The sequence below is a fragment of the Sphingomonas sp. genome (genome assembly GCF_041661825.1).
GTDB lineage: Bacteria > Pseudomonadota > Alphaproteobacteria > Sphingomonadales > Sphingomonadaceae > Sphingomonas.
Genome location: NZ_JBAZTU010000001.1, coordinates 688,121 through 800,447, shown reverse-complemented (window position 1 = coordinate 800,447; position 112,327 = coordinate 688,121). Strand labels below are relative to the sequence as shown.

At 66.3% G+C, this 112,327-nt stretch carries 112 protein-coding genes (2 of these 112 cut by a window edge); 44 read left to right on the top strand and 68 right to left on the bottom strand.

Annotated features, from left to right (window positions below):
• Nucleotides 1-1,143, bottom strand: partial view of a two-component regulator propeller domain-containing protein gene (locus WC729_RS03545; protein WP_372849590.1) — the start only. The gene continues 1,878 nt to the left of window position 1, outside the view; 1,143 of the gene's 3,021 nt are visible here — the first part of the coding sequence; it begins with the start codon at nt 1,141-1,143; the stop codon falls past the left edge of the window.
• Nucleotides 1,144-1,290: 147 nt separating this feature from the next.
• On the opposite strand from WC729_RS03545, the gene WC729_RS03540 reads away from it, so the two are divergent.
• The 5 genes from WC729_RS03540 to WC729_RS03520 all read left to right on the top strand — a co-directional run bounded on the left by WC729_RS03540 (nt 1,291) and on the right by WC729_RS03520 (nt 4,770).
• Nucleotides 1,291-1,650, top strand: coding sequence for a hypothetical protein (locus tag WC729_RS03540; protein ID WP_372849588.1), 360 nt, complete (start codon nt 1,291-1,293; stop codon nt 1,648-1,650).
• A 101-nt stretch (nt 1,651-1,751) separates the two neighbouring features.
• On the top strand, nt 1,752-2,198 hold the full coding sequence (locus tag WC729_RS03535) for a transcriptional regulator (protein WP_372849586.1): 447 nt from the start codon (nt 1,752-1,754) through the stop codon (nt 2,196-2,198).
• 16 nt (nt 2,199-2,214) lie between these two features.
• A complete protein-coding gene (locus tag WC729_RS03530; protein WP_372849584.1) occupies nt 2,215-3,285 on the top strand; it encodes a redoxin family protein in 1,071 nt (356 codons plus the stop codon).
• A gap of 5 nt (nt 3,286-3,290) precedes the next feature.
• Complete coding sequence (locus WC729_RS03525) at nt 3,291-3,752, top strand: DUF6130 family protein (protein WP_372849582.1); 462 nt, start codon at nt 3,291-3,293, stop codon at nt 3,750-3,752.
• 10 nt (nt 3,753-3,762) lie between these two features.
• Nucleotides 3,763-4,770, top strand: a complete 1,008-nt coding sequence (locus WC729_RS03520; RefSeq protein ID WP_372849580.1) for an alpha/beta fold hydrolase — start codon at nt 3,763-3,765, stop codon at nt 4,768-4,770.
• 67 nt (nt 4,771-4,837) lie between these two features.
• On the opposite strand, the gene WC729_RS03515 is transcribed toward WC729_RS03520, so the two are convergent.
• The gene (locus WC729_RS03515) at nt 4,838-6,196 is read right to left on the bottom strand and encodes a methyl-accepting chemotaxis protein (protein ID WP_372849578.1); all 1,359 of its coding nucleotides are present in this window, start codon (nt 6,194-6,196) and stop codon (nt 4,838-4,840) included.
• A gap of 329 nt (nt 6,197-6,525) precedes the next feature.
• On the opposite strand from WC729_RS03515, the gene WC729_RS03510 reads away from it, so the two are divergent.
• Nucleotides 6,526-8,787 (top strand): NADP-dependent malic enzyme, encoded by a 2,262-nt coding sequence (locus WC729_RS03510; RefSeq protein WP_372849576.1) that lies wholly within the window; start codon nt 6,526-6,528, stop codon nt 8,785-8,787.
• A 30-nt stretch (nt 8,788-8,817) separates the two neighbouring features.
• Here the strand turns inward: WC729_RS03510 and WC729_RS03505 are convergent, their stop codons facing one another.
• The 3 genes from WC729_RS03505 to WC729_RS03495 form a co-directional block, all read right to left on the bottom strand.
• Complete coding sequence (locus WC729_RS03505; RefSeq protein WP_372849574.1) at nt 8,818-9,543, bottom strand: hypothetical protein; 726 nt, start codon at nt 9,541-9,543, stop codon at nt 8,818-8,820.
• Nucleotides 9,544-9,664: 121 nt separating this feature from the next.
• A complete protein-coding gene (locus tag WC729_RS03500; protein ID WP_372849572.1) occupies nt 9,665-10,453 on the bottom strand; it encodes an SDR family oxidoreductase in 789 nt (262 codons plus the stop codon).
• Between the two features lie 45 nt (nt 10,454-10,498).
• On the bottom strand, nt 10,499-11,644 hold the full coding sequence (locus WC729_RS03495; protein WP_372849570.1) for an acyl-CoA dehydrogenase family protein: 1,146 nt from the start codon (nt 11,642-11,644) through the stop codon (nt 10,499-10,501).
• Between the two features lie 167 nt (nt 11,645-11,811).
• On the opposite strand from WC729_RS03495, the gene WC729_RS03490 reads away from it, so the two are divergent.
• Both WC729_RS03490 and WC729_RS03485 read left to right on the top strand, forming a co-directional pair.
• Entirely contained in the window at nt 11,812-12,642 is an 831-nt protein-coding gene (locus tag WC729_RS03490) for an SDR family NAD(P)-dependent oxidoreductase (protein WP_372850991.1), read from the top strand.
• A complete protein-coding gene (locus tag WC729_RS03485; protein ID WP_372849568.1) occupies nt 12,639-14,102 on the top strand; it encodes an MFS transporter in 1,464 nt (487 codons plus the stop codon). Before WC729_RS03490 ends, WC729_RS03485 begins: the two co-directional genes overlap by 4 nt.
• Nucleotides 14,103-14,119: 17 nt before the next feature.
• Here WC729_RS03485 and WC729_RS03480 read toward each other — a convergent pair whose 3' ends face one another.
• Nucleotides 14,120-14,578, bottom strand: a complete 459-nt coding sequence (locus WC729_RS03480; protein WP_372849566.1) for a hypothetical protein — start codon at nt 14,576-14,578, stop codon at nt 14,120-14,122.
• Nucleotides 14,579-14,781: 203 nt separating this feature from the next.
• Between WC729_RS03480 and WC729_RS03475 the strand changes: the two genes are divergently transcribed.
• A complete protein-coding gene (locus tag WC729_RS03475) occupies nt 14,782-15,330 on the top strand; it encodes a CHAP domain-containing protein (RefSeq protein ID WP_372849564.1) in 549 nt (182 codons plus the stop codon).
• 36 nt (nt 15,331-15,366) lie between these two features.
• Here the strand turns inward: WC729_RS03475 and msrB are convergent, their stop codons facing one another.
• Nucleotides 15,367-15,864: a peptide-methionine (R)-S-oxide reductase MsrB gene (gene msrB / locus WC729_RS03470; RefSeq protein ID WP_372849562.1), complete on the bottom strand. Its 498-nt coding sequence runs from the start codon at nt 15,862-15,864 to the stop codon at nt 15,367-15,369.
• A 182-nt stretch (nt 15,865-16,046) separates the two neighbouring features.
• On the opposite strand from msrB, the gene WC729_RS03465 reads away from it, so the two are divergent.
• The 3 genes from WC729_RS03465 to WC729_RS03455 are packed head-to-tail and all read left to right on the top strand — an operon-like array spanning nt 16,047 to nt 17,797.
• Entirely contained in the window at nt 16,047-16,511 is a 465-nt protein-coding gene (locus tag WC729_RS03465; RefSeq protein WP_372849560.1) for a carboxymuconolactone decarboxylase family protein, read from the top strand.
• Complete coding sequence (locus tag WC729_RS03460; RefSeq protein WP_372849558.1) at nt 16,498-17,394, top strand: sigma-70 family RNA polymerase sigma factor; 897 nt, start codon at nt 16,498-16,500, stop codon at nt 17,392-17,394. Before WC729_RS03465 ends, WC729_RS03460 begins: the two co-directional genes overlap by 14 nt.
• Nucleotide 17,395: 1 nt before the next feature.
• On the top strand, nt 17,396-17,797 hold the full coding sequence (locus WC729_RS03455; RefSeq protein ID WP_372849556.1) for a hypothetical protein: 402 nt from the start codon (nt 17,396-17,398) through the stop codon (nt 17,795-17,797).
• Between the two features lie 38 nt (nt 17,798-17,835).
• On the opposite strand, the gene WC729_RS03450 is transcribed toward WC729_RS03455, so the two are convergent.
• The 3 genes from WC729_RS03450 to WC729_RS03440 all read right to left on the bottom strand — a co-directional run bounded on the left by WC729_RS03450 (nt 17,836) and on the right by WC729_RS03440 (nt 21,462).
• Nucleotides 17,836-19,077 (bottom strand): cytochrome P450, encoded by a 1,242-nt coding sequence (locus WC729_RS03450; protein WP_372849553.1) that lies wholly within the window; start codon nt 19,075-19,077, stop codon nt 17,836-17,838.
• Between the two features lie 208 nt (nt 19,078-19,285).
• A complete protein-coding gene (locus WC729_RS03445; RefSeq protein ID WP_372849551.1) occupies nt 19,286-20,527 on the bottom strand; it encodes an ABC transporter permease in 1,242 nt (413 codons plus the stop codon).
• The gene (locus tag WC729_RS03440; RefSeq protein ID WP_372850989.1) at nt 20,524-21,462 is read right to left on the bottom strand and encodes an ABC transporter ATP-binding protein; all 939 of its coding nucleotides are present in this window, start codon (nt 21,460-21,462) and stop codon (nt 20,524-20,526) included. Before WC729_RS03440 ends, WC729_RS03445 begins: the two co-directional genes overlap by 4 nt.
• A 122-nt stretch (nt 21,463-21,584) precedes the next feature.
• Here WC729_RS03440 and queG point away from each other — a divergent pair, with 122 nt between their 5' ends.
• Complete coding sequence (gene queG, locus WC729_RS03435) at nt 21,585-22,712, top strand: tRNA epoxyqueuosine(34) reductase QueG (protein ID WP_372849549.1); 1,128 nt, start codon at nt 21,585-21,587, stop codon at nt 22,710-22,712.
• 9 nt (nt 22,713-22,721) lie between these two features.
• Here the strand turns inward: queG and WC729_RS03430 are convergent, their stop codons facing one another.
• Nucleotides 22,722-23,111, bottom strand: a complete 390-nt coding sequence (locus tag WC729_RS03430; protein ID WP_372849547.1) for a hypothetical protein — start codon at nt 23,109-23,111, stop codon at nt 22,722-22,724.
• Nucleotides 23,112-23,124: 13 nt separating this feature from the next.
• On the bottom strand, nt 23,125-23,805 hold the full coding sequence (locus tag WC729_RS03425) for an EI24 domain-containing protein (RefSeq protein ID WP_372849545.1): 681 nt from the start codon (nt 23,803-23,805) through the stop codon (nt 23,125-23,127).
• A 97-nt stretch (nt 23,806-23,902) separates the two neighbouring features.
• Between WC729_RS03425 and WC729_RS03420 the strand changes: the two genes are divergently transcribed.
• Nucleotides 23,903-24,901, top strand: a complete 999-nt coding sequence (locus tag WC729_RS03420; protein WP_372849543.1) for an adenosine kinase — start codon at nt 23,903-23,905, stop codon at nt 24,899-24,901.
• An 80-nt stretch (nt 24,902-24,981) separates the two neighbouring features.
• On the opposite strand, the gene WC729_RS03415 is transcribed toward WC729_RS03420, so the two are convergent.
• The 8 genes from WC729_RS03415 to hisB form a co-directional block, all read right to left on the bottom strand.
• Entirely contained in the window at nt 24,982-26,508 is a 1,527-nt protein-coding gene (locus WC729_RS03415; protein ID WP_372849541.1) for an amino acid permease, read from the bottom strand.
• A gap of 156 nt (nt 26,509-26,664) precedes the next feature.
• The gene (locus WC729_RS03410) at nt 26,665-27,042 is read right to left on the bottom strand and encodes a histidine triad nucleotide-binding protein (RefSeq protein WP_372849539.1); all 378 of its coding nucleotides are present in this window, start codon (nt 27,040-27,042) and stop codon (nt 26,665-26,667) included.
• A gap of 16 nt (nt 27,043-27,058) precedes the next feature.
• Entirely contained in the window at nt 27,059-27,379 is a 321-nt protein-coding gene (locus WC729_RS03405) for a phosphoribosyl-ATP diphosphatase (RefSeq protein WP_372849537.1), read from the bottom strand.
• 31 nt (nt 27,380-27,410) lie between these two features.
• Nucleotides 27,411-27,620, bottom strand: a complete 210-nt coding sequence (locus WC729_RS03400) for a hypothetical protein (protein ID WP_372849535.1) — start codon at nt 27,618-27,620, stop codon at nt 27,411-27,413.
• Between the two features lie 137 nt (nt 27,621-27,757).
• Nucleotides 27,758-28,528 carry an imidazole glycerol phosphate synthase subunit HisF gene (gene hisF, locus WC729_RS03395; RefSeq protein ID WP_372849533.1) on the bottom strand — a complete coding sequence of 257 codons (771 nt, stop codon included), beginning with the start codon at nt 28,526-28,528 and terminating at the stop codon, nt 27,758-27,760.
• Nucleotide 28,529: 1 nt separating this feature from the next.
• Nucleotides 28,530-29,264 carry a 1-(5-phosphoribosyl)-5-[(5-phosphoribosylamino)methylideneamino]imidazole-4-carboxamide isomerase gene (gene hisA, locus WC729_RS03390; RefSeq protein WP_372849531.1) on the bottom strand — a complete coding sequence of 245 codons (735 nt, stop codon included), beginning with the start codon at nt 29,262-29,264 and terminating at the stop codon, nt 28,530-28,532.
• The gene (gene hisH / locus WC729_RS03385; protein WP_372849529.1) at nt 29,261-29,872 is read right to left on the bottom strand and encodes an imidazole glycerol phosphate synthase subunit HisH; all 612 of its coding nucleotides are present in this window, start codon (nt 29,870-29,872) and stop codon (nt 29,261-29,263) included. Before hisH ends, hisA begins: the two co-directional genes overlap by 4 nt.
• Nucleotides 29,865-30,470, bottom strand: a complete 606-nt coding sequence (hisB, locus tag WC729_RS03380; protein WP_372849527.1) for an imidazoleglycerol-phosphate dehydratase HisB — start codon at nt 30,468-30,470, stop codon at nt 29,865-29,867. Before hisB ends, hisH begins: the two co-directional genes overlap by 8 nt.
• 86 nt (nt 30,471-30,556) lie before the next feature.
• On the opposite strand from hisB, the gene WC729_RS03375 reads away from it, so the two are divergent.
• The 4 genes from WC729_RS03375 to gmk all read left to right on the top strand — a co-directional run bounded on the left by WC729_RS03375 (nt 30,557) and on the right by gmk (nt 33,717).
• Nucleotides 30,557-31,039 carry an SspB family protein gene (locus WC729_RS03375; RefSeq protein WP_372849525.1) on the top strand — a complete coding sequence of 161 codons (483 nt, stop codon included), beginning with the start codon at nt 30,557-30,559 and terminating at the stop codon, nt 31,037-31,039.
• A 268-nt stretch (nt 31,040-31,307) separates the two neighbouring features.
• Nucleotides 31,308-32,693 (top strand): class II fumarate hydratase, encoded by a 1,386-nt coding sequence (gene fumC, locus WC729_RS03370; protein ID WP_372849523.1) that lies wholly within the window; start codon nt 31,308-31,310, stop codon nt 32,691-32,693.
• Between the two features lie 85 nt (nt 32,694-32,778).
• Nucleotides 32,779-33,000 (top strand): hypothetical protein, encoded by a 222-nt coding sequence (locus tag WC729_RS03365; protein WP_372849521.1) that lies wholly within the window; start codon nt 32,779-32,781, stop codon nt 32,998-33,000.
• Nucleotides 33,001-33,051: 51 nt separating this feature from the next.
• Nucleotides 33,052-33,717 carry a guanylate kinase gene (gene gmk, locus WC729_RS03360; RefSeq protein ID WP_372849519.1) on the top strand — a complete coding sequence of 222 codons (666 nt, stop codon included), beginning with the start codon at nt 33,052-33,054 and terminating at the stop codon, nt 33,715-33,717.
• Here the strand turns inward: gmk and WC729_RS03355 are convergent.
• The 7 genes from WC729_RS03355 to WC729_RS03325 all read right to left on the bottom strand — a co-directional run bounded on the left by WC729_RS03355 (nt 33,677) and on the right by WC729_RS03325 (nt 38,976).
• Nucleotides 33,677-34,432, bottom strand: coding sequence for an ATP12 family chaperone protein (locus WC729_RS03355; RefSeq protein ID WP_372849517.1), 756 nt, complete (start codon nt 34,430-34,432; stop codon nt 33,677-33,679). The two genes, gmk and WC729_RS03355, sit on opposite strands and share 41 nt — an antisense overlap.
• Nucleotide 34,433: 1 nt before the next feature.
• Entirely contained in the window at nt 34,434-34,655 is a 222-nt protein-coding gene (locus WC729_RS03350; RefSeq protein ID WP_372849515.1) for a hypothetical protein, read from the bottom strand.
• Entirely contained in the window at nt 34,652-35,314 is a 663-nt protein-coding gene (locus WC729_RS03345; protein ID WP_372849513.1) for an HAD-IA family hydrolase, read from the bottom strand. Before WC729_RS03345 ends, WC729_RS03350 begins: the two co-directional genes overlap by 4 nt.
• Nucleotides 35,311-35,910 carry an FMN-binding negative transcriptional regulator gene (locus WC729_RS03340; RefSeq protein ID WP_372849511.1) on the bottom strand — a complete coding sequence of 200 codons (600 nt, stop codon included), beginning with the start codon at nt 35,908-35,910 and terminating at the stop codon, nt 35,311-35,313. Before WC729_RS03340 ends, WC729_RS03345 begins: the two co-directional genes overlap by 4 nt.
• A gap of 526 nt (nt 35,911-36,436) precedes the next feature.
• Nucleotides 36,437-37,546 (bottom strand): RluA family pseudouridine synthase, encoded by a 1,110-nt coding sequence (locus WC729_RS03335; protein WP_372849509.1) that lies wholly within the window; start codon nt 37,544-37,546, stop codon nt 36,437-36,439.
• Entirely contained in the window at nt 37,543-37,920 is a 378-nt protein-coding gene (crcB, locus tag WC729_RS03330) for a fluoride efflux transporter CrcB (RefSeq protein ID WP_372849507.1), read from the bottom strand. The genes WC729_RS03335 and crcB overlap by 4 nt, the downstream gene beginning before the upstream one ends.
• Nucleotides 37,921-38,196: 276 nt before the next feature.
• The gene (locus tag WC729_RS03325; protein ID WP_372849505.1) at nt 38,197-38,976 is read right to left on the bottom strand and encodes a hypothetical protein; all 780 of its coding nucleotides are present in this window, start codon (nt 38,974-38,976) and stop codon (nt 38,197-38,199) included.
• Nucleotides 38,977-39,116: 140 nt separating this feature from the next.
• Here WC729_RS03325 and WC729_RS03320 point away from each other — a divergent pair, with 140 nt between their 5' ends.
• Nucleotides 39,117-39,338 carry a hypothetical protein gene (locus tag WC729_RS03320; protein ID WP_372849503.1) on the top strand — a complete coding sequence of 74 codons (222 nt, stop codon included), beginning with the start codon at nt 39,117-39,119 and terminating at the stop codon, nt 39,336-39,338.
• 82 nt (nt 39,339-39,420) lie between these two features.
• Here the strand turns inward: WC729_RS03320 and WC729_RS03315 are convergent, their stop codons facing one another.
• The 6 genes from WC729_RS03315 to WC729_RS03290 all read right to left on the bottom strand — a co-directional run bounded on the left by WC729_RS03315 (nt 39,421) and on the right by WC729_RS03290 (nt 44,012).
• On the bottom strand, nt 39,421-39,849 hold the full coding sequence (locus tag WC729_RS03315) for an OsmC family protein (RefSeq protein ID WP_372849501.1): 429 nt from the start codon (nt 39,847-39,849) through the stop codon (nt 39,421-39,423).
• Nucleotides 39,850-39,937: 88 nt separating this feature from the next.
• Nucleotides 39,938-40,255 carry a glycine zipper 2TM domain-containing protein gene (locus WC729_RS03310; RefSeq protein ID WP_372849499.1) on the bottom strand — a complete coding sequence of 106 codons (318 nt, stop codon included), beginning with the start codon at nt 40,253-40,255 and terminating at the stop codon, nt 39,938-39,940.
• Nucleotides 40,256-41,061: 806 nt separating this feature from the next.
• On the bottom strand, nt 41,062-41,988 hold the full coding sequence (locus WC729_RS03305) for a bifunctional riboflavin kinase/FAD synthetase (RefSeq protein ID WP_372849497.1): 927 nt from the start codon (nt 41,986-41,988) through the stop codon (nt 41,062-41,064).
• A gap of 57 nt (nt 41,989-42,045) precedes the next feature.
• The gene (locus tag WC729_RS03300) at nt 42,046-43,209 is read right to left on the bottom strand and encodes a dipeptidase (RefSeq protein WP_372849495.1); all 1,164 of its coding nucleotides are present in this window, start codon (nt 43,207-43,209) and stop codon (nt 42,046-42,048) included.
• Nucleotides 43,210-43,306: 97 nt separating this feature from the next.
• Nucleotides 43,307-43,792, bottom strand: coding sequence for a dihydrofolate reductase (locus tag WC729_RS03295; protein ID WP_372849493.1), 486 nt, complete (start codon nt 43,790-43,792; stop codon nt 43,307-43,309).
• A 49-nt stretch (nt 43,793-43,841) separates the two neighbouring features.
• Nucleotides 43,842-44,012, bottom strand: a complete 171-nt coding sequence (locus tag WC729_RS03290) for a hypothetical protein (RefSeq protein WP_372849491.1) — start codon at nt 44,010-44,012, stop codon at nt 43,842-43,844.
• 156 nt (nt 44,013-44,168) lie between these two features.
• On the opposite strand from WC729_RS03290, the gene WC729_RS03285 reads away from it, so the two are divergent.
• Entirely contained in the window at nt 44,169-45,416 is a 1,248-nt protein-coding gene (locus WC729_RS03285) for a phage tail sheath family protein (protein ID WP_372849489.1), read from the top strand.
• On the opposite strand, the gene WC729_RS03280 is transcribed toward WC729_RS03285, so the two are convergent.
• The 8 genes from WC729_RS03280 to WC729_RS03245 all read right to left on the bottom strand — a co-directional run bounded on the left by WC729_RS03280 (nt 45,413) and on the right by WC729_RS03245 (nt 55,660).
• A complete protein-coding gene (locus WC729_RS03280; RefSeq protein WP_372849487.1) occupies nt 45,413-46,207 on the bottom strand; it encodes a thymidylate synthase in 795 nt (264 codons plus the stop codon). The genes WC729_RS03285 and WC729_RS03280 overlap by 4 nt on opposite strands.
• Before the next feature lie 64 nt (nt 46,208-46,271).
• Entirely contained in the window at nt 46,272-46,631 is a 360-nt protein-coding gene (locus WC729_RS03275; RefSeq protein ID WP_372849484.1) for a beta/gamma crystallin-related protein, read from the bottom strand.
• 127 nt (nt 46,632-46,758) lie between these two features.
• Entirely contained in the window at nt 46,759-48,585 is a 1,827-nt protein-coding gene (locus WC729_RS03270) for an SPFH domain-containing protein (RefSeq protein WP_372849481.1), read from the bottom strand.
• A 263-nt stretch (nt 48,586-48,848) separates the two neighbouring features.
• Complete coding sequence (locus WC729_RS03265) at nt 48,849-49,523, bottom strand: hypothetical protein (RefSeq protein ID WP_372849479.1); 675 nt, start codon at nt 49,521-49,523, stop codon at nt 48,849-48,851.
• Between the two features lie 20 nt (nt 49,524-49,543).
• A complete protein-coding gene (locus tag WC729_RS03260) occupies nt 49,544-50,263 on the bottom strand; it encodes a class I SAM-dependent methyltransferase (RefSeq protein WP_372849477.1) in 720 nt (239 codons plus the stop codon).
• Nucleotides 50,260-51,387: a peptide chain release factor 2 gene (gene prfB, locus WC729_RS03255; RefSeq protein WP_372849475.1), complete on the bottom strand. Its 1,128-nt coding sequence runs from the start codon at nt 51,385-51,387 to the stop codon at nt 50,260-50,262. Before prfB ends, WC729_RS03260 begins: the two co-directional genes overlap by 4 nt.
• Before the next feature lie 164 nt (nt 51,388-51,551).
• Nucleotides 51,552-54,074, bottom strand: a complete 2,523-nt coding sequence (locus WC729_RS03250; protein WP_372849473.1) for a penicillin-binding protein 1A — start codon at nt 54,072-54,074, stop codon at nt 51,552-51,554.
• A 377-nt stretch (nt 54,075-54,451) separates the two neighbouring features.
• Complete coding sequence (locus WC729_RS03245; protein ID WP_372849471.1) at nt 54,452-55,660, bottom strand: N-acetylmuramoyl-L-alanine amidase; 1,209 nt, start codon at nt 55,658-55,660, stop codon at nt 54,452-54,454.
• A gap of 541 nt (nt 55,661-56,201) precedes the next feature.
• On the opposite strand from WC729_RS03245, the gene WC729_RS03240 reads away from it, so the two are divergent.
• The gene (locus WC729_RS03240) at nt 56,202-58,916 is read left to right on the top strand and encodes a ribonuclease E/G (RefSeq protein ID WP_372850987.1); all 2,715 of its coding nucleotides are present in this window, start codon (nt 56,202-56,204) and stop codon (nt 58,914-58,916) included.
• Nucleotides 58,917-59,213: 297 nt separating this feature from the next.
• Here the strand turns inward: WC729_RS03240 and WC729_RS03235 are convergent, their stop codons facing one another.
• Nucleotides 59,214-59,828, bottom strand: coding sequence for a GyrI-like domain-containing protein (locus WC729_RS03235; protein ID WP_372849469.1), 615 nt, complete (start codon nt 59,826-59,828; stop codon nt 59,214-59,216).
• A gap of 257 nt (nt 59,829-60,085) precedes the next feature.
• On the opposite strand from WC729_RS03235, the gene WC729_RS03230 reads away from it, so the two are divergent.
• The 4 genes from WC729_RS03230 (at nt 60,086) to WC729_RS03215 (ending at nt 63,953) form a co-directional block, all read left to right on the top strand.
• Nucleotides 60,086-61,438 carry a M48 family metalloprotease gene (locus WC729_RS03230; RefSeq protein WP_372849467.1) on the top strand — a complete coding sequence of 451 codons (1,353 nt, stop codon included), beginning with the start codon at nt 60,086-60,088 and terminating at the stop codon, nt 61,436-61,438.
• Complete coding sequence (locus WC729_RS03225; RefSeq protein WP_372849465.1) at nt 61,435-62,181, top strand: DsbA family protein; 747 nt, start codon at nt 61,435-61,437, stop codon at nt 62,179-62,181. The genes WC729_RS03230 and WC729_RS03225 overlap by 4 nt, the downstream gene beginning before the upstream one ends.
• 66 nt (nt 62,182-62,247) lie before the next feature.
• Nucleotides 62,248-63,183 (top strand): ABC transporter ATP-binding protein, encoded by a 936-nt coding sequence (locus WC729_RS03220; RefSeq protein ID WP_372849463.1) that lies wholly within the window; start codon nt 62,248-62,250, stop codon nt 63,181-63,183.
• Nucleotides 63,180-63,953 carry an ABC transporter permease gene (locus tag WC729_RS03215; RefSeq protein ID WP_372849461.1) on the top strand — a complete coding sequence of 258 codons (774 nt, stop codon included), beginning with the start codon at nt 63,180-63,182 and terminating at the stop codon, nt 63,951-63,953. The genes WC729_RS03220 and WC729_RS03215 overlap by 4 nt, the downstream gene beginning before the upstream one ends.
• Nucleotides 63,954-64,117: 164 nt before the next feature.
• Here the strand turns inward: WC729_RS03215 and WC729_RS03210 are convergent, their stop codons facing one another.
• Nucleotides 64,118-65,989, bottom strand: coding sequence for a CocE/NonD family hydrolase (locus WC729_RS03210; RefSeq protein WP_372849459.1), 1,872 nt, complete (start codon nt 65,987-65,989; stop codon nt 64,118-64,120).
• 77 nt (nt 65,990-66,066) lie between these two features.
• Complete coding sequence (locus WC729_RS03205) at nt 66,067-66,726, bottom strand: FABP family protein (RefSeq protein WP_372849457.1); 660 nt, start codon at nt 66,724-66,726, stop codon at nt 66,067-66,069.
• 169 nt (nt 66,727-66,895) lie between these two features.
• On the opposite strand from WC729_RS03205, the gene WC729_RS03200 reads away from it, so the two are divergent.
• Nucleotides 66,896-67,597 carry a glycine zipper 2TM domain-containing protein gene (locus WC729_RS03200; RefSeq protein ID WP_372849455.1) on the top strand — a complete coding sequence of 234 codons (702 nt, stop codon included), beginning with the start codon at nt 66,896-66,898 and terminating at the stop codon, nt 67,595-67,597.
• A 12-nt stretch (nt 67,598-67,609) separates the two neighbouring features.
• Here WC729_RS03200 and WC729_RS03195 read toward each other — a convergent pair whose 3' ends face one another.
• The gene (locus WC729_RS03195) at nt 67,610-67,846 is read right to left on the bottom strand and encodes a hypothetical protein (protein ID WP_372849453.1); all 237 of its coding nucleotides are present in this window, start codon (nt 67,844-67,846) and stop codon (nt 67,610-67,612) included.
• 252 nt (nt 67,847-68,098) lie between these two features.
• Between WC729_RS03195 and WC729_RS03190 the strand changes: the two genes are divergently transcribed.
• Nucleotides 68,099-69,055, top strand: a complete 957-nt coding sequence (locus WC729_RS03190; RefSeq protein ID WP_372849451.1) for a tetratricopeptide repeat protein — start codon at nt 68,099-68,101, stop codon at nt 69,053-69,055.
• A 68-nt stretch (nt 69,056-69,123) separates the two neighbouring features.
• Here WC729_RS03190 and WC729_RS03185 read toward each other — a convergent pair whose 3' ends face one another.
• Nucleotides 69,124-69,348, bottom strand: a complete 225-nt coding sequence (locus WC729_RS03185; RefSeq protein ID WP_372849449.1) for a hypothetical protein — start codon at nt 69,346-69,348, stop codon at nt 69,124-69,126.
• Between the two features lie 160 nt (nt 69,349-69,508).
• On the opposite strand from WC729_RS03185, the gene WC729_RS03180 reads away from it, so the two are divergent.
• From WC729_RS03180 to WC729_RS03160, 5 genes are all read left to right on the top strand, one after another.
• Nucleotides 69,509-70,240, top strand: coding sequence for a response regulator (locus WC729_RS03180; protein ID WP_372850985.1), 732 nt, complete (start codon nt 69,509-69,511; stop codon nt 70,238-70,240).
• Nucleotides 70,237-71,568, top strand: a complete 1,332-nt coding sequence (locus WC729_RS03175; protein ID WP_372849447.1) for an ATP-binding protein — start codon at nt 70,237-70,239, stop codon at nt 71,566-71,568. Before WC729_RS03180 ends, WC729_RS03175 begins: the two co-directional genes overlap by 4 nt.
• Nucleotides 71,569-71,651: 83 nt before the next feature.
• Nucleotides 71,652-72,347: a carbonic anhydrase gene (locus WC729_RS03170; RefSeq protein WP_372849445.1), complete on the top strand. Its 696-nt coding sequence runs from the start codon at nt 71,652-71,654 to the stop codon at nt 72,345-72,347.
• On the top strand, nt 72,344-73,858 hold the full coding sequence (locus tag WC729_RS03165; RefSeq protein ID WP_372849443.1) for a SulP family inorganic anion transporter: 1,515 nt from the start codon (nt 72,344-72,346) through the stop codon (nt 73,856-73,858). Before WC729_RS03170 ends, WC729_RS03165 begins: the two co-directional genes overlap by 4 nt.
• Before the next feature lie 157 nt (nt 73,859-74,015).
• Nucleotides 74,016-74,831: a TorF family putative porin gene (locus tag WC729_RS03160; protein ID WP_372849441.1), complete on the top strand. Its 816-nt coding sequence runs from the start codon at nt 74,016-74,018 to the stop codon at nt 74,829-74,831.
• A gap of 43 nt (nt 74,832-74,874) precedes the next feature.
• Here the strand turns inward: WC729_RS03160 and WC729_RS03155 are convergent, their stop codons facing one another.
• Together WC729_RS03155 and WC729_RS03150 are read right to left on the bottom strand one after the other, a co-directional pair.
• Nucleotides 74,875-76,578 carry a hypothetical protein gene (locus tag WC729_RS03155; RefSeq protein WP_372849439.1) on the bottom strand — a complete coding sequence of 568 codons (1,704 nt, stop codon included), beginning with the start codon at nt 76,576-76,578 and terminating at the stop codon, nt 74,875-74,877.
• Between the two features lie 150 nt (nt 76,579-76,728).
• Nucleotides 76,729-77,100 (bottom strand): hypothetical protein, encoded by a 372-nt coding sequence (locus tag WC729_RS03150; protein ID WP_372849437.1) that lies wholly within the window; start codon nt 77,098-77,100, stop codon nt 76,729-76,731.
• Between the two features lie 234 nt (nt 77,101-77,334).
• Between WC729_RS03150 and WC729_RS03145 the strand changes: the two genes are divergently transcribed.
• From WC729_RS03145 to WC729_RS03130, 4 genes are all read left to right on the top strand, one after another.
• Complete coding sequence (locus tag WC729_RS03145; RefSeq protein ID WP_372849435.1) at nt 77,335-79,842, top strand: TonB-dependent receptor domain-containing protein; 2,508 nt, start codon at nt 77,335-77,337, stop codon at nt 79,840-79,842.
• Nucleotides 79,842-81,332 carry a CehA/McbA family metallohydrolase gene (locus WC729_RS03140; protein WP_372849433.1) on the top strand — a complete coding sequence of 497 codons (1,491 nt, stop codon included), beginning with the start codon at nt 79,842-79,844 and terminating at the stop codon, nt 81,330-81,332. The genes WC729_RS03145 and WC729_RS03140 overlap by 1 nt, the downstream gene beginning before the upstream one ends.
• A gap of 212 nt (nt 81,333-81,544) precedes the next feature.
• Entirely contained in the window at nt 81,545-83,776 is a 2,232-nt protein-coding gene (locus WC729_RS03135; protein WP_372849431.1) for a TonB-dependent receptor, read from the top strand.
• A 14-nt stretch (nt 83,777-83,790) separates the two neighbouring features.
• Nucleotides 83,791-84,771, top strand: coding sequence for a 4Fe-4S double cluster binding domain-containing protein (locus tag WC729_RS03130; protein ID WP_372849429.1), 981 nt, complete (start codon nt 83,791-83,793; stop codon nt 84,769-84,771).
• Nucleotides 84,772-84,788: 17 nt separating this feature from the next.
• On the opposite strand, the gene WC729_RS03125 is transcribed toward WC729_RS03130, so the two are convergent.
• Nucleotides 84,789-85,646 carry an MBL fold metallo-hydrolase gene (locus tag WC729_RS03125; protein ID WP_372849427.1) on the bottom strand — a complete coding sequence of 286 codons (858 nt, stop codon included), beginning with the start codon at nt 85,644-85,646 and terminating at the stop codon, nt 84,789-84,791.
• A complete protein-coding gene (locus WC729_RS03120) occupies nt 85,643-85,945 on the bottom strand; it encodes a hypothetical protein (RefSeq protein ID WP_372849425.1) in 303 nt (100 codons plus the stop codon). Before WC729_RS03120 ends, WC729_RS03125 begins: the two co-directional genes overlap by 4 nt.
• A gap of 110 nt (nt 85,946-86,055) precedes the next feature.
• Between WC729_RS03120 and WC729_RS03115 the strand changes: the two genes are divergently transcribed.
• On the top strand, nt 86,056-86,490 hold the full coding sequence (locus tag WC729_RS03115; RefSeq protein ID WP_372849423.1) for an Lrp/AsnC family transcriptional regulator: 435 nt from the start codon (nt 86,056-86,058) through the stop codon (nt 86,488-86,490).
• 16 nt (nt 86,491-86,506) lie between these two features.
• On the opposite strand, the gene WC729_RS03110 is transcribed toward WC729_RS03115, so the two are convergent.
• Nucleotides 86,507-87,796 carry an OmpP1/FadL family transporter gene (locus WC729_RS03110; protein ID WP_372849421.1) on the bottom strand — a complete coding sequence of 430 codons (1,290 nt, stop codon included), beginning with the start codon at nt 87,794-87,796 and terminating at the stop codon, nt 86,507-86,509.
• Nucleotides 87,797-87,845: 49 nt separating this feature from the next.
• Entirely contained in the window at nt 87,846-88,253 is a 408-nt protein-coding gene (locus WC729_RS03105) for a DUF2147 domain-containing protein (RefSeq protein ID WP_372849419.1), read from the bottom strand.
• A 264-nt stretch (nt 88,254-88,517) separates the two neighbouring features.
• On the opposite strand from WC729_RS03105, the gene WC729_RS03100 reads away from it, so the two are divergent.
• On the top strand, nt 88,518-88,922 hold the full coding sequence (locus WC729_RS03100) for a hypothetical protein (RefSeq protein ID WP_372849417.1): 405 nt from the start codon (nt 88,518-88,520) through the stop codon (nt 88,920-88,922).
• Nucleotides 88,923-88,931: 9 nt separating this feature from the next.
• On the opposite strand, the gene WC729_RS03095 is transcribed toward WC729_RS03100, so the two are convergent.
• The 4 genes from WC729_RS03095 to WC729_RS03080 all read right to left on the bottom strand — a co-directional run bounded on the left by WC729_RS03095 (nt 88,932) and on the right by WC729_RS03080 (nt 92,076).
• Nucleotides 88,932-89,480 (bottom strand): hypothetical protein, encoded by a 549-nt coding sequence (locus WC729_RS03095; RefSeq protein ID WP_372849415.1) that lies wholly within the window; start codon nt 89,478-89,480, stop codon nt 88,932-88,934.
• Between the two features lie 196 nt (nt 89,481-89,676).
• Nucleotides 89,677-91,053: a sensor histidine kinase gene (locus WC729_RS03090; RefSeq protein ID WP_372849413.1), complete on the bottom strand. Its 1,377-nt coding sequence runs from the start codon at nt 91,051-91,053 to the stop codon at nt 89,677-89,679.
• Nucleotides 91,046-91,711 (bottom strand): response regulator transcription factor, encoded by a 666-nt coding sequence (locus WC729_RS03085; protein WP_372849411.1) that lies wholly within the window; start codon nt 91,709-91,711, stop codon nt 91,046-91,048. Before WC729_RS03085 ends, WC729_RS03090 begins: the two co-directional genes overlap by 8 nt.
• Nucleotides 91,711-92,076 carry a PepSY domain-containing protein gene (locus WC729_RS03080; RefSeq protein WP_372849409.1) on the bottom strand — a complete coding sequence of 122 codons (366 nt, stop codon included), beginning with the start codon at nt 92,074-92,076 and terminating at the stop codon, nt 91,711-91,713. Before WC729_RS03080 ends, WC729_RS03085 begins: the two co-directional genes overlap by 1 nt.
• A 113-nt stretch (nt 92,077-92,189) precedes the next feature.
• Here WC729_RS03080 and WC729_RS03075 point away from each other — a divergent pair, with 113 nt between their 5' ends.
• Nucleotides 92,190-94,226 (top strand): TonB-dependent receptor plug domain-containing protein, encoded by a 2,037-nt coding sequence (locus WC729_RS03075; protein ID WP_372849407.1) that lies wholly within the window; start codon nt 92,190-92,192, stop codon nt 94,224-94,226.
• Nucleotides 94,227-94,232: 6 nt separating this feature from the next.
• Here the strand turns inward: WC729_RS03075 and WC729_RS03070 are convergent, their stop codons facing one another.
• The 4 genes from WC729_RS03070 to WC729_RS03055 form a co-directional block, all read right to left on the bottom strand.
• Nucleotides 94,233-94,832, bottom strand: a complete 600-nt coding sequence (locus tag WC729_RS03070; protein ID WP_372849405.1) for a YdeI family protein — start codon at nt 94,830-94,832, stop codon at nt 94,233-94,235.
• Between the two features lie 98 nt (nt 94,833-94,930).
• Entirely contained in the window at nt 94,931-95,896 is a 966-nt protein-coding gene (gene glpX / locus WC729_RS03065) for a class II fructose-bisphosphatase (RefSeq protein ID WP_372849403.1), read from the bottom strand.
• Between the two features lie 96 nt (nt 95,897-95,992).
• Nucleotides 95,993-96,817, bottom strand: coding sequence for a 2,3,4,5-tetrahydropyridine-2,6-dicarboxylate N-succinyltransferase (gene dapD, locus WC729_RS03060; RefSeq protein ID WP_372849401.1), 825 nt, complete (start codon nt 96,815-96,817; stop codon nt 95,993-95,995).
• A complete protein-coding gene (locus tag WC729_RS03055; protein ID WP_372849399.1) occupies nt 96,814-97,479 on the bottom strand; it encodes a pyrimidine 5'-nucleotidase in 666 nt (221 codons plus the stop codon). Before WC729_RS03055 ends, dapD begins: the two co-directional genes overlap by 4 nt.
• Nucleotides 97,480-97,590: 111 nt before the next feature.
• Here WC729_RS03055 and WC729_RS03050 point away from each other — a divergent pair, with 111 nt between their 5' ends.
• Complete coding sequence (locus WC729_RS03050; protein WP_372849397.1) at nt 97,591-99,954, top strand: S8 family peptidase; 2,364 nt, start codon at nt 97,591-97,593, stop codon at nt 99,952-99,954.
• Here WC729_RS03050 and WC729_RS03045 read toward each other — a convergent pair.
• A complete protein-coding gene (locus WC729_RS03045) occupies nt 99,951-100,187 on the bottom strand; it encodes a hypothetical protein (protein WP_372849395.1) in 237 nt (78 codons plus the stop codon). The genes WC729_RS03050 and WC729_RS03045 overlap by 4 nt on opposite strands.
• An 80-nt stretch (nt 100,188-100,267) precedes the next feature.
• Between WC729_RS03045 and WC729_RS03040 the strand changes: the two genes are divergently transcribed.
• Together WC729_RS03040 and WC729_RS03035 are read left to right on the top strand one after the other, a co-directional pair.
• The gene (locus WC729_RS03040; protein WP_372849393.1) at nt 100,268-100,855 is read left to right on the top strand and encodes a TetR/AcrR family transcriptional regulator; all 588 of its coding nucleotides are present in this window, start codon (nt 100,268-100,270) and stop codon (nt 100,853-100,855) included.
• 98 nt (nt 100,856-100,953) lie between these two features.
• A complete protein-coding gene (locus WC729_RS03035; protein ID WP_372849391.1) occupies nt 100,954-101,952 on the top strand; it encodes an LLM class flavin-dependent oxidoreductase in 999 nt (332 codons plus the stop codon).
• Between the two features lie 39 nt (nt 101,953-101,991).
• Here the strand turns inward: WC729_RS03035 and WC729_RS03030 are convergent, their stop codons facing one another.
• The 3 genes from WC729_RS03030 to WC729_RS03020 form a co-directional block, all read right to left on the bottom strand.
• Nucleotides 101,992-103,299, bottom strand: a complete 1,308-nt coding sequence (locus WC729_RS03030; protein ID WP_372850983.1) for an ATP-binding protein — start codon at nt 103,297-103,299, stop codon at nt 101,992-101,994.
• Between the two features lie 164 nt (nt 103,300-103,463).
• Nucleotides 103,464-104,129, bottom strand: a complete 666-nt coding sequence (locus WC729_RS03025) for a response regulator transcription factor (protein ID WP_272625383.1) — start codon at nt 104,127-104,129, stop codon at nt 103,464-103,466.
• Nucleotides 104,130-104,163: 34 nt separating this feature from the next.
• On the bottom strand, nt 104,164-104,463 hold the full coding sequence (locus WC729_RS03020; RefSeq protein ID WP_372849389.1) for a PepSY domain-containing protein: 300 nt from the start codon (nt 104,461-104,463) through the stop codon (nt 104,164-104,166).
• A gap of 118 nt (nt 104,464-104,581) precedes the next feature.
• Here WC729_RS03020 and WC729_RS03015 point away from each other — a divergent pair, with 118 nt between their 5' ends.
• Together WC729_RS03015 and WC729_RS03010 are read left to right on the top strand one after the other, a co-directional pair.
• Nucleotides 104,582-106,363 (top strand): ABC-F family ATP-binding cassette domain-containing protein, encoded by a 1,782-nt coding sequence (locus WC729_RS03015; RefSeq protein WP_372849387.1) that lies wholly within the window; start codon nt 104,582-104,584, stop codon nt 106,361-106,363.
• Nucleotides 106,364-106,453: 90 nt separating this feature from the next.
• The gene (locus WC729_RS03010; RefSeq protein WP_372849385.1) at nt 106,454-107,383 is read left to right on the top strand and encodes a DUF3829 domain-containing protein; all 930 of its coding nucleotides are present in this window, start codon (nt 106,454-106,456) and stop codon (nt 107,381-107,383) included.
• Nucleotides 107,384-107,418: 35 nt separating this feature from the next.
• Here WC729_RS03010 and WC729_RS03005 read toward each other — a convergent pair whose 3' ends face one another.
• The 4 genes from WC729_RS03005 to WC729_RS02990 form a co-directional block, all read right to left on the bottom strand.
• The gene (locus WC729_RS03005; protein ID WP_372849383.1) at nt 107,419-109,929 is read right to left on the bottom strand and encodes an Hsp70 family protein; all 2,511 of its coding nucleotides are present in this window, start codon (nt 109,927-109,929) and stop codon (nt 107,419-107,421) included.
• On the bottom strand, nt 109,930-110,262 hold the full coding sequence (locus WC729_RS03000) for a hypothetical protein (protein WP_372849381.1): 333 nt from the start codon (nt 110,260-110,262) through the stop codon (nt 109,930-109,932).
• Nucleotides 110,259-111,725: a hypothetical protein gene (locus WC729_RS02995; protein WP_372849379.1), complete on the bottom strand. Its 1,467-nt coding sequence runs from the start codon at nt 111,723-111,725 to the stop codon at nt 110,259-110,261. The genes WC729_RS03000 and WC729_RS02995 overlap by 4 nt, the downstream gene beginning before the upstream one ends.
• Before the next feature lie 99 nt (nt 111,726-111,824).
• Nucleotides 111,825-112,327 carry the 3' portion of a sensor histidine kinase gene (locus WC729_RS02990; protein ID WP_372849377.1) on the bottom strand. It continues 454 nt past the right edge of the window, so only the last 503 of its 957 coding nucleotides appear in the window; the start codon falls outside the window, past its right edge — the gene reads right to left on this strand; the stop codon is at nt 111,825-111,827.

Here is a 112,327-nt window from a genome sequence, read left to right as displayed (position 1 = left end):
GTCGAGTATGCGCTGCGGGTTTCCCCCGGGAAGGATCCGATAAAAGCCTTCAGCCTCGCCGACATACACGCTGCCGTCGGACGCGCCGAGCAACGCAAAGCCCCATATGGGAAGCTTGGTGAGCGCCGGTTCCGCGATCACCCTGGCGGCCCGGAACCGGTCCAGCCCAAGGGTGGTGCCGACCCAGACACTTCCTTCACGGTCCTGCATGATGGCAGTGGTGGTGTCAGCGGTCAGACCATCTCGCAGACCGAATGTATCGACCCTGGCCAATGCGGCCGCTGGCGACGATGCGCCGGCCGGGTCGGGCACGCGAACGCGGAAAATGCCGTTTCTTGTGGTGATGCCCCACAGATTTCCGTCCTTGTCGAAAAAGGAACGAATCAAGCGTTGTGACGAAGGTGTGGGATAAGGCAGGCGACCGCCTGGCGCGGGTGTGACGACCTTGCTGCCGGAATCGTCGGAAAGCCAGACGCGGCCGGCCGGGTCCTCGCTCAACCCGCCATGGCCGACAGGTACTACGTCGACGGTTGCGAAACGCTTCGCGTCGCGCCTGAGAACGAGAACCGCGTGGCGCGTGACTACCCATAACGCGCCGTCGCGGGTGGCCATGATGTCGCCTACCGGTTCGTCCGGTAGCCCGGACTCCGCCCCAAAGTCTTCCCACCGGCCTTTTCGATAGCGCGCGAGCGGCAGTTTGGCGCGATCGAACTGTGCCCAGATCGCGCCGTCGGCGGTTTCCGCCAGGCCCATGACATAGGCCGTCGCATTGGGAAGCCCCATGTCGCGCAAGGCGCCATGGTCGTAGCGCGCGACGCCGCCCGCCGCATAGCCGGCCCAGATCGTGCCATCCCGAGCGGCGAGCAGCCTGACGATGTTCGCCCGGTCCCTGAGGCGCTGCTGCTGCGGAATATACTCGAAGGTGACGCCGTCGAAGCGGAACAGGCCATTGCCCGTACCAATCCACAGATAGCCGTCGCGCCCCTGAGCCAGGCTCAGGATCGCCGGCGGCGCACCATTGTCGATCGTCCAGGTCGTATGCTTGTATTGCTGGATGGTCCGGGCCGGATCGAGCGCCGACACGGGGCCGCCGGCCAGCGTCGCCACGCAGAGCATCACCAGCAGAAGCCATGCGCGCTTCATGGAATTCCTCCCGATACCGCCGACCGATCGGGGCGATGCCGCTGTCCCTCGCCTATCGGGGCGGGCGGCGCACCCCCCAAAAGGGTTGCCCCTGCATAGCCTATTCCGAGGCTATCGACACCTTCTTTGGGGGCCTATCAAGTCCCTATGAAACAATTGTTTTCCGCTTTCCCGGCGGGCTTTGCCGGCGTTGCGCTATTGCTATTTCGCAGTTCGCTGGCGCTGTTCCTGATTACGACCCCATCGCAACTCTTTCCTATGCCATTCTGGTTGGTACTTGGAATAGATCTTGTGGCGTTGGCCGTAGTGCTTGGATTTTCGACAAGGATATTGGCATTGTCTTGCGCTTTTGCGGGCATTGTCATCGTGTCGGCCAGCCGGCTCGATATGCCGATGCTGGTCTTCACCCAGACGATCGATGCTGCAGCGCTGGCGATGATCGGTCCCGGCGCTTTTTCGGTCGACGCCCGGCTGTTCGGCCGCGCGACGATCACGCTGCCGCGGTGAGCGGCGACCCAAAGGTGGGGTCGCTTCGTCGCCCATCGCGGGGTGTCCGCCGGACCCGGTCGTTGCGACATTCCAGGTCCGATACACGAGGGAGACGGGATATGAACTATCCGACACCGGCGATGCGACCGGCCGCCATGCTGCCCTATCATTTCCACAACGCGCCACGACTGCCGGCCCCGGGTCGCAGGCCGATCAGCTTCGGGCATTTCGTGGTGCTGCCTGCTGCGCGCACCCTATTGTATAGGGGTGCCCCGGTTGAAATCGGCGGACGCGCTTTCGATTTGCTGATGGTGCTGCTGCGGTCGCGCGGCGAGCTGGTCGGCAAGGAGGATATCGTGCGCCAGGTCTGGCCGACGACGATCGTCGACGAAGGCAATCTGCGATTCCAGATGGCGGTGCTGCGCAAGGCGCTCGGTGCGGAGCGGGACCGGATCAAGACGGTCACCGGCCGGGGGTATCTGTTCGTCGCCGACGAGGCGGGCGGCGACGACCTGCCGGCACGCGACGGCCTCCCTTATGCGCTGCACACGCGCATCCTTGTCTGAGCGAAAGATGCGATTCATGACATTCGTTGCTCTTGCCGGCGCGGCCACCGCGATGGCCGTTGCCACACCCTTCGTCCTGCCGGCGGTCCTGACCGGTTCCGCCAGTCAGGCCCCCGCCGCTGGCCCGACGGGCGTGCTCGATGCGCTGGCGGGGCAGCGGACCTGGCTGAACGGCAAGCCGGTCCGGCCGGAGGATTTGCGCGGCAAGGTCGTGGTCGTGAACTTCTGGACCTATTCCTGCATCAACAGCCTGAGAACGCTGCCCTACCTGCGCGCCTGGCAGGAGAAATATGGCGACCGGCTGGTGGTGATCGGCGTGCACACGCCGGAATTCGGCTTCGAGAAGGATGTCGCCAATGTGCGGACGGCGCTCGCCGCGCTTGGGGTGAGCTATCCCGTCGTGCTCGACAGCGATTTCGCGATCTGGCGCGCGTTCGGCAACCAGGGCTGGCCGGGATTCTACTTTATCGGCGCGGATGGCCGGGTGCGCGACCAGAGGCTGGGCGAGGGCGAGTATGGCAAGTCCGAACAGGTGATCCGCACCCTGCTGGCCGAGGTCGGCACGGCCCCGGGCACGGCCCCGGTCTCCGACGAGGTCGGTGGCGCGGGCCCCGAGGCGGCGCCCGACTGGGCGCATCTGGGGTCGCCCGAGACCTATATCGGCCATCGCCAGGCCCGGAACTTCGTGTCGCCCGGCGGCTTCTTCCGGGACACGTCGCATGTCTATGGCGCGGCGAGCAGCCTGTCGCGCAACCAGTGGAGCCTGGCCGGCGCCTGGTCCGTAGGCGGCGAGTTCGCCACGCTCGATCGTGCCGGCGGGCGGATCGCCTATCGTTTCCATGCGCGCGACCTGCATATGGTGCTGGCGCCGGGCGCGTCGGGACAGCCCGTTCGTTTCCGCATCACGATCGACGGCGCGCCGGCGGGTGCCAATGGCGGGGTCGATGTCGACGCCGAGGGACGCGGTACGGTGCGCGCGGCGCGCATGTATCAGCTCGTCCGCCAGATCGGGCCGGTCCAGGACCGCAGCTTCGAGATCGAATTCCTCGACCCCGGCGTTCGCGCCTATGTCTTCACCTTCGGATGATTGCCATGAAATGGAGTGCCTTGCTGATCGCGGCCGCGCTGTCGCCGTCGCTCGCTGCCGCCCAATCGGCGCGTGACGTGCTTGGCCCGGCCGGCGTCGTGCCGCTGACCGAACCGCAGCCGCCGGCGAGGATCATCGTCGATCCGCCGCTGGCCGAGCCGCTGTCGCGTGGCGCGGTATTCATCCAGTACCGTGCTGAGAATCTGCGGATCGTGCCGGTGTTCGGCCCCAACGCGCTCACCGTGACGCCGCGCATCGGCCATATCCATGTCAGCGTGGACGGCGCGCCCTGGCATTGGGCCGATGCGAGCGGCGAGCCGCTGATCCTGGTCGGCCTGCCCGCGGGCAAGCACAGCGTCGAGATCATCCTCGCCAATGCCAATCACCAGCCGCTCGACCAGGCGACAGTCGATTTCATCGTCCCGGCGAAGAGCGCGAGTTCTGCTGCCGGCAACCACCACCAGTGATGAGGAACCCATGTCCGAAACCATCGACCAGAACCGCCGTCGCCTCATCGGGGCAGGGGCTGTGACCATCGCCGCCGCGCCGTTCGTGACGATCGCTTCGGCCCAGGCGAGCCCGCCCGCTTCCTTCGGGCCGCTGAAGCAGGTCGATGCCGGCCCGCTCACCATCGGTTATGTCGATGCCGGCCCGGCGGACGGGCCGCCGGTGATCCTGCTGCATGGCTGGCCCTATGATATCCACGCCTTTGTCGAGGTCGTGCCGCTGCTGGTGGCCAAAGGGCACCGCGTGATCGTGCCGCATCTGCGCGGGCATGGCACGACCCTGTTCCGGTCGGCCGATGCGCCGCGCAACGGGCAGCAGGCGGCGCTGGGGCAGGACGTGATCGCGCTGATGGATGCGCTGAAGATCGGCACGGCGATCGTCGCCGGCTTCGACTGGGGCGCGCGCACCGCGTGCATCGTCGCGGCGCTGTGGCCGGCGCGGTGCAAGGCTCTGGTCTCGGTCAGCGGTTATCTGATCGGCAGCCAGGAGGCGAACCGCATGCCGCTGCCGCCCAAGGCGGAATATCAATGGTGGTACCAATATTATTTCGCGACCGAGCGGGGTCGCGAGGGTTACGGCAAATATCGCCGCGATTTTTCCCGGCTGATCTGGGGGACCGCGTCGCCCAAATGGCGCTTCGACGACGCGACCTTCGATCGCAGCATGGCCTCGCTGGACAACCCCGACCATGTCGCGATCGTAATCCACAATTATCGCTGGCGGCTGGGCTTGGCCGAGGGCGAGCCGGCCTATGACGCGATGGAGAAGACGCTGGCGACGGGACCGGTGATCGCGGTGCCGACGATCACCATGGAAGGCGACACCAATGGCGCGCCGCATCCGGACCCGGCCAATTACCGCGGGAAATTCTCGGGGAAATATGCGCACCGCACGATCGGCGGCGGGGTGGGGCACAATCTGCCGCAGGAAGCGCCGCGGGACTTTGCCCAGGCGGTGATCGAGGTGGGTAGCTGGTGAATTCGACCCTTTTACCCCCTCCCCTGAAGGGGAGGGGCTTATGTTTGTTGCCCGGATTTGATTTCTATCAGGCCGCGACCCGCGCCGCGAATTCCCCCGCGCTGCCCTTGAGCGTGCCGAGGCGCGCGTCGAGGCGGTCGAAGCCGCGGCCGACGCCGTCGATATCCTCGGCAACCGCCTCGGTATCCTCGCGGATCGCGGCGATGGTGTTGGACATGGAATCGGCGGCGAGCGCGGTCTCGTCGACCGCGGCGGTGATCGCCGTCACCGTCTGGGCCTGGGCCTCCATCGCGACGCGGATGCGGTTGGCACTTTCCTGGACTTCGGTCACGATCGATTTGATCGCGGCATTGGTTTCGACGGTCGAGCGGGTGGCGGACTGAATCGCCGCGATCTTGCTGGCGATGTCGTCGGTCGCCCGCGCGGTCTGGCTGGCGAGCGACTTCACTTCCTGTGCGACGACCGCAAAGCCCCGGCCGGCGTCGCCGGCGCGCGCTGCCTCGATCGTGGCGTTGAGCGCGAGAAGATTGGTCTGGCCGGCAATGTCGCGGATCAGGCTGAGGATCGATTCGATCGACTGGGCATGACCGCTCAAGGTTTCGGACATGCTCACCGCCGCGCCGGCTTCGGACAGGGCGCGGGTGGAGATCTCGGCGGCGGCTTCGACCTCGGTGCGGGCGTCCTCGATCGCGCGGATCAGGCCGGCCGAGGTGCGGGCGGCCTCGCGCATGGCGAGCGCGGATTGCTCCGCGGCGGCGGCGACTTCCGACGTCTTGCCGAGCATGCCGCGGGCCGAGGTCGAGCTGGCCGCAGCCTGGCGGCGGAGCTCGCCGCCCTCCTGGGTGGCGGCTTCGACGAGATGGGCGAGGCCGTCGCGGAATTCACCAGCGAGATGGTCGCGCTGCCGCTTGGCGTCGAATTCGATATAGGCAGTGAAGAGCGAGGCGTAGATATCGCATTCGAGCGAGCGCAGCCGGAAGAACACGTCGTTGATCCGCTGCCGCTCTTCCTTCGAACAATCATAGAGCCGCCCGAGGATCTCGAGCATCTGGGTCGCGCCGGCGCAGGTCATCGAGATGAGCGCGGTGAGCGACACATTCGCGGCAAAGGCCTCGGCGACCATGCGCTCCGCCGACCGCACCCAATCGAGCTGGTCGGCCCGGTCGTAGCGCTCGCGCAGATAGGCGATGCTGGCCTGCACGGACCATTCGGTGCTCTGTCCGCGATCCCCGAAGAAGCGGCGCCACTGCGCCTGCTGAGTCCCGGCGACCTTGGCCACCTCGGGCTCGGCGATGGTCCACATCTGGCGTGCGACGGCGAGGTCTTCCGCGGTGAAGCCGAACAGGCGCAGGCGATCGGCGAGATCGAGCGTATCGGCCGCGTTTCCGGCGATGGGCAGTTGCTTGAGAAGAACGGCGTCTTTCACTGCGTTGACCTTGTAAACGATTGCGGTGCCCCGGGCCGGGCACCTGCCGCGCCGGTCTAGCCGCCGCGCAGTTAAGGACGGGTTATGCGGGCCCTTGCGGTTCGGAAAAATCCCGGGCGCCCGGCTCAACGCACGCTTTTGTGCGGAGGAGGGGCTTTTTACGGCCGACAGGCTTGTCCCCGCCCGATCCTTGTCGCAAGAGCCCAAGCGAAGAGCGGCGGGGTTGGGCCCGGAGAACTCCGGGATGACGTAGGGTCACATAGTCACTAAAGGCTATGATCCTATAGGATTCGCGCCCGCTGATGGCGACGAACGAAAGCGAGAGATGCATGGCCGACGAATCGAACGTTCAGTTTTCCGAGCGCGAGGCGCTCCTGTTCCATTCGGAAGGCCGGCCGGGCAAGATCGAGATCATCGCGTCGAAACCGATGGCGACTCAGCGTGACCTCGCGCTGGCCTATTCCCCCGGCGTCGCGGTGCCGGTGCGGGCCATCTACGAGGATCCCGCCACAGCTTATGACTATACCGCCAAAGGCAATCTGGTCGCGGTGATCTCCAACGGCACGGCCATTCTCGGCATGGGCAATCTCGGCGCGCTGGCGTCGAAGCCGGTGATGGAAGGCAAGGCCGTGCTGTTCAAGCGCTTCGCCGATGTCGATGCGATCGACATCGAGCTGAAGACCGAGGATGTCGACCGGCTGATCGACGCGATCGAGCTGATGGAGCCGAGCTTCGGCGGCATCAACCTGGAGGACATCAAGTCCCCCGAATGCTTCATCATCGAGCAGACGCTGCGCGCGCGGATGAACATTCCGGTGTTCCATGACGATCAGCACGGCACCGCGATCATCGCTGCCGCGGGCCTGATCAACGCGCTGTACCTGACGGGGCGCGACATCAAGGACACCACCGTGGTCGTGAACGGCGCGGGCGCCGCCGCGATCGCGTGCGCCGAGCTGATCAAGGCGATGGGCCTGCCGCACGACCAGCTGCTGATGTGCGACCGAACCGGCGTGATCTACCAGGGCCGCACCGACGACATGAACCAGTGGAAGTCGGCGCATGCGGTGAAGACCGACCGCCGCAGCCTCGCGGAAGCGCTGGACGGCGCCGATGTTTTCCTGGGGCTGTCCGCCGCCGGTGCGCTGCCGGCGGAGTTGCTGATGAAGATGGCGCCGAAGCCGATCGTTTTCGCCATGGCCAACCCCGATCCCGAGATCACCCCGCCCGACGCCAAGCGCGCGCGGCCCGACGTGATCATCGCCACGGGCCGGTCGGACTATCCGAACCAGGTCAACAATGTGCTCGGCTTCCCGTTCATCTTCCGCGGCGCGCTCGACGTGCGTGCGACGACGATCAACGACGAGATGAAGGTCGCGGCGGCCGAGGCGCTCGCTGCGCTGGCGCGCCAGCAGGTGCCGGAGGAAGTCGCGGTCGCGTACGGCGTGCGCCACACTTTCGGGCCGGATTACATCATCCCGGCACCGTTCGATCCGCGGCTGATGGAAATCGTGCCCGCGGCCGTCGCCAAGGCGGCGATGGATTCGGGCGTGGCGACCAAGCCGATCCTCGACATGGAGGCCTATCGCCAGACCTTGCGCGGGCGGATGAACCCGACCACCTCGGTGCTCAGCCTCGCTTATGAGGGCGCGCGGGCGCATCCCAAGCGCGTGCTGTTCGCCGAGGGCGAGGAAGAGGTGGTGCTTCGCGCCGCCATCGCGTTCAAGGACGGCGGCTATGGTACGCCGGTGCTGGTCGGGCGCGAGGATGTGTACGATCGGCTCAAGGCGCTCGGCGTGAGCGATCCGGACAGCTATGAGCTGCACAACAGCCGCAACTCGCCGCTGGTGCCGAAGATGGTCGACTTCCTCTACAAGCGCCTCCAGCGGCGCGGCTATCTGCACCGCGACGTCGAGCGGATGATCAACCAGGACCGCAACATCTTCGGCGCGGTGCTGCTCCAGCTCGGCGAGGCCGATGCGATGATCACCGGCATTACACGGACCTATGCGCATACCATGCGCGAAGTGCGCCGCGTGATCGATCCCGAGCCCGGCCGCACGCCGTTCGGCATCCATCTGATGGTCGGGCAGAGCCATACCGTCTTCATGGCGGATACAACGATCAACGAACGGCCGAGCGCCGAGGAACTGGCCGACATCGCCGAGCAGACCGCGATGGTCGCACGGCGCATGGGCCATGAGCCGCGTGTGGCGTTCCTGAGCTATTCGACCTTCGGCAATCCGGAAGGAAACTGGCTGGAGAATCTGCGGGCCGCGGTGAAGGTGCTCGATGGCCGCAAGGTCGGGTTCGAATATGAAGGCGAGATGGCGCCGGATGTTGCGCTCAACCCGAAGCAGCTGGCGAACTATCCGTTCGCGCGGCTCTCGGGCCCGGCGAACGTACTGATCATGCCGGGGCTGCAGAGCGCCAATATCTCGGCGAAACTGCTGCGCGAGCTGGGTGGGGACTCCGTGATCGGGCCGATGCTGGTCGGCATGGAAAAATCGGTGCAGATCGCGCCGATGACCAGCACGGCGAGCGAGCTGGTGACGCTGGCGGTTCTCGCGGCGGGCGGGATTGCGCGGTAATCAATTCCTCCCCGGAACGGGGAGGAATGGTTACGGCCTGGACGGATCAACCATCGGCTTGCCGGGTTCGAACGATACTGAGGGCGAGCGCGATCCCGGCGGGGCGTCGACCGAAGGTTGCATGCGCTGCATCGGATAATCGGCGGATGGCCGCATACGCTGGAGCGGTTCCACCATGTCGTCCGCAACCCTGGTCGGCTGTGGCTCCTGCGTGCTGAAGGCATGGAGGCGATAGGTCGGGCGGCCGTCGGCGGTTTTCGCGCCCTGCTCGGTGACGACGGTCAGGGGCGGCGGATCGATCACCATCACATGGCGCTTGTCGCCGGTCAGCAGGCTCAGCTCCTTTTCGAGCATGCCGACGAACAGTCCCCTAGTGATGCCGGGCGAGCGGAAGGCAGGCGAGACATAGTCCGGGTCGGCATTGCCCTTCTCGACCCAGGCCGTGAGCCTGGTGCCGGCACCGCCATGGGTTGGGGTGAGCTTTGCGGTCATGGTCATCGCGGTCTGGTCGCGGCTCTTCACGATCCAGGTCACGCTGTCGGCGGTGCGCCAGGCATTGATCACCGGCAGCACGCCGCCTGACCGAACCGCGTCGGTGCCCGGCTCGCCCGGCTGCCGGCGGATGTCGCCGTCCTGGATCGCGGCGATGACGTCGCCGACCGGCCGGTCGATGTCGCGGCTGTAGACGGCCGGACGGGTCGAATAGACGCCGACAGCGACAACGGTGACGCTGATCAGCAGTGTCTTCACAAGCATCGATATTCCCCCGGCGCGCTGGACGCTGTGGCAGATGGGGAGTGAAGGCCGGGTTTGTTGCGAAGGTGAATGCGGCGTTAGGGCGAGCTTTCCCCTCTCCCCTTGTGGGAGAGGGAAAAGGTTACGTGTCGAGGCTGGTCCCGAGCGCGGCGTTTACCAGGCCACCATCGACGGTGATCGTGTCGCCCACCACATAATCGCCGGCGCGGCTGGCGAGATAGATCGCGGCACCGGCCATATCCTCGTCGACGCCGATGCGCTTCGCCGGAATGCCCTTGGCGATGGCGTCGCCATGGTCGCGCGCGGCCTTGTTCATCTCGCTGGCAAAGGCGCCGGGGGCGATCGAGGTGACGTTGATCGAATCCGTGATCAGCCGCGCGGCCATGCGCTTGGTGAGGTAGATCAGCGCCGATTTGGAGGCGTGATAGCTGTACGTCTCCCACGGGTTGAGGCGCTGGCCGTCGATCGAGGTGATGTTGATCACCTTGGCCGGGCGCTCGCGGCTGGCCGCCGCTTTCAGCGCGGGGTGGAGTGCCTGGGTCAGAAAGAAGGGCGACTTCACATTGAGGTCCATCACCTTGTCCCAGCCTTTTTCCGGGAAATTCTCGAACGGCTCGCCCCAGGCGGCGCCGGCATTGTTGACCAGGATGTCGAGTCTGTCGGTGTGCTCGGCGAGCTGGGCGGCGAGTGCCTTGCAGCCGGCGACGGTCGAGACGTCCTGGGGCAGGGGGATGCATTTCTCGCCCAGTTCCTTGGCGGCTTCGAAGCAGGCTTCGGCCTTGCGCGAGGAGATGTAGACGGTCGCGCCCTGGGCGATGAAGCCGGCCGCGATCATGCGGCCGATGCCGCGCGAGCCGCCGGTGACGAGGGCGGTGCGGCCGTCGAGGCGGAAGAGGTTGGTGGTGTCCATTGTCGTCTCCTGAATCGCCCTCCCGCAGGCGGGAGGGGAGATTGGCTAACCTCCGCGCTTGATCGTTTCGCGGGCGATGATGAGTTGCTGGATCTGGCTGGTGCCTTCGTAGATGCGGAACAGGCGCACGTCGCGGTAGAGGCGTTCGATCCCGTAATCCGCGATATAGCCGGCGCCGCCGAAGATCTGCACGGCGCGGTCGGCGACGCGGCCGACCATCTCGCTGGCGAAATATTTCGCGGCGGCGGATTCCATCACAACATCCTTGCCCGCGTCCTTCGCTGCGGCCGTCTCCAGCACCAGCGCGCGTGCGGCAAGGGCTTCGGTCTTGGAATCGGCGATCATCGCCTGGATCAGCTGGTGCTCGGCGATCGGCTTGCCGAATTGCTTGCGGTCGGTCGCATAGGCGACCGAATCCGCGATCAGCCGCTCGGCCACGCCGATGCACACCGCCGCGATGTGCAGCCGGCCGCGATCGAGCACGCGCATCGCGATCTTGAAGCCCTCGCCCTCGGCGCCGAGCATGTTGGCGGCCGGCACGGGCACGTCGTCGAAGATCACATCGGCGACCTTGGCGCCCTTTTGCCCCATCTTCTTCTCGGGCTCGCCGATCGACAGGCCGGGCAGGTCGCGCGGCACCAGGAAGGCGGAAACGCCGCGACCGCCGGCTTCTTCGCCAGTGCGCGCCATCACGGTGAACAGGTCGGCCTTGTCGGCATTGGTGATGAAGCGCTTGGTGCCGGTGAGGCGATAAACGTCGCCGTCCTTCACGGCCTTGGTCTTCACGCTGCCCGAATCGCTGCCGACATCGGGCTCGGTCAGGGCGAAGCTGGTGACGATCTCACCGCTCGCGATGCGGGGCAGCCAGTGTGCCTTTTGTTCATCCGACCCGGCCATGACGAGACCCTGGCTGCCGATGCCGACATTGGTGCCGAAGGCGGAGCGAAAGGCCGGCGTGGTGCGGCCGAACTCGATCGCGACCCGGGCCTCCTCGCTCATGGTGAGGCCAAGGCCGCCATGCTCCTCCGCGATCGACAGGCCGAACAGGCCCATCTCGCGCATCTCGCGGAGCACATCGGCAGGGAGCGCATCGGCTTCCTCGACCGCGGCTTCGAGCGGGCGCAGCCGCTCGGTGACGAAACGGCGGACCGTATCGATCAGCGCGTCGAAGGTTTCGGGATCGAGCGGCATCTTCGTCCTGTTCCTATGCCGTCTGGTGCGGCGACTCCGGTTGACGGGTTGGTAAGGCGGGGCGCGGGCGCGGGCAAGCCTCACCCTACCCGAAATTCCAAAAAGGCCGCATTGACCGGGTCAGGGGCCATACTATGCTGACCAAAATCGAGATGCAGGAGAATAGAATGCGCTTTTCAGGCAAGCGCGCCGTGGTGACCGGCGGCGCTTCGGGGATCGGCCGCGCGACGGCGCTGCGGCTCGTCGAGGAGGGCGCAGAGGTGTGGATCGGCGATATCGACGAAGCGGGCGGAGAGGATGTCGCCGCCACGTCGAACGGGCGAATCCATTTCCTGCGCACCGACGTGATGAAGGTCGAGGACATCGCGGCGTTGATGGCGGCGGCGGATGCGGCGGGCGGCCTGGACGTCGTGTTCAACAATGCCGGCGCGGGCGGATCGCGCGATCCGATCGAGGAGATCTCGGCCGAGGACTGGGACCGGACTCAGGCGCTGCTGCTGCGATCGGTCGCGATGGGCATTCGTTATGCCGCGCCATTGATGATCGCGCGCGGTGGCGGGGCGATCGTCAACACTGCTTCCATCGCGGCGCTGCAGACCGGTGCGGCGCCGACGGCCTATTCAGTGGCGAAGGCGGGCGTGCTGCACCTGACGACCATGGCGGCGGCGGATCTGTCGCGGTACAATATTCGGGTGAACGCGGTCTGCCCGGGCTTCATCACGACGAACATCTTCACTGCGGCGTTAAGCATCGATGGCGAGAAACGCGCCATGGCCAACGACATGATTCGCGGTATAGCGACGCATGCCCAGCCCCTGCAGCGCGCCGGAAAGGCCGAGGATATCGCCGCTGCGGTCGCCTATCTTGCGAGCGACGACGCGAGTTTCGTCACCGGTACGCACATCACCGTCGACGGCGGCATGACGATCGGACCGCGCCACAGCTGGGATGCCGAGGCGCCGTCCCTGTTCTCCGCGCTGCAGCAGTTCGCGTCTTGAGTGGCGCCCTGATCGCCGCGCCGCCGCCGCGCAAACTTGGCGCGCGGAGCCGCTGGTCGTTCGGTATCGGATCGATCGCGTACGGCGTGAAGGACAATGGCTTCGCCACCTTCCTGCTGCTGTTCTACAATCAGGTGATCGGCCTGCCGGCGAGCACCGTCGGCATTGCGATCATGTGTGCGCTGGTGGTCGAGGCGTTCGTCGATCCCGCAGTCGGCTATTTCTCCGATCACACGCGCAGCCGCTGGGGCCGGCGCCATCCCTGGATGTACGCCTCGGCGTTGCCGGTTGCGATCGGCTGGCTGCTCTTGTGGAATCCGCCCGAATGGTCGGAGACGGCGACGCTTTTCTACGTGTTCGGTAGCGCGCTTCTGGTGCGCATTGCGCTCTCGGCCTTCGAGATTCCGTCGTCGGCGCTCGGGCCGGAGCTCAGCTCCGACTATGACGAGCGGACCCGGCTCTTCTCCTATCGCTATCTGTTCGGCTGGGGCGGGGGGCTGGCGATGCTGTCGCTGGCTTATGGCGTATTCCTGGTGCCGGATGCGACTCATCCAAACGGGCTGCAGAATGCCGATGGCTATTCGCGCATGGCGCTGTTCGCCGCGATCGTCATGGCATTGTCGATCATCATCTCGTCGATCGGCCTGCATCACGAGATCAAGCATCTGCCCAAGGTGCCGAAATCGACCGCGAGCTTCGGCGAACATTTCGCGCAGTTCCGCGCGACCATCTCGAACAAGGCCTTCCTGGTCCTGATGGCGGCAGGGGTGTTCGCCTATACCGCGCAGGGCGTGTCGTTCGCGCTGTCCAACTACATGTATTCCTATGTCTGGCAGTTCCAGGGGAGCGACTATCAATGGTTGTCGCTGGCGCTGCTGCTCGGCGCGGTCGGCGCCTTCTTCATCGCGCCGATGCTGACCAGGGGCGGCAACAAGCCGCGCGTCGGCATGATGCTGTCCTTCGTCAGCGCGACCTTGCTGGTCTCGCCCTATATCCTGCGACTGCTGGGGCTGTTCCCGGAGCCGGGGTCGCCGCTGATGCTGCCGATCCTGCTGGTGATCTTCATGGTCAACACGGCGTGCAGCGTGGGCGCCTTCATCCTGGGCGCGGCGATGCTGGCCGATGTGGTGGAGGAATCGGAGACGCGCACGGGCAAAAGGTCCGAAGGCGTCTTCTTTGCCGGCGGCTTCTTCGTCCAGAAGATGGTCGGTGGGCTCGGCATCTTCATGGCCGGGGCGATCCTGGCCTTCGCGGCGTTCCCGGCCGCGGCCAAACCGGGCATGGTGCCCGTCGCGACGATCGACCGGCTGACCATCGTCTTCATCTGCCTGGAGCTGTTGTTCTACGGCCTGGCCGGGCTCTGCTATTCGCGCTTTCCGTTCGGTCGGGCGGAGCATGAGGCGCGGCTTGCGCGGAGCACCGCGGCGGCGGAACGCGAAGGCGCACCGCACGCGCCCTGAGGTCCAGGGTTTGAACCCTAACCCGCGATCAGGCGGATGAAAGCGCTCGATACCCAGCCCGATTTGCACGGCCCGGTATAGGCCCGGGGCGCGGCGACCGGCGTCGCGACGCCGCAATCCGTGTCGGGCGCTTCCTTCGGCGCGACGACCACGCCCATCCAGCGCTGGTCGATCGAGCGGGTGCAGACGCGCAGCTGGGCGCCGGCCTCGAGCCGCATCAGCTCGTCGGCTTCGGCGAAGGGCGCGGCCCGGACCGGCAGATAGGCTTCGTCGCTGGGCAGGTTCACTACCCGGCCCAGGCTGTTGCAGGCCTGGAAGGCCGGGCCGCCTTCGCCGATCCGCACCGGTTGCGTGCCGGGGCTCAGCGCGACCGCCGCTTCGTTCTCGTTCAGCAGGACATTGTCGTTGCCGCCGGCGCCGCTCCGGTCCGAACAGGCGAGAAGGAGCAGGCACAGGGCCGGGACGAGAGATTTCATATAAGTGATTCTACCGATGATGCGGCGACTTGGCGAGCGCGCATTGCTCCGGGCGCGCCGATCGGCGTGCGACGAGGGGCAGTCATCGCCTCGTAAACACGGTTCGTCCTAAAAGGTTCCATTCGTCGGGGCGGTGGGGTTCCCCCTGCCGGCCCGACCTGCTTTTAGAGGCTCACGAGTTTAGCGGGACCTGAGGGGGCCACATGAATTTCCGGGCGTTTGCAGCGCGTTTTGCGCTGGTGGTTTCGTGCAGCCTGATGGCAACGACCCCCGCAATGGCGCAGTTCTGGCAGTGCGCCCCTTATGCCCGCACCATTTCCGGCATCTCGATCCATGGCAACGCGAACACCTGGTGGAGCCAGGCGGCCGGCCGTTACGCTCGCGGCCATGCGCCCAAGGTTGGCGCCGTCCTTGCTTTCTCCTCGACCGGCAAGATGCGTCTCGGCCATGTCGCGATGGTGAGCGAAGTCGTCAGCGATCGCGAGGTCCTGCTGACTCATGCCAACTGGTCGCGCCGCGGCGGGATCGAGCGCAACGTCCGCGCGGTCGACGTGTCCGAGGCCGGCGACTGGAGCCTGGTCAAGGTGTGGTACGGCCCGAATGGCGGCCTCGGCACCAGCTCGTACCCGACCAAGGGCTTCATCTATTCGGACCGCGACGCCAGCACCGATATGATCGAGACCGAGACGCAGGAGCCGATCGCACCGCTGACGATCGCGTCGCTCGGCGGCTCGGACGAGATCAGCTTCTGAAATCTTTCCCTCTCCCGTCAAGGGAGAGGATGGGGGTCAAACCTTCCCCGGCTTGAACGTCATCGCCACGCCATTCATGCAGTAACGCTTGCCGGTCGGCTTCGGCCCGTCGTCGAACACATGGCCGAGATGCCCGCCGCACCGCCGACAATGGACCTCGACGCGCGAGAAGCCGAGCGTGCGGTCCTCGCGCGTCCGCACTGCATTCTCCAGCGGCGCCCAGAAGCTCGGCCAGCCGGTGCCGCTCTCGAACTTGGTCTTCGACGAATAGAGCGGCAGCGCGCAGCCGGCGCAGGAGAAGATGCCGGCGCGGTGCTCGTTGTTGAGCGGGCTGGTGAACGGCGTCTCGGTCGCCTCGTGGCGCAGCGTGCGATAGGCGGCGGGGGAAAGCTTCGCCTTCCACTGCGCATCCGTCATCGTCACGTCGAACGTTTCGGGCGGCCCGGCGGAGGCGCTGCCGCGGCAACCGAACAGCGCAAAGGCAGCGGCGCTGGTGCCGGCAAGGGTCAGGAAGCTGCGGCGGTCTGGGGTCATGATCGTCCTCGGGCGTAGCGGTGATGCGGATATAGGTACGCGTTGTTGCCTGAACGAGATGCAGACGGAGGCAGTCGCGCGAGCGAGCCCGTACGAAAATAAATTCCCACCCTCATGTCACACTCGCCGGGGCTATCCCGTCATGTCTGCATGCGTGCATGGTGCACGCCTGGAGACAGACAATGACCCCACGTTTGCGCAACCCCCACATGCTCGCCCCCGAGAGCGTCAAGGCAATGCAGGCGCTCGAGGCGAGCTTCGAGGCGTCGACGCTGGAACCTGTCCTGCAGAATTTCGTCCGGCTGCGCGCGTCGCAGATGAACGGCTGCGCCTTCTGCATCCACATGCATTCGACTCATCTGCGCGAAGCGGGCGAGACCGAGATGCGGCTGTACATGCTGCCGGCATGGCGTGAATCGACGCTCTACAGCGACCGCGAACGCGCCGCTCTGGGCTGGACCGAGGCGCTGACCCGCCTTTCGGAAACCCACGCGCCGGATGCCGACTACGAGCCGGTAAAGGCCAATTTCACGGACGAGGAGCAGGTCGCGCTGACTTTCCTGATCGGGTCGATCAATGTGTGGAACCGGCTGCAGGTCGGCTTCCGCGCGCCGCATCCGGTGGACCGTGCCCGTGTCGCCGCCTGACCCGGCAGCTTCAGCGTTCGAGGCGCAGCGGCCCCGGCTGCTGCGCCTCGCCTATCGCATGCTCGGCTCGGTCTCCGAGGCCGAGGATGTGGTGCAGGACGCGTGGCTGCGCTGGTCGCGAGTCGAGGAATCGGTCGATGTGCCGGCCGCGTATCTCACCCGCATCGTGACCCGGCTGTGCCTCGACCAGATGCGCTCGGCACGGGCGCGGCGCGAAACCTATTACGGCGCCTGGCTGCCCGAACCGCTGGTCGGTTCGACCGAGGACGAGCAGGCCGACGACCTGACCCTCACCCTGATGCTCGCGCTCGAACGGCTGTCGCCGCTGGAGCGCGCCGCCTTCCTGCTGCACGACGTGTTCGGCGTTGCGTTGAGCGAGGTGGCGGGGACGCTCGACCGCGACGCGGGCGCGGTCCGCCAGATGGCCGTACGGGCGCGCAAGCACGTCCAGACCGCGCGGCCCCGCTATCCGGTCGAGCAGGCGGAGGCGGACCGGATTTCCCGCGCCTTCTTCGCGGCGGCGCGCGACGGCGATGTCGCTGCGCTCCAGTCGATGCTGGCGGAGGATGTGGCGGTCTATTCCGATGGCGGCGGGCGCGTGCTCGCTTTCCGCAACCCGATCCTGGGCGTCGCCAAGGTGCTGCGCATGTTCGCGGGGCTGGCGCGAAAACATGCCTATCGGCCGGTCATGCTGAAGCCGGTCTCGATCGACGGGCTGCCCGGCTATGTCAGCATCGATCGCGGACAATTGCTGCAGACCACGGCGCTGGAGATCCGCGACGGCCGGATCGCGGCGATCTACATCATGCGCAACCCCGACAAGCTGGCCCATGTCGCGCTCGCCTTCGGCCAGGCGCAGGCCGCCCTTCCTGGAGGACAATGAGATGCGCAACACGGTTCCGATTCTCGCGGCGATCCTCGGGCTCGGCGCGATTGCCAACGGCCTGATCATGCTCGCCGTGCCGGCCGACTGGTATTTCGCGGTGCCGGGCGTCACCACCACCGGCCCCTTCAACCAGCATTTCATCCGCGACATCGGGCTGATCTTCGCGCTGATCGGCGCGGCCTTTATCTGGGGCGCCGCGCGGCCGGCGATGCGGGTTCCCTTATGGGGCGCGGCGAGCTTCTGGCTCGCGGGGCACGCGCTGTTTCATTTGTGGGAGGTGGCGGTGGGTATCTGCGGCACCTCCGCCATCGCGCGGGACTTTCCGGCGGTGACCTTGCCGGCGATCATCGGGGTCGGGTTTACGGTTTGGGCGATGCGGGAGCGCAGCCAACTCGCCTAGTCGCTTGTCTCCCTCTCCCACTGGGAGAGGGAGATAGATCAGTATTTGCTGATCTCGACCGGCAGTTTGCGATAGCCATGGACGAAGCAGGCGGCGACACGCTCGGGCTCGCCGACCACGTTCACGCGCATGCGCCGCTTGGCCATTTCCTCGAGCAACGTCGCGATCTGCAGCTCCGCGAGCCGCGCGCCGACGCAACGGTGAATGCCGTGGCCAAACGCCAGGTGCCGCCGCGCATTGGCGCGGTCGACGATGATCTTGTCGGCATTCTCGAACACGCTCTCATCGCGATTGGCCGAGAGATACCAGAGCGCGAGCTTGTCGCCGGCCTTGATCTGCTGGCCTTCCAGCTCGGTGTCCTCGGTCGCGGTGCGGCGCATATGGGCGAGCGGGGTCTGCCAGCGGATGATCTCCTGCACGGTGTTGTGGATCAGCGACGGGTCGCCCTCCAGCTTGGCGCGCTCGTCCGGGAACAGGTCGAGGCCGTAGGCCGCGGCGGTCATCGAGTTGCGCGTCGTGTCGTTGCCGCCGACGATCAGCAGGATCAGGTTCCCGAGGAACTCCATCTGGTCCATCTCGGCCATGGCGTCCGAATGCATCATCATCGAGATCAGGTCGGGCGTGGGTTCCTTGCCGAGCTTCTGGTTCCACAGATTCTGGAAATAGCCGCCGCACTCATACATGTGCTTGAGGCGTTCGAGGCGCAGCTCCTCGGTCTTCACCAGCTCGATATCGCCGGCCCAGTCGGACCAGAAGGTCAGCTTGCGCCGGTCCTCCCACGGGAAGTCGAACAGGATCGCGAGCATCTGCGTGGTCAACTCGATCGAGACGGTATCGACCCAGTCGAACTCCTTGTTCCACTCCAGGCTGTCGAGGATCTCGGCGGTGCGGGTGCGGATATTGTCGGAGAGGCGGACCATCTCGCTCGGCGTGAAGGCAGGGGCGACGGTGCGGCGCTGGCCGGTATGCTTGGGTCGGTCCATCGCGATGAACATCGGCATGCGCACATCGGTCGGCGAATGTTCGATGAAATCGGCGAGCGTGATGCCGCCGGCCTGGGAGGAATAGATGTCCGGCAGCGATTCGACCTGGACGATCGGCTTGTAGGTCGAGACCGACCAATAGGGGCCGAAGCCCGACTGCTCGACATAATGGACCGGGGATTCGGCGCGGAGCTGGCGGAACGGCGCCTGCCACACATCGTCGCGGTAGAGCTCCGGCCGGCTCACATCGAGCGGATCGACCGCCGTTTCGACCATGTCCAGCGCCTGTGTCGCCATTGTCAGCTCTCCTTTGGGTGGAAGAGAGCCTTAGCTAACATCTGTGTCAATAGCGTTTTGCAACGGAATCGGCGAGATGTTGGCTGGCGGCGGCCAAGCCATATTCGTCACCCCGGACTTGTTCCGGGGTCCATGATACCGCGTACGTAACATCCGTTGCGGGTGCGGCGCGATGGATGCCGGAACAAGTCCGGCATGACGTTTGGGCTTATCGCCCGATCAACCCCTTCCAGTTGATCTTGCCGCTGCCCGATTGCAGCACGCCGCGACGGAAGGCGCGGGCGGCGATGGCGATGACGATCGCGACCCACAGCAATTGCCAGGCGAGGGCCGCGAGATGCGGCCAGAGATCCGGCAGGTTCGCCGCGCGCCCGGCCATCGCATAGGGCGAACTGAACGGAAAAATCTCCACCGCGATCGCCATCCAGCTGTCGGGCCTCGACACCGCCTGGACCGACAGGCCGAAGATGATGATCTGCAGGATGGTGATCGGCAGCGAGAGCAGCTGCAGCTCGCGCGGGGTGCTCGCCTGCGCGCCGACGCCCATGAACACGGCGCCGAGCAGCATATAGGCCATGGCGAAATAGGCGACGAACAGCAGCGAGAAGACCGGCATGCCGACCGCCGGGCCGATGTCGCGGAAGGCGGCGCCAAGCGCGTTGGGCACCAGCACGTCGATCTGGCTGGCGAGTGTGCCCCAGAAGCCGATGAACAGCAGCGCCGACCCGAACATGCCGATCAGCTTGCCGAAGAACACTGCCTCGAGCGGCACCGCGGCAGCGAGGATCTCGACCACCTTGTTGCTGCGTTCCTCGGCCATGGTGCCGACTGCCTGGCCGGCAAGGAACAGGGTGAGGAAGAAGATGCCGAACACCGCGAAGAAGGCGGAGCGCTTGTTGCCCGTCGGAGTGGGCGCGGCGCGCGCGATCGACGTGAGAGTCGGCGTGCTGAGCGCGGTGGTACCGCTCTTTTTCATGCGCAGCGTTTCCTCGGCAAGCTGGGCGAGGAAGTTGGCGTCGCGGCGGCCGAAGCCGCCGTAAAGGATCGTCGGGCGCGTCAGCTCGCCGAACATCGCCGCGGAGGCGTCGCTGCCGCGGTCGCTGAACGCGACATGCGCCTGGCCGGCGGGATTGTCGGTCGGCACCTGCATGACAAGGGCGGGCGGGCGGTCGTCGCGGGCATAGAGCTGGCGCAGGCGCGTATCGGCCGCGCGCATCGCTTCCTGCTGCGCCGGATCGACGATCGCGACGATGCTGGCCTTCTCGACCGAGGCGCTGGTGACCGACGAGGCGCCCATGCCGCCGATCAGCCCGAAGGACAGCATCAGCACCGGCGTGAACAGGAACACCAGGAACATCGGCGTGAACACGGTCGCGACGAAATCGCGCCGCGCGATGGTCAAGGTCTGGCGGACGAGGCGGCGCAGATTGCCGGGAGGAGAGGTGCTCATGCTGCCACCTCAATATCTTCGGCCTGATCCTTCAGGGCATCGGGGCCGACGATGCGGACGAACGCATCGTGCAGGCCGGGCCGCTCCATCGCGAGGCCGGAGATGCCGAAACCCCCGTCGATCAGCCGTTTCAGGACATCCTCCACCCCGCTGTCGGGCACGACGAAGCGCCAGCCATCGCCGTCGCGCTCGGCATCGGGCGGCAGCAATGCCTGGATGCCAGCGCCGTCATGGTGCGGCACATAATGGGCGCGCATCGGCAGCTTGCCGCGCGCGTCCGCCACCGTGCCCTCGAACCGCGCCTTGCCGCCGGCGATGATGGTCAGCCGGTCGCACAGCCGCTCGGCATGGGCCATGACATGCGTGGAGAAGAGGATGGTAGCGCCACGATCGCGCTGGGCGACGATCAGCGCTTCGAGCCGGTCCTGGTTGACCGGATCGAGGCCGGAAAAAGGCTCGTCGAGCACAAGCAGATCGGGTTCGTGCACGACCGAGCCGAGCAACTGGACGAGCTGCGCCATGCCCTTCGAGAGTTTGCGGATCTTGCTGTCGACGGCGTGGCCAAGGCCGGCGCCTTCCATCAGCGCGACCGCGCGCTTGCGGCCGGTCTTGAGATCGAGGCCGCGCAGCGCACCCATGAAGGCGATGGCGTCCTTCGCCTTCATCGCGGGATACAGCCCGCGTTCCTCGGGCAGATAGCCGACCCGGTCGCTCACTTCGCGCGGGCGTTCATGGCCGAGCAGCGTGCGCGTCCCGCCATCCGGCTCGATGATGCCGAGCAGCATGCGCAGGGTGGTCGTCTTGCCGGCGCCATTCGGGCCAAGCACGCCGTAGATCAGGCCCTTGGGCACTGCGATATCGACGCCGTCCACGACGCGGCGGCCGCCGAATTTCTTGACCAGCCCGGTGGCGCTGATCGCCAGATTGTCGGTTATCAAGTCTCACCTTCCGTTCGCCCCGAACGGGACGTCACAGGCCAGATACCAGCGGTTCGTTAATGTGTCTCGACCTCTCGACACTCAGGAGAGGTCCCTTTTTCCGGCCGCTATGGTAGCGGATGCGCGTGCGTGACGAGATTGCCCTCAACGAACGGCTGAACGCCAAGGCGGCCGAGTTCGGCTTCGCGGCGTGCGGGATCGCGCGGGCGGACGCCGCGCCGCGTACCGCCGAGCGGCTCCGCCAATGGCTGAGCGAGGACATGCATGGCGACATGATCTGGATGGAGGCGCGCGCGCATCACCGCGAGAGCCCTGCCGGGTTGTGGCCCGAGGTGAAGAGCGTGATCTCGCTGGGCATGAGCTATGCGCCCGCCGTCGATCCGCTGGCGCTGGCAGGCGAGGGGGATAAGGGCCGCATCTCGGTCTATGCGCAGGGTGCCGATTATCACGATGTGGTGAAGCGCGCGCTGAAGGCGTTGGCACGCTGGCTGGTCGCCGAGGTGAAGGACGTGGACCTGAAGGTGTTCGTCGACACCGCCCCGGTGATGGAGAAGCCGCTGGCCGAGGCGGCGGGGCTTGGCTGGCAGGGCAAGCACACCAATCTCGTCAGCCGGGAGCATGGCAGCTGGCTGTTCCTGGGCGCGATCTACACCACGCTCGACCTGATACCGGACGCGCCGGGCCGCCAGACCTGCGGATCGTGCGACGCGTGCCAGACGGCCTGCCCGACCGATGCGTTCCCGGCGCCCTATCGGCTCGATGCGCGGCGGTGCATTTCCTATCTGACGATCGAGCATGCCGGGCCGATCCCGCATGAATTCCGCGCGGCGATGGGCAATCGGATCTATGGCTGCGACGATTGCCTGGCGGTGTGCCCATGGAACAAGTTCGCCGCGGCGGCGAGCGCGAACAAGGCCTTTGCGCCGCGCGCCGAACTGGCGGCACCGGCCTTGGCCGATTTGCTGGCGCTGGATGATGCGAGCTTTCGGGAGGTATTTGCGGGGTCGCCGATCAAGCGGATCGGGCGCGACCGGATGGTGCGGAATTGCCTGATCGCGGCGGGGAACAGCGAGGCGGCTGCGTTGGTGGAGCCGGTGGCGGAGTTGCTGGGGGACGCGGCGGCGGTCGTGCGCGGGGCGGCGGTCTGGGCGCTGGGGCGGCTGGACGCGGGGCGGTTCGCTGCGGAGCGGGCTGCTCGATTGGCAGTGGAAACGGACGAAACGGTGAAAACGGAGTGGGAGGTCTAGAAAAGCGCGCTACCGCACCCCGGTCCGTCCCACGCTCAACGCGCCTACGCAGCTCGCCCGGTCGATCGGGCTCCCATTGGTCTGCCGCGCATCCACATAGGTAACCACCGCTTCCCCGCGCCCCTTGGGATAGAGATACGCATCCAGCACGCAGATCGCGTTGCCGAACTGGAGTTTGCGCGCATTGCCTTCGCGCACATCGGCGGCGGGCTGGCCGAACAGGCCGATCAGAGTATTGCCGGTCTGCCCGATCACCCGGTCGAGACCCGCCGCAGTGCCGCCGGGAATGGGAATCGGGATCGGCACCGGCGCCGCGCGGGCGGGGCGGGGCGCTACGCCCGCCCCGCCGCAGCCGGCGAGCATCAGCGCCGGCAGGACCGCGAGGGCCAGTCTCTTCATGACGCAAACACCTTCATACGCGCCGTCTTCCATGGAACAGATGAGTCGCCATCGCCGCGCCGAGTACCGGCGCGACCAGGTTGAGGATCGGCACCAGGAACAAGGCGGTGCCGGCAAGCCCGAGTGTGAAACGCTGGAAGCTGGTCGAACCGCGCCAGTTCTTCATGCCCTTGTGAGGGACATGGCGCGCGGCAACCATTTCTCCCAGGTCCTGGCCGAGCAGCCAGCCATTGACGATGAAGAAGAGCAACGCCGTGCCGACCCCGGTGATCAGCAGCAGCAGATAGAGCGGCGATACCGCGAGGTTGATCAGGATCAGCCGCCCGGCCGAGCCGAGCCCCATCCTTACCGAGCGCCCGAACGGCACGTCGCGCGCTTCGGCCAGCGCCTCGGGATAATGTTTCGCTTCGACCGCTGCCACGACATCGTCAGCGAAGATCCCGACCACCGCAATGGCGATCGCGCGAAACAGGAAGAAGGCGACGCTCAGCCACAGCAGCACCGTCGCGACGCCGACCCAGCCGCCGGTCTCGACCCCGGCGCCCATCCAGGCGACCAGGCCCTGCGCGCCGTACCACATCGCCACGCCGAACAAGGCGAGCAGCACCAGCGTCACCCCAAGCGATTTCAGGAAGACCTTGATGATCTTCGGATCGCCGAGCTGGCCGACGGACAGGAAGAAGGCACGGAGCATCGGGCCGGTGTAATGACGCGCGCCCTCAAGTCCAGACTGTTGCGCTCTCCTGCGCGCGCCTTTACGGCCGGCCCGTATTCCCATCCAGGAGACTGACTTGACCAGCCCAACCTATGACGTGGTTGCGATCGGCAACGCGATCGTCGACGTGCTTTCCCAGGCCGAAGACGCGTTCATCACTGAGCAGGGCATGGCCAAGGGCTCGATGCAGCTGATGTTCTCGCCGGCCGAGGCTGATGCGCTCTATGCCAAGATGGGCCCGGGGATCGAGGCGAGCGGCGGTTCGGCGGCGAACACCGTCGCGGCGATCGCAGCGCTCGGCGGCACCGCGGGGTTCATCGGCCAGGTCGCCAACGACCAGCTCGGCGAAGTGTTCGCGCACGATATCCGCGCGACCGGCGTTACCTTCACCACTGAAGCGCGCGACGGCGAGCCGACCACCGCACGCTGCCTGATCTTCGTCACGCCCGACGGCCAGCGAACGATGAACACCTTTCTCGGCGCGTCGCAGTTCCTGCCCGAGAGCGCGCTCGACCGCGACCTGATCGCCTCGGGCGCGATCCTCTATCTCGAAGGCTATCTCTGGGATCCCGAGGAACCACGCAAGGCGATGCGTGCCGCGATCGAGGTTGCGCGCAAGGCCGGCCGCAAGGTCGCCTTCACGCTCAGCGACGTGTTCTGCATCTCGCGTCATGGCGGCGATTTCCGCGACCTGATGGCCAAGGGCCTGGTCGATATCATGTTCGCCAACGAGGCCGAGATCCTCGCGCTGATGGAGACCGAGGATTTCGAGGCAGCGGTCGCAGCGGCGGCGGCGCAGGTGCCGACCCTGGTGGTGACGCGCAGCGAGAAGGGCGCGATCGCCATCTCCAACGGCCAACGCGCATCGTGCGGGGCGGAGCCGATCGAGAAGGTGGTCGACACCACCGGCGCGGGCGATCTGTTCGCGGCCGGCTTCCTGTCGGGCCAGGCGCAGGGCAAGAGCCTGGAGCAGTCGCTTCGTCTCGGCGCGATCTGCGCGGCGGAGATCATCTCGCATTACGGCGCGCGGCCGATGTGCGACATGAAGGCGCTGGTAGCGGAGAAGCTGGGCTAAGCGCCGAGCGTCTTTCATGCCCACGAAAAAGGGGCCGGGGAGTGATCCCCGGCCCCTTTTCTTTTGCCCGTCCGAGCCGGTTATTCCGCGATCGGCGGCACCGGCTGCGGCGGCGCATCGGAGTCGGTCTCATGGACCTCGACATGGCCGCGCCCGACATGGCTGCGGCTGTAGCTGTAGGTGAAATAGACGACGAGGCCGACGGCCGCCCATCCGACGAACATCAATTTGGTCGGCATGCCGAGGCTGACGAACAGATAGACGCAGCCGATGATGGCGAGCGGTGCCATCACGATCACAGCCGGCGTGCGGAACGGCCGCCTACGGTCGGGGTCGGTCTTGCGCAGCACCAGCACCGCGATCGACACGGCGGCAAAGGCGAACAAGGTGCCGGAATTGGACACGTCCGCGAGGATGCCGACCGGGAAGAACGCTGCGAACAACGCTACGAACCCGCCGGTCAGGATGGTGATGACGTGCGGCGTGTGGAACTTCGGGTGGATCTTGGAGAAAGCGGCAGGAAGCAGGCCGTCACGGCTCATCACGAAGAAGATGCGGGTCTGGCCGAACATCATCATCAGGATGACCGAGGGAAGGGCCAGGCCGGCCGCGAGGCCGATCAGGTTGCCGACCTGCGGCCAGCCGATTTCGCGCATCGTCCAGGCCAGCGCTTCCTTGGAGCAGACGACGGCGGCGTCCTTGATCGCGGCGCACTGGCTGGCGAGTTCGGGGCTGCCGGTTGGCAGCGCGACGCCACCAGGGCCGGAAACCGGCTGGGCGCCCACGCTGCCGATGACGCCGGCGGCGACGAGCAGGTAGAAGATGGTGCAGATGCCGAGCGAGCCGATCAGGCCGATCGGCATGTTGCGTTGCGGGTTCTTGGTTTCCTCGGCAGCGGTCGAAACCGCATCGAAGCCGACATAGGCGAAGAAGATCGAGGCAGCCGCAGCCGAGATGCCGGCAAAGCCGAGCGGGGCGAAGGGCGTGAACTGGTCCATGTTGATGACGGGCACGGCGAGCACGATGAACAATGTCAGCGCCGCGACCTTGATCGCGACCAGGACGGCGTTGACCATGGCGCTTTCCTTGGTGCCGATCACCAGCAGCCAGGTGACCAGCCCCGCGATCAGCATCGCGGGCAGGTTGATCAGGCCGCCATCGAACGGGCCGCGCACCAGCATATTGGGAATGTCGATGCCGAAGGCATGTTCGATCAGCCCGACGACATAGCCCGACCAGCCGACCGAAACCGCGCCGGCGGCGATGGCATATTCGAGGATCAGCGCCCAGCCGACCATCCAGGCGACCAGCTCGCCCATGACCGCATAGCTATAAGTGTAAGCGGAGCCGGAAACCGGCACCATCGCTGCCATCTCGGCGTAGCAGAGCGCGGCGAAGGCGCAGACGAAGCCGGCGATGATGAACGAGGCCATCATGCCGGGGCCTGCCTTTTGCGCGGCTTCCGCCGTCAGCACGAAGATGCCGGTGCCGATCACTGCACCGATGCCGAGCATGGTGAGCTGAAAGGCGCCCAGCGATCGCGTAAGCGATTTTTTCTCGGCCGTCGCCAGAATGGCGTCGAGCGATTTGATGCGTCCGAATATCATGAAATAGGGATCCCCCAATTGCGGCACCACGGTGCCGCCGGATTTCGCCGATGGCAGCGCTCGAGCGCCGCCGATTTTCGATCGCGGGAGCCTAGCCTGAAATCAAGGGGGCGCAATCCCCAAACGCGCAGGGCCGTAGCGGCGCGCCGAAAAGCATCAGCGCGCGAGCATCGGCCCCAACGGCGCGCCGGCGAAGATATGGACATGGAGGTGGGGCACTTCCTGCCCCGACTGGAGGCCGGTATTGGCGAGCAGGCGGTATCCGGACGCGACCAGCCCCGCATCGCGCGCGACGGTGCCGACCGCGCGGACGAAGCCCGCGATCTCCGCGTCCGAGGCGCGGGCGCTGAAATCGTCCCAGGAGACATAGGGGCCGCGCGGGATCACCAATATGTGCGTCGGCGCCTGCGGGTTGATGTCGTGGAAGGCGATGGCGAAATCGTCCTCATAGACGCGCTTCGACGGGATCTCGTCGCGCAGGATCTTCGCGAAGATGTTCTGGTCGTCATAGGGTTTGGTGGCGTCGATCGGCATAAATTACCCTCCGATGTCAGGAAGAACGGCTGGCCTTCTCATCAATCCCCGACACACCCTCCCGACGACGCAGCTCGGCACGCACGTCGTCGAGCGACACATCGGCATCGGCCAGCAGCACTAGCAGGTGGAAAATCAGGTCCGCCGCCTCGCCCGTGATCTCGGCGCGGTCGTCCCTGATCGCGGCGATCACCGTTTCGGTCGCTTCCTCGCCCAGCTTTTGTGCGATCTTGGCGCGGCCCTTGGTGAAGAGCTTGGCGACATAGGAGGTCTCGGGATCGCCGCCCTTGCGCGCGCGGATCACGCTTTCAAGCGTGTCGAGGAAATCATCGGCCATCAGCGCGGGCTGCCCCGGACGGGCGAGAAGGTCAATCCTTTAGGGTTTTGGCCTTCAGGGTTTCGGCCTTCTGGCGCTTCGCGAACCGCGCGCGCATCGCGCGGCGGACGAGCCAGACACCCAGCGCCGCCATCACGAACAGCGCGATGTCGGAGAGTTCGGGGCTGGTGCGCGGTTTGGCGACGCCGCTGTGTGCGGCCCAGGCGGGGGCGGCGAGGAGAAGGGCGGGGAGGAAACGCATGGCCTTTCCTATCCGAGGGCTCCTAACTTTCCGTTGCCCGACACCCTCTCCCGTTCGTTTCGAGCGAAGTCGAGAAACGAGCCTCAAGCGTTGCGCATGGTTTCTCGACTTCGCTCGAAACGAACGGATGGGGTGGTTCAGAGCGCGAGCGGCGTCCGCACCGGCACGCCTGCCGCGGCCAGCGCGGCGTGCGCATCGGCGATGCTCGCCTCGCCGAAATGGAAGATCGAAGCCGCCAGTACCGCGCTGGCATGACCATCGAGCACGCCCGCGACCAGATCCTGCAGGCCCCCGACACCGCCCGACGCCACCACCGGCACCGCGACCAGATCGGCAATGGTGCGGATCAGCGCCAGGTCGTAGCCGTCCCGCGTGCCGTCACGGTCCATCGAGGTGACGAGCAGCTCGCCCGCGCCGAGTGCGACCAGCTTCAGGGCGTGTTCGACCGCGTCGATGCCGGTCTCGCGCCGGCCGCCATGGGTGAAGACCTCCCAATGATCGCCGACGCGCCGTGCATCGATCGAGGCGACGCAGCACTGGCTGCCGAAGCGGTCGGCGATGTCGGACACCACTTCGGGCCGCGAGACGGCAGCGGAGTTGACCGCCACCTTGTCCGCGCCGGCGAGCAGCAGCGCACGCGCGTCCTCGGCGCTGCGCACCCCGCCGCCGACGGTGACCGGCATGAAGCAGACCTCCGCCGTGCGACGCACCACGTCGAGGATGGTGCCGCGCGCCTCGTGGCTGGCGGTGATATCGAGAAAGCAGAGCTCGTCGGCCCCGGCTGCGTCATAAGCGCGGGCCTGCTCGACCGGGTCGCCGGCATCGCGCAGATCGACGAAGTTCACACCCTTCATGACGCGGCCATTGGCGACGTCGAGACAGGGAATGACGCGCGCGCGGACGGTCATCTTACGCCGCCGCCGCCACGCTCAGCGCCGCCGCCAGATCGAGCCGCCCGTCATACAGCGCCCGACCGGTGATGACGCCTTCGACCCCGTCCACCGCATGCAGCGCGAGCACATGGATCTCGGCGATCCCTTTCACGCCGCCTGAGGCGATCACCGGAATCCGCACGGAACGCGCCAGATCGACGGTCGCCTCGACATTGCACCCCTTGAGCATCCCGTCGCGCCCGACATCGGTGAACAGCAGCGACGCCACCCCCGCATCCTCGAAGCGGCGGGCGAGGTCGATCACCTCGACGGTCGAGACATCCGCCCAGCCGCGCGTCGCGACCATGCCGTCCTTCGCGTCGACCGCCACCACGATACCGCCGGGGAAATCGCGCGCCGCCGCGCGCACCAGCTCCGGATTCTCCAGCGCGGCCGTACCGATCACCACGCGCGACACGCCAAGATCGAACCAGCGCTCGATCGCCGCGCGGTCGCGGATGCCGCCGCCGAGCTGCACATGGCCGGGGAAACGCTCGACGATCGATTTGACCGCCTCGCCATTGACCGAGGCGCCGGCAAAGGCGCCGTCGAGATCGACGACATGGAGATATTCAGCACCCTGGCCGGCAAAGATCATCGCCTGGGCGGCAGGATCGTCGCCATAGACGGTGGCACGGTCCATATCGCCCTCGGCAAGGCGCACGACCTGCCCCCCTTTGAGGTCGATCGCGGGGAAAACGATGAGGCTCATGGCCGCCACTCCAGGAAACGCGCGAGCAACTCCAGCCCATAACGCTGGCTCTTCTCGGGATGGAATTGCACGCCCAGCATATTGTCGCGGCCGATCGCCGCGGTGACGGGTCCGGCGTGATCGGTCGATGCGATCACGTCATCGCCCTCGAACGCATAGCTGTGCAGGAAATAGGCCTCGCCTGGCTCGATCAGCGGGTGCGCCTCGGAGGGAACGACGTCGTTCCACCCCATATGCGGCACCTTGGCGGTGGGATCGCCGGGGGTGAGCAGGCGCACGGTGCCGCGTATCCAGCCAAGGCCGGGGTGAGTGCCGTTCTCCTCGCCGGCATCGGCCATCAATTGCATGCCGACACAGACCCCGAGGAACGGCGCGCCCTCCTGCCGCACGCGGCGGTCGATCGCTTCGACCATGCCGGGCACCGCGCGCAGCGCCGAGGCACAGGCCCCGAACGCGCCCACGCCGGGGAGCACGATCCGGTCGGCCCGCGCCACCAGATCGGCGGAATCGGTGATGGCGACATTCCCGGCCCCGGCCGCTTTCAACGCATTGGCGACTGAATGGAGATTGCCCGCGCCGTAATCGATCAGCGCCAGCGTCTCAGTCACCCGCAACCCCCCCGAGCGTCCCCTTGGTCGAGGGAATCGCATCCGCCTTGCGCGGATCGATCTCCACCGCGGTGCGCAGCGCCCGGGCAAGGCCCTTGAACGCGCTCTCGACGATGTGGTGGTTGTTCTTGCCGTACAGCGTCTCGACATGGAGTGTCAGGCCGGCGCTGCCGGCGAAGCTGTGGAACCAGTGCTCGAACATCTCGGTGTCCATCTCGCCGAGGCGCTTCTGCGAGAATTCGCATTTCCACACGAGATAAGGCCGCCCCGAAATGTCGAGCGCGACGCGGGTCAGCGTCTCGTCCATCGGCGACAGCGCGTCACCATACCGGCGGATGCCTTTCTTGTCGGCGAGTGCCTTGGCGACCGCTTCGCCGATCGCAATGCCGACATCCTCGACCGTGTGGTGCTGGTCGATATGCAGATCGCCGACGGCCTTGACCTCGAGGTCGATCAGCGAATGGCGCGACAGCTGCTCCAGCATGTGATCGAAGAAACCGATGCCGGTCTCGATCGTGTAGCTGCCGGTGCCGTCGAGGTTGACGGTCACGTCGATCGACGTCTCCTTGGTGGAGCGCGAGATGGTGGCGGTGCGCATGCGCATCCCCATAGCGTGCGCCACCCATCATGCAATCTTGCTCAGGCAATCTTGACGGGGTTCCAAACGCCGCTAGTCCATGCGCCATGAGCGATGGCCTGCCCGATAGTCTGATTCCCTATGACGAGATCGTCCAGGAGGCGTTGCGCGCCGTGGTCGGCCGAGTGCTCGGTTCAGTCGCCGAGAATGGTGGACTTCCTGGTGACCATCATTTCTACATCACCTTCAAGACCCAGGCAGCGGGCGTCGACATCCCGCAGCGGCTGATCGAACGCTTTCCCGACGAGATGACCATCGTGATGCAGAACCGCTATTGGGATCTGCTGGTCACCGACACCGGCTTCTCGATCGGGCTGAGCTTCAACCAGGTGCCCTCGAAGCTGGTCATTCCCTATGCGGCGGTGACGGGCTTCCACGACCCGTCGGTCAATTTCGAGCTGCGCTTCCAGGCGCAGGAAGGCCCCGAGGGCCCCGATCCGCATGACGAGGCGGAGAATGACGGCCCGACCGTCACCCCCGTCGAGGACGGATCGAACGTCGTCTCGGTGGATTTCAAGCGGAAGAAATAACTACATCCCCCCTCCCCTTCAGGAGTGTGATCGCCAACCGGGTCGGGATTGCCCCCGGCAATCCCTCAATCATGCCGGGGGCATGATTGACCCGGTTGACGATCACACTGGGTTAGGGGTGGGGTAGCGACGGGCAGGGGTCGATCCCCTGCTCGGCGCTGTGGAGCTTGGTGAGACGAGTCTTTTTGGGCGCGCAGACGCGCGCACCCACCCCCTAACCCCTCCCTTGAAAGGGAGGGGCGATAATAGGGCATGACGGAAGGTGGACATGACTGATACCCGCACCGAAACCGATTCGATCGGCGCCATCGAAGTTCCAGCCGACGCCTATTGGGGCGCGCAGACTCAGCGCTCGATCGAGAATTTCCCGTTCGGCGATACCGAACGCATGCCGATCGGCATCGTCCACGCCCTTGCGCTGGTGAAGCAGGCCGCGGCGCGAGTGAACCGCGCGCATGGGCTCGACCCGAAGATCGCGGACGCGATCGAGGCGGCCGCGGCCGAGGTCGCGTCAGGGAAGCTCGACGATCAGTTCCCGCTGGTCATCTGGCAGACTGGCTCGGGCACCCAGAGCAACATGAACGTCAACGAAGTCATCGCCGGGCGCGCCAACGAGGTGCTGACGGGCAAGCGGGGCGGCAAGGTGCCGGTCCACCCGAACGATCACGTCAATATGAGCCAGTCGTCCAACGACAGCTTCCCGACCGCGCTTCATATCGCCGCGGCGATGGCGGCGACCGAGCGCCTGTTCCCCGCGCTCGACCGGCTGCACGATGCGCTGGAGGCGAAGGCGAATGCCTGGACCGATATCGTCAAGATCGGCCGCACGCATCTGCAGGATGCGACACCGGTCACGCTAGGCCAGGAATTCGGCGGCTATGCCAACCAGCTTTATCGCTGTCGCGCGCGCGTCACGCCCGGCGTTGTCCACGGCATGTGCCAGCTCGCGCAGGGCGGCACGGCAGTGGGCACGGGGTTGAATGCGCCCAAGGATTTCGGCGAGGCGATCGCGGCACAGCTGTCCGAGCTGACCGGACTCCCCTTCTTCACCGCCGAGAACAAGTTCGAGGCGCTCGCCTCGAACGATCCGATCGTCCATCTGTCGGGCACGCTCAACACGCTGGCGGTCGCGCTGACCAAGATTGCCAACGATATCCGCCTGCTCGGCTCCGGCCCGCGCTCGGGCATCGGTGAGCTCGATCTGCCGGCGAACGAGCCGGGCAGCTCGATCATGCCGGGCAAGGTCAATCCCACCCAGTGCGAGATGCTGACCATGGTGTCGGCCCAGGTGATGGGCAACAATGCCGCGATCACCATCGGCGGACTGCAGGGGCATCTCGAGCTCAACGTGTTCAAGCCGCTGATCGGCGCGAACCTGCTGCGCTCGATCCACCTGCTGAGCGTCGGCATGGAAGGCTTTGCCGAACGCTGCGTCGACGGGCTCGAGCCGAATCGCGGGCGCATCGCCGAGCTGGTCGACCGGTCGTTGATGCTGGTCACCGCGCTCGCGCCCGAGATCGGCTACGACAATGCCGCGAAGATCGCCAAGCACGCCCATGCCGAAGGGCTGACCTTAAAGGAGGCGGGGCTGGAGCTTGGGCTGGTGGATGCCGCGACGTTCGACCGGCTGGTACGCCCCGAGGCGATGGTGTGAAAATTCCTCCCCGTGCCGGGGAGGAACTAAGGGCGGAACCACCCGCCCGCTCGCGCGCTCTCACCTCGCAACGGAGGGACATCCCATGAAAGCCAGCACCATCATCGGCGGCCTGATCGGCAGCGCGATCGACAAGCGTAGCGGCGACGACAGCACCGTTGACGGCGCCCTGATCGGCGCGGGCGTGGTGACCGCGGCGCGCGTGATCGTGCCGATCGCGGTGACCTTCGCGGTGGGCTGGCTGGTGCTCCGCGGCCTGGGCAAACTCACCGATTCGGTGCTGGGTCCGCCCCCTTCCGGAAGCTGATCTGCCGTAAGACGGGTTGACGGAGACAGGGCGCCCGCGCCACTAGCGCGCATGGACGCCTCCGATCCCGATCCGCACGGTTTCAAACGCCGCGGTGTACTCTTCGTTCTTTCCTCGCCGTCAGGCGCCGGCAAATCGACGATCGCGCGCAAGCTGCGCGAGGATCAGCCCGAGCTGGTCGTCTCGGTTTCCTACACCACCCGGCCGATGCGGCCGGGCGAGGTGGACGGCGTCGATTATCATTTCGTCGACCTCGAAACCTTCCGCGCGATGGTCGCGAACCATGAATTCCTCGAATGGGCGCACGTCTTCGGCCATCGCTACGGCACGCCCAAGGCGCAGGTCTGGAACGTGCTCGAGCAGGGCCGCGACATCCTGTTCGACATCGACTGGCAGGGGGCGCAGCAGCTTCACCAGCTCGCCGGGGGCGATATCGTCCGCGTCTTCATCCTGCCGCCCTCGATGACCGAGCTGCGCATCCGCCTGGAACGCCGCGCGACCGATTCCCCGGAAGTGATCGATGCGCGCATGGACCGTGCCGCGAACGAGGTCAGCCATTGGGACGGCTACGACTATGTCCTGGTCAACGACAATGTCGAGCAGTGCTTCGACTGCGTGAAGACCATCCTCGCGGCCGAGCGGCTGAAGCGCTCGCGCCAGACCGGGATCATCGGGTTCATCCGCAAGCTGATCCGGACGTCGCCGACGGGGGAATAGGCCTCCCTAAAAGCCCCTCCCCTGAAGGGGAGGGGCTTAAGAGGGTTAGGAACCGCACCCCCGCATCGAAATCCCGCCGCCGCGATTCCAGCGCGCCGAGCGAGAGTTCGTCCCGGCCCCATTGCTCGGCCTGCCAGTCCTCGTCGAGCTCGACCGCGCGCCAGATCTGCTCCGCCGTCGCCGCGCCCTCGTCCAGCGCCAGCGCCGCGACCAGCGAGCCGCCGATGGTGACGATGGGGGAAAGCCCCGCCAACTCCCACGCGTTGCGCGCCGCGACCGCTTCGGTCAGCCGCGCGATCGTCGCGGGCGGCTGGTGGCGGTGCATCACGCCCGAGGCGATCTCGAAATGCACATCGTAGCGAGTCCGCGCCCAGTCGAGGATCGGGTCCCATAAAGCCGCCTGGCGCGCGACCAGATCGTCGGGGCTTTCGGCGCGATAGCAGAGCAGGTCGCTCTCCCCGAACGCGGCGAGTGCGGCGGAAAAGGCGGCAGGATCGATTCGTTCGATCGCGGCATTGGCAAGTCCGGTCAGCGGCATCGCGCGCGGATCGATCAAGGCACCCTCGGCAACGGCGCGCCATTCGTCGGCGACCGCTTCGGCCAGGGCAGGGGTGGGGAGGATCAGCGGCTGCTTGCCGGGCGTCCGCACCGGCTTGCCGTCGAGCGTGATGCCGCGATCCTCGCCGATCGCGACGTTTTTCCAGAATCGCTTCACATCAGGCCTCGGGCGGGGTCCGCCAGCGCCGGGCGAGCGAGCGCGGCACGGTGGCGATCATCACCAGCGCCGACAGCACGATCGCGACGCCGAGGATCTTGGGACCCAGCGTTTGGGCGCGCCCGAGCAGCACGACGCCGAAGATCGCGCCGGCCGATCCGGCGACCCGGGTGAGCGTCATCGCCAGCCAGCGGTTGCGGGCGGTCGTATCGGGGTCGCTCATACCGTCTCCATATGCTCGGGCAGGCTCGCCACCGTCGTGACGACGACATGCGCTCCTGCTGCGATCAGTTCCTCGGGCGGGTGATAGCCCCAGGCGACGCCCAGCGCCCGCGTACCCGCCGCGCGCGCCATCAGCATGTCATAACTGGTGTCGCCGATCATCACCGTCGTTTCGGGCGAGGCGTCGGCTTCGGCCATGGCCAGCTCGATCATCGAAGGGTGCGGCTTGGACGGATGGCGATCGGCGGTCTGCAAGGTGACGAACCGGTCGGCGATGCCGTGATGCGCCAGGATATGGGAAAGGCCACGATCCGACTTGCCGGTCGCAACGCCGAACAGCCAGCCGGCCTTGGCCAGCGCGTCGAGCGCCTCGATCATGCCCTCGAACAGCGGCTCCTCGTTCATCGCGCCCGATTCGCGCAAGGAGAAGAAGCTGGCCTTATAATCATCGGCGAGCACCCGGTGCCGCGCTTCGTCGAGATCGGGGCTGAGCGCCGCGACCGCGTCGACCAGGCTCAGGCCGATGATGCGGCGGATCGCATGGCGCTCCGGCGCGACGAGCCCCCCGATCCGGAACGCCTCCTCCATCGACTGGCAGATATTGGCCTGGCTATCGACGAGCGTGCCATCGCAGTCGAACAGGGCAAGGCGGTTGGTCATGAGTTCCTCATAAGATCGGCGAGCGCGGTGTTACCGGAGCGCGCGAGGCCATCGATCGTGCCGGCCCCGTCGGCGTCGCTCTTGTTCTGCCCGAGCTTGTTGGTGCCGCGCACGGCCTCGATCGTCACTTCGAAACCGATGATCGCGCGCAGCATTGCGTGGAAACGGGCATCGTCCATCTTGGCGCGGGTCCAGGGGTTTTCGGGGATCACCCGCGGCTCGTGGATCGCGGCGAGCGTATCGAGTTGCTCGATCAGGCCCTGCTCGTCGAGGGCGCGGGCAACGCCTTCGATCTCGACCGCGACATAATTCCAGGTCGGCACTTGCTGGACCGGATCGGCATACCAGTTGGGCGTGATATATCCGTCCGGCCCGGCGATGCTCAGGACCACACGGGCACCGTCGAGCAGCGGCATCAGCCGGTTGGCACGGGCGATATGGAAACGGGCGGCCTTGTCACCCGCAGGAACGATCGGCGCATGAGCAACCATCGGGCCTTCAGGGGTCGCGGCGACGATATGGGCGAAGCCCCGAGCGAATGCCCAGTCGAGCATCGCGGCATCGCTGTCGAAGCGGAAGGCCTTGTTGGGGTGCATGGCACTGGCCGTAGCGTCGTCGGCGGGGGAATCAATCGCGCGGCTATTTCTTCCCCTCTCCCAGCGGGAGAGGGAGGGGCCCGCTGCGAAGCAGTGGGAGGGTGAGGGCGGCATAGTGCCGACCGATCGCCCTCACCCTTCCGCCGCTTTCAGCGCCTCCCTCCCTCTCCCGCTGGGAGAGGGAATTTGGTTGGCGCTCCCGGGAAGAAAGCAGGCGCCGCACGTTTACCTGACCGACGCGATTGGCATGCTGGACGGGGTCGAGAAGACGATCTCCTCGGTCATCCTCGCGACCAATTGCAGCGCTGAACCCGTCGCGCGCTGGCCTCATTTGCCGGCAAAATGTCACAGGCACTGCGGGAGTTGACATTTTGCCCAGATAAATATCGAGTAAATTCAGATATTTAGCTAAATACGATCGAGAAAATGTCAGCGACCCTCATGACATTTTCAAGGTGTAGGCTCGATTCAACCACGCCCGCTCATCTGCCAAACCATCAGCATGGCATCGTCAGCCCGCCCTGTGTCACGCGCTCCCACGGCTCCGCCGTTCGCCGCGCCGCGCCTTGCGCACCGTCTTGGCGTGCGCCTTGGCCTGCTGCTTCTTCACGGCCTTGCTCGGCGGGGGCGGCGTATCCAGCGGCATGTTGTTGCCGAGCATCTCGTCGAAGCCGAGCTGCTTCAGGCTTTCCGAAAAATGCTGGGGCAATTCTGCCTGGACGTCGATCTTGCCGCCATCGGGATGGTCGACGCTGATGCGCCGCGAATGCAGGTGCATCTTGCGGCTGATCCCACCAGTCAGGAACGCCGCCTGGCCGCCATATTTGCCGTCGCCGACGATCGGGTGGCCGATCGCCGCCATATGCACGCGCAGTTGGTGCGTGCGGCCGGTATGCGGGATCAGCTCGACCCACGCAGTGGTGTTGCCCGCGCTTTCGATCACGCGGTAGCGCGATCGGGCGAGCTGGCCTTCCTTCTCGTCGACATGCATCTTCTCGCCGCCGCTGCCGGGCTGCTTGGCGATCGGCAGGTCGATCGTGCCGTCCTCGATCGAGGGCACACCGACGATCAGCGCCCAATAGGTCTTTTTGGCGCTGCGCGAGGAGAAGGCCTTGGCGAAGAACGCCGCGGCGCGGGTGGTCCGCGCGATCAACAGCGCGCCGCTCGTATCCTTGTCGAGGCGATGGACCAGTTTCGGGCGGCTCTCGCCCTCGAACTGCAGGCCATCGAGCAGGCCGTCGACATGCTCGTGAGTCTTGGTGCCGCCCTGGGTGGCGAGACCCGCGGGCTTGTTGATGACGATCGCCTGCTTGTCGCGGTGGATCACCGTCTCGCGGATGAAGTCGGTCTGCTCTTCGCTCAGTGGCGGGCGCTCGCGCTTCTGGGGGGCGTCGACCCGGACCGGCTCGGCCGGAGGCACGCGGATCGACTGGCCCGCGACGATGCGGTCGCCCGGTGTGGCGCGCCCGCCGTCGATGCGGAGCTGCCCGGTCCGCGCCCATTTGGCGACCGTGGTGAAGCTGGTGTCGGGCAGATGCCGCTTGAACCAGCGATCGAGACGGATGCCGTCATCATCGGCGCCGACATTGAACTGGCGGACGTTCGACTCGTCCTTGGTGTTGGGCTTGTCGCTCATGCCGCCACCCGCACCAGCGAGAGGCCGGCGAACAGGGCCAGGACGGAGCCGATCACGGAGATCGTGACATACAATGCCGCCACGCCGAGATCGCCGCGCTGGATCATCGTCACCACATCGAGCGAGAAGGCCGAGAAAGTGGTGTACCCGCCGAGCACGCCAACGCCGAGCAGCAGGCGCCAATTCTCACCGGGCACCGACATCCGGGCGAGGCTGCCGACGAGCAGGCCCATGGCGAACCCGCCGATCAGGTTCACGGCAAGCGTGCCGAAAGGAAAGGCCGGGCCGAACGCGGCAAGCGTCGCACGGCCGGTCAGATGCCGAGCGCCGGCGCCCACGGCGCCGCCGAGCATGACGAGGAGAAGTTGGAACATGCCGCCCCGTTAGCGCGGATTGGACGAAATGAGAACCTTGGGGGATTTTTCGCGGTCAGACCTTCTTTCCCTCTCCCCCTGTGGGAGAGGGAGGGAGGAGCGAAGCGACGGAAGGGTGAGGGGGGAGTGAGGCTCGAAACCTCAGTGTCCCCCTCACCCTTCCCATTGCTTCGCAATGGGCCCAGCGTCGGGTCGGTCATGCCCCCGGCATGACCTGAACAGCGCGGGGCGCTGTTCACCCGACGCTCCTCTCCCACAAGGGGAGAGGGAGTTAGGTCAGTTCCCGTTGTTCGCCACCAGATCGACGTCCGTCCCGCCATCGTTGCGGCTGGTCAGGAAAATGGCGAAGGCGCCGTCGTCGCGGTCGCGGGTGCCGCCAAGGACGTGTTCGGCACCCTCGGCCTGATGCTCGGCCGAATAGCCGGCATTGGTGGCGCGGGTGTAATACCAGTCGAGCACCGTCTGCAGCGGCGCCGAGCTGGCGAAGCTGACCGCTCGCAGCGCGCAGCTGCCTGCTTCGCTGCCCGCGGCTTCCGACACGCGGGCGTCGGGGTAGAGCGGCAGGTCGGCGGGCAGGCGCTGCGCCCAGCGCGCCGAATAGCGCATGTTACCGGCACAGCCGCTGGTGCGCTTGTCCGTCTGGCGCGACGCAAGCGCGCCGAGGGTCAGCGATTCGCGCGCCGCGCCGCATTGCGGACAATCGGCACTGGGCGCGGGGGCTTTCTTCAAGGTCTCGCTTCTCGCGGCGCCGGTCGAGGCGACCGCGCCTGAGGGCGGCACGGCGATGCCGTCGGGCGGCACGGCGCCGGAATAGGGCTGGGCAGGCGGGCGGACCGCGTCGTTATTGGCCTGCTGCGCGAGGGACGGATCGACCATGATCTGGTCCTGCAACGCGCTCATCAATGCCGGGTCGCGGGTCGTGCTCGCGCTGTTGCTGTCGACCAGCTCATTGTCGAGCGAATCGAGATTGCGGTCGCCATCGCCCCGCGCCCCGCACGCGGCAAGCGCCGCGGACAGCACGACAAGGGTCAGGCCCCGGAATCGACTGCGCACCATTTCGACCAAAAGCTCCCGCTCCAACCATTTCGAACATGGCGCATTTCCGGTTAAGGAAGCGTTGGCAATACCGGATCGGTCCGCGCGCGCGATTCACCATGATACTTGCGCTCGGGCCCGGGGCCCGTCATGTTCGCCTCATGCTCAACATTCTCTCGCTCTTCGTCGGCCTGCTGGTGCTGCTGCTCACGCTGGTCGGTTTCATTCCCTTCCTGGGTTGGCTCAACTGGCTGACGATCCCGATGGGCATCGTCGGGCTCGCGCTCGGCGCGCTGTCGTCGAGCAACATGGGGCGCAACCTCAACCTGATACTGATCATCGTCTGCGCAATCCGCCTGTTCCTGGGCGGCGGCATCATCTGATTCAACGCTCCTCGCGCTGATATATAAAGGGCCCGGCGAGTGATCGCCGGGCCCTTCGTCGTTTCGGGCCGTCGATTGAAAATCAGGCGTTGAGGCGATGAGTCAGGGTGATCTCGGCGTTCAGGACCTTCGAGACGGGGCAATTAGCCTTGGCGTCAGCCGCGATTTCGGCGAACTGGTCGGCGTCGATCCCGTCGATCGTCGCGGTCAGGTCCAGGTCGGACCGGGTAATAGTGAAACCGGCGTCCTGCTTTTCCAGGGTCACCTTCGCGCTCGTCTCGAGCGTGCCGCCCGAGAAACCGGCGCGGGCGAGGGCGAAGCTCAGCGCCATGGTGAAGCAGCTCGCATGGGCAGCGGCGATCAGTTCCTCGGGGTTGGTGCCCGGGCCTTCCTCGAACCGGCTGCTGAAACCATAGGGCGTGTCGGCAAGCGCGCCCGACTGAGTCGAGACATGGCCGACGCCGTCCTTGCCGAAACCTTGGTATCGGGCCGATCCGCTGCGAGTCGTCATGGTGAGTCTCCTGCAATTGGAAGGCCCGGATACACGAAGGGCGCGACTTGCGCCGCGCCCTTCGCCGTTATTTCTCGAAAGAAATCGTTTAGCGGCAGCGACGCCGATTGTTGCTGTTGCTGCGGTCGATCTCACGGCCGGCAAGGCCGCCCAGGATCGCGCCGCCCAGCGTACCGACGGTGCGATCGCCGTGCGTGTCGATCGTGCGGCCGACCAGGGCGCCGCCCACGGCACCCACGAGCAGACCGGTCGTGCCGTCCGACTTGCGGCAATAGGTACGGCCGTCGCGGCCACGCCACTCGCGATACTTGTAATGCTTGCGAGCCTCGGCGCTGGTGGTCGGAACCGCCATGGTCGCGGGGATCACGAGCGAGGCGGCGATGGCCGCCATAATCATCTTGCGCATTGTTCTACTCCCTTGCCTTGAATCAATATCGGGGTCGTAACGCTTCCGCTTTGGCGTAAGTTGCATGAACCTGAAACAACCTGCCGTTCATCGGGGTGCAGGGCTGCAGGAGCGGCGGATTCTTCTCCACGATATCCACGTTATCCACAGGCGGCTGATGTCGTTTGACCCTTTGCACGACTCGGATTCAATGACAGCATCATGACTGTAAGCAGCGGATGAGGAAGCGAGAAATCGCAGAGACATCAGCCACTTATACCAGGATCGTGGAAAGGTGCCGCAAGGAAACCGTTCATGAAGCTGGGGGAGTGTCGGACCGAGCAGGAAAGCCCGCCGTTGCGCAAGCAAAGGCTTGGTGGACCGGCAAGGAAAGATGGTCCAAGCGTCCTTTCCGATCCCCGCGATGGGGAAGGGCGTGGCCGTGAAGACTGGATGCGCGCTGCCTGGCAACGGGTGGAAGGTGGTTCGGAGATAGTGGCCAAAGCGCGATTGTCGGGTTTCGGCCTGATGATCGAGCTGGCCGCCGGAGGTCGCGGCGTTGAGGCCCGAAAGGGTATCGCGCCCGACCCCGGTGACCAAAATGCGAAGCCTGATGCCGTTCGCGGCATGGGTGGAGCATGCCGCCGAAACCAGAGGGCGCGGGTATTTCTTCGGAGATGCCAAGCGGATCGAAGTCCGGCGACAGGGGGTCGGCAGCGATGCCGGCCCCCATTTTGCGTTCGCGCGCTTCCCGGCAGTGCGGATGCGCGAGCCCTGCGCGGGCCCAACTTGCTTCTCCCAAGAACGATGCCGCCCGCGCAGGCTCGCTAGCGCGCGAGCAGTTCCTTCGCCCGGGCGCAATCCTTCTCCATCTGCGCGGTCAGGGCGTCGAGGCTGTCGAACTTCGCCTCAGGGCGCAGGAAGTCGACCAGTGCGATCTCGATCGTCTGGTTGTACAGGTCGCCGGAGAAATCGAAGAAATAGGGTTCGAGCAGCTCGCGCGGCGGATCGAAGCTGGGGCGGACGCCGAGATTGGCCGCCCCATCCAGCACTCGCCCGTCGGGCAGCCGCCCGCGCACCGCATAGATGCCGTAAGCGGGGCGCAGATAATTGCCCATATCGATATTGGCGGTCGGATAGCCGATCTCGCGGCCGCGCTTGTCGCCATGCTGGACCACGCCTTCGATCGCGAAGGGCCGGGTGAGCAGCCGCGCCGCGCCGCGCGGATCGCCGGCGACGAGCAGATCGCGGATCCGGCTCGAGGAGACTTCCTCGCCGTCGAGCTCGACTGGCGCGACGGTATCGACCGTAAAGCCGTTCTTCGCGCCCAGATCGGCCAGCACGTCGACATTGCCGCCGCGCGCCTTGCCGAAGGTGAAATCCTCTCCCGTCACCACCCCGCCAACGCCGATCTTGTCGAGCAGGCGATCGGCGACGAACTCCATCGCGGTCAGGCCGGCGAGCGCCGCGTCGAAGTGGAAGATGATCATCGCGTCAGCGCCGGCGGCGCCGAACAGCTCCTCGCGCTGGTCGAGCGTGGTCAAGCGAAAGGGCGCGGCGTCGGGCTTGAAATGGCGCACCGGATGCGGATCGAAGGTGGCGACCAGCACCGGACGGCCTTCCGCACGGCCACGCTCGACCGCGCGGCCGACCACTGCCTGATGCCCCATGTGGAACCCGTCGAAATTCCCCAGCGCGACGATCCCGCCCCGAAGTTCGGGGGGCACCACCGAGCCGCCGTCAAGCCGCTCCATGGGATTGGGCATAGGGGGCAAGCGGGCAGGACACAATCCTCCGCCGACCCTGGAGGACTATTGGGGCGCGATCCCGGCGCGCAGCACCCGAAGCACGTTGCCGCCCATCACCTTGGCGATATCGGCATCAGAGAATCCCCGGTCGATCAGCGCCTGAGTCACCGCCACGACCTGGCTCGCGTCGAAGCCAGTGGTCACTGCGCCATCGAAGTCGGAACCCAGCCCGACATGGTCGATCCCGACCACATCCCGCACGTGCGCAACCGCCGCTGCGACCGCCTCGGGCTTGGTCGAGCAGATCGCTGCGTCCCAATAGCCGATGCCGATCACCCCGCCGGTCTTCGCAATGCCGCGAATCTCGTCGTCGGTCAGGTTGCGGTTGACCTTGCAGGTCGCCTGCACGCCGGTGTGGCTGGCGACGATCGGGCGCTTCGCCATGGCGATCACCTGAGCGGTCGCTGCGTGGCTCGAATGGGCGACATCGACGATCATGCCGAGCTTCTCCATCCGCCGGACGACCTGCAAGCCGAGCGGCGACAGGCCACCCTTGGCGACCCCGTGCATCGACCCCGCCACGTCATTGTCGAAGAAATGCGCGAGCCCAGCCATGCGGAAGCCGGCAGCATGGAGCCGGTCGAGATTGCCCAGCTTGCCCTCGAGGTCCTGCAGCCCCTCGATCGAGAGCATGCCGCCCACGACCTTGTTGCCCGAAGCGCGATCCGCCAGCAGCCGATCGAGCTGGGCGGGGGTGCGGATCACACGGAACTGGCCGTTCGAAGCCGCGGCATAGCGATCGAGCTTGGTCGCGTGCCATAGCGAGCGTTCTAGCAGCGAGTTCCAGGTCCGCACTGGTTGAAGGTCGGCGATGACCAGTTGCGTGATATTGTCGGTATCGCCGGTGTTCGCGTCGTAATTCTGGCCCTTGGGCGTCTTGGTCACCGAAGAGAAGACCTGCAGCGCGTAGTTACCCTGGATCAGCCGGGGCAGATCGACCTGGCTGCGATCGACGCTGTCGAGCAGGCTGCGCTTCCAGAGCAATGTGTCGGCATGCATATCGGCGACTTGCAGAGTCGCGTGGAGCGCGCGGGCATGCGGCGTGATCTTCAGCTCGACCGGCTCGACCTTGTTCATCGAGCGCTCGACCATGGCGGGGGCGAGGGCAAAAAAGGCGGTAACAGCGACGAAAATCAGGGCAAGGATGCCCCAGAGCCATTTGCGCATGTCACCCCTCCGTCGTGCCGGCATCCATGGTGCCGGTCTGTCCGATGCTTCCGGGTATGCGGGACGATGGACCCCGGAACAAGTCCGGGGTGACGGGTCACGGTCGTTCCAACGTCACAAAGCTGTAGGCCGGCCGCTCGCCGTCGGCGGGATGATGCTCGCGCCCGGTCTCGCGCCAACCGGCGAAAGCGGGGACGACTGCATCGCCCTCCGGCGCGGCATGGACTTCGGTCAACTCGACGCGGCCGGCATGGGGAAGGAACAGGGCAAAGACCTCCGCGCCCCCGATCACCGCAATCTCGGGGGCGTCGGCCAGGGCGATCGCCGCGTCGATCGAATGAGCCACTTCAGCTCCCGGCGCGGACCAGCCGGCATCGCGAGTCAGCACGATGTGCCGCCGACCGGGCAGGGGGGCGGGGAAACTCTCGAAGGTCTTGCGGCCCATGATCATCGGCTTGCCCATGGTCTGGGCCTTGAACCGCTTGAGGTCGGCGGGCAGGCGCCAGGGCAGCCCCCCGTCACGCCCGATCACACCGTTGTCGGCGCGGGCGAGGTGGAGGGTGATGCGGGGTGAGATCGACATGGATCGCTTATGCGATGGGGAGGGCTGCGGTGCCACCGCCTTGTGCCGATCATGACAGGATCGCTCTCGGCGCGCAGCCGCAGGCGAGCTTCGCCCCTGGCTTTGCCGACCTCTGCGTAGAAGCCTGAGCATTTGTCTGCGCCGCGGTCTGAGTCACCAGCAATTGCAGCAGCGCCGCCGCCAGTGCCGCCGTGATGATCGTGAAATGAATCTCCCGCACGCTTTTTCTCCCTTTGTCCCTGTCCGACTACATATGTAATCGTCTGACTGAACGGGCGCTGAATCGGGGCGGGAAATGGAGCCGGCCGCGGCGGTATCGGTCGTTGCGCGGGGCAGGCCGCCTGTTAGGCTCGCGGTTCAGCATCGGGGGGTGGAAATGGACGAGCTACGCAAGACGCCAGGCGTCTATGTCGAGGAACTGCCGGCCTTTCCGCCCTCGATCGTCGGCGTGGCGACAGCCGTTCCAGCCTTTATCGGGTATAGCGAGAAAGCGATCGAACCGGATAGCGGACGATCGCTGGCCAACCTTCCCACACAAATTGCGTCGCTGACGGACTATCAGACATTGTTCGGCGCTGGCTGGACCGGCGATGCGACGAAGGTCGCGCCGATCCTCTGGGAAAGCCTTGCCATGTTCTTCGGCAATGGCGGTGGTAGCTGCTATGTCGTGTCGGTCGGCAGCTTCGCGGATTTCACCGCCGATCTGGGCGAGGCCGGGCTCGCACCGCAGCGCCTCCATGCCGGCCTCGACGCGCTCGCGCGGCTAAGCGGGCCGACCCTGCTGGTCGCGCCGGATGCGCTGGCGATGGCCGAGGCGGACTATTATCCCTTTGCCTGTGCGATGGTGAACCAGGGCGCTACCCTGCAGGACCGATTCGCGATCCTCGACGTGCCCGGCGGCCGTGATCCGGCCAACGACACGCCTGCGTTGATCGAGGCAGCCACCGCCAGCTTCCGCGCCGGCATAAACCTGGCGGGCGACGCTCGCAGCTATGGCGCGAGCTATTTCCCCTATCTCGATGCGGTGATCGGCGGCAATCGGCGGATCATGCCGGCGTCGCCGGCGATGGCCGGGCTGTATGCGGACACCGACACGTCGCGTGGTGTGTGGAACCCGCCGGCGAACCTCTCGGTCGCGATGGTCGAGGGGGTGACGATCCCGATCAACGACGACGAGCAAGGCGACATGAACATGCCGCTGGACGGCCTGGCGGTGAACGCGATTCGCCTGTTCGCCGGCCGTGGCGTGGTGGTCTGGGGCGCCCGCACGCTCGACGGCAACAGCAACGACTATCGCTATATCCAGGTACGGCGGACGCTCATCTATATCGAGCAGTCGATCAAGGCGGCGCTCCAGTCCTTCGTCTTCGCGGCCAACACGCCGCAGACCTGGGCGAGCGTGGACGCGATGATCTCCAATTTCCTGACCGGGCTGTGGCAGCAGGGCGGGTTGATGGGGGACAAGGCGTCGGACGCATTCCAGGTATCGATCGGGCTGGGATCGACCATGACCGGCCAGGATATGCTGGACGATGTGATGCGCCTCTCGGTCAAGTTGCAGATGATCCACCCGGCCGAGTTCATCGTGCTCGACTTCTCGCAGCAGATGGCGGGTTCCGACTAGACCGCGACGGGCGCCTTGATGTGCGCCTGCGCCTCGTAGCCGACGAGGCGGAAATCCTCATACTCATATTGGTCGATCCCGCCAGGCTTGCGCAGGATCTCGAGCCGCGGCAGCGGGCCGGGGTCGCGCGCCAATTGCTCGCGGGCCTGGTCGAGATGGTTCGAATAGAGATGGCAATCGCCGCCGGTCCAGATGAAGTCGCCCGGCTCGAGCCCGCATTGCTGCGCCAGCATATGGGTGAGCAGCGCGTAGCTCGCGATGTTGAACGGCACGCCGAGGAAGATATCGGCAGAGCGCTGATAGAGCTGCAATGACAGCCTGCCGTTCGCGACATGAGTCTGGAACAGGCAGTGGCACGGTGCGAGCGCCATGGCGTGGAGGTCGCCCGGGTTCCAGGCGCTGACGATCTGGCGGCGCGAGGCGGGGCTGGTCTTGATCTGCTCGATCAGCTCGGCGATCTGGTCGATATGGCGGCCGTCAGCCGTCTCCCAGTCGCGCCATTGCTTGCCATAGACCGGGCCGAGCTCGCCGTCCTCGTCCGCCCATTCGTTCCAGATGCTCACCTTGCGGTCGCGCAGCCACTGGACGTTGGTGTCGCCACGCAGGAACCAGAGCAGTTCGACGATGATCGAGCGGAGATGGAGCTTCTTGGTGGTGAGGACGGGGAAGCCCTTCGCCAGGTCGAAGCGCATCTGGTGGCCGAACACGGAGAGCGTGCCCGTGCCCGTGCGGTCCATCTGTTCCGCGCCGGTGTCGAGCACGCGCTGCATGAGATCGAGATAGGGCTGCATCGCGTGGAGATAGCGCGCGTGCCCCGGCGCGCCAAGCGGCTTGAGCGCCGCATGGACAGTCGGTTCAGCGTCGCCGGCGCGGACGAAGCGGGCGGATCGAGGAAATCTTGTCGTCCAGTCCCAACCGCGTGAGGCGGGCGATCGAGCGATCGATGACTTCGCAGCGGCCGCGATAATCGTCGTCGACGCAAACCTGCCACCGGCCGCTGTCGACCTGGATCGAGGAGATGCGGTCTTCCATACCGGTGCGGCCAAGGCGATCGATCGGTCCGCTGATCTCCATGCTCCTGCCGCGGAAATCGTCATCCGCGAAGACGGTGATATGGGGCCCGTAATCCCGGTCGCGATACCGGTCCTGCGCGGTCGCCGCGGGAGCCGCCGCCATCACCATCACCGTCAGTGCGAAGAGATTCAGCTTTTTCATGTCACCCTCCTCCGAGCCGGGACTCGCGCCCGCCTGGTGGTCAGAAGAACACGCGGCGCACCGCTTTACAACGCAATAGGAGGGGGCGGGCGCTGTCTCGCAGACCGCGTCCGCCCCGTGCCTCGGCTTATTCGGCCGCTACCCCTTCCTCATCGTCCTGCGGGACGACATGGTCGTTGGCCGCCATCGGCGTGCCCAGCATCGCCATGCCCTTTTCGGACAGCATCATGCCGATCAGCGCCTGGATCGATCCGCCGCTTTCACCGCGGTCCCCGCCGGTGTTGATCTGCACCCGTGGGACGATGTCGACGCCCGATTTCTCCAGCGCCTCGGCCAGCCGCTCGATCACCTGACGCGTCAGCTGATAGTGCGCGCCGCCCGATGCCGCCGCCTGCTTCTCGATCGTCTCGGCCGTGGCGAGACCGGTCTTGGTGATGCGGTCCGCCTCGGCGCCCGCCAGCGCCACGACCTTCGCCGCTTCGCCTTCGCCGATGATCCGGATGCGATCCGACTCTGCCCTGGCCAGCGTGCGGGTTTGTTCGGCGTCCTGGGTCGCACGCTTCACCGCTGCCTTGCCCTGATTCTCCTGCACGGTGATCGAGAGCTCCGACTCCGTGATCGCGGTCTGCTGGTGCGCCCGGGCCTGCGCCTCGCGCAGTTCCTTCTCGCCCTGCGCTGCGACTCGCTGCTTCTGATAGGTCGCGACCTGTTCCTCGGCGACCTGCCGCTCGCGCAGTTGCTGGAGCACTTTCTCGATCTGGTCGTTGCCGGCGGCAGCGCGCGGCGTGCCGATCAGCACCTCCTGCAGCTCCAGATTATAGCCACTGAACTTGGCGCGCATCTGATCGCCGGCCTGCTCCTGAATGTCGGAGCGTTCCTGCAACAGCTCGATCAGCGTGCGCTTCTGCGCGACGTTCTTGAAATAGGCCGAGACCATCGGATCGAGCGTCTGCTCGACCAGTTTCCGGATGTCGCCGAAGCGCTGGATCACCAGCGGCGCCTTGCGGTAGTCGATATGCACCACGACGGAGAGCGGCAGGGTCGGTTCGAACGCGTCGCGGGTGATCAGCGACACTTCGGACAGATTCTCGTCGAGCTTGTGCTGCCCGGTCGTGTCCGCATCCCATTTCAGGATGAAGTTGGTGGTCGGCACGATCACGATCTTGCCGGCATAGGTGTTGAAGGCATATTTGCCCGGCAGCAGCGGGTCGCTCCAGACGCCGCGCGTGCCGCGATCGACCAGCTCGCCGTGCCGGTAATCGTCGCCCGAGGTGTCCGCACCGCTGTCGCCGGTATAGCTGATCACCACGCCGACATGGCCGACCTCGATCACCGTCTTGGCAACCATCTCGACCGTCGCGAACAGGCGGTTGATGAAATAGCTGCCCTCGACCAGCACCTGGAGCTGGCGCCCGCGGCGCCCGCCCGCGGCGATGAACTTCTCGGGGTCCTGGAAGCTGTTGTGGAAGGTGGCTGAGTCTGCCTGATCGGTGCCGACTTCGGGCGCGATGATCTGGTCGGCGGTGAGCGCCGGGCCATCATGCACCGTCACCACGCCGATCTGGTCCGACGCATCCTTGATCACGACCGCGCCGAAGCCGGTGCGTTCCTCGATGACATGCTGCATCTCGGCGAATAGGGCATAGTCCGCCGCCTCGAGCATCAGGCCATAGATATGCTCGCGTGTGATGATGACGAACTGGGCGAGGTTGATGGCATAGGTGCCCTCGCGCAGGATCGTGCGCTGCGGGCCCTTCTGCCCGCCCTCGCTCAGGAAGGTGCGCACATCGAGGAAATCGGCGGTGCGCAGGTTGCTCGCCAAAGTCTGGGTCGGGCCGAGCGGTGCGCCATCTCGCGCGAAGATGTAACCGACCTGGCCCTGCGGGATAGTAACCAGCGGCTGCGCGTGAATCCGGTACTGAAACGGGATGAAGAAGTGATAGCCGCCACGCAATACCTCGGGCTGATACCCTGCCTCTCGGTTGAGGGCGATTAACCCGCCGGGTACGGAACCGCGACGACTCCATAGTTTTTCTACGATGGCGACGCGGTTATTCCCGACATATCGCACGCAACGAGAGATGGTGAAAAGTAAAACGACGACGAGCACCACGACGGCCGATGCGCCGAGCATGTACATATTTGTCATTTTGTGGAGGTGTCCTTGGGACCTTTAGACGAGCGCAAGAGTCGCGCCCTGAGTCTATTTACGCCTGTTCAAGGCTGGTCTCCAGCGAAATCGGAAGTCCCGTAGCGAGATTCGACATAGCGCGCGACGGTGAGAGCATCGCCTTCGTCAAGGCGGCTGCGCTCCGCGTGCAGCGCGGCGACGGCATTGTCGATCCGATCGAGCGCGGCGGCTGCCGTCGCCAGGATCGCAGTGCGGCGTTCGGCCGGCGCGCTGGCGAGGGCAGCCGCTGAGGTTCGCACGATCTCGGCAAGGTCCGACGACAGCGCCTGGCAGCGCGGATCGGCATGGTCGCATGGTGCCGCCGAAAGCCTGTCGAGCGCAGACGGCGCCCGGTCGCCATACAGGCGCCGTCCCTCGGTGATGGCACGGGACAGCCGTTGGGCGGATCGTTGCGCCGCGACTCGCGGGTCGCGCGCTTCGCGCCGGCGCCGCTGCTGACGGAGCATCGGGTCGAGCAGGGCGGCACCGAGCGAGAAGAGCGTTCCGGACGCAGCATAGAGTGCAAGGAACCAGCCGCTGAACGGCAGCGCGAGGCGCAAGACATCCTCGACGGTTGCAGCGGCCGGCGCCGCGAACAGGCAGGCGAGCGGTACCGTGAGGATATAGGCAGGCACCGCGAAGTGGAGAAAGGCACCCGCCACGATACGCCATGGCAGGATCGCGTGCTCATCGCCTTCGGGCCCTGGGTCGCCGCTGGCCATGATTGCTTCGTGCGCTCAGCCTAGTGCGGAAGGTGGCAGGGCTTGATCGCCTTCGGCTCCGGCCTCGGCCCCACCGCGCGGAAGGTCGCGAGATAGCCGCCGGCGGAGGGCATGTCGTACATGCCGACCTGGCTGTAGCCGACCGCCGCCATCTCGCAGCGGAGCAGGCCGGGCGGCGTGCCGTGATTCTGCGTCGGCCGGTTGGCGTCGACCACCACGACGAGGCCGTCGGGCTTCAGCGAGGGGCGCATGCGCCAGAGGAACTCATAGGGCTGCTCGATCTCATGGTACATGTGCACCATCAGCACCCGGTCGAAGCTTGCATCGGGCAGCCGCGGATTGGCGGGCAGGCCGAGGCGCACGCTGACATTGTCGAGCCGCTCGCGCGCGACGCGCTCGGCGAGCGCATCGCGGACGCCAGCGACGATATCCTCGGCGAGTACGCGACCCTCCTTGCCCACGCGCGCGGCGGCGCGGATCGTGTAATAGCCTTCGCCCGCGCCGATATCGGCGACGGTCATGCCGGCCTTGAGCCCGGCCTTGTTCATCACTTCGGATGCTTCGTTCAGCCGGTCGCGCGCTTCCTCGGTCGACCAGCGCGACGAGATGATGTGCGCGACGGGGCGGTCGGCGGCGGGGAAGGGGCCGGCCTTGTCCTGGTCGTCAGGGACGCGCGGCTGGCCTGGCTCGCAGCCCGCGAGCAGCAACGCCGCTATCGCCAGGGCCGCGGCCAACCTCAATCGACGTCCTCCACCTCGACCGTCTCGCCGGTCACCCGCTGCGACAGGGCGGCCGCCATGAAGGAGTCGAGATCGCCGTCGAGCACGTCGGACGGGCTGGTCGAGGTCACGCCGGTGCGCAGATCCTTCACCAGCTGATAGGGCTGGAGCACATAGGAACGGATCTGGTGGCCCCAGCCGATATCGGTCTTGGTCGCGTTCTCCGCATTGGCCGCGGCTTCGCGGATCTGCAACTCGCGCTCGTAGAGCTTGGCACGGAGCTGGTTGTACGCCTCTGCCTTGTTCTTGTGCTGGCTGCGCTGGTTCTGGCACTGAACCACGATGCCGGTGGGCAGATGCGTGATGCGCACGGCCGAGTCGGTCGTGTTGATGTGCTGTCCGCCCGCGCCCGAGGCGCGATAGGTGTCGATGCGCAGCTCGCTCTCGTTGATCTCGACCTCGATATTCTCGTCGATGACCGGATAGACCCAGATGCTGGCGAAGCTGGTGTGGCGCCGCGCCGCGCTGTCGTACGGGCTTATGCGGACGAGGCGGTGCACGCCGCTTTCGGTCTTGGCATAGCCATAGGCATTCTCGCCCTTGAGCAGCAAGGTCGCCGACTTGATGCCAGCCTGCTCGCCCGAATGCTGGTCGACCAGCTCGACCTTCATGCCGCGGCGTTCGGCCCAGCGGGTGTACATGCGCTGCAGCATGCCCGCCCAGTCCTGGCTCTCGGTGCCGCCGGCGCCGGAATTGACCTCGATATAGGTGTCGTTGCCGTCGGCCTCGCCGGCGAGCAGCGCCTGGATCTTGTCATGCTCCGCTCGGGTCGCAAGCTCGGCGAGGCTCCTGGTGCCGTCGGCCGCCATTTCCTCGTCGCCCTCGGCCTCGGCCATCTCGATCAGCTCGGCGGTGTCGTCGAGCTCGCTCTGGATCGCGCGCGTGGCGTTGATCGCCTCTTCCAGGCGGCGACGCTCGCGCATCACCTCCTGGGCGAGCTTGGGGTCGTTCCAGAGCGCCTGGTCTTCGACGCGCGCGTTCAGTTCGTCGAGCCGGCGGAGCGCACGGTCCCAATCGAGGAAGCGGCGAAGCAGCGCGAGCGCGTCATTGATGGTGTCGACATGAGCCTGCGCTTCGGCGCGCATGGTGGAAACTCCGGAAAATACTCGTCATGCCGGCAGGAGCCGGCTCACAGGGATATATAGGGCGGGCTAGTAGATTCCGCCCGTCCTTGGCAAGGAGCCGGTGTCATTCGATGCGATTTAGCGCCCGTTCAGCGCGCCTGAAGGCGTTTCGGCATGGCCTCCCGCTAGTAGATTCCGCCTTGGCGCTGCAGGAAGTCGCTGTCGCGCGGCGCCGCTTCCTGGCGCTCCACCGGCTTCACTTCCCTGGGTTTGTCGGCTGCGCCGTCGTCTTCGTTGCTGCGTGCGGCACGCCGTGGCTCGCTCTCCGGCTTGAACGCTTCCCAGATCACCGAGGCCTTGGGGTCGCTGGTCGGCCAGGCGCCGAACACCGGCTTGCCCGAGGCACGGTCGATCCGCACCATGCGCATGCCGGCAGGCGCCCGGAACGGGATCTTCTCCAGCCCCTCATACGCCTTGAGCGCGAATTCCTTGAAGATCGGCGCGGCGATCGTGCCGCCCTGCGCATAGCCGCCCAGGCTGGTCGGCGAATCATAGCCGATATAGACGCCGCCGATCATCTGCGGCGTGCCGCCGATGAACCACACGTCGGTCGGGCCCGAATTGGTGCCGGTCTTGCCGAACATCGGACGGTCGAGATCGCGCAGCACGGTCGCGGTGCCGCGCTGGATCACGCCCTCGGCGATATGCACCATCTGATAGGCGCTCATCGCATCGACGATCTGGCGGCCGCGCGTCACCGGCCGGGGCATCGCCTTGCCGTTCCAGTCGGGCGCATTGCAGCGGTCGCAGGCGCGCCAGTTCTCGGGCCAGATCACCTTGCCGTGCCGGTCCTGCACGAAATCGACCAAGGTGGCGGGGTGGCCGCGGCCCTGGTTGGCGAGGATCGCATAGGCGTTGACCATGCGCATCACCGTCGTCTCGCCCGCGCCCAGCGCGAAGGAGAGATAGGGCGGATATTTGCCGACGCCGATGCGGTCCATCAGCGACACGACATGCTCCATGCCGGTCTGCGAGGCGGCGCGCACGGTCATCAGGTTGCGCGACTGCTCGACGCCCCAGCGCATGGTGTGCGGGCCCGAGCCGCCGCCGCCGAAGTTGCGGAAGCATTTCTGCCCGAGCCTGGCGCCCTGATAGACGCAGAACGGCCCGTCGACGATGATCGAGGCGGGCGTCATGCCGCCCTGAAGGGCTGCCGCATAGACGATCGGTTTGATCGTCGATCCGGGCTGGCGCATCGCCTGAGTGGCGCGGTTGAACGACTGGATGCTCGAATCGAACCCGCCCTGCATCGCGAGCACGCGGCCGGTCGCCGGTTCCTCGACGACGAAACCGCCCGAGATCTTGGGGACCGAGCGCAGCGCGAAGGCAGCGCCCTCGGGCGCGACCGCCAGGATATCGCCGACCTTCAGCGCGGCAAAGGCAGTGCCGCCCTGACCCCGTACCGGCATCTGCGCGCCCCAGCTCGGCAAGGTGCCGGTCTGGCCGTTGCCGAAGCCGAGCGTGGCGGAGCCGCCGCCGATCGCAGTGACGATCGCGGCGCGCCAGTCGAGATAGTCGAGCCGGAGATTGGTGTTGAGTAGCGCGGACTGCCAATTGTCGCCCGAAATCTCGACATGGCGCAGCGGACCGCTCCAGCCGCGGCCGCGATCGAAGCGGAGCAGGCCGTTGCGCAGCGCCGTCTGCGCGTCGAGCTGGATCTTGGTGTCGAGCGAGGTGCGCACCCACAGGCCACCCGAATAGACGCTGTACGGCCCGGCCTTCTCGTCCTCGCCGAACTTGTCGATCAGCTGGCGGCGGACTTCCTCGACGAAATAGCCGGCGCCGGCGACCTCGGTCTTGGGGGTCTGGCGCGGCACTGCGCCGAGCGGCTCGGCCACGGCCTTGTCGTGCTGCGCCTGGTCGATGAAGTCGTTCTTGAGCATCTCGCCCAGCACATAGTTGCGCCGGTCGAGCGCGCGTTGCGTGCTGCGGAACGGATCATAGTTGGAGGGGCCCTTGGGCAGGATGGCGAGATAGGCCATTTGCGCGAGATCGAGCTGGTTCAGCTCCTTGTTGAAATAGGCATAGCTCGCCGCTTCGACGCCGAAGGCATTCCGGCCGAGCGCGATCTGGTTGAGATAGAGTTCGAGGATCTGCTGCTTGGTCAGCGTGTCCTCGATCCGGTAAGCGAGGATCGCCTCCTTGATCTTGCGCGTCGGCGAATAGACGTTGCCGATCAGCAGGTTCTTGGCGACCTGCTGGGTGATGGTCGATCCGCCCTTGGCGCGGCGGCCCGTACCCATCTTGGTCGCATAGTCGATCACCGCGCCGGCCATGCCGGGATAATCGACGCCGTGATGCTCGAAAAAGGTCTTGTCTTCCGCTGCCAGGAAGGCGCGGACGAGCAGGGGCGGATATTCCTCGTAGCTCAGCTCGACGCGGCGCTCGCGGGCATAGCTGTGGATCGGAATGCCGTCGACGCCGCGCACATTGGTCGGCAGCGGCGGCTCATAGGCGCGCAGCTTGTCGACCGAGGGCAGGTCGCTGGCGAAGACGTACCAGAAGATCGCATAGGCGATCGCGATCAGCACCGCGAGAACGGCGAGCGTCTTCACCCACCAGCGGCCCCAGACGCGCTCGACGAAACCACGAATCCCCTCCACGTCGCGGCGGAGACGGAAATTCACGCTGGATTCGGTACTGGTCATACAGGGCCGAGGCTCTAGCAAGTTTCTCGGGGCTTGCCAGCCTATGTCCTTTCATCGTCGCGGGGATGTGAGTTGGTAACCTGACTTAAGGCGGGTTTGAATCAGCGCTTGCGATCTCCGATGTTCAAAATGTCAGTAGGGTCACTGACATTTTCGGGGGCGGCCGATTTTCGGCATGCTGCCATATTTCGTATATTTATCATATACTTATTAACATGGTAGCGGTTCACTCCCTTCTCCCCTTGCGGGAGAAGGGGACGCGAAGCGCCGGATGAGGGGGAGTGAGGTTCGTGACACCTGCGAGTGTCCCCCTCACCCTTCCCATCGCAAGAGCGATGGGCCCCTTCCCTCTCCCACAAGGGGAGAGGGAGAAAGAGTCAGTCGTTCGATGCCATCCGGCGCGCGAAGTGGATGTCGACCGCGCGGCGCACGCTCTCGGCGATGCGCTGGCGGCCTTCGCGCGAATCGATGAAGGCGGCGTCCTTCGGGTTCGAGATATAGCCGGTCTCGAACAGGATCGACGGCATGTCGGGCGCCTTCAGCACCACCAGCGACGCCATGCGGTGGAAGTTCGGCTTCACCGGCATCAGCGGCTGCGCCTCGCGGCCGAGCAGGCGGGCGAAGCTCGCCGAGCTGTTCATCGTCTCGCGCTGGGTGAGGTCGATCAGGATCGACGAGATGTCGGCCGAGGTCGAGGCGAGGTTCACGCCCGAGATGATGTCCGCCTTGTTCTCGCGCGCGGCGAGCCGGGCCGATTCCTTGTCGGACGCAACTTCGGAGAGGGTGTAGACCGTCGCGCCTGACGCATCGCCGCTGCCCACGCTGTCACAGTGGACCGAGATGAACAGATTGGCCTTCAGCTTGCGCGCGATACCATAGCGTTCCTGCAGCACGAGGAACTTGTCGTCCTCGCGGGTCAGCGCGACGCGGACCCGGCCGGAGCGGAGCAGCTCGTCGCGGATCGCGCGGGCGATCTTCAAGGTCACGTCCTTTTCGCGCCGGCCGTCGACCGGCGAGATCGCGCCGGGATCGACGCCGCCATGGCCGGCATCGATCACCACCAGCGGGCGGCTGTCGTCGTCGCCATAGACGCGGGGCAGCGCGAGGCTGCGGCTCGGCCGGGGAATCGGGACCGACACTTCATATTTGCGCGCTGGCGTCACCATCCCCATGTTGAACGGCGGCAGGAAGCGCAGGCGCTGCTCCGCCGCGGCGCGGGCGAAGCTCGCATCGTCGACGGTGCGCAGCTCGAGCGTCAGCTCGCGGCCATCGGGCCCGAAGGTTCCTTCAGTGACGATCGCCGGCCGGGCGAGGTCGAACACGATGCGCGTGCCGTCCTCGCCGCGCGCCGCCTGGCGCACCGACTCGACATAGCCGCTGCCTTCGACCGGCAAACCCGGCGTGGCGCCGGCGACGTCGACCGCGATGCGCTGCGGCCCCTTGAGCACGAAGCTCGAGGCGTCGGCGACGCTCTGGTCGAAGCGGATGACGATGCGGTCATGCCGGATTTCGACACGCTCGACCGTCGCAGCCCAGGCGGGCGTGCCGCCGAGCCAGCAGGCCAGGAGAGCGAGGAGGAAGGACACAACAGGGTAATGCCGCGCCGGTGTGGCAACGGTCCAGCGAAAAGGCATGGGCGGGGGGTCCCATCGAGTACACACTAACTAGCTCCGCACTAGGAGCCCCCCGGTTCCAGCACGGTAAATCGACTAGGTTAAAAGAGGGTTAGGCAAGAAATTGCCGGCAAGAGCGGCCAAAACGTGCCGGTTGCTGCGCGATGATAGCGGTGCTAGGCATGAAATTGCACCGGCAAGCGCCTCTTCTGGCGTCTGTTCGGTCCCATGGCCGCACCGGATTTCTCGGTGGCGGCTCTTCAGGTTGACGTTCGCATGATGCATTTTCCCCGCCCCTCGCACCGACCGGTTTCCGCCGGCGGTCTCGCGAGCGCGCGGGGTGCCCAGGGCCAGATGCCGGGGCGTGGATCGCGAGCAGAGGCATTTTTCGAAACCACAAGCGGCACGGAAAAGGGCGGCAATTCCGCCACCACGTCGCCGCATCACAATCGCGCGCGGCGGATGCCGCCAGGCCCCGGACCGCGCGCCCGGAGAACATTAAATGACCATGCGTATGCTGATCGACGCGCGGCACCGGGAAGAGACCCGGGTTGCCGTCGTCAAGGGGAACCGGATCGAGGAGTTTGATTTCGAGTCCGCTGAGCGCAAGCAGCTCAAAGGCAATATCTATCTAGCCAAGGTTACCCGTGTCGAACCGTCGCTCCAGGCGGCGTTCATCGATTACGGCGGCAACCGCCATGGCTTCCTCGCCTTCTCGGAAATCCACCCCGATTATTACCAGATCCCCAAGGAGGATCGCGACGCGCTGCTGCGCGAAGAGGCCGAGCACGCCGCCGAAGAGGCAGCGTTGCGCGCCCAGATGGATGCCGAGGACGACCTCCATGACGATGAGCATGGGGACGATCATGGCGATGAGGACGGGTTCGAGCCCGATCCCGAATCGGTCGAGCGCTTCGAGGACGATGGCGGGAACGATCCCGAGGTAGCTGCCGAGCAGGAGCTACAGGGCCGGGGCCGCGGCCGCCGCAAGCGCACTGCATCGGACGATGCGGTGGACGATCTGCGCGAGCGCCGCACCAATCTGCGCCATCGCTACAAGATCCAGGACGTGATCCGCCGCCGTCAGGTGCTGCTGGTCCAGGTCGTCAAGGAAGAACGCGGCAACAAGGGCGCCGCCCTCACCACCTATCTGTCGCTGGCCGGCCGTTACTGCGTGCTGATGCCCAACACGTCGCATGGCGGCGGCATCAGCCGGAAGATTTCGAATGCGGGCGACCGCAAGCGCCTCAAGTCGATCATGGCGGATATGAAGCTGCCCCCGTCGATGGGCTGCATCGTCCGCACCGCCGGCCTTCAGCGCACCAAGGTCGAGATCAAGCGCGACTTCGATTATCTCGCCCGGCTGTGGGACGGCATCCGCGAGACCACGCTCGCCTCGTCGGCGCCGGCCCTGGTCTATGGCGACAGCGACCTGCTCAAGCGGGCGATCCGCGACATCTACAACCGTGATATCGACGAAGTGATCGTCGAGGGTGAGCAGGGCTATCGCCAGGCCAAGGAGTTCATGAAGCTCCTGATGCCGAGCCATGCCCGCAAGGTGAAGCATTATTCCGATCCGGTACCGCTGTTCCAGCGCAGCCATGTCGAGGAACAGCTCGCCGCGATGTACCATCCGGTGGTCCAGCTGAAATCGGGCGGCTATCTGGTGATCAACCCGACCGAGGCGCTGGTCTCGATCGACATCAACTCGGGCCGATCGACCCGCGAGCACAGCATCGAGCAGACCGCGACCGCGACCAACCTCGAGGCCGCGCACGAGATCGCCCGCCAGCTGCGCCTGCGCGACATGGCCGGCCTCGTCGTCATCGACTTCATCGACATGGACAATGGGTCCAACGTCCGGAAGGTCGAGAAGGCGATGAAGGAGGCGCTGAAGAACGATCGCGCCCGCATCCAGGTCGGCCGCATCTCCAGCTTCGGCCTGATGGAGATGAGCCGCCAGCGCCTGCGCACCGGCGTGCTCGAAGCCTCGACGCGCCAGTGCCCGCATTGCGAAGGCACCGGCCTGGTCCGTACCGCCTCGTCGGCCGGCCTGTCCGCGCTGCGTCTCATCGAGGACGAGGCGGCACACGGCCGCGGCTCGCAGCTGCTGCTGCGCGCCAGCCAGGAAGCGGCCTTCTACCTGCTCAACCGCAAGCGTGCGGAACTGGCCGAGATCGAGGATCGCTACGGCGTGACGATCGAGGTCGCGCCCGACGGCGAGCAGGAAGGCGCCCGCATGTCGGTCGAGGTCTCCGGGCCGCCGCCGGCGCATGCCCCGCGCTTCGAGGCGCCGATCGAGGATTATGAGGACGATATCCCCGAGGATATCGAGGACGAGATCGACGAGGTCGAGGACGAGGAAGAAGAGGAAGCGCCCCGCGAGGCACGCGCTCCCCGCGAGCCGCGTGAGCGTGGCGAGCGGCCAGCCGACGACGAAGGCAGCTCGCGCCGCCGTCGCCGCCGTCGCGGCCGCCGCGGCCGCAATCGTCCCGAGGGTGAGGAGGGCTCGACCCCCCGCGCCGATGGCGAAGAGGGCGAGTCCGAGTCCGACGTCGATGCCGAGGCGGCCGGTGAGGGCGACGCCGAATTCGCCGGCGAGCAGCCCGTGGCGGGCGATGGCGAAGGCGGCGAAGGTCGTCGTCGTCGCGGACGCCGGGGCCGTCGCGGTGGGCGCCGCGTTGAGGGCGATCGGGCCGAGGGCGGCGAGTCCGCGCCGGTCGAAGCCGAAGCTGGCGAGGCCGAGACAGTCGTCGAGGCGCCAGTAGCCGAAGAAGCGCCAGCCGAGGTCGAGGCACCCAAAAAGGGTCGCCGCCGTCCCAAGGCACGCGAAGCGGCCGAGGTTGCTGCGCCCGAGCCCGTCGTCGAGGCCGCACCGGTCGTCGAGGCGGAGCCGGAAGCGGCACCAGCCAAGCCGAAGCGTGCGCGTCGCACCAAGGCAGCGGCTGCGGCCGAAGCCGAGGTCGTAGCCGCACCGGAGCCGGAGCCCGTCGTCGCGGTCGAGGCTCCTGCCGAGGAAGCGCCTGCCAAGCCGAAGCGCGCGCGCCGCACCAAGGCGGCTGCGTCCGGCGCGGCTGCGCCCGAGGCTCTCACGGCCGATGCGCCGGCGATTCCGCTTGGCGACGATGGCGCGGCGCCGGCCGACGATGCGGCAGGCGGGATCGACCCCGATCCGGGCGAGGCGGGCTCGCCCCGCCGCGGCTGGTGGCAGCGGACCTTTGGGCAGTAACTACGTCAAAACCCCTCCCTTCCAGGAGTAGTCGAACGATCCGGGTAAATCATGCCCCCGGCATGATTTAGAGATTGCCGGGGGCAATCTCGACCCGGCTCGCTCGGCAACTGGGCTAGGGGTGGGGCAGCGGCGACCGGGGCTCGATGCCCCGGTCGCCGCTTCCTTTTATGCTTACGAGGGTTAGATAACGCCACCTTGCCGACGGCACAGACTTCCGAGACCGGAGGATTGAAGGCGGACTGTTTTTGGGGAGCCGAGTGATAATAGCTGCCCTCGTCGGCGGCGTCGCCCAGGTCAGACGTTTCGGATCGGCTGCCGAAGGATGGTTTTGAGCTTAGCCGGCTCCGTCTTGCGGGGATCGCTGAGGTAAACCTCATGATGGGGGCCATCGAAAGTAACGCCCAGGCCAGGCATTACATCGTCGTGCAGACGCTTCAACACCGGGCCTTCGTCGTCATAGCTGCCGATGTGCATGATCTGTAGCGATCGGCTTTCGAGATAGGGCTCGAACCGCAGGGATGACGGGCGATCATTCCGCTTGGTCAGCGTTTTCATCACGGCATCCTCGAACATCGCACCGGTGACGAAGTCGGGCGCCATAATCATGACCGTCCACTGCCAGCGATCTTTCTCGCGGCGGACAAAGGTGCCGGGATCGTCGGACCACCACAGCGCTTCGAGCGGCGGTACCACATAGTCGCGGGTCAATACGTTCTTAGCCACAAACTTCATCGCATAGCTGACGCCGTACAGCCATTCGATCGCCGTCCTGTACGCGGCGGCACGATTGGGGTCGCCCACGCCGTCTACCTTCACAAAGGGCATTATTGGAGGCATCACCTCCACGAAATTGTGCGTCGGTGGGCTGAACAGCCACCGATATTCCTTCTTGAGGTCGAGCTTAGTCACGCATCATCCTCCCGCTGCGCGTCTTCGAGGCTACCACCGCTTATAAGGGTTGAGACGCGTCTAGGAAGCGGCCGAGGGAGGGGCAGGAGTAGTCGAAGATTGCTTGCCATAGATCGGATTTGAGATCGTTGGAGCAGATCGCACGATTGGCGGGTTTTCGCTCAGCCTGAGGGGCTTCACCCCCCATTCACCCCTCACGCCGCAGGAATTGCCCCACTTCAATTGCCTGTGAGGGATTTCTCGGCGATATGTCGGCCATGAAGCGGCTCATCGCGGCGTTCGCGGTTTCCATCCTCCTCTGGGCGCAACCGGCCTTCGCGCAGTCGATCCTGCGCGATGCCGAGACCGAAGCCATGTTCAACGACATGTCGCGCGGGCTGATCCTGGCCGCCGGGCTGTCGCCCAACAATGTGCGCGTCGTCCTGATCAACGACGATTCGATCAACGCCTTCGTCGTCGGTGGGCAGACCGTCTATGTCCATTCGGGCCTGATCCAGGCGGCGGACAATGCCAATGAAGTCCAGGGCGTGATTGCGCACGAGCTGGGTCATATCGCCGACGGGCATGTCATCCTGCAGGGCGAAGGCACCAGGCCGGCGCTCGGCATCACCATCCTCAGCATGGTGCTTGGCATCGCCGCGATGGCGGCGGGTGCCGGCGATGCCGGCGCCGGCATCCTGGCGGCGGGCCAGACCGCGGCGATGGGCAAGTTCCTGGCCTTCACCCGGGTGCAGGAAGCGACGGCGGACGCCACCGGCGCGAAGTTCCTGCGCGAGGCCGGAGTCAGCGGGCGCGGCATGCTGAGCTTCTTCAAGAAGCTGCAGAACGAGGAATATTCCTACGGCTTGAGCAATATCGATCCCTTCGCCCAGAGCCATCCCCTCAGCGGCGCGCGCATCGCCAACCTCACCGGCGACGTCATGGCGTCGCCTGCGTGGACCAAGCCGAACGATCCGGCGCTGGAGGAGCGGTTCCGCCGGGTGAAGGCGAAGCTCCACGGTTATGTCTCGACCTATCAGCAGACGCTGAACGATTTCCCGGAGAGCGACCTGTCGGTCTATGCGCATTATGCCCGCGCTTATGCCTGGCATAAGGCCGGATATCCGGAAAAAGCCGATGCCGAGTCCGAGGCCCTGGTAAAGGCGGCGCCGCACGACCCCTATTTCCTGGAGATCAAGGGCCAGATCCTGCTTGAGGCAGGCAAGCCGGCCGAAGCGCTGGCGCCGCTGCGCGAGGCGACTGACCGGTCGAACAATTCCCCGCTGATCGCCACCACCTTCGGCCACGCGCTGATCGCGACCGACAACAAGGCGAACTATGCCGAGGCGATCCGGGTGCTGCGCCAGGCGGTGGCGCGCGACGACGACAATCCCTTTGCCTGGTATCAGCTCGGCACTGCCTATTCGCGGACGGGCGACGAGCCGCGCGCGCTGCTGGCGACGGCCGAGCAGGCAAGCCTGACCGGCGACGTGCGCACCGCGGCCTATGCCGCGCGGGGTGCGATGCAGGGCATCCCGCCCAACACGACCGACTGGATTCGCGCGCAGGACATCGCAATGACCGCGCAGAACGAAATGGACGACAACCCGAAAAAGTATAAGCGCCGATGATCGAACGTCTCTCTAAGAATCCGCTGGGGCTCGCCGCGCTGGCGCTGGTGGCGGCCCTGGTTGGCGCGGGCGCCTTCTGGCTGTTCCAGCGCGCCGCGCCGTCGTCGCTGGGCAGTGCCGACCAGGCGCGTGTCGAGCGCGTCGTGCGCGATTATGTGCTCGCGCATCCCGAGATCATCCCCGAGGCGATGCAGCGGCTGCGCGAGCGCGAGGCGGGCAAGGTGATCGATGCCAATGCGAGCGCGATCCTCAAGCCGTTCGGCAACGCCTGGGCCGGCAACCCCAATGGCGACGTCACCGTGGTCGAATATTTCGACTATAATTGCGGATATTGCCGCGCTAGCCTGCCCCATGTCGCACAGCTCATCGCGTCCGACCCCAAGGTGAAAGTGGTCTATCGCGAGCTGCCGATCCTGGCGGAGACCAGCGCCGCCGCAGCCAAGCTGAGTCTGGCCGCCGCGGACCAGGGCAAGTTCGCGGCCTTCCACGATGCGCTCTATGCCGCAGGGCAGGTGACGCCGGAGAGCATGACCGCCGCCGCGCAGAAGGCGGGCGTCGACCTGCAGCGCGCCGCCGCCTTCGGGCCGCGCGCCGAGGCGGAGATCGCCACCAACCTGCAGGTGATGCGCCAGCTCGGTATGACCGGCACGCCGAGCTTCGTGATCGGCAACCAGGTCGTGTCCTCGGTCCTGTCGTTCGAGGAACTGCAGAAAGCGGTGGCAGACGCTCGCGCGAAGAGCTGAGTTTTCGCGCTACGGTTGTTCCGCGTTGGCTGCGTCCTTATTTGTGCGCCAACGAAAAGGGGCTTCATGGAAACCATCCTGTCCGTAAAGGGCGTCTCCAAGACCTATGCTTCGGGCCAGCGCGCCCTGGAACCGGTCGATCTCGATATCAAAAAGGGCGAAATCTTCGCGCTGCTCGGACCGAACGGCGCGGGCAAGACGACGCTGATCAGCATCATCTGCGGCATCGTCACGCCGTCCTCCGGCACCGTCACGGTGATGGGGCATGATGCGCTGACCGATTATCGTTCGGCGCGTCGGCTGATCGGGCTGGTGCCGCAGGAATTGTCGGTCGACATGTTCGAGACGGTGCTGGCGACAGTGCGCTTCAGCCGCCGGTTGTTCGGCCGGCCCGGGCATGAGGACTATGTCGAGCAGGTGCTGCGCGACCTCTCCTTGTGGGACAAGCGCAAGGCGAAGATCATGGAGCTTTCAGGCGGCATGAAGCGCCGCGTGCTGATCGCCAAGGCATTGAGCCACGAGCCCGACATATTGTTCCTCGACGAGCCGACCGCCGGCGTGGACGTGTCGCTGCGCCGCGACATGTGGAAGCTGATCCACCGGCTGCGCGAGAAGGGCACGACCATCATCCTCACCACGCACTATATCGACGAGGCGGAGGAGATGGCCGACCGGGTCGGGGTGATCGACAAGGGCAAGATCATCCTGGTCGAGCAGAAGGCCGAGTTGATGAAGCGGCTGGGCAAGCGCCAGATGCTGATCTCGCTGCAGGAGCCGATGACGAGCGTTCCCGCCGCGCTCGGCGAGTGGCAGGTCGAGCTGGCCGATGAGGGCCATACGCTGAATTATAATTTCAACGCCGAGGACGAGCATATCCCCACGTTGCTCGCCAAGCTCGCCGAGCTTGGTATCGGCTACAAGGACCTCGAGACGCACAAGAGTTCGCTCGAGGACATCTTCGTCGACCTGGTCGCCCACAAGCCGACGGAGCAAGCAGCATGAGTGCCGGTATCAACACGCACGGCATCTGGGCGATCTATCGCTTCGAAATGGCCCGGGCGCTGCGCACTCTTTGGCAGAGCCTCGTCACGCCGGTCATCACCACCTCGCTCTATTTCGTGGTGTTCGGCGGGGCGATCGGATCGCGCATGCAGGAGGTCGGTGGCGTCGGGTATGGCAGCTTCATCGTGCCGGGCCTGATCATGCTGTCACTGCTGACTCAGAGCATCTCCAACGCATCGATCGGCATCTACTTCCCAAAATTCACGGGGACGATGTTCGAGCTGCTCTCGGCACCCGTCTCGCCGATGGAGATGGTGGTGGGCTATGTGGGCGCGGCGGCGACCAAGTCGATCGTGCTGGGGCTGATCATCCTGGCGACGGCGGCGTTGTTCGTGCCGTTGCAGATCGCGCACCCGATCGCGATGCTGAGCTTCCTGGTGCTGACCAGCGTGACGTTCAGCCTGTTCGGCTTCATCATCGGCATCTGGGCCAAGGGGTTCGAGCAGCTGTCGTTCGTGCCCGCGCTGCTGGTCACGCCGCTGACCTTTCTCGGCGGCTCCTTCTATTCGATCGACATGTTGCCCGAGCCGTGGCGCACGGTGAGCCTGTTCAACCCGGTGGTCTATCTGGTCAGCGGGTTCCGCTGGGCGTTCTTCGACAAGGGCGATGTGAGCGTGCTGGTGAGCCTGGGCGTGACGGCGCTGTTCCTGGTGGCGTGCCTCGTGCTGGTCGGGTGGATCTTCAAGACCGGCTGGCGGCTGAAGAACTGACCTTCTCGTTCCTCCCCCGCAAAGCGGGGGAGGGGGACCATTTGCATCTTCTGCAAATGGTGGAGGGGCTTGGAGCGCGGGGCAGGCGTTTCGCGCTCCAAGCCCCTCCACCACCCGCCTGAAGAAGGCGGGCGGTCCCCCTCCCCGTTCCGGGGAGGAACAGATTACATCACCGGCAGCGTCACCTTCGAGCCCGCGCAAACCTTCTGCGTCGCTTTCACGAAATCCCCTGCCTTGGCCCGCATGATGTTCGGCACGAACTTCTGCGGGTTGCGGTCGAGCATCGGGAACCAGCTCGACTGGACCTGCACCATGATGCGGTGGCCCTTGAGGAAGACATGGTCGCGCTCGTGCAGCGGCACGTCCCACGCCACCACCTTGCCCGGCACCAGCGCCTGGGGGGCGGTGTCGCTGGCGAGGAAGCGGCCGCGGCGCACGTCCATCGCGATCGGAAGCTGATAGCCGTTCAAGGATTTCGCATAATCGCCGACCTGCAGCTGCTCCGGCGCCTTTGCGTACGTGTCGGGGAAGACGTCGATCAGCTTGACCACGAAATCGCTGTCGGTGCCGCTGGTCGAGGCCATCAGCTTTGCCGCGACGGTGCCGGTGACGGTGAGGTCCTCGGATAGCGGTGCGGTCATATAGTTCAGCACATCGGGTCGGCCGCCAAGGAAGCGCTGGTCGGCCGCTTCCCACCAGCGCCAGTCGGGGCTGAGATAGGTGCCCGACATCGGCCGCTGGCGGAACGGCACCGGGTTCGCCGGATCGGAGACATAGTCGCGGCAGGCTTCGCCGGACGCGGGCGCGGAGAAGGAGAGTGAGCCGTCGGCATGGAGGAACAGGTCCTTCGCCTTCGCACCGGCCGTGGGCCAGCTCTTGTAGTCCTGCCATTTCCAGCTGCCGCTCTGGAAACTCTTCACCCCGGCTTCGGGGCGCTTGCCCTTGCCGTGGAGCCAATAGGCGAAGAAGGGCGCCTCGATCTGTTCGAGGAACTGCTGACCGCTCGGCACGCCGTACGGGATCGGGCCGAGGCTGTCGTTCGGCGTGCGCCAGGTGCCGTGCGCCCAGGGACCCGAGACCATCGACACCAGCCCGTCGGGATCATTCTCCTTCTGCTTGAAATAGATCTGCCAGGAGCCCCAGGGATCCTCCTGGTCCCAATAGCCGGCGACGTTGAGCGTCGGCACCGTCGCCTTGCCGAGCGAGTCGCTCCAGCGCTGGTCAGTGTAGAAGCTGTCGTGATTGGGGTGGTCGAGCAGCGCAGTGAACATCGGCACCCGGCCCTTGAAATAGAGCTTGTCGAGATTCTCGACCGGGCCGAGCTTCAGGAACCAGTCGTAAGTGTCGTAGCTGTCATACTCGAACGTCTTGTTGTCGGTCTTGTCGATCTGGAGCGAGGAGACCCAGTCGGTCGCATAGCTCAGGCGGAGCGCGCCGTTGCGGTGGAGATCGTCGTTTTGCCAGTAGTCGATCCACGCCGCCTGCGGGCTGACCGCCTTCAGCGCCGGGTGCGGATGGGCAAGCGCGACTGCGGCTGCGAAGCCCGGATAGGAGACGCCGAACATGCCGACCTTGCCGTTATTGTCCGGCACGTTCTTCACCAGCCAGTCGATCGAGTCGTACGCGTCGGTCGCTTCGTCGATCGCCTTGGGATCACTCGGGTGGACTGCGGTCGACAGGGTGAAGACGCCGTCGGACTTGAAGCGCCCACGCATCGACTGCGAGACGAAGATATAGCCGTCCTTGTCGAGTGCCGCCCAGGCCTTGGGCACCGAGGCGGGCGCGGTGAGGTTCAGGCCGTACGGGGTGCGCGAGAACAGGATCGGCAACGGGCCGGTCTGGTTGCGTGGGCGCAGGATGACGGTCTGCATCTTCGCGCCATCGCGCATCGGCACCATCACCTCTTCGAGGATATAGGGGGATTGCGCGGCGGTGGCGGGAGCGGGGGCGGGGGCGGCCTGGGGGCGGGCAAGCACGGGTGCCGTCGCGCCGAGCAGGAGGGCAGAAAGCGCGCAGGCGGATTTCAGATGATGCACGAGGTTCTCCGTGGCTGGATGGCGCGCATCCTGCGGTTGGGGGGAGGGAAGTCAATCGCGGCGTGGCGATCGGGCCGTCATGGCGCCTTGTGGGCAGCCCGTTTCGCCAGGATGGCCGCGAGCGGATTGAGTTTGGGCTCTCCGACCTTTTTCAAGGTGTTCTCGTCGCGGTGCGCGAAGGGCTCGTCTCGGCCGTGCACGATGAGCATCGTGTCGGTGACGTAGCTGAAGGTGCCGTCCGGGTTGAAGTTGATCTCGATCCGGTAGCTGTCGGTGCGGAAGGCATATTCGAGAAAGGCAGTGGAGCAGATGCCGCTCTCGGTCAGGCCGCGCGTTGCGGTCACCACGATGCTGTCCGCATCGGGCGTGGACTGGCCCGAAGCGAGTGCCACCTGACCGCGCGGGATCGCGACGGTCTGCAGCACCATGCCCGTCGCCGGCTCCCACAGCCAATAGCCGACCTGGTCGTGGAAGGTGATGTCCTCCTCCTCGGTCGTGATGTGGATGTGGTAGCGCAAGCCGTAAAGCAGCTGTGGCCCGTTGGCCTGCGGGTCGATCGGCTCGAAATTGATCCGCTCGATGAAGACGCGGCGTTCCGGCCCGTCGGCCTTGGGATTGAGATCGATGCCCTTGCGCGCATGCCAGCGCCCCGCCAGTCGCCGCAGCGGCCCGAGATTGGCCAGCGTGTCGGGATCGACGTCGCTCGGTTCGGTGAAGACGTCCTCGTGCAAGTTCATCTGGGGCCCTTTTCCGGTCGAAGGCGAGAAAGGCCAATCGCTATGCGCGCTGCCTGAGCGGCGCAAGGGGCGGGTGCGCGCGAATATTGAGACCGGAATGGCACTTATTCGCCCCTGAGGGGTTCAGTACGCAATCGTATCGAACGATTAGAGTCTCAGGAGCAGGAATATGAAGATCATCACTTTTTGCAGCGCCGTCGCGCTTGCGGCGATCGGCACGGTGCCGCTGGCGGTGCAGGCGCAGGATTGGCGCGGCAACAACAGCTCGAGCTGGGACCGCGAGGCCTTTTGGCGCGGTGCGCCCGACAGCCCGCGCGAGCGCATTTCCTTCCTGCAGCAGCGGATCGACCGCGGCGTGGCGGATCGCAGCCTCGACCGGCGCGAGGCACGCCGCGCGCAATATCAGCTCAACAGCATCCGCTCTGACCTGAACCGTGGCCGCCTGACGCCGCAGCGCCGCCAGATCATCCTCACCCGCCTGGACGACCTCAGCCGTTCGCTGCGCTGGGCGCGCCAGAACGACCGCGACGGCTATGGGCGCGACGATCGCGGGCCGATTGCCGGGCGCGACGACGATCGCCGCTTCGCGACCGACTATGACGCCTCGCGCTACTATCGCGACGATCCCCGCTATACCGAGCGCCGCCTGTCCTCGAACGACGAGGTATATCGCGGGTCGGACGGGCGCTATTATTGCAAGCGCAATGACGGCACGACCGGCCTGATCGTCGGCGCCATCGGCGGCGGCATCCTGGGCAACATCATTGATGGCGGCCGCAACCGGGCGGCCGGCACGCTGATCGGCGGTGCGCTGGGCGCGCTGGCCGGCAAGTCGATCGACCAGAACAACAGCGATGTCCGCTGCCGCTGATCGGTTGAGCAATCACCCGTCCGCGTGAGGGGCCCCGTCGGGATGACCGGCGGGGCCTTTCTTGTCGCTGGCGGCCGGGCCGATGACCTCGCGCGCCACGTCGCCGATCGCCGTCGCTGCCTCGTCGGCCACGCCACGGCCATGATGGTCGATATCGGCCTGGTCGGTATCGCGCCGCTGGTTGCCGCGATGCCAGAGAAACAGCAGGATCGCGGCCGTCGCACCCAGGACCACATAAAAACCAGGCATCGCGCCTTTCTCCGATCAAGCGGGCAGCGCGCATGACGCATGCCCACTCGCTTGTGGCGGCCGCCAGCGTCGTGCCGCCTGTTTGCCGATTGCCCGTTCGCTGGTTTATATCGTAACACGATATAATATGCCGCATGTTCCCTCTCAAGGGGCGGGCGCCCGCGGAGTCTTTCGCTTTTAACAGAGATTGTTGGTCGCGTCCTTCGTACCGGCTATCGTTGCGTGGCCGATTCGACTTTCCGGGGGGCTGCCATGATCAGCTTCATCACGCGCCGACGCGCCTTGCGGGCTGCCGCGATCCTGGCGGCGGTCACAGCCGGTGCCGCCATCGCCGAGACGATCACGATCAGCGGGCGCTTCCCCGCGCAGAACCGCGAGGCGAGCTATCTGCAGCGCCTCGCGATCGACCAGTTCCGCGGCCGCGACGGCGCACAGCTTTCCAACGCGATCGGCAATGCACTGTCCCAGGCGCAGAATGGCGGCGGGCCGCATTTCACCCTGCTCGGCGATCCCGGCGCCCGGGCTGATGGCGTGCTGAGCGGATCGGCGACGTCGGACTGGGAGGAGCACCGGGTGCAGTTGACGCGCAATCGCTGTGTGGAGCGTGCGCCGGTCGAGCCGGGCAAGCGCGGCGAAGGCAAGTGCACCAAATATGAGGATGTGCCGGTCCAGTGCACGGAGCGCACCACGAGCCTGACCGCGTCGCTGCGCATCGTGCGCACGCGCGACGGGGCGATCGTCTACACCGTGACCAAACCGCGCAGCGACACGATCAGCTGGTGCCCGGGCGAGAGCCCGTCGCGCAGCGCCGAGGCGACGATTTCGAGCATGATCGACGGGATCGCGGGAGAAGTGCGCGGCGACATCGCGCCGCACGGCGAGACCTACAAGCCCCGCTACCGCGAAGACCGCGCCGGCCTGCCGAAGCCGCTGTCGGACCAGTTCAAGGCAGTGCTGAAGCAGACCAAGAGCGACAGTGCGGGCGCCTGTGCGGGCTGGGAGGCGATCGAGCGCCAGCAGCCCGGCCAGCCTTCGATTCTGTTCAACATGGGCCTCTGCGCCGAGGAGCGGGGCGAGTATCCGCGGGCGATCGACCTGTACCGGCGCGCCGGGGCGGCGAAACGCGGGGACGACGTCAATACCGGCATCGGGCGAGCGCAGTCGCTGATCGCGGGCGCGGAGGACGAGGCACGGTTCCGGCGGCACTAGGCAAAAAAAGCCCGTCATGCCGCGCAGGATCGGCATGACGGGAAGGGGGCAGGGTAAAGACGGGAGACTTAGTTGCGGGCGACCGGCGCCTTGGTCGGCTGGTCGTTGCGGGCGATTTCGGCCGCCTTTGCCTCGCACTTGACGATCGGGGTGGTCACGCCCTTGCCGTGCGGGGCGAGCTGCGGCGCGAGCGCGCAGGTCTTCGCCGCGTCGGAGCGGGGAGTGTCCGATACGGCGAAGGCGGGGACGGCGGCGCTGAGCAGCGCGGCGCCGAGAAGGGTACGGACAAGCATGGACTGTTCCTCGTAAATGATTGCGAGTATGCCCATTAGCCGAGCCGGTTTTGCTGGCCGGGCGCCAGTCCGTGACAAATTGTTGCTGGCCGGATTACAGTCGCGGAAGCGATTGACCCTTACGGAACGCGTACTTACCTCGCACTGCAACATGACAGCAATGAACCAACGCCTCAGCCCCGACGTCGCCCCCACCATCCTGCTGGTCGAAGACGACCCGGCACTTCGCACGCTCTCGACGCGCGCGCTGCAGGAGCATGGCTATATCGTCCGCCCGGCTTCCGCCGCGCCCGAGATGTGGCTCGCGCTGAAGGCAGGGCCGGTCGATCTGGTGCTGCTCGACATCATGCTGCCCGGCACCAGCGGCATCGATCTGTGCCGCCAGCTGCGCAAGACCAGCGACGTGCCGATCATCTTCGTCAGCGCCAAGGGCAGCGAAACCGACCGCGTGATCGGGCTCGAGCTGGGCGCCGACGACTATCTCGCCAAACCCTTCGGCACGCGCGAGCTCGCCGCCCGGGTGCGCGCCGTGCTGCGCCGCGGCGCACTCGACCGGCGCGGCGGCGAGCGCGAGCAGGGCGTGCTCAGCTTCGATGGCTGGACGGTCAATCTGCCGCGCCGCGAACTGCTGTCGCCGGCCGGCGCGGTGGTCGAGCTGACCGGCGCCGAGTTCGACCTGCTCACCAGCCTGCTCGACCATGCCGGGCGCGTCATCGCGCGCGAGCGGCTGATCGAATTGTCGCGTACCCGGCTGACCGACAGCTCGGATCGCAGCGTCGACGTGCTGGTCAGCCGGCTGCGCCGCAAGCTCACGCAGGGCGACAAGCCGGCCCCGATCGTCACCGTTCGCGGCGTCGGCTATATGTTCAACACGGGCGTCACGCGCAGTTGAGGCATTTCGTGCGCCCGTCGATCGGCCTGCTCGGGCGGATCGTCGCGATCCTGCTGCTGGTCGTCATCGTCGAGTTTACCGCCAGCACGATCCTCTATGAGCGCGCGAGCCATTTCTCGCTGAGCGGCGACCGGGCGCGGCGGCTGGCCGAGCATCTGGTGATCGCGCGCCGTCTCGTCGCCGAGCTGCCTGCGACGGAGCGCCCGGCGATGGCGGCCGAACTCTCGACCGATCACTACATGATGGCGTGGGAGCGCAGCCGCCCCCCGCCCCCGCCGCTCGCGCCGTCGCTCGACAGCATGCGCAAGGAAGTCGTCGCGTGGGAGCCGACGCTCTCGCCGACTGACCTGCGCTTCCGGGTCGTGTCGCTCGGCAGCAGCTCAGTGGTGGTCGGCGGGGTGACTCTGCCCGACGGGAGCTGGCTGCATTTCCAGACGCTGAAACCCGTCCCCAATCTCGATTTTGCGCCAAGCCGCATCCTGGTCGCCTCACTGCTGGCGATCGCGGCGATGCTGTTGGGCGGCCTGCTGATCCGCCGCACCCTGCAGCCGATGCGCCAGCTTGCCGACGCCGCCGATCGGTTCGGCAGCCCCGACCAGGCGCAGGTGCCCGAAGCGGGCCCGGGCGAGGTCCGCCGCGTGATCGGCGCGTTCAACCGGATGCAGGCGCGTATCCACCGCCTGATCGTCGATCGCACCCAGGCGCTGGCGGCGGTGGGCCACGATCTGCGCACCCCGCTCGCCCGGTTGCGGCTCCGTGCCGACCGCGTCGTCGAGCCGGAGCTGCGCGATACGATCCATGCCGACATCGCCGAGATGGAGGCGATGGTCTCCTCGCTGCTCGCCTTTCTCGGCGGAGATCGGGATGCCGAGGCGCCCGCCCTGATCGACCTGGCGGTGCTGTGCGCCACGATCGCCGACAATGCCGGGGATACCGGCCGGGACGTGCGTTATGTCGGCCCCGACCATTTGGATGCGGTGATCCGCCCGTCCGCGATGCGCCGGGCGATCGGCAACCTCGTCGAGAACGGGCTGCACCATGGCAATGCCGTGACGATCACGCTGGCCGGCCGCCGCGAGCATATCACCATCTGGGTCGATGACGACGGCCCCGGCATCCCTCAGGAATCGCTCGAGGCAGTGCTCGAGCCCTTCGTCCGGCTCGACAGCGCGCGCCGCCGCGACACGGTCGGCTTCGGGCTCGGCCTGTCGATCGTGGTCAAGACGATCGAGAATGAGGGTGGGACGCTCCGCCTGTCGAACCGCCGCGAAGGCGGCCTGCGCGCTGAAATCATTCTGCCGCTGGGGAGACATGATTCCTTACAGTGATGCGGCATCGCAGCAAAATAGCGATCCTAGATAGCCTGCCTAAGCCGCGCCCGATGTGATGGGCCGGCAGCAGGAGCTAAGCAGTGAACGACCTTATCGGCCGCGTCCTCAGTTTCGAGAAACAGGTTTTCCCCAACCAGAGCGCCCTTTTCGCCAAGCTGGTGAATGACGGGCAGAGCCCCAAGGCGCTGATGATTTCCTGCGCGGATTCGCGCGTGGTGCCCGAACAGATCATGCAGGCCGGGCCCGGCGACCTGTTCGTATGCCGCAACGCCGGCAACATCGTCCCGCCCTTTTCCAATCACAATGGCGGCGTGTCCTCCACGGTCGAATATGCCGTGATGGCGCTCGGCGTGCGCGACATCATCGTGTGCGGCCATTCGGACTGCGGCGCGATGAAGGCGCTGATGAACCCCGAAGGGCTCGAGCGCATGCCCAATGTCGCGGCGTGGCTGCGCCACAGCAATGCCGCGGCCAGCGTGGTCAATGAATGCTACCCGCATATGGAGGATGCCGAGCGGGTCCGCACGGCCGCGCTGGAAAACATCGTCGCGCAGATCGCACATCTGCGCACGCACCCCTCGGTCGCCTCGGCGATCGCCCGCGGCCAGATGACCCTGCACGGCTGGTTCGTCGATATCCGCGAAGGCGCGATCCTGGCGCTCGACGGCGTGAGCGGCCGCTTCGCCACCGTACGGGACGATCGCCCGCTGCCGGTCGCGGTGCCGGCGGGGCAGCGCCTTGCCAACGGCATCGAGCTGCTGGAGGCGGCGGAATGAAGGTCGCCGGTTTCGAACTGCCGTCATTCAGCGTTATTTCGCGTGACTTCACTGCCTCGATCGTCGTCTTCCTCGTCGCGATGCCCCTCTGCATGGGCATCGCGGTCGCCTCGGGCGTCCCGCCCGAAAGGGGGCTGATCACCGGCATCATCGGCGGAGTCGTGGTCGGCTTCCTCGCCGGATCGCCGCTGCAGGTCAGCGGCCCCGCCGCGGGCCTAGCCGTCATCGTGTTCGAGCTGGTGCGCGACAAGGGCCTGTCGGCGCTCGGTCCCATCCTGATCCTGGCCGGCATCATCCAGGTGATCGCCGGCATCGCCAGGCTGGGCGGCTGGTTCCGCGCCATCTCGCCCGCCGTGGTCCACGGCATGCTCGCCGGCATCGGCGTGCTGATCGTGGTCGGCCAGTTCCATGTCCTGTTCGATGCGACCCCCTTGTCCAGCGGCCTTGCCAATATCGCCGCGATGCCGGGCCGGGTGCTCGGCCTGTCGATGGACGTCTCGGGCGTCGAGCGCGCCTTCGCGATCGGCCTGCTGACCATCGGCACGATGCTGGGCTGGGAACGCTTCCGCCCCGCCGCGCTGAAGCAGGTGCCCGGCGCGCTGATCGGCGTGATGGCCGGCACCCTGGCCGCTTTCACCCTTGGCCTCGACGTGACCCGCGTCGACGTCCCTCAGTCGATCGCGTCGGCCATCGCGCTGCCCGGGCCCGACCTGCTCGCCAAATGGATGGATCCCTCGGTGATCGTCGCGGCGCTCGCCATTGCCTTCATCGCCAGCGCCGAGACACTGCTGTCGGCCGCCGCGGTCGACAAGATGCACGATGGCGTCCGCACCAACTACAACAAGGAGCTGCGTGCTCAGGGCATCGGCAACCTGTTGTGCGGCATCGCCGGCGCGCTGCCGATGACGGGCGTGATCGTGCGCAGCTCGGCCAACGTCCAGGCGGGCGCCACGACGCGCCTGTCGACCATTTTGCACGGCGCCTGGATCCTCGGCTTCGTCGCGCTGCTACCGTGGCTGCTGCGTGAGATCCCGATGGCGGCGCTCGGCGCGGTGCTGGTCGTGACTGGCTGGCGCCTGGTGAGCATCGCGCATGTCCGCCACCTGTTCGGCAGCTATGGCATGCTGCCCGCCGCGATCTGGGCGATCACGCTGATCCTGGTCGTGGTGGAGGACCTGCTCACCGGCGTGCTGGTCGGCATTGGCCTCTCGCTGCTCGAACTGATCCCGCATGTCCGCCGCCTGCGCCTGAAGGTCGCGTCGCATGACGACGATCAGGGCAGGGCGGTGCAGCTTTCGGGCAGCGCGACGTTCGTGACTCTGCCCAAGCTCTCTGATGCGCTGGAGGACCTGCCGCAGGGCGGAAAGGTACGGCTCGACGTGTCGCGGCTGGCGACCATCGATCACACCTGCGCCGAGTTGCTCAAGGATTGGCTGGTCCGCCGCCGCGCCGCGGGCCATCCGGTCACTTTGGTCGGAGCGCCACCGAAACTGGCGGCTTTGGGCCACTGAGCAATATTTCCTTACGAAGCGGCAACCTGTGCCGGCCCGCCGCCCGATAAAACGAACCTGTCCGGGCCGACCCTTTCCATCCCCTGTTCCCCACAGAGGCTGAGAGAAAGGGCGGACCCGGCCGCAGGAGGGACCCTATCCATCAAAGGGGTGTCCCATGAAAACTCTCTACGTCCTTGGCGCGGCCATGATGACCATCGCCGCACTCCCTGCCGCCGCGCAGGACACCGCGCCGCCGCCGCCGATCACGGTCTCCGGCAGCGTCGCGCTCGTTTCCGACTACCGCTTCCGCGGCGTTTCCCAGTCCGACAAGGAAATGGCGATCCAGGGCGGCATCACCGTCGCGCATGAAAGCGGCTTCTATGCAGGCGTCTGGGGTTCGAACCTGGCCGGCTGGGGCACGTTCGGCGGCTCCAACATGGAACTCGACCTGATCGGCGGCTTCAAGCATTCCTTCGGCGGCGCCACGGTCGATGTCGGCCTGACCTGGTACATGTATCCGGGCGGCGCCGACCTGACCGATTTCGCCGAGCCCTATGTGAAGGTCAGCGGCACCGCCGGCCCGGTCAACCTGCTCGCCGGCATCGCCTATGCGCCCAAGCAGAAGGCGCTCGGCAATTTCTCGAACACGCCGCAGAGCCTCGGGCAGAGCGAGGACAATTTCTACATCTGGGGCGATGCCAGCGCTGGCATCCCGAGCACGCCGATCACCGTGAAGGCGCATCTCGGCTATTCGGACGGCAATCCTGGCCTCGGCCCGAACGGCACCAGCGTCGCGCCGACCGGCAAATATATGGATTGGCTGCTCGGCGTCGATTATGTGCTCGGCCCGGTCACGCTCGGCGCGGCCTATGTCGATACCGATATCAGCACGGCGGAGTCGGCCTATCTGCAGCCGAATTTCTCCAGCACCAAGGACGGCTCCTCGATTGCGGGCAGCAGACTCGTGGTCTCGGTCACCGCGGCTTTCTGAGTCTCGGTTTCAGCCCCTCCCCTGAAGGGGAGGGGCTTGAAGTCTAGTCCCTAAGCTTCCCGAACAACGGCTTCGGCGCAACACTACTTCCCGCATAGCTCGCCTTCTGCTGGAGCAGCCATGAGAAGTCCCCGGTCAGCTGGCCGGATTTCGTGCCGGTGCCGGTCGCCGGATCCCAGCTGGTCCAGATCCCCGCCGAGCTATGGCACCCCGTGCAGCTCTCGGTGATGAACGACAGGGTGTTGACCCCCGGCGTCACCGGCTTGCCCAGATTGTTCAGCGCGGAATTCCACACGGGCGGCTCGACCGCGCCGCCATTGGGGCAGTTCATGCCGTCAGGCAGCTCTTCGCTGTTGCACGCGGCCTGATTGCCCTTCTGGAAATAGGTTTCCATCGTGATATTGGTCAGGAAGGTCGGGGTCGGATGACCGCCCGGCTTGTTGGTTACCGCTCCCGGCAGGCCGGCGTCCCAAGCGGTCGGCGGGGCACTCGGATCGGTCGGCCACTGGGTGTCGATCAGCTGATAATATTGCCAGACGCTGCCCATCTTCTTCAGCGCTGCCTGCGCCTGCGCATTCAGCGCCACCTTGTCCCCGGGGAGCGGGATGGCGCGCCATGCCTGGGTCGGGATGCGCGGATAGACTTTGTCCTTGCCGACCTGCACCGGCAGCTGGTTGACCGCGCAGCCCGGGCAATTGGTGTCGACGAAGGACGGCTTCAGCGTCGGATGCGCGACCGGATCGACATCGAGATTGTCGATCTGTTCGAAGGTCGACCAGATCCATTGCGGCGAGGTCGAGCTCTTGTGGCCGATATGCATGCCGACCAGGCCGACCGTCACCTTGCGCTCCACCGTGCCGCCGTTGGGCCCGGGGTCCATCACCACCGCAGGCTGGGTGTGGAAGCGGCTGAAATCGTCGCTGCCTTTTTTCAGGATGCGCCAGGCGAATTTCAGTTCGGTCGATCCGCCCCAATCCTTGTCGGGCGTGCCGAACGGCATCTGCACCTTGCCGCCGCCCTGGCTGAAGGCGACCTGGCCGTTGATGTTGAAGAGGCTGTTGGCGCAGAGATAGTCGACCTCGTTCGGATCGATCATGATCTCGTAAAAGACGAACTCGCCATTCTGGTCGATCAGCGGCCCCGAAAAGGCCTGCTGGATGTCGCCGAGGTTGGATGCGTTCAGCTCGCCCACGGCCGAGACCACGCCGAGGAAACGCGTCTGGCGCGGATCGGCGCCGGAGGTCGCCTGGGCGGAAAAAGCCTTCAACCCGCGGCTGACGGGCTTGCTCAGGTCGCGGCGCAACAGGAGCGGGCGCGCGCCCGATTTCTGCGCGCAGGCCGCCGGCGTCGCGCCGTCGGGCTGGAAGATCGAGTTGGACGTATGCCACAAGGTCCAGTGCGGCGCGCCGAAGCTGGTGTCGGTGAGCTTGGGCGCAGCCTTGCCTTCGTTGTCGGTCGGCCAGTTCAGCGCCAGGAACATCTGCCAGGAATAGAGATCGAACTCGCGCTGGACCTGCGCGAACTTCTTCTCGCCTTCGAGCTTCGTCTTGAGCGCGATGTCCACGTCCCCCGGGAATTGCGCGGTCACGTCCGGCGCGAAATCCGGGAAGGCGGCAAGATAGGACGGCCCGGCCGGCTTGTCCGGTTTCACCGTGCAGGCGGCCAGCAAGCCAAGGCCCGCGATCGTCGCCATCGCAGCCGCGGCACCGCGCCGGCTTATCCGGCGCCCCTTGATCGAGAATCTCATCATCGTCCCCCATCTGTAATTTGGGCGACGATTACGCAGTCGCCGGCGTTGCGCCGTCTGCAGCACAAGGCATGAGCGCGGAGGCGGGACGATATGCCCGGGGGGCGTTTATGCAATCGGAGACAAAATCGTTTCGGTGGCAACCGCTATTTAAAGCGCACCCGGTCGGACGATGCTCATCATCCCGCCGGAGCCGAGCACGACCACCCAGTCGAGCGCGCGCAGGTCCTTGCCGGCGGTGCAATGCACGATCCAGGCATGGTGGCCCTCGACCGGCGCCTGCACGGCCGATCCGGTCACTGCGGGGCATTCCCCGCCCGCATCCGTGATCGCCTTGAGCAACACGGCATCACGCTGCTTGTCGGTCAGCGCGTTGATGCGGTCGGCATAATAGTCCTTCTCGGCCGGCTTCACCGGCGCGACCGCGGCGGCGCTGTCATTGTCCGGGGCGGGGGCGGAGGCTTGCTCGCACCCGCCGAGCATGAGGGTGGCGAGCGCTGGGATAAGGGCTGCGGTCTTCATCGATGCGAACTCCCATTGAGCGTGGCCCGGTTTGCCACAGGGGGCGGCCCAGGCAAGCGCGAAAGCGCTGCCCGGGGTCCCCTCTTCCCGTCCACGTCAGACAACGCGCGAGCGCAAAAAACGCTTCTGACATCGTTCCGTCATCGCTGTGCAACAGAGCCGCCGCGCAAGTGAAACCATCGCTCCCTACCGGTCGCCGCGCGCCTCATGCTGCAGATGCGAAAAGGGTTAGACGTGAAAAATATCCAGCTTGTTGTTCGACTTACACTTGCGACTCTCCTGGCCACGACCAGCGCGAACGCGTTCGCGCAGACGGCCGCACCCGCTGCCGCTCCGGCCGGCGAGACCGCGGGCGATGGCGACGACATCGTGGTCACCGGCCGCGCCGGTTCGGGCGACCGGACCAAGCTGGAGACCAGCTATGCCATCACCACTTTGTCCAACGCGACGCTCAAGTCGCGCGCGCCTTCCAGCGTCACCGAGACGCTGAAGTCGGTGCCCGGCTTCTGGGTCGAGGCGTCAGGCGGCGAAGGCAGCGGCAACGTCCGCGCGCGGGGCATTCCGGTCGACGGCTTCGGGTCGATCAACCTGCTCGAGGACGGCCTGCCAGTGCAGCATGATCCGTCGCTCGGGTATCTCAATGCCGACCAGGCGTTCCGCATGGACGAATCGATCGACCATATCGAGGTCGTGCGCGGCGGCCCGTCCTCGGTGTTCGAACCCAACGCGCCGGGCGGCGTCGTCAACTTCATCACCAAGCGCGCCGGCGATACGTTGTCGGGCAATGCGCGGCTGCTCTACGGCCCGACCGCCGATCTCTACCGTTTCGACGGCTGGGTCGGCGCGCCGCTCGGCGGCGGCTGGAAGCTCGGTATCGGTGGCTTCTACCGCAACGAGCAGGGCGTGCGCGATCCGGGCTATACCGGCAACAAGGGCGGCCAGATCCGCGCCGACCTGTCGAAGGACTTCGACCGCGGCCATGTCAGCGTCAGTTACAAGCGCCTGTCGGACAAGGCGGTGTTCTACACCGGCATCCCGCTGACCAAGGACAGCGAGGGAGATATCGTCGGCATTGCCGGCTTCGATCCGCATTACGGCACCACCGCCAGCCGCGCCTCGGCCTTCCTGACCCTGCGCAGCGCCAATGGCCCGGTGACCTTCAACAACACCGACGGTTCAAGCATCCGGCTCGACCAATTCTCCGCCATGGCCGATTACGAGATCGCCGATGGCTGGACGCTGTCGAACAAGGCGCGCTACCGCGATTCCAACACGGTGCGGAACGGCGTCTATCCAGCTGCGATCAACACCGCGGCGGGCTATATCGGCTCGAAGCAGGCGGCGCTGCTGGCGGCCTTCCCGACCGCAACGGGCGTGAAGCTGCGTTACACCGACACCGGCGAGGCGTTCGACATCGCCGGCCAGAACGGCAACGGCCTGATCTTCGAGAACAGCGCGCGCCCGGTGACGGTGGACGAAAGCGAGTTCCTCGACGACCTGCGCCTGACTCACAAGTTCGAGATGGGCAGCATGACGCACGACGTCGCGCTCGGCGTCTATTTCGCGCATATCGACGAGACCTTCCGCCGCTATTCGGCAACGACCCTGCAGGACGTGTCGGACAATTCGCGCCTGCTCGATCTGGTCGCGGTCAACGCGGCCGGCCAGGTGGTCGGATCGCTGACCCAGAACGGCGTGTCGCGCTACGGCTCCGAATTCGCCAACGGATCGGGCAGCCAGGACACGATCGCCGTCTATGCCTCGGACGAATGGCAGGTGACGCCGCAGCTGCGCATCGATGGCGGCATCCGCTATGAAAGCGTCACGGCCAAGGGATCGCAGGAGAACAGCAAGACGGTAAACCTCGGCGATGCGACCACCCTGGCCGACGACAATGTGCTGACCGGCAGCGGCGTGTTCGTGCCGTTCGACCGGCACTTCGACCATGTCGGCTACACCATCGGTGCCGACTGGCAGTTCAGCCGCTCAGCGGGCGTGTTCGCGCGCTATACCTCGACCTTCCGCCTGCCCAGCGTCGGCAGCTTCATCACCAGCGCGACGGCTCAGCCGGTGACCCAGAACATCCGCATGGCGGAAGCGGGCGTGAAGCTCTCGACGCCGCTGATCAGTCTCTATGCGACCGGCTTCCTGACCGATTTCGACAGCTTCTCGATCGGCAATTTCGTGTTCAATTCGGGGACCGGCGGCTACACCCAGCAGACCATCTATACCGACACCCGCTCCTATGGCGTCGAGATGGAAGGCACGATCCGTCCGGTCCACTGGTTCGACTTCACGGTCAACGCGACGGTGCAGAAGCCCGAGTTCCGCAATCTGCGCTTCACCGAACTGGTGTCGAGCCTGCCGGTCAATCGCGATTATAGCGGCAACCAGTTGCTGCGCGTGCCGCAGCTCGCGCTTCGCGCGACCCCGGCGGTCACCCTGCTCGGGGACCGGCTGCGCGCGCAGATGGATGTCGAGCATTATTCGAAGCGCTATGCCGATGCCGCCAACACCTCGAAGCTGCCGGCCTATACCGTGCTCAACGCGAGCGTGCGTTTCAACCTGACGAAGCAGATCACGCTCTGGGCTTATGGCGACAACCTCAACAACTCGCTCGGCCTGACCGAAGGCAATCCGCGCGCAGGCGAGTTGACCAGCGGCCAGGCCAATGATCAGCTGTTCATCGGCCGCCCGATCCTGGGCCGGAACGTGCGCTTCGCGGTGGACTTCGCCTTCTGATGCTGATTGCCCGCACCCTGATCGCCGGCCTGCTCCTCGCCATCGCCGCACCGGTGATGGCGGGGCAGGAGGCGCCTGCCGATTACAGCCTTACCGGCCAGATCACGGGCGCGGACAACCAGACCTACAAGGAAGTGCCGTTCGACGTCCCTGCGGGCGTCGAACGGGTCACCGTCACCCTGGCCTATGACAAGGCGGGCAAGACGGTGATCGACCTGGGTATATGGGACCCGGAACGCTTCCGCGGCTGGAGCGGCGGCACCCGCGACCGCTTCACGATCAGCGAGAGCGATGCGTCACCCGGCTATCTGACTGGCAAGGTGACGGCGGGCCGGTGGCGGGTGATGCTCGGCATACCCAATATCCGCGCGGCGAGCCGCAGTGCCTATACCGTGAAAATCTATTTCGACCGCGGCGAAGCGCGCCATGCCACCGCGGCGATCGCCGATGCGCCGATCAAGGCGGGGCCGGGCTGGTATCGCGGCGACCTGCACATGCACGACGCCAACAGCGACGGCAGCTGCGCCAGCCAGTCGGGCAAGCGGGTGCCATGTCCGGTGTTCCGCACGATCGAGGCGGCGGCCAAAGCGGGGCTCGATTTCGTCGCGGTGACTGACCACAACACCGTCGCGCATTTCGGGGCGCTGCGCGAGCTTCAACCCTTTTTCGACAAGACCCTGCTGATCCCGGGCACCGAGATCACCACCTTCCACGGCCATGCCAATATCTTCGGCCCGGCGCATTGGGTGGATTTCCGTGCCGGTACGACCGATGTGCCGGACCTTCCTGCACTGGAGCGCGGCGTCGCAGCGGCCGGGGCAATCCTGTCGATCAACCACCCGAACTCACCGTCGGGCGAGATCTGCATGGGCTGCGGCTGGCAATGGCCCGACACCGACTATACCGGCGTCACCGCGGTCGAGGCAGTCAACGGCCCCATGGCGGAAGGCCCCTATGCCGGGATCGCCTTCTGGTATGCGCGGCTGAACGAGGGTAAGCACCTCACCGGGATCGGTGGCAGCGACAATCACGATCCCGATGCCGGCAAGGCGATCGGTCGGCCGACCACGGTGGTGCAGGCGCGTGAACTGTCGATGCCGGCGATCCTGGACGCCATCCGTGCGGGCAATGTGTTCATCGATGTCGAGGGCACGCGCGTCCGGCTGCTCGAGGTCGAGGCGGTGTCGGGCAAGGCCCGCGCCGTGATGGGCCAGACGCTGGCGGCAGGCGCGCGGATCCGCGTGACCGCGCATGTCGTCGGTGCCCAGGGCGGCGCGATCGACCTGATCGCCAACGGTGTGACGGTTCCCGGCAAGCAGGTCGCGCTTTCGAGCGAGGATCAACGCGTCGAGATGAAGCTGGATCGCAAACAGGCATGCGGGTGGATCAGCGTGAATGTGCGCTCCGAAGCGGGTCGACCGTGGTTGATCGGAAACCCAATCTATGTGGCGTGCCGTCGCGGTAGTGCGGGCAGCCCGAGCGGCAAATAGCGGTAACGTGACGGGACGAAACGGGCGTACGCGATACTTTATAATGTAGGCACGTTACTACCCTGTTGTGCAGCAGCAACAGAATCGCCCGAGGCCGCCGAAAAACTCCATTGTCGAGCAAAACGCATCGATTTTGGAGTTGCGAACCACGGCAAACTGCGCAGTTTCGCTCCCGGCGCGAGCAATGACCCGCGCCGAGGGGGATGCCGAACATGAAGAAAAGGAAGGTCCCGGTATTGGCCGGGATATCGTTGTTAACGTTGTCATCAGTGCCGGCCATGGCGCAGTCGGCGCGGGACGATACCGCCGCCGTTAAGGCCGGCGAAGACCAGAACGAGATTTTGGTCACCGCGCGCAAGCGTGCCGAAACGCTGCAGGATGTGCCGCTGTCGATCAGCGTGGTCACCTCGGCCGATCTGGAGCTTCGCAATACCCAGGACGTGAACGGCCTGTTCGGCGAGGTGCCCGGCCTGTTCAGTGCGCCCGGCAGCGTCAACAATTCAGCCGACTTCGCGTATCTCACGATGCGCGGCGTCGGCTTCAATGCCGGGCTTGAGCCGGCGGTCGGCGTGTTCGTCGACGGCATGTATGTGCCGCAGCTCGGGTTCGATTCCGCTTTTCTTGATCTCGAGCGAGTCGAGGTGCTGCGCGGGCCGCAGGGTACCGTGTTCGGCCGCAACACCCAGGGCGGGGCAATCAGCCTCATCACGCGCAAGCCCGGGCCGGAGCTGCGCGGCAAGGTCGGCATTGACGTGGCCGAGCTTGGCACCTTCCGCGGCCAGGCATCGATCAGCGGGCCGCTCGCGCATGATTTCTATGCAGGGTTCAGCGCCGATTACAGCCGCGGCGACGGTTATCTCGACAATATCGTGCTCGGCGGGAAGCAGGACTGGTACAAGCAGCTCGCGATGCGCGGCACACTGCGCTGGTCGCCCGGCGACGCGCTCGATGTCGTGCTGATCGGCGACGTCACCGACCGCAAATATAACGAGGCGGTGCGCGGCGTCCGCCTGGCGACGAAACGCTATGAGAGTGTGATCGATCAGGATGCGCCCGACCACAAGGCCAATAGTGGCGTCCAGCTGAACGTCACGGCGCGCTTGAGCGATCAGGTCACGCTGACCTCGATCAGCGGCTATCGCTATTCGGAATCGGATGTCTTCACCGACATGGACAGCCGCATCTCCGTGCAGAATCTGGTGACCTTGCCGGCGCTCCTGCCGATCGCATCGACGCCGCAGACCTTCAAGGGCGCGACGCTTGATGTCGGCATCCAGCAGCGTTTCGTCAGCCAGGAGCTGCGGCTGACGGGCGACATGGGCTCGCTCGATTGGCTCGCCGGTCTCTATTATTTCAACCAGCGCCAGGACCAGCAGCGTGAGCGGCGAGTCGGCCCCGGCACCGTGCCGTTTCCGGCAGCGCTCTATATCTATGAGGATTACCGCGACGATCGCGACGGTTATGCCGGTTTCGGGCAGGTCAGCTATCGCCCGTCCGAGGCAATCGAGCTCACTGCCGGCGGGCGCTGGTCGCACGAGAAAGTGGTCGGCACGGGCGATCGCGGCCAGCGCTTCGGCCCACCGCTCAACTCGACTCAACTGGTCGTCCGCGACGCGAAGAAATCGTTCAACAACTTCTCCTGGATGGGGTCGGCGTCCTACAAGGTCGCGCCGGACGTGCTGTTTTACGCGACCTACTCGCAGGGCTGGAAGGCAGGCGGCATCAACCGCTTCCCGGGCAACGCCGCCGGCAATTTGCCCTTCGAGGACGAGAGCTCGGAAAATTACGAGATCGGCATGAAGTCCAGCCTGCTCGACCGCCATGTCACCTTCAACGCAGCGCTCTACCATATCGACATCCGCAACCAGCAGCTGCTCAACGTCGTGCCGGATCCGGGCGGCGGGCCGACGCCGGTGTCGGTGGTCGACAATGCCGCAAACAGCCATGTTAACGGCTTCGAGGCCGAGCTGAGCGTGCGACCTGTCACCGGGCTCGAGCTGAGCAGCGCCTTTTCCTATTCGCACTCGCGTTTCGACAAGTTCGTCCGCGTGTTCAGCGCGACCGACAAGACCGACCTCTCAGGCACGCCGTTCGAGAATGTGCCCGAGACGACGATCTCGGTCGCGGCGCGCTATTCGGTGCCGATCGGGAGCGATCGGGTCGAGCTGTTCGGCGAATATCGCTATGTCGATGCGATCATCATCCAGGACAACACGCGCGTCTCGCGCTCGGGCGACCAGCTGACCGCGCCGGGTTACGACCGGGTGAACATGAGCCTGTCGTACATCGCGTCGAACGGGTTGAAGGTGACGGCCTATGTCAACAACCTGCTGAACAGCTTCGACTATGCCTTCCCGTCGAGCGATCCGCTGGTCGGCGGCGACGTGTTCGTCGCGCCGCTCCCGCCGCGGCAGTTCGGTCTCCGGGCATCGTTCACCTTCTAGGCGAGGAGGATCTCATGGCGCGTTTCCCTAAGACCTATACGCCGTCCGCCGAGTTCCTCGCGGCAATGCCGCCCGATGCATCGGGTAACCGGATCAACGGGGTGGGCGAGCAGCGTTTCCGCCGTGCCTCGCCGATGTTCTGGCATCCGCCCGACCAGCATCCGTTCGGCGCGGTGCAGCAGCTTGCCGGTGCTTCGTGCCGGGTGACGGCGGAGGCGCGCGACGCCTTTGCCGCCGCTTACGATCATCCGCCGCTCGAGCCGATCAATCCCGATCCCGAGCCGCTTGGCGTCACGGAATGGACCGAGCGAGCGCGGACCTTCGCATTGGCGAACGAGGCCGACCTGTTCGGTGCGACGACGGTCAAGGAGAGCTACATCGTCGAGGGTTATGCGATCGACGAACCAAATGTGATCCTGCTCGGCTTCCCGCACGATTACGAGCAGCTGAAACAGGCGCCGAGCACAGCGGAGAACGGCGCATGCATCGCCGAGGTGGGGCGGCAATATGCCCGCGGCACCCGCGCGTCCTTCGCGCTGGCCAACTGGATCCGGCGCCAGGGATTCTCGGCGCACGCCTTTCCCGGGCCGCGCGCCTCGGCGCTTTTGTTGATCCCCGCTGCGATCGATGCGGGACTGGGGGAGCTGGGCAAGCACGGGTCGCTGATCAACGCTGTCTGGGGCTCGAATCTGCGGCTGGCCGGCGTGACGACCGATATGCCGCTCGACTTCGGCCAGGACAGTCCCTTCGGCGCCGACGATTTCTGCACCAATTGCCGGATCTGCGCCGATGCCTGTCCGCCGGATGCGATCGGCGACACCAAGCAATGGGTGCGCGGGGTCGAGCGCTGGTACACCGATTTCGACAAATGCATTCCCTACTTCGCGGAGAATGCCGGCTGCGCGGTGTGCATTTCGGTCTGCCCCTGGTCGCGGCCGGGCGTAGCGGACAATCTGCTGGCGAAGATGGCACGGCGGCGGCAGGCGGTCGGCTGACATCGGCGGGCGAGCCGTCAGACGTCCCAGTTCAGCCACGCACCCGGCTTGAGCGCCTGAACGATCACGCCGCGGCGTGCGCCCTCAGCGACGGTGCGCTGAAGCGCGTCGGCTATCTCCTCATACCCCTTGGCGCCGCGAACGCCGTAATGGATCGGCACCAGGATCTTCGCGCCAAGGATGCGGGCAGCGGCGACCGCCTGCTCGGGTGCCATGACGCTGGAAACCTCGGTGGCGGGCTGGCGCCAGGCGAAGCGCGCGCCATTGATTGGCAGGAACACCGCGTCGAAGGGGCCTAGCTGCCGACCGATCTGCCACCAGGCACCGTGCCAAAGCGAGTCGCCCGCATGCAGGATGCGCCGTCCGCCGCCGCTGATCACCCACGAGGCTTGCGGGTCGCCATAACCGTCGACGGCAGGCACTGCGGTGACGACGAAGGAGTCCCCGAGGAGCTGCGGCTCCCATAGCGGTGCGGACCGGACTCGGCTCACCCCCGGCACGACGATCGCGCCGACGCTCGCGGGATAGAGCAACAGGCCCTGGTCGCCGAGCGCCCTGGCGATGGCCCTGGGATCGAAATGATCGGGATGGCGATGCGTGATCAGCGCGTACCGGTCGCCCGTGAAGTCGCCAAGCTCGGGCAAGGGGTCGGGCAGCGCGGTCTCCCAGACGGCGGGGTCGGCAAGCAGATCGACGCCCAGTGTTGCCTCGGGAAGCGCCAGCCTGATCCCCGCCCAGGCCAGTCGCTGAATCCTGAGCGGCTTGGGTTCGGCCGCGAAAAGCGGCTGCGCGGCCAGCATCGCGCTCGCGCCGACGCCGAGAAGGCTTCGACGGGTCAGCCCGGTCCGGCCTTCCTGCATCAAGGCTGCGGTCACAGCAGATTGAAGCCGAAAAGGCGAACACGGGTCTCCGAACGCGGCTGATGCTGGCTGTCGGCATGGAAGAACAGATAGCTGCCCGGCCCGAAGCGCTCCTCGCCTTCGATCAACTCGCCCGAGACCACGAATACCGACTCGCCGAACGCACCGTGCTTGTCGACGTGCGGCCACTCGGTGCCGGGGTCCATATCGACGAACCAGGCTCGCACATTCCCCAGCGCAGGTACGTCGCGGCGATAGCAGCCGGGACCGACCTTGACGGGCGGGATGTCATCGGGGTTGAGATGCGTAAGCATTGAAGCGCCTCCGTTGTCGCGAAGCACGCAGCTAGGGATTATGGGCGCCGGATATGGCCGCGATTATGTCGTTCGAGCCGGCGATCTGCCGGCATGGAGGAGATTGACGGGTGCTCGACGACAAGGACGAAGCCCTTATCCTCGCGCTGGAGCGGGACGCGCGGGCCAGCGTCGTGGCCCTGGCCCGCGACATCGGCTTGTCGCGCAGTGCCACGCAGGAGCGTCTCGGACGACTCCAGCGCAGCGGCACGATCGCGGGCTACACGGTGGTGCGCGGCCGGGCGGGCAACCGGACGCGTCTCAATGCCTGCCTGATGATCCGCCACGCGCGCGGCGGAAGCTGCGCTGGTGCGATCGCTCCCCTGAAACGCCTTCCGGAGGTGAGGGGCATCCAGTCGCTCGCCGGCGATCCGGACCTTCTCGTCCAGGTCAGCGCCACCGACGCCGCCGATCTCGACCGGATCGCCGAAGCCGTGCGCGCCTTGCCGGGGATCGGCGAGGTTACCACCCATGTCGTTCTGGCCGACCATTTGCGACGGCCCTGAAAGGGGCGGGCGCCGATCAGAACGTAACCCGGCCTCCCAGTGAAAACACCAGCGCATGCGCGTTGCGCAGCTCGCCCGAGGTCAGGATCGGGGTCTGTGCCGCCGTGCCGGCATAGGCCGCGGTGACCCGGTCGATGCTCTGGTCCTCGAAGCTGACGTAATTGGCGCCGGCATCGATGGTGAAGCGTGAGGTGAGTTTGTAGCTGCCGCCCGTGCCGAAATTCCACCGGTTCGAATCCGGCACGCGCGCGTCGCGCTGGCCGTTCTGCGTCGGGGTCTGGCCGCGTTGGACACCCGCGCGCAGGGTCAGGCGCGAGGTCGCGTCATAATCGACGCCGCCCGCGACGCTCAGGCTGTTGCGGTAGAGTTCGGGGATCGCGGCATTGATCGGCGCGCCGAGGCGGATCGCGTCGAAATCGCTCCAGGTGAAGCGCGTCGCCTGCGCGTTGAGGGTCAGCTTCGGCGCGACCTTCACCCGGGCGCCGACGATGATCTGCGCCGGCGTGTCGAAGCGCGCTTCGATGCCCGAGAGCGCCATGTTCGAGCCCGCCAGCGGGCCGACCAGGCCGTCGATCGTCAGGTCGCCCTTCAGCGTGTGCTTGATACCGGATTTATAGGCGATGCCGACGGTAATGACATCATTGTGGAGCTGCACGCCCGCGCTCCAGCCCAGGTCCCAGCCATGGCCCTTGAGCTGCTGGTGCCCGTCCGGCAGCGACGCGAGCACATTGGGCAGCGCATTGCCGAGGCTGGCATCGGTATATTCGACGTTCAGCCCGGCACCGACGCGCAGCCAGTCGGTCACCGCCACCGCCACCGATGGCTGGATATCGATGGTGAGCAGCTTGGTGCGATCCGCCGAATACCGCGCCCAGCTGTCGGCGTCGTAATCCGTGGTGAAGCTGTAGGGCGAGGTGACCGCTAGGCCGAACGCGATCCGGTCGTTCAGCGGAATCGCGATCGCGCCGGAGGGCAGTACGCCATTGGTGATGGGGTTGCGCGAGCGCTGCTGGCCGCCGACCGGCGCGAAGGGCTGGCCCGGGCGGCCGATCAGCGTGCCGGTGTCGACCACCTCGCCGCGCGGCAGGATCGCGGCGACGGCAAGCGCCGCTTCGGCATCGGTCGAGCCGGCGATCGAAGCGGGATTCCACCAGAGCGACTGCGCGCCGGTATCGGCCACTTCGCCCGAGAAAGCGCGTCCCGCCCCGCGCGCCGATTGTTCCTGGAGGTAGAAGGCCTGGGCATGCGCGGTGCCGGCAAAGGCAAAGAACGACGCGGCGACAAGAGATGTCTTGAAAAACGACATGATATCAATCCCGTAAGCAGTACACGCCTTGCGGCAGGGGAAGGGGAAATCAGTGGGCCCGTGTCCAGGTCTGGGTCTTGCAGAACGGCTTGAACACGCAGCCGCGCAGCTTGAGCTGGTTCGCGCCCGCCAGGGTGATCTCGGCATTATAGGTCTTGCCGTCCTCGGCATTGTAGATCTTGCCGCCGACCCATCCGTCGCCCTGCCGCGTGAAGCCGCCGAGGATCTGCAGGCCCTTGAGCGGCCGGTTGCGCAGCGCGGCGTTGCCGTTCTTCTCATCCTTGAAATTGGGATCGGTGCGCAGCTTGTCCGACGTCACGAGACGCCCGCAGATCGACGGGCCGCAGCGCGCGATCTCGACGATCCCGCCCCGTGTCTCGGTCTTCCAGCTGCCGACGACCGAGTCAGCGGGCTGGATCGCTCCTGCGAGTGCAAGGGCGGTCAGTATCAGTGTCATGGTGCGATCTTTCCTGTTGCCGGACCCTCGGGTTGGGGGCGCGTCGTGGCGCGGTGCCGGTCTGTCCAGCAAAGCGCGCCAACGGCCACGTGGGTCCACCGGAATCCCGATTTCTTTTTCCGACCGGGCAGGGGCGATCCGGAGGCCATGCCCGGTCATACCGCGGGGAAGGGCGCGGTTGGCCCTATACCTGCGTGTAGGGTGGCGATCGGGGCAGTCCGACCCCACATCTCAGGCCCATCACCCTCGAACAGGTAGATGACCATGCGCATATTATCCTCTCTGCTCCTCGGCGCGACCCTGATCGGGTCCGCCGCTCCGGCCGTCGCGGCCCAGCGTGACAATGCCAAGGGCGAAGCGAAGCTGGCCAAGGCGCTCGCCGGCCGCGTCGCCGGAAAGCCGGTGAACTGCATCGCCCAGTACAGCATCACGTCGAGCGAGACGATCGACGGCGTCGCGATCCTGTATCGCGTCGGTAGCACGATCTACGTCAATCGCCCGCGCATCGGGGCGGACGCGCTCGACAGCGACGATATCCTGGTGAGCAAGACCCAGGGCAGCCAGCTCTGTTCGCTCGATACGATCAATCTCGTCGACCGCTCGTCGCGCATCCAGCGCAGCTTCGTCACGCTCGACGATTTCGTACCCTACACCAGACTGCGGAACTGAGACTCAGCGTTATGCGGGTACGCACTGAGCGCTGCTCGGTGCTTGAGGACTTGGCGACGCGATAGCGGAGGCGCGCTGCGTCTCGATTGGCGGGCGCATCCTTTCCATGATTCGCGCGTAGAGCGCGTCGCCCGTTACCCGGTGCTGGTAGAATGGCTCGTTCGGGTCCGGTTCGATGCCGTCGCCGGGGAAATAGCCGATGCGGTCGGTGACCACGCGGGCGCCCAGCGCGCAATATCGCGCGGCGAGCTGCTCGATGGCCAGCTTGGCCCGGCCATAGGGACTGTCCGCGCCGATCCACAGTGAGGACGGGACGAAGATCGCCTCATAGCAGCGCCAGTTCTCGAGATGCCCCGACACGCGTTCGACGTGACCGTCCGGGTCCCCGTGTTCATAGGCAAGGTCGAAGAAATAGAGCCGCTCGCCGGGTGCGGATGTACGGTCCTGCGTCTCGCCGATATCCATGCCATGGACCTCGAAGCCTTCCCGCAGCAGGCGAGAGACGAACGCCCGGCCGAGGCGCCCCCGGCAGCCGGTAACGATCGCGGATTGTTTCATTCCTCCACCGTATCGATGTGCCCGCCACGGCGATAGCGAAAGCTGTGGCGGCGGGCGACCGCTTGCATCGATTCAACTCAGCGGGGAATCGTTGCAGCCTGCTGGTGGTGCCGCGACGCGCTCGCGCTTTCTCTTGTTGAGTGCAACCGATACCCTTCCTGTCCTGGTTGGGGTTCCCTGTTCCGCGCAAACGGCCTCAGCCGGCGTCAGGGCGTGGAGGCCATCGCAGCGATACACACAGCCCGCCCAGTGCGGCGGTGCCCAGCGCGATCTCGCCTTCGGTCGCCTCGACCAGGTCCCGGACGATGGCGAGACCCAGACCGTGGCCGGTGCCTGCCTCATCCAGCCGGCGGCCGCGCATCAGGACCGTCGCGGCGTCGATGTCCTGAATGCCGGGGCCGTCATCCTCGACCGTCAGGACCGTCTTGCCCGAGACATCGACATGGCCGGCCACCCGAACCAGACGGCGGGCGTGGCGCGTGGCATTCTCGATCAGCGCGCCGAGCATCTCGGCCAGGTCCTCGCTGGCGACGGGTACGGTCAACGTGTCGTCGATCGCGACGTCGAACGCGATCATCTCGCCGCGCTCGCTATGCTCGATCACCCCGATTAGCCGCTCGACCACTGCCTTCGGATCGGCATGGGCGACCTCGGCGGCACCGCGCGCAGCGGCGGCGCGGGAACGGGCCAGCTCAGCCTCCAGCGCAGCGCCGACCGCTGCGATGGCGCGCTCCAGGCCGTCAGCGGCATCATCGGCACCGGCGGCGCGCGCGCGGCGGGTCTGGGCCGCCAGCACCGCGAGCGGGGTCTTCAGGCTGTGCGCGAGATCGGCCGCGCGACTGCGGGCACGGGCGAGGTCGGCGCCGCGCGCATCGGCCAGTGCGTTGATTGCCTGAGTAAGCGGGCCGATCTCCGCGGGGTAGTCGTTGGGCAGGCGCGCGGCGGGGTTACGCCGCAACCGCTCCATCTGGCCGCGAATCCGGGCAAGCGGGCGCAGGCCGAGCTGGACCTGTGCCCACGCCGCGGCCGACAGCGCGATCCAGAGCAGCAGCAGCGACACTGCCAGCTCGCGGCCGAATTCGCGCTCGGCGATGGCGATGTCCCGGTCGTTCTCCGCGACCTGCACGATCACGGCGGGCCCGTTCCGGTCGGGCCGGATAATGCGGTCGACCACCAGCAGCCGGTCGCCGAACGGGCCGGCGATCTTGTGCGTTTCCCATTCGCTGTCGCGCGCCGGAGAGGTGACCAGCTTCTGGTCCCATAGCGAGGAGGATCGCTGCGCCCCGCTGGCCGCGGACAATTGCCAATAGAGCCCGCTGGCGATCTGTTCGAACCGACGATCCTCGGGGAGTGCGTCCGCGACCGGCACGCCATCCGGCCCGATCCTGAGGCCGGAGACGAGCACTTCGGCCGAGCGGATCATCGCGGCTGCCTCGCGCCGTTCGACATGACGTTCGAACAGCCAGGTCAGGCCCAGCCAGGCCAGGGCAAGCGCGAGGAAGAGGGCGATCGCCGCCGCGGCGAGCAGGCGCAGGCGGAGCGAGGCCAGCTTCACGCCCCGAAACTCATACATTGCCGCCCGTCAGCAGATAACCAAAGCCGCGCCGCGTCTCGATGATGTCGGGCCCGATCTTGCGGCGCAGCCGGGTGACCAGCGCTTCGATCGCGTTGGCGCCATTGGCGTCGTCGGCGCCGTAGAGATGCTCGGCAACCTCGCCGCCCGAAACGGCGCGGCCGGGGTTGTGCGCGAGCAGGTCGAGGAAGCGGAATTCGAGCAGCGACAGGCGGATCGGGCGTCCGTCGATCGTGGCGCTCATCCGCACCGTGTCGAGCGACAGCCCGGCAATGGTCAGTACCGGCGAGGTCAGGCCGGCCGTGCGGCGGACAAGGCCGCGCACGCGGGCGATCAGCTCGCCCATCTGGAAGGGCTTGGCCAGATAGTCGTCGGCGCCCGCCTCGATCCCCTCGACCTTCTCGGTCCAGTCGGATCGGGCGGTGAGGATCAGCACCGGGAAGGCGCGACCGGCGGCGCGCCAGCGTTTCAGCACCGTCAGCCCGTCGATGCGGGGAAGGCCAAGATCGAGCACCGCGACGGCATAGTCCTCGGTATCGCCGCGGAACCAGGCGGTGTCGCCGTCAGTCGCATGGTCGACCAGGAAGCCCGTAGCGCTCAGCGCCTCGACCAGGTCGGCGGCGAGTTCCGGATCATCCTCGACCAGCAGCGCCCGCATCAATCATCCTCGATACGGACGACGGCGCCGGTCTTCGCATTCAGCTCGACCTCGCGCACGCGGCCATTGGGGCTGAGGATCTTCACCTCATATTTGAAGCCCCAGCTCTCCTGCTCGATCTCGACCTTCAGCACTTCGCCCGGCACGCGCGCCTGGGCGTTGGCGATGATGCGGGGAAGGGGGAGGAACTCGCCCTTGCGGAGCGCCTCCTTGATCGCGGCCTGTTCGCGCTGCTTGCGTTCGGCCTTGCTCGATTGCGGGCGCGGGATGGCATCCGATCCGAGCGCCACGGGCGCGGCGGCAAGCAGCAGGCCGCCCAAAGCAGCGATGCCGGTGAGGCGGAGGATGGGGGATATCGGTTTCATGGGAAACAAGATGCCATGCCCTTGCTGACATCAAACTGACGGTCGCCGCAAGGCCCGCGTCAGCGACAAGCTGCCAGTGCCGCTGCGTCATCGCCACGCACCGGGAGCCTTCCATGTTTCGTACATCCAACGTTGCCCGCACGCTGATGGTGGCCCTGATGGCGAGCGCTTCCGTGTCCGTCGCTCACGCCCAATCCGCCGACCGCGCCGGTGTCACCCAATTCCCGGCGGAGTCCTTCGCCCGGTCGCAGCCCACCACGGCGCTCGACATGGTCAAGCTGCTGCCGGGCTTCCGGCTGGTCGATGGCGATGCCGATCTGCGCGGTTACGCGGGCGCAGGCGGCAATATCCTGATCGATGGCCGCCGCCCGTCGAGCAAGCAGGATGCGCTGGAAGAAGTGCTGAAGCGCATCCCGGCGCGCGGAGTCGACCATATCGAGCTGATCCGCAGCGGCGGCGCGGGCTTCGACATGCAGGGCCATGCGGTGATCGCCAATGTCGTGCGCAACCGCATCGGTGCGCTGTCGGGCCGGGTGTCGGCGGAAGGGGCTCTCTTCCGCCATGACTATCAGGGGTACCGGGTCGGCGGGGAGATGACGTACGGCGTGGGCGACAAGGTGCTCGATCTGGCGGGCGCGATCTACACCGAGATCGACGACGAGCACGGCTTCGGCCTGCGCAACCGCTACGACCGCAACGGCGCCCCCATACGCGTCGCCACCTACGGCCAACCCGAGGGCGACAATGTGAAAGAACTGTCGGGCAGCTATCAGCAGGGGCTGGCGGGTGGCACCGTCCGGATCAACGGACTGCTCAAGAACACCGACATGTTCGCCAATATCGATGACCATGTGACGGCGCCGACTGCGTTCGAGGCATCGGGTACCGAGCGCGTTAAAACGCGGGCGAGGGAGGCGGGCCTGCAATATACCAGGCCGCTGGGCGCGCGCAGCCAGGTCGAGCTGATCGGCATCCACCGCACCACCGGCGTCGACGGGACGGACCGGTCCTTTTCGCCCGGCGGCGAGGACACGACGCGGGAACTCTCCGACGCGAGCGAGACGATCCTGCGCGGGGTATTCCGCCGCCAGGGCCAGCTGGTCTCGATCGAGGCAGGCGTGGAGGGAGCGTTGAACGTGCTCGACAGTCACAGCGCGCTCGAGGAGGAAGGAATCAATATCCCTTTGCCCGCCGCCAATGTCCGGGTCGAGGAAAAGCGCGCCGAGCTGTTCCTGACCACGACCTGGCAGGTGGCGTCGACGCTGACGGTGGAAGCGGGCGGCCGCTACGAGACCTCGCGGCTGACCCAGAGCGGGGATTCGTCGCTGACCAAGGCGCTGGCCTTCGTGAAGCCGCGCATGCTCGCGCGCTGGTCGCCGTCCACATCGAACGAACTGCGTTTCCTGGTCGAGCGCGAAGTGGGGCAGCTCGATTTCGGCGACTTCATCAGTTCGCCCTCACTGACCAGCGGCACGGTGACTGCCGGTAACAAGGATCTGGAGCCCGACAGCCTGTGGCGCGCCGAGCTCGCCTGGGAGCACCGGTTCGGTGAGGGGTCGGTAGTGCTGACCGCCCGGCATGAGGCGATCAGCAACGTCGTCGACCGGGTCCCGGTGTTCGTGCCGGGGGGCGTGTTCGACGCGGTCGGCAATATCGGCAACGGCACGCGAGACGAGGCACAGATCGATCTCAACCTGCCGCTCGATCGTCTCGGCGTGAAGGGGGTGACGGTGCAGGCCAACGGCGTGGTGCGGCGCAGCCGGGTGACCGATCCAGCAACCGGCGAGCGCCGCCGCATCTCGGGCGACCTGCCGGTCGAGGGCAAGGTCAGCGTCACGCACGATCTGCCCGCGCAGCATCTGCGCTGGGGCGTGAACTATGTGCTGGCCGAGGAGGAGATCAGCTACAAGATTGACGAGATCGAGGTCGATCGCCTGCCCGACCGGGTCGACCTCTTCGTCGAGTACAAGCCGACGCCGCAATGGACGCTGCGCGCCTTTGCGAAGAACGTGACCAACAGCGCCGTCACCCGGGTGCGCGACCGCTATACTGGCCTGCGCGGCACGGCACCGATCAACTATGTCGAGCGGCGGGAGCTCAACAGCGGACCCTATTTCGGCCTGTCGGTGCAGCGAACCTTCGGGAAGTAGGGGCGGTCACCGCTCGCGCTGCGGGTAGATCGTCTCGCCGCGTTTGAGCATCTCGACGAACGTCTCGATCTTCTTCTTCCGGCCAGCCTCGGTCTTCATATTGTGGGTGCGGAAGGCGAGGGAGAAGCGGTTCTGCTCGGTCAGCTTTGCCAGCATCGCCCTGGCCTTGGGCTCGGCATCGATCGCGGCTTGCAGGTCGTCGGGAATCTTCATGCCTTTGCCGCTGCCATAGGCACGGTCCCAGCGGCCATCGGCCCTGGCCGCCTCGACCTGCTTCAGGCCGTGTTCGGTCATGCGGCCCTCCTCGATCAGGCGGGCGACATTGTCGATGTTGATCTTGCTCCAGATGCTCTTCGCAGTGCGGGGCGTATAGCGCTGGAGATAGCTCGTCTCATCGAAGCTCTTGCGTATGGCATCGATCCAGCCCCAGCACAGCACCACGTCGATCGCTTCCTTGGGCGTGATCGACGGGAGGCCGGAGCCGACCTTGTGGATCTTGATCCAGACTTCGTCCGCGCTGTGATGGTGCTTGCCGAGCCAGGCGTAGAAAGCGGCGCTGTCCCTGAATTCGTGGACCTTCGCTGGATCGACTCTCACAGGCGCCATGATTGCTCCGTCTCATCCGGACTGGTGTCGGACGAAGGAGACTAGCAGAACTGAAGGCTGGGGGCACTGACAGCTTGTGACGATCTCCCGATCGACTCTCAGATGCGGTGCTCGCCCTTCACCCAGCGCACGGTACCGGAACTGGCGCGCATCACCACGCTCTCTGTCGTCATCACCGACGCCTTGCGCTTCACGCCGGCGAGCAGCGAGCCGTCGGTGACGCCGGTCGCGGCGAAGATGCAGTCGCCCTTGGCCAGTTCGGTCAGGTCGTATTGCTTGTCGAGATCGGTCACGCCCCATTTGCGGGCGCGGGCGCGTTCGTCGTCGTTGCGGAACAGCAGCCGGCCCTTGAACTGGCCGCCGACGCAGCGCAGCGCCGCGGCCGCGAGCACGCCCTCGGGCGCACCGCCCGAGCCGAGATAGATGTCGATCGTGGTATCGGGGTTGGTCGTCGCAATCACGCCCGCGACGTCGCCATCGCCGATCAGCATGATGCCGCAGCCAAGCGCGCGCAGCTCGGCGATCAGCTTCTGGTGGCGCGGGCGATCGAGCACGCAGGCGATGATGTCGGAAGGCTCGACGCCCTTGGCGGCGGCAACTGCCTTGACGTTCTCGGTCGGGCTCCGGTCGAGGTCGATGATGCCCTCGGGATAGCCCGGGCCGACCGCGATCTTGTCCATATAGACGTCGGGCGCGTTGAGCAGGCCGCCCTGCTCGGCGATTGCCAGCACCGCGAGCGAGTTGGGGCCGGCTGTGGCGCAGATGGTGGTGCCTTCCAGCGGATCGAGCGCGATGTCGATCTTCGGGCCCTTGCCGATCGCCGAGCCCACCTTCTCGCCGATGAACAGCATCGGGGCTTCATCGCGCTCGCCTTCGCCGATCACCACGGTGCCGTCCATGTACAGCTCGTTCAGCGCCTCGCGCATCGCCTCGACGGCGGCGGCGTCGGCGGCCTTCTCGTCGCCGCGGCCGACGAGCTTCGAGGCGGCGATCGCCGCGGCTTCGGTCACGCGGACCATTTCGAGCACGAGGACTCGGTCGAGGACCTTGCTGGCGGTAGTCATGGACAGTGTTTTCCCCTCGAATGTTGGGGCGGGATAGGAGCGAGGTGTGACGTTGTCGAGACTGAGTTCCCCTCCCGTTCGCGGGAGGGGAGGATATCAATCCCGCAGCAGCTCGTTGATGCTGGTCTTGGACCGGGTCTGCGCGTCGACGCGCTTGACGATCACCGCGCAATAGAGCGCCGGCTTGCCGTCTCCGCCGCCCAGGCTGCCGGGCACGACCACTGCATAAGGCGGCACCTCGCCGCGGAACACTTCACCGGTCGCCCGGTCGACGATCTTGGTCGAGGCGCCGAGATAGACGCCCATCGAGAGCACCGCGCCCTCGCCGACACGGACACCCTCGGCCACTTCAGCACGCGCGCCGATGAACGCGCCGTCGCCGATGATGACGGGATCGGCCTGGAGCGGCTCGAGCACGCCGCCGATGCCGGCGCCGCCCGAGAGATGGACGTTCCTGCCGATCTGCGCGCAGCTGCCAACCGTGGCCCAGGCATCGACCATCGTGCCTTCGCCGACATAAGCGCCGATATTGACGAAGCTCGGCATCAGGATCGCGCCCTTGGCGATGAACGCGCCGCGCCGCGCAACGGCGCCGGGGACGACGCGGATGCCGGCGGTCCGGAACTCGGCCTCGCCCCAGCCGGCGAACTTCGAGGGGACCTTGTCGAACGCCGGCGCACCGGCCGAGCCGCCATCGACTAGTGCATTGTCGTTCAGGCGGAAGGACAGGAGCACGGCTTTCTTGAGCCACTGGTTGACGCGCCAGCCGCCAATGCCGTCGGGCTCGGCGACGCGGGCCGCGCCGGAATCGAGCAGGCCGAGCGCGGCGTCGACCGCGTCACGCACCGCGCCGGTGGTGGCGGTGCTGATCCCGTCGCGCGCGTCCCATGCTGCCTCGATCGTGCCCTGCAAGTCGCTCATCGTGCCTCCAATATGCCTTCCAGCCAGTGCCGGATATCGTGTGTCGTGAAATCGATATAGCTGCGGTCCATGTCGGACGCTTGTTCGGAGCCGTTGTCGACCCACACCGTCGTCATGCCGATCGCCTTGGCGGGTTTCAGGTTGCGCGCCATGTCCTCGACGAACAGGCTCTCGGTCGGATCCAGGCCGAACGCGGCGCACAGGCCGGCATAGGCCGATTCCTGCGGCTTGGGCTTCAGGTCCATCGCATGGATGTCGTGCACTGCCTCGAAGGTCGCGCCGAGGCCGAGCCGGTCGAGCACGCGGCCGGCATAAGGCGTATCGGCGTTGGTGAAGACGATCTTGCGCCCCGGCAGCTTCGCGATCGCCGCGGCGAGGGGTAGATTCTCCTCAAGCACGTCCATCTCGATATCATGGACGAAATCGAGGAACTGGTGCGGATCGACGTCATGTTCGGCCATCAGCCCGGCGAGCGTGGTGCCGTGGCCAAGAAAATAGCCTTTCTGGATCCGGCGCGCCTCGACCAGGTCGCAGCCGAAGCGATCGGCGATATAGGCACCCATCTTGCGGTCGATCTGGTCGAACAGCCGGGCGCTCGCCGGATACAGCGTGTTGTCGAGATCGAAAATCCAGTTGCGGATGGGTTCGAGACGCGCGAGCATGGCGCCGGGCTCTAGGCGCGCACCGCGCCGGGGGCAAGGCGGGTGCGGGGGCATGGCGTTAGGCGCCGGTGAAGCAACGACAACGACGATCGCCGCATTCTCTTCTGAACGGTGGGAACCAGCATGATGTGCGTGATCAGGCCGCAGCTCCTGCGCTCGGCCGCCCTTGCCTGCCTGTTCGCGACGGCGGCGTGTGGCGGTGGGGGAGGTGGCGGCGGCGGGGGTATCGGCAACACGCCGACGCCGACCCCCGGGCCGACCCCGACACCCGCGCCCGCACCGACCCCGGCGCCCACGCCGACTCCCTCCGGCAACGACACCGCCGAATATCGCGCGACGATCGGTGCCGTCTCGGCGAACGCGCTGGCGGCCTATGACCGCGCCGCCACGGGTGCGGGCATCACGGTCGGCGTGATCGACAGCGGCATCGACCTGCAGAGCGAGGAATTCGGCAACCGGATCAACCCCAACTCCGCCTCGACCGCTGGCAACGGTACGGTCGATGACGAGGGCGGGCACGGCACCGCGGTGTCCTTCACCATTGCAGGACGGCGTAATGGCGCGGGCACGCATGGCATCGCGTTCGATGCGTCGCTGATCGTGGCGCGCGCCGATACGCCGGGTACGTGCGCCGATACCTCGGATGATGGCGGGTGTTCGTTCAACGACAATGCGATTGCCCAGGGCCTCGATCTGGCACGGACCAACGGCGCGCGAGTGGTCAACATCTCGCTTGGCGGGGATGCGCCGAACAATGCCGTGATCCAGGCGATCAATCGCGCCACCGCGGCGGGCATCGTGATCGTCATCTCGGCCGGCAATGATTTCGACGATCATCCCGATCTCGCGGTCAACCCCGATCCCTTTGCGCAGGTGGCCAACCTGTCCGACGCGCATGGGCTGGTGATCATCGCCGGGTCGGTCGGCTCCAATGATTCGCGCGCGGTCGGCGCTGACGCCATTTCCGCCTTCAGCAACCGTGCCGGCAACAGTATCGCGCATTATCTGGCTGCGGTCGGCGAGCGGGTGCGGGCGCCGGACGAGACGGGTACGTCGTTCCTCTGGTCCGGCACGTCCTTTTCCGCGCCGCAGATCGCGGGCGCGGTCGCGTTGCTCGCCCAGGCTTTTCCCAATCTGACGGGCGCGCAGATCGTCGACATCCTGTACCAGTCGGCACGCGATGCCGGGGCCGCCGGCGACGATGCGGTATATGGTCAGGGTGTGCTCGATCTCACCCGGGCCTTCTCCCCGATCGGAACAAGCTCCGTCGCGGGGACGCATTCGGCCGCGTCACTGAACGTCAACGCGACGCTCTCGGCGCCGATGGGCGATGCGCGACAGGGCGAACTCGGCGCCGTGATCCTCGATGGCTATAGCCGTGCCTTTGCGATCGATCTTGCCCGGACGATCGACCGCAGCGGCCCCCAGCGTACGCTGGGCGGCGCGCTGCAATCGCGGCAGCGCAATTTCTCCGCTGGCCTGAACGACGACATGACGGTGGCGCTCACTGTTGCGCCGGTGCGGGGTGGCGCCAATGTCTCGCGCACCACCCTGAGCGGGGGGCGGGCCGAACAGGCACGGGCGATCGCCGGGAGCGTGATGAAGCGCCTGGGGTCGGATGCGCGCGTCGCCTTCGGCTTCGCCGAGGGCGGATCGACGCTGACCGCACGACTGGCAGGCCGCGCGGACTCGGCGTTCCTGGTCGCGCGCGATCCGGTGCAGGGGCAGGGCTTCGACAGCAATATCAAGGGATCGAGCGCGATCCGCCAGCAATTCGGCATGATCGGCCTGACCGCGGCAGTGGAGAGCGGCGATGTGCTGACCCGTGACGCCGATCAGATGCCGGCCCTGTGGAGTCGCTATTTCCGCTATGGCTATGACCGCGCCTCGATTGCGCTCGATCGCCAGTTCGGCGGCCTGAATGTCGGCCTGACCGGCACGCGGCTCGCGGAATATGATACGGTGCTCGGCGCGCGCTTCGGCAATGCATTGGGCGGCACCCGCGGGACGAGCTGGTTCCTCGACGTGGCGGCGCGCTGGGACATGGGTAGCGGCTGGTCGATGGGCGGGTCGCTACGCCAGGGCTGGACCCTGGCCGATGTGCGCGGCGGGCTGACCGGCCGGGGCATGATCCGTACCAACGCCTTTGCCGGCGATATCGGCAAGAACGGCCTGTTCGGCCGCTCGGACAGCTTCGGCCTGCGCCTCGCGCAACCGCTCCGCGTGGCACGCGGCGGGATCGATCTCAGGCTGCCGACCTATTATGATTACGACCTGCTCGCCGTGACGCAGTGGACCACCCAGCGGCTCAACCTCGCGCCGACCGGCCGGGAGATCGACATGGAGGCGCGCTATGCTCTGCCGGTCTGGGGCGGGGCGTTGCAGACCAATGTCTTCTGGCGGAAGGACCCGGGCAATTTCGCGGCGCTACCCGACGATGCGGGCGCCGCCCTGCGCTATTCAGTCGCGTTCTAGGCTGGAATAGCCGTTTGAGTGATGCGTTCATGCGCGTCGGTCAGATGGAAGCCATACGTGTCGATATCGTCGAGGCAGCTATTCACATCGACCCCGGCATGCGGTTCGTCCCGATGCATGTCGAGCGACTTGAACGCCGTCCATGGGGCGTAGCGCGACGGCAGGTTGGCGCCAGCGGAGTCGGTGGTGAAGCCGAACACCCGTCCGGGCCCTCGGAAAGTGTGAATCAGCATGGCGCTTCTCCTGGGCTCTCAATCGTGCCATCACTTGACACTGTGTAAAGTCGCATTGGCTTTGCCCTGAGGTTTACACTATGTCAAGTTCTCCGCCGACGACGCGAACGCGCATCCTCCAGGCCACTCTCGCGTTGATCCGGCGGGGCGATACGCCGCTGACGATGAGCCGGATTGCGAAGGAGGCGGGACTTTCGCGTCAGACGCTCTATCTGACCTTTGCCGACCGGGCGGACCTGTTCATCGCCGTGCTGCGCTATGTCGACGGTCAGCGCGGCCTCGTTCAGGAGCAAGTGAAAATTCGCGCCGCGCCAAGCGGAGTCGACGGGTTGCTGGCGATCATCGATCGCCAGGCCCGGTGGAATCCAGACTACAAGCCGCTGGCCGACGCTTTCGAGCTTCTGCGCCGGCAGGATCCAGCTGCGCAGCAGGCCTGGCAGGATCGGCAGGACGACCGGCTGGCAGGGTGCCGTGCCGTAGTCGCCCGGGTCAAGGCCGAAGGGCGGCTTCGACCCGATCTCGATCCGGCGCTCGCGGCCGACCTTGTCTGGACGGTGACATCGATCGAGACCTGGGACGATCTTGTCGCGAAGCGGGGATGGTCGGCGGCGGACTATCGCACATGGGCAGCGGAACTGCTGCTTTCCGCGCTGACCGTGCGTTCGTGACGCGCAGAAGCAATATGCGCCGTGCCGATAGCATTGCTTGTCGCCGCAGCTGACCGAAGGGCTTCCACCGGCGCGCCGCGCACCCCATCTTGCCTGCCATGACAGCCTATTCCCTGCTCGATCTCGTTCCCGTCACTGAAGGCGGCAGCGTTTCCCGATCCCTCGCCAATGCCGCCGATCTCGCCCGGCACGCCGAAAGCCTCGGCTTTAGCCGCTATTGGGTGGCCGAGCATCACGGCATGACCGGTATCGCCAGTGCCGCGACGGCGGTGGTGATCGCGCATGTCGCCGCAGCGACCGAGAGCATCCGGGTCGGGGCGGGGGGCATCATGCTGCCCAACCATGCGCCCCTGGTGATCGCCGAGCAGTTCGGGACGCTCGACGCGTTGTTCCCGGGACGGATCGATCTGGGCCTTGGTCGCGCGCCAGGATCGGACCAGATCGTCGCTCGGGCGCTGCGCCGGACGCTGGAGAGCGATCCCAATGGCTTTCCACGCGATGTGGTCGAGTTGCAGAGCTATTTCGCCGATGACGGGCAGACCGGCATCCGCGCGACGCCGGGTGCGGGCGCTGATGTGGCCTTGTGGATATTGGGGTCGAGCACGTTCGGCGCGCAGCTCGCGGCAATGCTGGGGCTGCCTTATGCCTTCGCCTCGCATTTTGCGCCGGACGCGCTGGACCAGGCGATCGCGATCTATCGGCGCGATTTCCGGCCTTCAAAGATGCTGGCCAGGCCGCACCTGATGGCGGGGTTCAACGTGTTCGCCGCGGATAGCGATGAAGAGGCCGAACTGCTCTCGAGTTCGCAGCAACAGGCCTTCGTTGCGCTGCGCACCGGCAATCCGGGGCTGCTGAAGCCGCCGGTGCATGGCTATCGCGCGACGCTGGGGCCGCAGGGCGAGCGTATCCTCGATCATGTGCTGCAATGCTCGGCGGTCGGGAGCCCGGCGACGGTGGCGCGGGGAATCGCGGCGTTCGTGGAGCGGACCGGGGTGGACGAGCTGATGATCGCGAGTTCGATCTACGATCATGAGGCGCGGAAGCGGAGCCTGTCGATCACCGCTGAGGTGATGCGGGAGCTGAGAGTGGCTGCCTGATCTTCAAGCCTCTCCCCCGAAGGGGAGGGGCTTAAGAAGTTAGTTCGCCGCCGGCAGCCTCAGCCGCACCATCAGGCCACCGAGATCCTCGCTCTCCTCAAGGCTGACCGTGCCCTCGTAGATCTCCGCCACGTCGCGCACGATCGCCAGCCCCAGGCCAGTCCCTGGCTTGCCGGTATCAAGCCGCACGCCGCGATCGAAGATGCGGATGCGTTCCTCTTCGGGAATGCCGACGCCGTCGTCCTCGATCAGGAACTCGACGAAGCCCGCCTGCGCCCCCACCGTCACGAAAACGCTGCCGCCGCCATATTTCGCGGCATTCTCGATCAGATTGCCGAGCATCTCGTCGAGGTCCTGGCGCTCGACATGGACCTGCAGGTCCTTCGGGCCGGTCACGTCGATGCGGACATGGCGGTAGAGCCGCCCCACCGCGCGCTCGACCGATTCGAGGCTGGGCCAGACGTCCGCGCGGCTGTGCGCCGAGCCCCGCCGGCCGACGGCGCGGGCGCGGGCTAGGTGGTGGTCGACCTGGCGACGCATCGTCCGTGCCTCGCGCACCACCGTCTCGCCGAGATCGTCGGCCTGGGCGGTCGCGGCGTTCATGATGACGGTGAGCGGCGTCTTGAGCGCATGGGCGAGGTTGCCGGCGTGGCGCCGAGCTTCCTCGGCCTGCTTCTCGTTATGCTCGATCAGCGCGTTCAGTTCCTCGACCAAAGGCGCGACCTCGTTGGGCATGGCGCGTTCGACCTGGCGCGACTTGCCGGCGCGCATCCGGGCGATCTCCTCGCGCACGCGGCGCAGCGGCCACAGACCGTAAAAGGTCTGCAGCGCAGCCATCACGATCAGCCCGAGCGCGAGCAGGAGGAAGCTGCGGATCAACGTCCTGCGCAGCACGCTGATCTGCGCGTCGAGCCCGTCGCGGCTCTGCGCCACCTGGAAGCGCCAGCGGATCGACGACCCGGGCAGCTTCACGTCGCGTTCGAGGATGCGGAGCTTCTCCTCGCCGAATTGCGGGCTGTCATAGGCATGGACAGCCAGGTCGCTATGATTGCTGCCGAACGCCATCCGCCGGTCCCACAGCGAGCGCGACGAGAAGGGCTCGCGGCCCTTGGCGCTGACCTGCCAGTACAGGCCCGAATAGGGCTCGAGGAAACGCTGGTCGGCGGGCTCGCGGTTGAACACGACCTCGCCGTCCGGTCCGATCTCCGACGAGACGATCAGGGCGGTCAGCACATATTCGAGCTGGTCGTCGAAATTGCGGGTGACGGCGGCGGCGAGGACACGGTCGAGCGCGAAGCCGCCGCCGGTCAGCAGCAGCAGGATCCAGCCCGCCGCGATGAAGATCATCCGCCGGCTGAGCGAGCCGGTGGTCTTCTGCTTGGGATAGATCGTCGGGGCCGGGCGGTGTTCCTCGACCGGTTTCGCGGGCGTAACCGGTTTCTCGTGCGTGACCGGGGTTTCGGCCGCGATTATGGCCTCGCCGTCAGCCATCGGTCGTCAAAGGCGCGAAATCACGCATCCGGATCCTCGAGGCTGTAGCCCAGCCCCCGGATGGTGGTGATGACGTCCTGCCCCAGCTTCTTGCGGATGCGGGTGACGAAGACCTCGATCGTGTTCGAATCGCGATCGAAATCCTGGTCGTAGATATGCTCGATCAGCTCGGTGCGGCTGACCACCTTGCCCTTGTGGTGGAGCAGATAGCTGAGCAGCTTGTATTCCTGCGCTGTCAGCTTGACCGGCTCGCCGGCGAGCGTGACCTTGCCCGACCGGGTGTCGAGGCGGACATCGCCCGCGGTCAGCTCCGACGAGGCATTGCCCGAGGCACGACGGATCAGCGCGCGCAGGCGGGCGATCAGCTCCTCGGACTGGAAGGGCTTGGCGACATAATCGTCGGCGCCGGCATCGAGCCCGGCGACCTTGTCCGACCAGCTGTCGCGCGCGGTGAGCACCAGGACGGGTGCGGTGCGGCCTTCCTTGCGCCAGCGGTCGAGCACGGTCAGCCCGTCGATCTCGGGCAGGCCGAGGTCAAGCACGATCGCGTCGTAATTTTCGGTGGAGCCGAGGAAATGGCCTTCCTCGCCATCAGTGGCGAGATCGATGGCATAACCCGCGCCTTCCAGCGTGTTCTTCAATTGCTGGCCCAGGCTGGGCTCGTCCTCGACGATCAGAACGCGCATAGGTTTATCCCTTCAGACGACGCCTTGGTGGCGTTCAATTACCGTCCTGGCCGATGACTTTGCCCGAACGGGCATCGACATACACCCAGATGACAGTTCCCTTACGCACGAACTTGAGCGTGTAAATACTCGTGGCCGGATCGAGCTCGACGCCGAGATATTGCGAGCCCGCCATCCGCGGCAGGACACGCGCCTCGATCTCGCGCAGCGGCATGATGCGGCCCTTGCGCAGCTGATCGAACGCTTCCTGCTGGTCGCGCCGCTGGACGGGTTCCGCGGGAGCGGAAACCGGGCCAAGCGCAGCGAAGGCGGATAACGCAAGTGGTACGAGCATCTTCATTGCGTCTCGCATAGGGAGCCGGGCTTGAACAGCCTGTGAATGCTTCGGTCAGGCAAGCGCAACTTCCCGGGGCAACTTGCCGGGGCGGGCGCGCCGCCCTAACGGAGCCCGCATGGCAGCCCCAATCCTCGCATATGAAAATCTCGGCATCATCCAGGGATCGGGGTGGCTGTTCCGCGGCCTCGACATCCATGTGCAGCCGCGCGACCGGCTCGCGCTGATCGGGCGCAACGGTGCGGGCAAGACGACGTTGCTCAAGCTGATCGCCGGCAAGATCGAAGCGGACGAAGGGCGGCGGACGATCGTGCCGGGCACGCGCGTGATCCTGCTCGAGCAGGAGCCGGATCTGCGCACCTTCGCCACGCTCAGCGACTATGTGCTGTCGGGCGACGATGCGCCGGCGCGACACGAGGCGGAGGCGATCGCCGACCAGCTCGGCATCGACTTGACGCGCGAATCCGCCAGCGCCTCGGGCGGCGAGCGGCGGCGGGCGGCGATCGTCCGCGCGCTGGCGCAGGACCCCGATGTGCTGCTGCTCGACGAGCCGACCAACCATCTCGACATCGTTGCGATCGACTGGCTCGAGGACTGGCTGTCGCGCTTCCGCGGGGCGTTCATCGTGATCAGCCATGATCGAACCTTCCTGACGCGGCTGACGAAGCAGACCCTGTGGCTCGACCGCGGCACCGTGCGGCGCGCCGAGATCGGCTTTGGCGGGTTCGAGGCGTGGACCGATACCGTCTTCGCCGAAGAGCAGCGCAATGCCGAGCGGCTCGACGCCAAGCTCAAGATCGAGGAGCATTGGCTGCTGCGCGGCGTGACCGGCCGGCGCAAGCGCAACCAGGGGCGGCTCGCGAAGCTGAAGGACATGCGCGCCGAACGCGCCTCGATGATGGGACCGCAGGGCACTGCGAACCTGACCATCGGCACCGATGACGCGCGCACCAAGGTGGTGATCGATGTAAAGGGCGTGTCCAAGAGTTTCGGGGATCGTCCGATCATCAAGGATCTGACCCTGCGCATCACGCGCGGCGATCGGATCGGCATCGTCGGCGCAAACGGCGCGGGCAAGTCGACCCTGCTCAAGTTGCTGACCGGCGAGCTTGCGCCCGACGCTGGGCATATCCGGCTTGCCAAGACGCTCGACGCGATCGTCATCGACCAGCAGCGCAGCCTGATGGCGCCCGACAAGACGGTGCGCGAGGTGCTGGCCGATGGCGGCGACTGGATCGAGGTCCAGGGCGTCAAGAAGCACGTCATCGGCTACCTCAAGGAGTTCCTGTTCGAACCCGGGCTGGTCGATGCGATGATCGGCACCCTGTCGGGCGGCGAGCGCTCGCGGCTGTTGCTGGCGCGGGAATTCGCGCGTCCTTCGAACCTGCTGGTGCTGGACGAGCCGACCAACGATCTCGATCTGGAGACGCTCGATCTGCTGCAGGAGGTGATCAGCGACTATGACGGTACTGTGCTGATCGTCAGCCATGATCGCGACTTTCTCGACCGCACGGTGACGATCACGCTCGGGCTCGACGGGTCGGGCACGGTCGATGTCGTTGCGGGCGGCTATGAGGATTGGGAAAAGCGCCGCAAGCTGCGCGTGTCGGGCGGCAAGCGCCCCAATCCGCGCAAGGCGGAGCCGACCGCACCGCCGCCGCCCAAGGTCAAGCTGACCTACAAGGACCAGCGCGATTACGAGCTGCTGCCCAAGCGGATCGAGGAATTGGAGAAGGCGATCGCGTACGACGAGGCGGCGCTGGCCGATCCCGATCTCTACGCGAAGGATCCCGCCGCGTTCGACCGGCTGATGAAGGCGATCGATGTCGCGCGCGCGGAAAAGGACGCGGCCGAAATGCGCTGGCTCGAGCTGGCGGAGATGGCCGAAAGCCTGGGCTAAGTCGTCAAGTGGCGGATCCGCGCCTGTCCGGGACGGATCGAAACCGCGTTTCGTGCATTACGCCCCTGGAACGAAACAGGGGTCGATTGCATGCAGGCAGGGATGGTGCGCCGGGGCTTGGCCCTGGCCGGATTGCTCGTTCTGGGCGCGTGCGGCCCCACCGGCGGAGCCGGCAATGAAGCGACGGCGGTTGCTGCCGACAGCTCGCCGGCCGCGGCGGCAAAGATCAGCGCTTATACCGATGCTTATAATGCCCTGCTTGACACCTATGGCCTGCCCGTGACCGTCCAGACCTATAAGGAGGCGAACATCGCGCGCCGGTCGCCTGCCGACGACATCTCGATCAGCCAGGGTTGGATAGAAAACGCCGAGGGCAAGCTGAAGGCCGCTCGCGCCTTGCCGGGCAGCCTGGGCGCGCTCGACGCCGCTGCGGCGAAACTGGACGATGCGCTGACGAAGGTGCTGGCGCGGCTCGAACCGCTCTATGCCTATTACAACGCCAAGAGCTATCGCCAGGACGGGCTCGAACGCGGCAGGCGCGAAGACGCGCAGATGATCGCGGAATTCGATGCCGCCATTACCGCCCTGAACGATTTCAACACCGCACTGCTGCATCAACGCCACGCCCGCGTGGAGAGCGAGCTTGCCGCGCTCAAGCAACGGGGCGACACGCTCGGCTATACCAACAAGCTGGCGATGCAGCAGGCGGAGGATCTGGTCGGCCTGTTCAAAAAGCCCGCCGATCTGAACGATCCGGCGGTGCTGGGCAAAGCCGATACGCTGGCCGCCTCGATCGAGGCGCTGTTGTCCGAACAGCAAAAATCCATCGCCTCCGCCAGAACAAAGGCGGTCGAGCCCGTGGAGAAGAGCAGGATCGGGATGTACGGCGTCGTCGCCGATCTGCTCGGATCGATGGTCGGGCAATATCGCCAGCTGAAGCAGTCGCACAGCGCGAGCGACATGCAATCCACCGTCGATGCCTATAACCGGGCCGTCAGCGCGGCGAACGGGATTCCTTGAGGTTCGGGGAGGTTCGGGGAGGTTCGCGCGGCTTCCTAGCGCCGGAGCCCCGCCAGCGCCGCCGCATCACCGGCCCGGCCACTGGTACTGGAGAGGATCGAATAGATTTCGCCGATGACGGTGCGCAGGTCCGAGAAGCTGCGCGCGGCGATGGCGGCTTCCCCGCGCACCACCAGGGCGTCGAACCGGCCGGTATCGAGCGCCGCGTGGCGTTGTTCGCGCCGCAGATAGGTGAACTGGTCGATCAGGAAATCGGGCTGTTCGATCAGTACGCGGTGGAGGATCGCGGTCATCGCCTCGATCGCGCGCTCGGCGACCTTGAACTGGCCGTCGTCCAGTGCGCGCTGCGCGGTCGCATAATGTTGCTGGACCTGAGCATGGGCTGACTCGCTCATCGACGCGGTGAGCTGGCGGGCGAGGCGCTCGGTCTGGGCGAGGTCGCTGGCGAGCACCGCGGCGCGCAGGTCGGGGCGGTGGCGCAGGCGGGAAATCTCCTGGCGGATCAGCCGCGCTTCCTCAGTGATCGAGCGATAGCCGTCGGCTTCGTCGACGGTGCGGAGCCGGTCGAACTGCTGGTCGAGGCGGCGGCGCAGCACCGCGATCTCGGGCTGGCAGTGCGCGCGGAGCGTGTCGGAGATCGCGTCGAAACTGCGGTCGACCGCCGTCAGCGCGTCAGTCGCGAAAGCCCGGCCGTTCGTGCCGAAATCGATCCGGGCGAGATCGTCGACATAGAAGCTGTGGTCGCGCAGATGCAGGCCCTGTTCGGGGATCTCGACCGAGCAACGGATCAGCTGACTATCGTCGATCTGCCAGTGCACCACGACCTGGTCGCCCGGCATCAGCGGCGCGACATGCGGCGGCAGATCCTCCCCGCTCAGCCGGAAGGAGCCGATCAGCAGGTTCGCCTCAGGCTCGAGCACGCCTTCGGCCTGCTCATAGAGCTCGATATCGATCCAGTCGGTCGCGCCGGGTGCCAGCTTGCGGGCCGAGCGGAGCGCCTTCACGCCCTTTTGCGGCAGCATCTCGCCCTTGCGCACGATCGGTTCGAGGATGTTGATCGAGCGGACGCCGTCGCCGTCCTCGACCTTCACCGCGATGGTGCTGGTGCAGGGCGCACCCGCCGCGACCGCCGAGATGCGGGTGATGACCAGATCGGCGCACGCATCCTCGATCCGCGCGCCTTCAGCGTCGACGACCGTCATCGTCACCTTGGTCTCGCCGGCGCCGAGCTGGACGGTGAAGATCGGTCCCTCGGCAACGAGCCGCTCGCCATAGTCGCGGCCATCGCTGGCGGTGGCGGTGACGCGCAGGCCCGTGGCGTCGCCGACGGCGGTGACGCGGATGCGGGCGCGATCCTTCGCGGTGCGCGCCTCGAAATCATAGGAGACGCGCGTGCCGGCATCCTGCTGCACGCGGCTCTTCTTGCTGACGGTCTCGCCGTCCGACCATTGCCGGCTCTCGGCGTAGACCGCTGCGCCGCGCGCGACCGCGGTCATCGGATCGATGTCGAGATCGGTTTCGATGCCGAGCTCCAGCGGCACGCGCCGGCGAACGATCGGCATGCGCGAGGGGCCGCCGATCAGCACCACCTTGCTGATATCCTCGGGCGTATAGCCATTGTCGGCGATCACCTTGCGGCACAGCTCGATCGAGCGGTCGACCTTCTCGGAGACCAGTTCCTCCAGCGCCTCGCGGGTGAGCACTGCCTCGATATAGATCGGACGGCCGGCCTGGTCGGTCGCGCCCACCTCGCGCTCCGACACGAAGATCATCGCTTCGTTCGAGGTCGACAGTTCGATCTTCGCCTGTTCCGCATTGGACAAGGCAAGCGCGATCAGGCGGCGGAATTCGGGGCGGTCCTGCGCGTCGTCGGGGAGCTGGAATTCGGCCTTGAGCCAGGGGCGGACGATCGAATCGACGATCATGCGATCGAAATCGCTGCCGCCGAGCATGTTGATGCCCTCATGCGCCTCGATCGAGACCGATCCATCGATCGCGCGGACCAGCGCCACATCGAAAGTGCCGCCGCCCAGATCATAGACCAGGAACAGGCCGGTGCGCGATTCGGGGCGTTCGAGGCAGGCAAGTGCCGCGGCGACCGGTTCCTGCAACAGGCCGACCTGGCCCAGCTCGGCGGCGAGCGCGGCGCGGATCGTCGCCTCGGACTGCATCTGGTTGAAGGCGGCGGGTACGGTGACCACGGCGCCCTGGATCTCGGTATCGCCGACGCCGGCGCGGACCTGCTTGAGCAATTGGCGCAGCACTTCGGTGCTGGCTTCTTCCGGCGTGATCGTGTCGCCCTCATTGCCGAAGGGCAGCGTGGTGCTGGTGCCGAGCAGCCGCTTGAAGCGAGCGGCGATGCCTTCGGGTGCGATGCGCAGCTGGTCGTATGCGCGCTTGCCGACATAGCGGCCGCCATTGCGGTCGCGCATCACCACCGAGGCGAGCACATCCTCCCCGCTGACGGCCTTGAACAGCTCCAGCGTGCCGCCGCGATTGCCGACGATCGCCGAGTTGGATGTGCCGAGATCGATTCCGAGATACATTCAGGCGTTCCTCAACAGGACTTTCCCGGCGACGATCGGGGCAGACGGCCCCATGATGGTCGGCTCGATCGTCGTATGGACGACCGCGTCGGCATCGACGTCTTCGGGGTTGATCGGGCTGGCGGGCAGGGCGGGGGACCAGGGCTCGCCGTCGAAGGTGACGAGGCGCATCGATTGCCGGTCGAGGATCGACTCGAGCTTGCGCCGGGCGAAGCGCAACGTTGCCTCCCCGCTCTGCACCCGGGCCTCGGGTACGAAGGCAAGCTCGCGTTCGAGCGCGAGGCACAGCTTCCAGTAGTTGACCGCAAGCTCGGCCAGCGCCCCGTCGCTCATCTTGGCGTCCGGGGCTGGGGCTGGAGGAAGCGCACATCGTCGCGCAGCTTGACCAGCACGTCCTGGGGCGGGACCTGCTCGATCATCCAGCCCATCAGGATCAGCGCGGTGTCGCGATAGCCATATTCGTTGTTCAAGGTGATGCCGAGGTCGCGCAGCACCCACCAGGGTCCGGCGACTTGCGGCGTGCTCGAATTGCAGGATTCCTCGAACGCATAGATCAGTTCGCCGATCAGCCCCGGTGCGTCGGTGCCGATCACTGCCCTGGGCAGATGCCGCGCGAATTCCCGGTGATGCTTGCGAACCATGTCGCAGACGCTGCGCAGCCTCTCGAACAGCGCGTTGGAAATCAGCACCGGCATCTCGTTTTCGATGACCTGCTTCAGGTTCGGCACCTGGGCGAAGCAGGTGACCAGGGCACGGGCGAGACGGAGCGCGATATCGAATTGCTTGAAGTCATTGGCGAGGTCGACCGCGAGTTCGCGGATGCGCTTGAGGATCGCCGCCGAGGACGGGTCGTCGAGCCCGCGCGCTGCCTCCAGGATCTGGATCGGGCGGCGGAGCTGCGACCACATGTCGAGCGACGACAGCAGCGAGGTCGCGATCCCCTGGTCGAAGGGCCGTTCGCGCAAGCGGTCGACATAGGTCGAGATGCGTTCGCTGAGCTGTTCCAGCCGGCGATCGATATTCGCCCCATGCGCCGCGGCGACCTTTTCGAGGAACACAGTGCCGCGCCCGTCGCTGGCAGCGGCGGAACGGAGCATCGCGTTGGTCAGCGCGGAGCGGCCGTCCTGCGAGTCCGCGAAGCAGGGCGCGAGCGTCGCGGCGATCTCGCCGAGCCGGTCCTCGACCGCGCGGTTCCATTGTTCCGGGTCGACCGGCTTGAACCCGGCGCGGAGCCGCGCCTCGTCGATCCGGTCGAGCGTCGTGTCGGCACTCCATAGCTGCGCGTCACCGAGCACGGCGAGTGTTGCGTGGAGATCGCTTGGCCGAGCGGCGGCGAGCGTCGTGCTGAGGTTCAGCCGGGCCAGGCCATAAGCCGAATCCCGCGCATCGGCGATCGCGGCGATGTCGCCTGCGACGATCGCCGCTCGGGCCTTCGCCTGTGCTTCGGTCGAGCATTCAGGAAGCCAGCCAAGCTCCTGGCCAAGCCGGTCGCGCGCCGAGAGCAGGCGCGCGCGTGCTGCGTCGAGCCGCGCTGGATCCTGCCCGGGTTCGAAGGACAGGTCGTCGAACGCCTGGCTGATGCGCTCGCTCGTGGCGTCGAGCGCGATGCCAAGGATGGCAAAGGCGTTGTCGGCCAGCGCGATCGCGCCGTCGGCGGTCTGGTGGCCAGCGGCCTCATCTTCCGGCGCTTGCTGCCGCGCAACGATGCGGCGCAGTCGGGCGGCCGTTTCCGGTGTCTCGACCGGGGGCTCGACTTCGGATTCGGCGACGGGGGGCCGCCTGCTCAGCCAACTCACGGTGCGCACTCCCGAACGATTCGGCGCGCGCGAAACGCGACGATGCCGAGGGGAGAATGCCGGGCCCAGGTAAATATTCGCTTTAGGAAAGCGGCGTTTTCAGGCCTCCAGCCGCATCACGACCCGCGTGCCCGTATCGTCGCTCTCCGTGCTCAGCGTGCCGCCGGCCTGGCGGGCGAAGGCCTCGACCAGGCGGCTGCCCAGGCCGTTGCCCTTTTCGGGCAGGGCGGCGTCCTTCGGCATGCCGACGCCGTCGTCGGCCACGGTCACGCGCCAGCCGCCCTCGGTCCGGTTGCGCAGCGTGACGCTGATCGAGCCGAGATCGCGCCCCGGAAAGGCGTGCTTGGCGGCGTTGGTGACGAGCTCGTTGACGACCAGCCCGATCGAGACGGCGCGATCGCGCGGCACGGCGGCGTGGTCGCTGTCGCAGGACAAAGTGATGCCGCCCTGGAGGAACAGCGATTCGGCGAGCGCGGCACAGAGATCGGTCAGATAGTCCCTGATCTCGACGGTGCCGGGCTGGCCGGTGCCGCGATAGAGATGGCGGTGTGCCCGGGCGATGCTGTCGACCCGCATCTGCGCCGTTTCCAGCGCCGCTGCCG

Bases quoted from the DNA above. Each gene is read 5' to 3' on its own strand.
- WC729_RS03540 (WP_372849588.1), top strand. From the start codon at position 1,291: ATGAAACAATTGTTTTCCGCTTTCCCGGCGGGCTTTGCCGGCGTTGCG.
- WC729_RS03535 (WP_372849586.1), top strand. From the start codon at position 1,752: ATGAACTATCCGACACCGGCGATGCGACCGGCCGCCATGCTGCCCTAT.
- WC729_RS03530 (WP_372849584.1), top strand. From the start codon at position 2,215: ATGACATTCGTTGCTCTTGCCGGCGCGGCCACCGCGATGGCCGTTGCC.
- WC729_RS03525 (WP_372849582.1), top strand. From the start codon at position 3,291: ATGAAATGGAGTGCCTTGCTGATCGCGGCCGCGCTGTCGCCGTCGCTC.
- WC729_RS03520 (WP_372849580.1), top strand. From the start codon at position 3,763: ATGTCCGAAACCATCGACCAGAACCGCCGTCGCCTCATCGGGGCAGGG.
- WC729_RS03510 (WP_372849576.1), top strand. From the start codon at position 6,526: ATGGCCGACGAATCGAACGTTCAGTTTTCCGAGCGCGAGGCGCTCCTG.
- WC729_RS03505 (WP_372849574.1), bottom strand. From the start codon at position 9,543: ATGCTTGTGAAGACACTGCTGATCAGCGTCACCGTTGTCGCTGTCGGC.
- WC729_RS03500 (WP_372849572.1), bottom strand. From the start codon at position 10,453: ATGGACACCACCAACCTCTTCCGCCTCGACGGCCGCACCGCCCTCGTC.
- WC729_RS03495 (WP_372849570.1), bottom strand. From the start codon at position 11,644: ATGCCGCTCGATCCCGAAACCTTCGACGCGCTGATCGATACGGTCCGC.
- WC729_RS03490 (WP_372850991.1), top strand. From the start codon at position 11,812: ATGCGCTTTTCAGGCAAGCGCGCCGTGGTGACCGGCGGCGCTTCGGGG.
- WC729_RS03480 (WP_372849566.1), bottom strand. From the start codon at position 14,578: ATGAAATCTCTCGTCCCGGCCCTGTGCCTGCTCCTTCTCGCCTGTTCG.
- WC729_RS03475 (WP_372849564.1), top strand. From the start codon at position 14,782: ATGAATTTCCGGGCGTTTGCAGCGCGTTTTGCGCTGGTGGTTTCGTGC.
- msrB (WP_372849562.1), bottom strand. From the start codon at position 15,864: ATGACCCCAGACCGCCGCAGCTTCCTGACCCTTGCCGGCACCAGCGCC.
- WC729_RS03465 (WP_372849560.1), top strand. From the start codon at position 16,047: ATGACCCCACGTTTGCGCAACCCCCACATGCTCGCCCCCGAGAGCGTC.
- WC729_RS03455 (WP_372849556.1), top strand. From the start codon at position 17,396: ATGCGCAACACGGTTCCGATTCTCGCGGCGATCCTCGGGCTCGGCGCG.
- WC729_RS03450 (WP_372849553.1), bottom strand. From the start codon at position 19,077: ATGGCGACACAGGCGCTGGACATGGTCGAAACGGCGGTCGATCCGCTC.
- WC729_RS03445 (WP_372849551.1), bottom strand. From the start codon at position 20,527: ATGAGCACCTCTCCTCCCGGCAATCTGCGCCGCCTCGTCCGCCAGACC.
- queG (WP_372849549.1), top strand. From the start codon at position 21,585: ATGCGCGTGCGTGACGAGATTGCCCTCAACGAACGGCTGAACGCCAAG.
- WC729_RS03430 (WP_372849547.1), bottom strand. From the start codon at position 23,111: ATGAAGAGACTGGCCCTCGCGGTCCTGCCGGCGCTGATGCTCGCCGGC.
- WC729_RS03425 (WP_372849545.1), bottom strand. From the start codon at position 23,805: ATGCTCCGTGCCTTCTTCCTGTCCGTCGGCCAGCTCGGCGATCCGAAG.
- WC729_RS03415 (WP_372849541.1), bottom strand. From the start codon at position 26,508: ATGATATTCGGACGCATCAAATCGCTCGACGCCATTCTGGCGACGGCC.
- WC729_RS03410 (WP_372849539.1), bottom strand. From the start codon at position 27,042: ATGCCGATCGACGCCACCAAACCCTATGACGACCAGAACATCTTCGCG.
- WC729_RS03405 (WP_372849537.1), bottom strand. From the start codon at position 27,379: ATGGCCGATGATTTCCTCGACACGCTTGAAAGCGTGATCCGCGCGCGC.
- WC729_RS03400 (WP_372849535.1), bottom strand. From the start codon at position 27,620: ATGCGTTTCCTCCCCGCCCTTCTCCTCGCCGCCCCCGCCTGGGCCGCA.
- hisF (WP_372849533.1), bottom strand. From the start codon at position 28,528: ATGACCGTCCGCGCGCGCGTCATTCCCTGTCTCGACGTCGCCAATGGC.
- hisA (WP_372849531.1), bottom strand. From the start codon at position 29,264: ATGAGCCTCATCGTTTTCCCCGCGATCGACCTCAAAGGGGGGCAGGTC.
- hisB (WP_372849527.1), bottom strand. From the start codon at position 30,470: ATGCGCACCGCCACCATCTCGCGCTCCACCAAGGAGACGTCGATCGAC.
- WC729_RS03375 (WP_372849525.1), top strand. From the start codon at position 30,557: ATGAGCGATGGCCTGCCCGATAGTCTGATTCCCTATGACGAGATCGTC.
- fumC (WP_372849523.1), top strand. From the start codon at position 31,308: ATGACTGATACCCGCACCGAAACCGATTCGATCGGCGCCATCGAAGTT.
- WC729_RS03365 (WP_372849521.1), top strand. From the start codon at position 32,779: ATGAAAGCCAGCACCATCATCGGCGGCCTGATCGGCAGCGCGATCGAC.
- gmk (WP_372849519.1), top strand. From the start codon at position 33,052: ATGGACGCCTCCGATCCCGATCCGCACGGTTTCAAACGCCGCGGTGTA.
- WC729_RS03350 (WP_372849515.1), bottom strand. From the start codon at position 34,655: ATGAGCGACCCCGATACGACCGCCCGCAACCGCTGGCTGGCGATGACG.
- WC729_RS03345 (WP_372849513.1), bottom strand. From the start codon at position 35,314: ATGACCAACCGCCTTGCCCTGTTCGACTGCGATGGCACGCTCGTCGAT.
- WC729_RS03340 (WP_372849511.1), bottom strand. From the start codon at position 35,910: ATGCACCCCAACAAGGCCTTCCGCTTCGACAGCGATGCCGCGATGCTC.
- WC729_RS03335 (WP_372849509.1), bottom strand. From the start codon at position 37,546: ATGAGCGACAAGCCCAACACCAAGGACGAGTCGAACGTCCGCCAGTTC.
- crcB (WP_372849507.1), bottom strand. From the start codon at position 37,920: ATGTTCCAACTTCTCCTCGTCATGCTCGGCGGCGCCGTGGGCGCCGGC.
- WC729_RS03325 (WP_372849505.1), bottom strand. From the start codon at position 38,976: ATGGTGCGCAGTCGATTCCGGGGCCTGACCCTTGTCGTGCTGTCCGCG.
- WC729_RS03320 (WP_372849503.1), top strand. From the start codon at position 39,117: ATGCTCAACATTCTCTCGCTCTTCGTCGGCCTGCTGGTGCTGCTGCTC.
- WC729_RS03315 (WP_372849501.1), bottom strand. From the start codon at position 39,849: ATGACGACTCGCAGCGGATCGGCCCGATACCAAGGTTTCGGCAAGGAC.
- WC729_RS03310 (WP_372849499.1), bottom strand. From the start codon at position 40,255: ATGCGCAAGATGATTATGGCGGCCATCGCCGCCTCGCTCGTGATCCCC.
- WC729_RS03305 (WP_372849497.1), bottom strand. From the start codon at position 41,988: ATGGAGCGGCTTGACGGCGGCTCGGTGGTGCCCCCCGAACTTCGGGGC.
- WC729_RS03300 (WP_372849495.1), bottom strand. From the start codon at position 43,209: ATGCGCAAATGGCTCTGGGGCATCCTTGCCCTGATTTTCGTCGCTGTT.
- WC729_RS03295 (WP_372849493.1), bottom strand. From the start codon at position 43,792: ATGTCGATCTCACCCCGCATCACCCTCCACCTCGCCCGCGCCGACAAC.
- WC729_RS03285 (WP_372849489.1), top strand. From the start codon at position 44,169: ATGGACGAGCTACGCAAGACGCCAGGCGTCTATGTCGAGGAACTGCCG.
- WC729_RS03280 (WP_372849487.1), bottom strand. From the start codon at position 46,207: ATGCAGCCCTATCTCGATCTCATGCAGCGCGTGCTCGACACCGGCGCG.
- WC729_RS03275 (WP_372849484.1), bottom strand. From the start codon at position 46,631: ATGAAAAAGCTGAATCTCTTCGCACTGACGGTGATGGTGATGGCGGCG.
- WC729_RS03265 (WP_372849479.1), bottom strand. From the start codon at position 49,523: ATGGCCAGCGGCGACCCAGGGCCCGAAGGCGATGAGCACGCGATCCTG.
- prfB (WP_372849475.1), bottom strand. From the start codon at position 51,387: ATGCGCGCCGAAGCGCAGGCTCATGTCGACACCATCAATGACGCGCTC.
- WC729_RS03250 (WP_372849473.1), bottom strand. From the start codon at position 54,074: ATGACCAGTACCGAATCCAGCGTGAATTTCCGTCTCCGCCGCGACGTG.
- WC729_RS03240 (WP_372850987.1), top strand. From the start codon at position 56,202: ATGCTGATCGACGCGCGGCACCGGGAAGAGACCCGGGTTGCCGTCGTC.
- WC729_RS03230 (WP_372849467.1), top strand. From the start codon at position 60,086: ATGAAGCGGCTCATCGCGGCGTTCGCGGTTTCCATCCTCCTCTGGGCG.
- WC729_RS03225 (WP_372849465.1), top strand. From the start codon at position 61,435: ATGATCGAACGTCTCTCTAAGAATCCGCTGGGGCTCGCCGCGCTGGCG.
- WC729_RS03220 (WP_372849463.1), top strand. From the start codon at position 62,248: ATGGAAACCATCCTGTCCGTAAAGGGCGTCTCCAAGACCTATGCTTCG.
- WC729_RS03215 (WP_372849461.1), top strand. From the start codon at position 63,180: ATGAGTGCCGGTATCAACACGCACGGCATCTGGGCGATCTATCGCTTC.
- WC729_RS03205 (WP_372849457.1), bottom strand. From the start codon at position 66,726: ATGAACTTGCACGAGGACGTCTTCACCGAACCGAGCGACGTCGATCCC.
- WC729_RS03200 (WP_372849455.1), top strand. From the start codon at position 66,896: ATGAAGATCATCACTTTTTGCAGCGCCGTCGCGCTTGCGGCGATCGGC.
- WC729_RS03195 (WP_372849453.1), bottom strand. From the start codon at position 67,846: ATGCCTGGTTTTTATGTGGTCCTGGGTGCGACGGCCGCGATCCTGCTG.
- WC729_RS03190 (WP_372849451.1), top strand. From the start codon at position 68,099: ATGATCAGCTTCATCACGCGCCGACGCGCCTTGCGGGCTGCCGCGATC.
- WC729_RS03185 (WP_372849449.1), bottom strand. From the start codon at position 69,348: ATGCTTGTCCGTACCCTTCTCGGCGCCGCGCTGCTCAGCGCCGCCGTC.
- WC729_RS03180 (WP_372850985.1), top strand. From the start codon at position 69,509: ATGAACCAACGCCTCAGCCCCGACGTCGCCCCCACCATCCTGCTGGTC.
- WC729_RS03165 (WP_372849443.1), top strand. From the start codon at position 72,344: ATGAAGGTCGCCGGTTTCGAACTGCCGTCATTCAGCGTTATTTCGCGT.
- WC729_RS03160 (WP_372849441.1), top strand. From the start codon at position 74,016: ATGAAAACTCTCTACGTCCTTGGCGCGGCCATGATGACCATCGCCGCA.
- WC729_RS03155 (WP_372849439.1), bottom strand. From the start codon at position 76,578: ATGAGATTCTCGATCAAGGGGCGCCGGATAAGCCGGCGCGGTGCCGCG.
- WC729_RS03150 (WP_372849437.1), bottom strand. From the start codon at position 77,100: ATGAAGACCGCAGCCCTTATCCCAGCGCTCGCCACCCTCATGCTCGGC.
- WC729_RS03140 (WP_372849433.1), top strand. From the start codon at position 79,842: ATGCTGATTGCCCGCACCCTGATCGCCGGCCTGCTCCTCGCCATCGCC.
- WC729_RS03135 (WP_372849431.1), top strand. From the start codon at position 81,545: ATGAAGAAAAGGAAGGTCCCGGTATTGGCCGGGATATCGTTGTTAACG.
- WC729_RS03130 (WP_372849429.1), top strand. From the start codon at position 83,791: ATGGCGCGTTTCCCTAAGACCTATACGCCGTCCGCCGAGTTCCTCGCG.
- WC729_RS03120 (WP_372849425.1), bottom strand. From the start codon at position 85,945: ATGCTTACGCATCTCAACCCCGATGACATCCCGCCCGTCAAGGTCGGT.
- WC729_RS03110 (WP_372849421.1), bottom strand. From the start codon at position 87,796: ATGTCGTTTTTCAAGACATCTCTTGTCGCCGCGTCGTTCTTTGCCTTT.
- WC729_RS03105 (WP_372849419.1), bottom strand. From the start codon at position 88,253: ATGACACTGATACTGACCGCCCTTGCACTCGCAGGAGCGATCCAGCCC.
- WC729_RS03100 (WP_372849417.1), top strand. From the start codon at position 88,518: ATGCGCATATTATCCTCTCTGCTCCTCGGCGCGACCCTGATCGGGTCC.
- WC729_RS03095 (WP_372849415.1), bottom strand. From the start codon at position 89,480: ATGAAACAATCCGCGATCGTTACCGGCTGCCGGGGGCGCCTCGGCCGG.
- WC729_RS03090 (WP_372849413.1), bottom strand. From the start codon at position 91,053: ATGTATGAGTTTCGGGGCGTGAAGCTGGCCTCGCTCCGCCTGCGCCTG.
- WC729_RS03085 (WP_372849411.1), bottom strand. From the start codon at position 91,711: ATGCGGGCGCTGCTGGTCGAGGATGATCCGGAACTCGCCGCCGACCTG.
- WC729_RS03080 (WP_372849409.1), bottom strand. From the start codon at position 92,076: ATGAAACCGATATCCCCCATCCTCCGCCTCACCGGCATCGCTGCTTTG.
- WC729_RS03075 (WP_372849407.1), top strand. From the start codon at position 92,190: ATGTTTCGTACATCCAACGTTGCCCGCACGCTGATGGTGGCCCTGATG.
- WC729_RS03070 (WP_372849405.1), bottom strand. From the start codon at position 94,832: ATGGCGCCTGTGAGAGTCGATCCAGCGAAGGTCCACGAATTCAGGGAC.
- glpX (WP_372849403.1), bottom strand. From the start codon at position 95,896: ATGACTACCGCCAGCAAGGTCCTCGACCGAGTCCTCGTGCTCGAAATG.
- dapD (WP_372849401.1), bottom strand. From the start codon at position 96,817: ATGAGCGACTTGCAGGGCACGATCGAGGCAGCATGGGACGCGCGCGAC.
- WC729_RS03055 (WP_372849399.1), bottom strand. From the start codon at position 97,479: ATGCTCGCGCGTCTCGAACCCATCCGCAACTGGATTTTCGATCTCGAC.
- WC729_RS03045 (WP_372849395.1), bottom strand. From the start codon at position 100,187: ATGCTGATTCACACTTTCCGAGGGCCCGGACGGGTGTTCGGCTTCACC.
- WC729_RS03040 (WP_372849393.1), top strand. From the start codon at position 100,268: ATGTCAAGTTCTCCGCCGACGACGCGAACGCGCATCCTCCAGGCCACT.
- WC729_RS03035 (WP_372849391.1), top strand. From the start codon at position 100,954: ATGACAGCCTATTCCCTGCTCGATCTCGTTCCCGTCACTGAAGGCGGC.
- WC729_RS03030 (WP_372850983.1), bottom strand. From the start codon at position 103,299: ATGATCTTCATCGCGGCGGGCTGGATCCTGCTGCTGCTGACCGGCGGC.
- WC729_RS03025 (WP_272625383.1), bottom strand. From the start codon at position 104,129: ATGCGCGTTCTGATCGTCGAGGACGAGCCCAGCCTGGGCCAGCAATTG.
- WC729_RS03020 (WP_372849389.1), bottom strand. From the start codon at position 104,463: ATGCTCGTACCACTTGCGTTATCCGCCTTCGCTGCGCTTGGCCCGGTT.
- WC729_RS03015 (WP_372849387.1), top strand. From the start codon at position 104,582: ATGGCAGCCCCAATCCTCGCATATGAAAATCTCGGCATCATCCAGGGA.
- WC729_RS03010 (WP_372849385.1), top strand. From the start codon at position 106,454: ATGCAGGCAGGGATGGTGCGCCGGGGCTTGGCCCTGGCCGGATTGCTC.
- WC729_RS03005 (WP_372849383.1), bottom strand. From the start codon at position 109,929: ATGTATCTCGGAATCGATCTCGGCACATCCAACTCGGCGATCGTCGGC.
- WC729_RS03000 (WP_372849381.1), bottom strand. From the start codon at position 110,262: ATGAGCGACGGGGCGCTGGCCGAGCTTGCGGTCAACTACTGGAAGCTG.